The organism is Citrobacter sp. Cpo030 (genome assembly GCF_030333005.1).
Classification (GTDB): domain Bacteria; phylum Pseudomonadota; class Gammaproteobacteria; order Enterobacterales; family Enterobacteriaceae; genus Citrobacter; species Citrobacter portucalensis.
On sequence record NZ_JAOWGT010000048.1, the window covers coordinates 57,672 to 164,074 of the forward strand.

At 52.4% G+C, this 106,403-nt stretch carries 101 protein-coding genes, 1 tRNA gene, 1 pseudogene and 1 riboswitch (1 of these 104 only partly in view); of the genes and pseudogenes, 59 read left to right on the forward strand and 44 right to left on the reverse strand.

Annotation, left to right across the window (positions count from 1 at the left end; genetic code table 11):
- Window positions 1-1,411 carry the 3' portion of a dihydroxyacetone kinase operon transcriptional regulator DhaR gene (gene dhaR, locus OGY37_RS06310; protein ID WP_286620364.1) on the forward strand. The gene continues 515 nt to the left of window position 1, outside the view, so 1,411 of the gene's 1,926 nt are visible here — the last part of the coding sequence; its start codon lies off the left edge, out of view; the stop codon is at window positions 1,409-1,411.
- On the opposite strand, the gene OGY37_RS06315 is transcribed toward dhaR, so the two are convergent.
- The 4 genes from OGY37_RS06315 to OGY37_RS06330 are packed head-to-tail and all read right to left on the reverse strand — an operon-like array spanning window position 1,389 to window position 3,904.
- Window positions 1,389-1,919 (reverse strand): cob(I)yrinic acid a,c-diamide adenosyltransferase, encoded by a 531-nt coding sequence (locus OGY37_RS06315; protein WP_191236000.1) that lies wholly within the window; start codon window positions 1,917-1,919, stop codon window positions 1,389-1,391. The two genes, dhaR and OGY37_RS06315, sit on opposite strands and share 23 nt — an antisense overlap.
- Complete coding sequence (locus OGY37_RS06320) at window positions 1,920-2,273, reverse strand: glycerol dehydratase reactivase beta/small subunit family protein (RefSeq protein WP_003828507.1); 354 nt, start codon at window positions 2,271-2,273, stop codon at window positions 1,920-1,922. It abuts the gene before it with no gap.
- A gap of 16 nt (window positions 2,274-2,289) precedes the next feature.
- On the reverse strand, window positions 2,290-3,453 hold the full coding sequence (gene dhaT / locus OGY37_RS06325; protein ID WP_003024734.1) for a 1,3-propanediol dehydrogenase: 1,164 nt from the start codon (window positions 3,451-3,453) through the stop codon (window positions 2,290-2,292).
- Between the two features lie 22 nt (window positions 3,454-3,475).
- Window positions 3,476-3,904: a GlcG/HbpS family heme-binding protein gene (locus OGY37_RS06330; protein WP_003828504.1), complete on the reverse strand. Its 429-nt coding sequence runs from the start codon at window positions 3,902-3,904 to the stop codon at window positions 3,476-3,478.
- A gap of 392 nt (window positions 3,905-4,296) precedes the next feature.
- Between OGY37_RS06330 and OGY37_RS06335 the strand changes: the two genes are divergently transcribed.
- The 5 genes from OGY37_RS06335 to OGY37_RS06355 all read left to right on the forward strand — a co-directional run bounded on the left by OGY37_RS06335 (window position 4,297) and on the right by OGY37_RS06355 (window position 9,249).
- Window positions 4,297-5,964 (forward strand): propanediol/glycerol family dehydratase large subunit, encoded by a 1,668-nt coding sequence (locus tag OGY37_RS06335; protein ID WP_003828502.1) that lies wholly within the window; start codon window positions 4,297-4,299, stop codon window positions 5,962-5,964.
- Between the two features lie 11 nt (window positions 5,965-5,975).
- Entirely contained in the window at window positions 5,976-6,560 is a 585-nt protein-coding gene (locus OGY37_RS06340) for a propanediol/glycerol family dehydratase medium subunit (protein ID WP_003828500.1), read from the forward strand.
- Window positions 6,561-6,562: 2 nt separating this feature from the next.
- Window positions 6,563-6,991, forward strand: coding sequence for a diol dehydratase small subunit (locus OGY37_RS06345; protein WP_003828498.1), 429 nt, complete (start codon window positions 6,563-6,565; stop codon window positions 6,989-6,991).
- Between the two features lie 10 nt (window positions 6,992-7,001).
- Window positions 7,002-8,816 (forward strand): diol dehydratase reactivase subunit alpha, encoded by a 1,815-nt coding sequence (locus OGY37_RS06350; RefSeq protein ID WP_286620367.1) that lies wholly within the window; start codon window positions 7,002-7,004, stop codon window positions 8,814-8,816.
- Between the two features lie 109 nt (window positions 8,817-8,925).
- Window positions 8,926-9,249 (forward strand): DUF1889 family protein, encoded by a 324-nt coding sequence (locus tag OGY37_RS06355; RefSeq protein WP_001573898.1) that lies wholly within the window; start codon window positions 8,926-8,928, stop codon window positions 9,247-9,249.
- Window positions 9,250-9,517: 268 nt separating this feature from the next.
- Here OGY37_RS06355 and OGY37_RS06360 read toward each other — a convergent pair.
- A tRNA-Ile gene (locus tag OGY37_RS06360) sits at window positions 9,518-9,593 on the reverse strand.
- Between the two features lie 125 nt (window positions 9,594-9,718).
- On the opposite strand from OGY37_RS06360, the gene mug reads away from it, so the two are divergent.
- On the forward strand, window positions 9,719-10,225 hold the full coding sequence (gene mug, locus OGY37_RS06365) for a G/U mismatch-specific DNA glycosylase (RefSeq protein WP_148361458.1): 507 nt from the start codon (window positions 9,719-9,721) through the stop codon (window positions 10,223-10,225).
- A 45-nt stretch (window positions 10,226-10,270) separates the two neighbouring features.
- Here the strand turns inward: mug and rpoD are convergent, their stop codons facing one another.
- The 3 genes from rpoD to rpsU form a co-directional block, all read right to left on the reverse strand.
- Complete coding sequence (rpoD, locus tag OGY37_RS06370) at window positions 10,271-12,118, reverse strand: RNA polymerase sigma factor RpoD (RefSeq protein WP_003024699.1); 1,848 nt, start codon at window positions 12,116-12,118, stop codon at window positions 10,271-10,273.
- Window positions 12,119-12,477: 359 nt separating this feature from the next.
- Window positions 12,478-14,223 carry a DNA primase gene (gene dnaG, locus OGY37_RS06375; RefSeq protein ID WP_003828467.1) on the reverse strand — a complete coding sequence of 582 codons (1,746 nt, stop codon included), beginning with the start codon at window positions 14,221-14,223 and terminating at the stop codon, window positions 12,478-12,480.
- 237 nt (window positions 14,224-14,460) lie between these two features.
- Window positions 14,461-14,676: a 30S ribosomal protein S21 gene (gene rpsU / locus OGY37_RS06380; protein WP_001144069.1), complete on the reverse strand. Its 216-nt coding sequence runs from the start codon at window positions 14,674-14,676 to the stop codon at window positions 14,461-14,463.
- 236 nt (window positions 14,677-14,912) lie between these two features.
- On the opposite strand from rpsU, the gene tsaD reads away from it, so the two are divergent.
- Window positions 14,913-15,926 (forward strand): tRNA (adenosine(37)-N6)-threonylcarbamoyltransferase complex transferase subunit TsaD, encoded by a 1,014-nt coding sequence (tsaD, locus tag OGY37_RS06385; RefSeq protein ID WP_003024694.1) that lies wholly within the window; start codon window positions 14,913-14,915, stop codon window positions 15,924-15,926.
- An 87-nt stretch (window positions 15,927-16,013) separates the two neighbouring features.
- On the opposite strand, the gene ureG is transcribed toward tsaD, so the two are convergent.
- The 10 genes from ureG to ttdA form a co-directional block, all read right to left on the reverse strand.
- Window positions 16,014-16,631: an urease accessory protein UreG gene (gene ureG / locus OGY37_RS06390; RefSeq protein ID WP_149281951.1), complete on the reverse strand. Its 618-nt coding sequence runs from the start codon at window positions 16,629-16,631 to the stop codon at window positions 16,014-16,016.
- 9 nt (window positions 16,632-16,640) lie between these two features.
- On the reverse strand, window positions 16,641-17,312 hold the full coding sequence (locus OGY37_RS06395) for an urease accessory protein UreF (RefSeq protein ID WP_286620370.1): 672 nt from the start codon (window positions 17,310-17,312) through the stop codon (window positions 16,641-16,643).
- The gene (ureE, locus tag OGY37_RS06400) at window positions 17,312-17,770 is read right to left on the reverse strand and encodes an urease accessory protein UreE (protein ID WP_020996339.1); all 459 of its coding nucleotides are present in this window, start codon (window positions 17,768-17,770) and stop codon (window positions 17,312-17,314) included. Before ureE ends, OGY37_RS06395 begins: the two co-directional genes overlap by 1 nt.
- 9 nt (window positions 17,771-17,779) lie before the next feature.
- Window positions 17,780-19,483, reverse strand: a complete 1,704-nt coding sequence (gene ureC / locus OGY37_RS06405; RefSeq protein WP_286620372.1) for an urease subunit alpha — start codon at window positions 19,481-19,483, stop codon at window positions 17,780-17,782.
- Window positions 19,476-19,796, reverse strand: coding sequence for an urease subunit beta (locus OGY37_RS06410; protein WP_286620374.1), 321 nt, complete (start codon window positions 19,794-19,796; stop codon window positions 19,476-19,478). The genes ureC and OGY37_RS06410 overlap by 8 nt, the downstream gene beginning before the upstream one ends.
- 9 nt (window positions 19,797-19,805) lie before the next feature.
- Window positions 19,806-20,108, reverse strand: a complete 303-nt coding sequence (locus OGY37_RS06415; protein ID WP_003024678.1) for an urease subunit gamma — start codon at window positions 20,106-20,108, stop codon at window positions 19,806-19,808.
- A gap of 10 nt (window positions 20,109-20,118) precedes the next feature.
- Window positions 20,119-20,943: an urease accessory protein UreD gene (locus tag OGY37_RS06420; protein ID WP_223116366.1), complete on the reverse strand. Its 825-nt coding sequence runs from the start codon at window positions 20,941-20,943 to the stop codon at window positions 20,119-20,121.
- Window positions 20,944-21,066: 123 nt separating this feature from the next.
- A complete protein-coding gene (locus OGY37_RS06425; RefSeq protein WP_286620376.1) occupies window positions 21,067-22,530 on the reverse strand; it encodes an anion permease in 1,464 nt (487 codons plus the stop codon).
- Window positions 22,531-22,578: 48 nt separating this feature from the next.
- Complete coding sequence (gene ttdB / locus OGY37_RS06430; protein WP_003828447.1) at window positions 22,579-23,184, reverse strand: L(+)-tartrate dehydratase subunit beta; 606 nt, start codon at window positions 23,182-23,184, stop codon at window positions 22,579-22,581.
- On the reverse strand, window positions 23,181-24,089 hold the full coding sequence (gene ttdA, locus OGY37_RS06435; RefSeq protein WP_003828445.1) for a L(+)-tartrate dehydratase subunit alpha: 909 nt from the start codon (window positions 24,087-24,089) through the stop codon (window positions 23,181-23,183). Before ttdA ends, ttdB begins: the two co-directional genes overlap by 4 nt.
- A gap of 213 nt (window positions 24,090-24,302) precedes the next feature.
- Here ttdA and ttdR point away from each other — a divergent pair, with 213 nt between their 5' ends.
- The gene (gene ttdR, locus OGY37_RS06440) at window positions 24,303-25,244 is read left to right on the forward strand and encodes an L-tartrate utilization transcriptional activator TtdR (protein WP_063941836.1); all 942 of its coding nucleotides are present in this window, start codon (window positions 24,303-24,305) and stop codon (window positions 25,242-25,244) included.
- A gap of 31 nt (window positions 25,245-25,275) precedes the next feature.
- Here the strand turns inward: ttdR and plsY are convergent, their stop codons facing one another.
- Complete coding sequence (plsY, locus tag OGY37_RS06445; RefSeq protein ID WP_003828443.1) at window positions 25,276-25,893, reverse strand: glycerol-3-phosphate 1-O-acyltransferase PlsY; 618 nt, start codon at window positions 25,891-25,893, stop codon at window positions 25,276-25,278.
- A 106-nt stretch (window positions 25,894-25,999) separates the two neighbouring features.
- Between plsY and folB the strand changes: the two genes are divergently transcribed.
- A complete protein-coding gene (gene folB, locus OGY37_RS06450; RefSeq protein WP_003828442.1) occupies window positions 26,000-26,368 on the forward strand; it encodes a bifunctional dihydroneopterin aldolase/7,8-dihydroneopterin epimerase in 369 nt (122 codons plus the stop codon).
- Window positions 26,369-26,454: 86 nt separating this feature from the next.
- On the forward strand, window positions 26,455-27,273 hold the full coding sequence (gene bacA / locus OGY37_RS06455; RefSeq protein ID WP_003828439.1) for an undecaprenyl-diphosphate phosphatase: 819 nt from the start codon (window positions 26,455-26,457) through the stop codon (window positions 27,271-27,273).
- A gap of 109 nt (window positions 27,274-27,382) precedes the next feature.
- Here bacA and OGY37_RS06460 read toward each other — a convergent pair whose 3' ends face one another.
- On the reverse strand, window positions 27,383-28,618 hold the full coding sequence (locus OGY37_RS06460) for a multifunctional CCA addition/repair protein (RefSeq protein ID WP_286620378.1): 1,236 nt from the start codon (window positions 28,616-28,618) through the stop codon (window positions 27,383-27,385).
- A 62-nt stretch (window positions 28,619-28,680) separates the two neighbouring features.
- Window positions 28,681-29,301, reverse strand: a complete 621-nt coding sequence (locus OGY37_RS06465; protein ID WP_003828434.1) for a TIGR04211 family SH3 domain-containing protein — start codon at window positions 29,299-29,301, stop codon at window positions 28,681-28,683.
- Window positions 29,302-29,542: 241 nt separating this feature from the next.
- Here OGY37_RS06465 and OGY37_RS06470 point away from each other — a divergent pair, with 241 nt between their 5' ends.
- From OGY37_RS06470 to glgS, 4 genes are all read left to right on the forward strand, one after another.
- Window positions 29,543-30,844 carry a CYTH domain-containing protein gene (locus tag OGY37_RS06470; RefSeq protein WP_048215523.1) on the forward strand — a complete coding sequence of 434 codons (1,302 nt, stop codon included), beginning with the start codon at window positions 29,543-29,545 and terminating at the stop codon, window positions 30,842-30,844.
- 125 nt (window positions 30,845-30,969) lie between these two features.
- Window positions 30,970-33,810, forward strand: a complete 2,841-nt coding sequence (gene glnE / locus OGY37_RS06475) for a bifunctional [glutamate--ammonia ligase]-adenylyl-L-tyrosine phosphorylase/[glutamate--ammonia-ligase] adenylyltransferase (RefSeq protein ID WP_284968981.1) — start codon at window positions 30,970-30,972, stop codon at window positions 33,808-33,810.
- A 59-nt stretch (window positions 33,811-33,869) separates the two neighbouring features.
- Window positions 33,870-35,303: a bifunctional D-glycero-beta-D-manno-heptose-7-phosphate kinase/D-glycero-beta-D-manno-heptose 1-phosphate adenylyltransferase HldE gene (hldE, locus tag OGY37_RS06480; protein WP_003828429.1), complete on the forward strand. Its 1,434-nt coding sequence runs from the start codon at window positions 33,870-33,872 to the stop codon at window positions 35,301-35,303.
- A 296-nt stretch (window positions 35,304-35,599) separates the two neighbouring features.
- The gene (gene glgS, locus OGY37_RS06485; protein ID WP_008785836.1) at window positions 35,600-35,806 is read left to right on the forward strand and encodes a cell surface composition regulator GlgS; all 207 of its coding nucleotides are present in this window, start codon (window positions 35,600-35,602) and stop codon (window positions 35,804-35,806) included.
- A 33-nt stretch (window positions 35,807-35,839) separates the two neighbouring features.
- Here glgS and ubiK read toward each other — a convergent pair whose 3' ends face one another.
- Window positions 35,840-36,136: a ubiquinone biosynthesis accessory factor UbiK gene (gene ubiK, locus OGY37_RS06490; protein WP_003828426.1), complete on the reverse strand. Its 297-nt coding sequence runs from the start codon at window positions 36,134-36,136 to the stop codon at window positions 35,840-35,842.
- Between the two features lie 132 nt (window positions 36,137-36,268).
- A riboswitch (FMN riboswitch) is annotated at window positions 36,269-36,418 on the forward strand.
- A 106-nt stretch (window positions 36,419-36,524) separates the two neighbouring features.
- Here ubiK and ribB point away from each other — a divergent pair.
- Window positions 36,525-37,178 carry a 3,4-dihydroxy-2-butanone-4-phosphate synthase gene (gene ribB, locus OGY37_RS06495; RefSeq protein ID WP_003828424.1) on the forward strand — a complete coding sequence of 218 codons (654 nt, stop codon included), beginning with the start codon at window positions 36,525-36,527 and terminating at the stop codon, window positions 37,176-37,178.
- A gap of 84 nt (window positions 37,179-37,262) precedes the next feature.
- On the opposite strand, the pseudogene dsbI reads toward ribB, so the two are convergent.
- The 3 genes and pseudogenes from dsbI to assT form a co-directional block, all read right to left on the reverse strand.
- Window positions 37,263-37,940 (reverse strand): annotated as a pseudogene (gene dsbI / locus OGY37_RS06500) (protein-disulfide oxidoreductase DsbI).
- Between the two features lie 13 nt (window positions 37,941-37,953).
- A complete protein-coding gene (locus OGY37_RS06505; protein WP_063941833.1) occupies window positions 37,954-38,622 on the reverse strand; it encodes a thiol:disulfide interchange protein DsbA/DsbL in 669 nt (222 codons plus the stop codon).
- 23 nt (window positions 38,623-38,645) lie between these two features.
- Window positions 38,646-40,442 (reverse strand): arylsulfate sulfotransferase AssT, encoded by a 1,797-nt coding sequence (gene assT, locus OGY37_RS06510; RefSeq protein ID WP_284968980.1) that lies wholly within the window; start codon window positions 40,440-40,442, stop codon window positions 38,646-38,648.
- A gap of 396 nt (window positions 40,443-40,838) precedes the next feature.
- On the opposite strand from assT, the gene OGY37_RS06515 reads away from it, so the two are divergent.
- Window positions 40,839-41,015: a hypothetical protein gene (locus OGY37_RS06515; RefSeq protein ID WP_003828416.1), complete on the forward strand. Its 177-nt coding sequence runs from the start codon at window positions 40,839-40,841 to the stop codon at window positions 41,013-41,015.
- A gap of 65 nt (window positions 41,016-41,080) precedes the next feature.
- On the opposite strand, the gene zupT is transcribed toward OGY37_RS06515, so the two are convergent.
- Window positions 41,081-41,854, reverse strand: a complete 774-nt coding sequence (gene zupT, locus OGY37_RS06520) for a zinc transporter ZupT (protein ID WP_071696294.1) — start codon at window positions 41,852-41,854, stop codon at window positions 41,081-41,083.
- A 147-nt stretch (window positions 41,855-42,001) separates the two neighbouring features.
- On the opposite strand from zupT, the gene ygiD reads away from it, so the two are divergent.
- Window positions 42,002-42,790 (forward strand): 4,5-DOPA-extradiol-dioxygenase, encoded by a 789-nt coding sequence (gene ygiD / locus OGY37_RS06525; protein ID WP_126317407.1) that lies wholly within the window; start codon window positions 42,002-42,004, stop codon window positions 42,788-42,790.
- Window positions 42,791-42,875: 85 nt separating this feature from the next.
- On the opposite strand, the gene OGY37_RS06530 is transcribed toward ygiD, so the two are convergent.
- The 3 genes from OGY37_RS06530 to tolC form a co-directional block, all read right to left on the reverse strand.
- A complete protein-coding gene (locus OGY37_RS06530) occupies window positions 42,876-44,036 on the reverse strand; it encodes a glutathionylspermidine synthase family protein (RefSeq protein WP_149384536.1) in 1,161 nt (386 codons plus the stop codon).
- Between the two features lie 5 nt (window positions 44,037-44,041).
- Window positions 44,042-44,719: a DUF1190 family protein gene (locus tag OGY37_RS06535; RefSeq protein ID WP_003024591.1), complete on the reverse strand. Its 678-nt coding sequence runs from the start codon at window positions 44,717-44,719 to the stop codon at window positions 44,042-44,044.
- Window positions 44,720-44,866: 147 nt separating this feature from the next.
- The gene (gene tolC, locus OGY37_RS06540) at window positions 44,867-46,351 is read right to left on the reverse strand and encodes an outer membrane channel protein TolC (protein WP_003828407.1); all 1,485 of its coding nucleotides are present in this window, start codon (window positions 46,349-46,351) and stop codon (window positions 44,867-44,869) included.
- Between the two features lie 205 nt (window positions 46,352-46,556).
- On the opposite strand from tolC, the gene nudF reads away from it, so the two are divergent.
- The 5 genes from nudF to parE are packed head-to-tail and all read left to right on the forward strand — an operon-like array spanning window position 46,557 to window position 50,962.
- On the forward strand, window positions 46,557-47,189 hold the full coding sequence (nudF, locus tag OGY37_RS06545; protein WP_048225550.1) for an ADP-ribose diphosphatase: 633 nt from the start codon (window positions 46,557-46,559) through the stop codon (window positions 47,187-47,189).
- Window positions 47,186-47,608, forward strand: coding sequence for a DUF1249 family protein (locus OGY37_RS06550; RefSeq protein ID WP_003024582.1), 423 nt, complete (start codon window positions 47,186-47,188; stop codon window positions 47,606-47,608). Before nudF ends, OGY37_RS06550 begins: the two co-directional genes overlap by 4 nt.
- Before the next feature lie 24 nt (window positions 47,609-47,632).
- The gene (cpdA, locus tag OGY37_RS06555) at window positions 47,633-48,460 is read left to right on the forward strand and encodes a 3',5'-cyclic-AMP phosphodiesterase (protein WP_008785825.1); all 828 of its coding nucleotides are present in this window, start codon (window positions 47,633-47,635) and stop codon (window positions 48,458-48,460) included.
- Window positions 48,460-49,041 (forward strand): esterase YqiA, encoded by a 582-nt coding sequence (gene yqiA, locus OGY37_RS06560; protein ID WP_003024575.1) that lies wholly within the window; start codon window positions 48,460-48,462, stop codon window positions 49,039-49,041. The genes cpdA and yqiA overlap by 1 nt, the downstream gene beginning before the upstream one ends.
- Before the next feature lie 28 nt (window positions 49,042-49,069).
- Window positions 49,070-50,962 carry a DNA topoisomerase IV subunit B gene (gene parE, locus OGY37_RS06565; protein ID WP_003024571.1) on the forward strand — a complete coding sequence of 631 codons (1,893 nt, stop codon included), beginning with the start codon at window positions 49,070-49,072 and terminating at the stop codon, window positions 50,960-50,962.
- A gap of 106 nt (window positions 50,963-51,068) precedes the next feature.
- Here the strand turns inward: parE and OGY37_RS06570 are convergent, their stop codons facing one another.
- The 4 genes from OGY37_RS06570 to qseB all read right to left on the reverse strand — a co-directional run bounded on the left by OGY37_RS06570 (window position 51,069) and on the right by qseB (window position 54,110).
- Window positions 51,069-51,383: a putative quinol monooxygenase gene (locus tag OGY37_RS06570; RefSeq protein WP_003024557.1), complete on the reverse strand. Its 315-nt coding sequence runs from the start codon at window positions 51,381-51,383 to the stop codon at window positions 51,069-51,071.
- Between the two features lie 30 nt (window positions 51,384-51,413).
- Entirely contained in the window at window positions 51,414-51,995 is a 582-nt protein-coding gene (locus tag OGY37_RS06575) for an NAD(P)H-dependent oxidoreductase (protein WP_003828397.1), read from the reverse strand.
- 109 nt (window positions 51,996-52,104) lie between these two features.
- Window positions 52,105-53,454 (reverse strand): quorum sensing histidine kinase QseC, encoded by a 1,350-nt coding sequence (gene qseC / locus OGY37_RS06580; RefSeq protein WP_148361471.1) that lies wholly within the window; start codon window positions 53,452-53,454, stop codon window positions 52,105-52,107.
- The gene (qseB, locus tag OGY37_RS06585; protein ID WP_003828394.1) at window positions 53,451-54,110 is read right to left on the reverse strand and encodes a quorum sensing response regulator transcription factor QseB; all 660 of its coding nucleotides are present in this window, start codon (window positions 54,108-54,110) and stop codon (window positions 53,451-53,453) included. The genes qseC and qseB overlap by 4 nt, the downstream gene beginning before the upstream one ends.
- Window positions 54,111-54,260: 150 nt before the next feature.
- Here qseB and OGY37_RS06590 point away from each other — a divergent pair, with 150 nt between their 5' ends.
- The 4 genes from OGY37_RS06590 to ftsP all read left to right on the forward strand — a co-directional run bounded on the left by OGY37_RS06590 (window position 54,261) and on the right by ftsP (window position 59,453).
- Window positions 54,261-54,659, forward strand: coding sequence for a YgiW/YdeI family stress tolerance OB fold protein (locus tag OGY37_RS06590; protein WP_003024544.1), 399 nt, complete (start codon window positions 54,261-54,263; stop codon window positions 54,657-54,659).
- Between the two features lie 118 nt (window positions 54,660-54,777).
- Complete coding sequence (gene parC / locus OGY37_RS06595) at window positions 54,778-57,036, forward strand: DNA topoisomerase IV subunit A (protein WP_003828391.1); 2,259 nt, start codon at window positions 54,778-54,780, stop codon at window positions 57,034-57,036.
- A 195-nt stretch (window positions 57,037-57,231) separates the two neighbouring features.
- A complete protein-coding gene (gene plsC, locus OGY37_RS06600) occupies window positions 57,232-57,969 on the forward strand; it encodes a 1-acylglycerol-3-phosphate O-acyltransferase (RefSeq protein ID WP_003024540.1) in 738 nt (245 codons plus the stop codon).
- Between the two features lie 71 nt (window positions 57,970-58,040).
- Complete coding sequence (ftsP, locus tag OGY37_RS06605; protein WP_008785819.1) at window positions 58,041-59,453, forward strand: cell division protein FtsP; 1,413 nt, start codon at window positions 58,041-58,043, stop codon at window positions 59,451-59,453.
- A 16-nt stretch (window positions 59,454-59,469) separates the two neighbouring features.
- Here ftsP and OGY37_RS06610 read toward each other — a convergent pair whose 3' ends face one another.
- Entirely contained in the window at window positions 59,470-60,945 is a 1,476-nt protein-coding gene (locus OGY37_RS06610) for a TrkH family potassium uptake protein (RefSeq protein ID WP_020996330.1), read from the reverse strand.
- A 199-nt stretch (window positions 60,946-61,144) separates the two neighbouring features.
- On the opposite strand from OGY37_RS06610, the gene OGY37_RS06615 reads away from it, so the two are divergent.
- A complete protein-coding gene (locus tag OGY37_RS06615; protein WP_003024532.1) occupies window positions 61,145-63,316 on the forward strand; it encodes a YgiQ family radical SAM protein in 2,172 nt (723 codons plus the stop codon).
- Window positions 63,317-63,418: 102 nt separating this feature from the next.
- Here OGY37_RS06615 and OGY37_RS06620 read toward each other — a convergent pair whose 3' ends face one another.
- From OGY37_RS06620 to yqhD, 4 genes are all read right to left on the reverse strand, one after another.
- A complete protein-coding gene (locus tag OGY37_RS06620; RefSeq protein WP_008785817.1) occupies window positions 63,419-63,874 on the reverse strand; it encodes an HIT family protein in 456 nt (151 codons plus the stop codon).
- A gap of 44 nt (window positions 63,875-63,918) precedes the next feature.
- Window positions 63,919-65,373 (reverse strand): DASS family sodium-coupled anion symporter, encoded by a 1,455-nt coding sequence (locus tag OGY37_RS06625; RefSeq protein WP_003828381.1) that lies wholly within the window; start codon window positions 65,371-65,373, stop codon window positions 63,919-63,921.
- A gap of 188 nt (window positions 65,374-65,561) precedes the next feature.
- Window positions 65,562-66,389: a 2,5-didehydrogluconate reductase DkgA gene (gene dkgA / locus OGY37_RS06630; RefSeq protein WP_286620381.1), complete on the reverse strand. Its 828-nt coding sequence runs from the start codon at window positions 66,387-66,389 to the stop codon at window positions 65,562-65,564.
- Window positions 66,390-66,493: 104 nt separating this feature from the next.
- Window positions 66,494-67,657, reverse strand: coding sequence for an alcohol dehydrogenase (yqhD, locus tag OGY37_RS06635; protein ID WP_126317410.1), 1,164 nt, complete (start codon window positions 67,655-67,657; stop codon window positions 66,494-66,496).
- A gap of 194 nt (window positions 67,658-67,851) precedes the next feature.
- Here yqhD and OGY37_RS06640 point away from each other — a divergent pair, with 194 nt between their 5' ends.
- On the forward strand, window positions 67,852-68,751 hold the full coding sequence (locus tag OGY37_RS06640; protein WP_286620405.1) for an AraC family transcriptional regulator: 900 nt from the start codon (window positions 67,852-67,854) through the stop codon (window positions 68,749-68,751).
- Between the two features lie 90 nt (window positions 68,752-68,841).
- Here OGY37_RS06640 and yghB read toward each other — a convergent pair whose 3' ends face one another.
- Window positions 68,842-69,501, reverse strand: coding sequence for a DedA family general envelope maintenance protein YghB (gene yghB / locus OGY37_RS06645; protein WP_003024510.1), 660 nt, complete (start codon window positions 69,499-69,501; stop codon window positions 68,842-68,844).
- Window positions 69,502-69,632: 131 nt separating this feature from the next.
- Entirely contained in the window at window positions 69,633-70,820 is a 1,188-nt protein-coding gene (gene metC / locus OGY37_RS06650) for a cystathionine beta-lyase (RefSeq protein ID WP_032945009.1), read from the reverse strand.
- A gap of 250 nt (window positions 70,821-71,070) precedes the next feature.
- Between metC and exbB the strand changes: the two genes are divergently transcribed.
- The gene (gene exbB, locus OGY37_RS06655) at window positions 71,071-71,805 is read left to right on the forward strand and encodes a tol-pal system-associated acyl-CoA thioesterase (RefSeq protein ID WP_003828371.1); all 735 of its coding nucleotides are present in this window, start codon (window positions 71,071-71,073) and stop codon (window positions 71,803-71,805) included.
- A gap of 6 nt (window positions 71,806-71,811) precedes the next feature.
- Window positions 71,812-72,237: a TonB system transport protein ExbD gene (exbD, locus tag OGY37_RS06660; protein ID WP_003828370.1), complete on the forward strand. Its 426-nt coding sequence runs from the start codon at window positions 71,812-71,814 to the stop codon at window positions 72,235-72,237.
- A gap of 77 nt (window positions 72,238-72,314) precedes the next feature.
- Here the strand turns inward: exbD and OGY37_RS06665 are convergent, their stop codons facing one another.
- Both OGY37_RS06665 and OGY37_RS06670 read right to left on the reverse strand, forming a co-directional pair.
- Entirely contained in the window at window positions 72,315-72,722 is a 408-nt protein-coding gene (locus OGY37_RS06665) for a cytoplasmic protein (RefSeq protein WP_286620383.1), read from the reverse strand.
- Window position 72,723: 1 nt separating this feature from the next.
- Window positions 72,724-73,128: a hypothetical protein gene (locus OGY37_RS06670; protein ID WP_003828367.1), complete on the reverse strand. Its 405-nt coding sequence runs from the start codon at window positions 73,126-73,128 to the stop codon at window positions 72,724-72,726.
- Between the two features lie 104 nt (window positions 73,129-73,232).
- Between OGY37_RS06670 and OGY37_RS06675 the strand changes: the two genes are divergently transcribed.
- The gene (locus tag OGY37_RS06675; protein WP_008785809.1) at window positions 73,233-73,736 is read left to right on the forward strand and encodes an ESA_00282 family adhesion-associated protein; all 504 of its coding nucleotides are present in this window, start codon (window positions 73,233-73,235) and stop codon (window positions 73,734-73,736) included.
- A gap of 68 nt (window positions 73,737-73,804) precedes the next feature.
- On the opposite strand, the gene OGY37_RS06680 is transcribed toward OGY37_RS06675, so the two are convergent.
- Entirely contained in the window at window positions 73,805-74,845 is a 1,041-nt protein-coding gene (locus OGY37_RS06680; protein WP_286620384.1) for an aldo/keto reductase, read from the reverse strand.
- 155 nt (window positions 74,846-75,000) lie between these two features.
- On the opposite strand from OGY37_RS06680, the gene yghX reads away from it, so the two are divergent.
- The 11 genes from yghX (at window position 75,001) to hybG (ending at window position 84,868) form a co-directional block, all read left to right on the forward strand.
- Complete coding sequence (yghX, locus tag OGY37_RS06685) at window positions 75,001-75,888, forward strand: YghX family hydrolase (protein WP_111464937.1); 888 nt, start codon at window positions 75,001-75,003, stop codon at window positions 75,886-75,888.
- 215 nt (window positions 75,889-76,103) lie between these two features.
- Window positions 76,104-77,744 carry a methyl-accepting chemotaxis protein gene (locus tag OGY37_RS06690; RefSeq protein WP_063941825.1) on the forward strand — a complete coding sequence of 547 codons (1,641 nt, stop codon included), beginning with the start codon at window positions 76,104-76,106 and terminating at the stop codon, window positions 77,742-77,744.
- A gap of 84 nt (window positions 77,745-77,828) precedes the next feature.
- On the forward strand, window positions 77,829-78,116 hold the full coding sequence (locus tag OGY37_RS06695) for a DUF2623 family protein (RefSeq protein WP_003024490.1): 288 nt from the start codon (window positions 77,829-77,831) through the stop codon (window positions 78,114-78,116).
- A gap of 188 nt (window positions 78,117-78,304) precedes the next feature.
- Window positions 78,305-79,423 (forward strand): hydrogenase 2 small subunit, encoded by a 1,119-nt coding sequence (hybO, locus tag OGY37_RS06700; RefSeq protein ID WP_003024486.1) that lies wholly within the window; start codon window positions 78,305-78,307, stop codon window positions 79,421-79,423.
- Window positions 79,424-79,425: 2 nt separating this feature from the next.
- A complete protein-coding gene (gene hybA, locus OGY37_RS06705; RefSeq protein WP_003828357.1) occupies window positions 79,426-80,412 on the forward strand; it encodes a hydrogenase 2 operon protein HybA in 987 nt (328 codons plus the stop codon).
- Window positions 80,402-81,580 carry a Ni/Fe-hydrogenase cytochrome b subunit gene (gene hybB / locus OGY37_RS06710; RefSeq protein ID WP_003828354.1) on the forward strand — a complete coding sequence of 393 codons (1,179 nt, stop codon included), beginning with the start codon at window positions 80,402-80,404 and terminating at the stop codon, window positions 81,578-81,580. The genes hybA and hybB overlap by 11 nt, the downstream gene beginning before the upstream one ends.
- Entirely contained in the window at window positions 81,577-83,280 is a 1,704-nt protein-coding gene (gene hybC / locus OGY37_RS06715; RefSeq protein WP_003828353.1) for a hydrogenase 2 large subunit, read from the forward strand. Before hybB ends, hybC begins: the two co-directional genes overlap by 4 nt.
- Window positions 83,280-83,774: a HyaD/HybD family hydrogenase maturation endopeptidase gene (locus tag OGY37_RS06720; RefSeq protein ID WP_003828351.1), complete on the forward strand. Its 495-nt coding sequence runs from the start codon at window positions 83,280-83,282 to the stop codon at window positions 83,772-83,774. The genes hybC and OGY37_RS06720 overlap by 1 nt, the downstream gene beginning before the upstream one ends.
- Window positions 83,767-84,255, forward strand: a complete 489-nt coding sequence (gene hybE / locus OGY37_RS06725) for a hydrogenase-2 assembly chaperone (protein WP_286620386.1) — start codon at window positions 83,767-83,769, stop codon at window positions 84,253-84,255. The genes OGY37_RS06720 and hybE overlap by 8 nt, the downstream gene beginning before the upstream one ends.
- The gene (gene hypA / locus OGY37_RS06730) at window positions 84,248-84,589 is read left to right on the forward strand and encodes a hydrogenase maturation nickel metallochaperone HypA (RefSeq protein ID WP_003828349.1); all 342 of its coding nucleotides are present in this window, start codon (window positions 84,248-84,250) and stop codon (window positions 84,587-84,589) included. Before hybE ends, hypA begins: the two co-directional genes overlap by 8 nt.
- 30 nt (window positions 84,590-84,619) lie before the next feature.
- The gene (gene hybG, locus OGY37_RS06735; protein ID WP_003024459.1) at window positions 84,620-84,868 is read left to right on the forward strand and encodes a hydrogenase maturation factor HybG; all 249 of its coding nucleotides are present in this window, start codon (window positions 84,620-84,622) and stop codon (window positions 84,866-84,868) included.
- 95 nt (window positions 84,869-84,963) lie between these two features.
- Here hybG and yghU read toward each other — a convergent pair whose 3' ends face one another.
- Window positions 84,964-85,830, reverse strand: coding sequence for a glutathione-dependent disulfide-bond oxidoreductase (gene yghU / locus OGY37_RS06740; protein WP_048225529.1), 867 nt, complete (start codon window positions 85,828-85,830; stop codon window positions 84,964-84,966).
- Between the two features lie 218 nt (window positions 85,831-86,048).
- Here yghU and OGY37_RS06745 point away from each other — a divergent pair, with 218 nt between their 5' ends.
- From OGY37_RS06745 to OGY37_RS06820, 16 genes are all read left to right on the forward strand, one after another.
- Window positions 86,049-88,337 carry an FdhF/YdeP family oxidoreductase gene (locus tag OGY37_RS06745; RefSeq protein ID WP_286620388.1) on the forward strand — a complete coding sequence of 763 codons (2,289 nt, stop codon included), beginning with the start codon at window positions 86,049-86,051 and terminating at the stop codon, window positions 88,335-88,337.
- A 153-nt stretch (window positions 88,338-88,490) separates the two neighbouring features.
- Complete coding sequence (gss, locus tag OGY37_RS06750; RefSeq protein WP_003828343.1) at window positions 88,491-90,353, forward strand: bifunctional glutathionylspermidine amidase/synthase; 1,863 nt, start codon at window positions 88,491-88,493, stop codon at window positions 90,351-90,353.
- A gap of 468 nt (window positions 90,354-90,821) precedes the next feature.
- Window positions 90,822-91,319 carry a type VI secretion system contractile sheath small subunit gene (tssB, locus tag OGY37_RS06755; RefSeq protein WP_048225523.1) on the forward strand — a complete coding sequence of 166 codons (498 nt, stop codon included), beginning with the start codon at window positions 90,822-90,824 and terminating at the stop codon, window positions 91,317-91,319.
- 65 nt (window positions 91,320-91,384) lie between these two features.
- Window positions 91,385-92,914, forward strand: coding sequence for a type VI secretion system contractile sheath large subunit (gene tssC / locus OGY37_RS06760; protein WP_048225521.1), 1,530 nt, complete (start codon window positions 91,385-91,387; stop codon window positions 92,912-92,914).
- 23 nt (window positions 92,915-92,937) lie between these two features.
- Entirely contained in the window at window positions 92,938-94,275 is a 1,338-nt protein-coding gene (gene tssK / locus OGY37_RS06765; RefSeq protein WP_149335707.1) for a type VI secretion system baseplate subunit TssK, read from the forward strand.
- Between the two features lie 5 nt (window positions 94,276-94,280).
- A complete protein-coding gene (tssL, locus tag OGY37_RS06770) occupies window positions 94,281-94,922 on the forward strand; it encodes a type VI secretion system protein TssL, short form (protein ID WP_191219682.1) in 642 nt (213 codons plus the stop codon).
- A 3-nt stretch (window positions 94,923-94,925) separates the two neighbouring features.
- Window positions 94,926-96,590, forward strand: a complete 1,665-nt coding sequence (locus tag OGY37_RS06775) for an OmpA family protein (RefSeq protein WP_286620390.1) — start codon at window positions 94,926-94,928, stop codon at window positions 96,588-96,590.
- A gap of 16 nt (window positions 96,591-96,606) precedes the next feature.
- Window positions 96,607-97,098: a type VI secretion system tube protein TssD gene (tssD, locus tag OGY37_RS06780; RefSeq protein ID WP_003024437.1), complete on the forward strand. Its 492-nt coding sequence runs from the start codon at window positions 96,607-96,609 to the stop codon at window positions 97,096-97,098.
- A gap of 161 nt (window positions 97,099-97,259) precedes the next feature.
- Window positions 97,260-99,884, forward strand: coding sequence for a type VI secretion system ATPase TssH (tssH, locus tag OGY37_RS06785; protein ID WP_286620393.1), 2,625 nt, complete (start codon window positions 97,260-97,262; stop codon window positions 99,882-99,884).
- 76 nt (window positions 99,885-99,960) lie between these two features.
- Window positions 99,961-100,608 (forward strand): Ssp6 family T6SS pore-forming effector, encoded by a 648-nt coding sequence (locus OGY37_RS06790; protein ID WP_286548030.1) that lies wholly within the window; start codon window positions 99,961-99,963, stop codon window positions 100,606-100,608.
- A 297-nt stretch (window positions 100,609-100,905) separates the two neighbouring features.
- Window positions 100,906-101,073, forward strand: coding sequence for a hypothetical protein (locus OGY37_RS06795; RefSeq protein ID WP_267445192.1), 168 nt, complete (start codon window positions 100,906-100,908; stop codon window positions 101,071-101,073).
- Window positions 101,074-101,099: 26 nt separating this feature from the next.
- Window positions 101,100-101,792: a hypothetical protein gene (locus OGY37_RS06800; protein ID WP_286620395.1), complete on the forward strand. Its 693-nt coding sequence runs from the start codon at window positions 101,100-101,102 to the stop codon at window positions 101,790-101,792.
- A 6-nt stretch (window positions 101,793-101,798) separates the two neighbouring features.
- Entirely contained in the window at window positions 101,799-102,200 is a 402-nt protein-coding gene (locus OGY37_RS06805; protein WP_200921178.1) for a hypothetical protein, read from the forward strand.
- Window positions 102,201-102,254: 54 nt separating this feature from the next.
- Entirely contained in the window at window positions 102,255-104,765 is a 2,511-nt protein-coding gene (locus OGY37_RS06810) for a type VI secretion system Vgr family protein (protein WP_286620397.1), read from the forward strand.
- A gap of 23 nt (window positions 104,766-104,788) precedes the next feature.
- On the forward strand, window positions 104,789-106,150 hold the full coding sequence (locus tag OGY37_RS06815; protein WP_286615290.1) for an S-type pyocin domain-containing protein: 1,362 nt from the start codon (window positions 104,789-104,791) through the stop codon (window positions 106,148-106,150).
- The coding region (locus OGY37_RS06820; protein WP_286620399.1) for a DUF6392 family protein at window positions 106,151-106,403 on the forward strand (253 nt) is incomplete at its 3' end.

Genomic DNA, 106,403 nt, shown 5'->3' on the forward strand with positions numbered 1-106,403 from the left:
TTCTGATTTATCCCTGACGCTGGCGATTGCCAGAGAAGTCGGCAACTCTTTGCTGACCGACAGCCTGCTGGCTGAATCCAACCGCCATCTGAACCAGATGTACGGGCTGCTGGAGAGTATGGATGATGGTGTGATGGCCTGGAACGAACAGGGCGTATTGCAGTTCCTCAATGCGCGTGCGGCGCTGCTTTTGCATCTCGACGCGCAGGCCAGTCAGGGGAAAAACATTCACGACTTGCTCAATCTCCCCATGCTGCTGCGCCGGGCGATCAAACATGCCCGCGGCCTGAATCACGTCGAAGTTACTTTTGAAAGCCAGCATCAGTTTGTTGATGCCGTCATCACGCTGAAACCGATTGTTGAGGAGCAGGGCAACAGCTTTATCCTGCTGCTGCATCCGGTGGAGCAAATGCGTCAGCTGATGACCAGTCAGCTCGGCAAGGTGAGCCACACCTTTGAGCAGATGTCGACTGACGATCCGGAAACCCGCCGCTTGATCCATTTTGGACGCCAGGCGGCGAGGGGGAGTTTCCCGATCCTGCTGTGCGGGGAAGAGGGGGTTGGTAAGGAACTGCTGAGTCAGGCCATTCACAATGAAAGTGAGCGCGCCAGCGGGCCGTATATCGCCGTGAACTGTCAGCTGTATGCCAACAGCGTGCTGGGGCAGGATTTTATGGGCAGTGCGCCCACCGACGATGAAAATGGTCGGCTGAGCCGTCTTGAACTGGCGAACGGCGGCACGCTGTTTCTGGAAAAAATTGAATATCTGGCGCCGGAGCTGCAATCCGCGCTGTTACAGGTGATCAAGCAGGGGGTACTCACCCGCCTGGATGCCCGTCGGTTGATTCCGGTGGATGTCAAAGTGATCGCCACCACCACGGTTGATCTCGCCAATCTGGTGGAGCAAAACCGCTTTAGCCGTCAGCTGTATTATGCGCTGCACTCTTTTGAGATAGTGATCCCCCCGCTGCGGGCGCGGCGTAACAGTATTCCCTCGCTGATTTATACGCGGCTGAATAGCCTGAAAAAACGCTTTTCATCCAGTCTGAAGATCGACGACGATGCGCTGGCACAACTGGTGGCCTATTCGTGGCCGGGCAATGACTTTGAGCTGAACAGCATTATCGAAAACATCGCCATCAGCAGTGATAACGGCCATATTCGGCTGAGCAATCTACCGGATTATCTGTTTGCCGAACGTCCGGGTCTGGAGACGGCGTCTTCACTGCTGCCAGCCAGCCTGACCTTTACCGCTATCGAAAAAGAGGCGATTATCCATGCTGCCCGCGTCACCAGCGGGCGCGTGCAGGAGATGTCGCAACTGCTGAATATTGGTCGCACCACCCTGTGGCGCAAGATGAAGCAGTACGACATTGATGCCAGCCAGTTTAAGCGCAAGCATCTGGACTAGTTTCTTCAATTCTCGCCATCGAGAACAGCGCGTCTGACAGTCGGTTGATATAGCGTCTGGGTTCATCGCGTAACGTCAGCGTTCTGCTCATCGCGATAAGGACCCGCTCCAGTCGGCGCGCCAGGGTTCGCGCGACGTGTAGCTGTGCCGATGGCAGATTTTTCCCCGGAATAACAAACTCTTTGAGCGGGCCGCTTTGCGCCATATTGCGGTCAATAAGCTGCTCCAGCGCCTGAATATCCTCATCGCCAATAAGCTGTTGTAAGCGAGCGAGTCCTTTCTCATCGCTGGCGAGTTCCGCACCCAGTACAAACAGCATCTTTTGCATGTCGTGCAGATCCTGGCGTAGTTCAGCCTGGTGCGTGCTGGCATAGCAGACGCCAAGCTGGGAAATCAGTTCATCCACCGTGCCATAGGCCTCAACGCGGATGTCGTCTTTGTCGATACGGCTGCCGCCAAACAGCGCGGTCGTGCCTTTATCGCCGGTTCGGGTATAGATGCGGTACATTTAATTTATCTCGCTGAAGGGAAGTACTTTAACCAGTTGACCGGCATTAGCACCGAGGACGCGGAGCTGGGCTGCTCCGGCGCGGATATGCCCACGGATCAGCGCCCGATCTTCGGGCAACTGGGCGTGGGTTAACGCAATATCACCCGTGGCGTTAAGACCCAGACCGACACGTAGCGTTGAGCTTTTGGCCGCAAGTTTGCTCAATGCCAGCGCGCAGTCATGCTCGTCGCAACAGATTGCCCGGCAAGGGACGCCTTGCTCTTCCAGTCCCCAGCACAGCTCATCAAGCACGCGAGTATCCTGCCAGCGTGAGTGATAAAACAGATGTACGCCCGGTGATGAAAGTGACATTGCGCCCCCTGCGTTATCAGAATGCCTGACGGAAGATCTCGGCAATTTCTTTCTCGTTCCCTTTGCGCGGGTTAGAGAAGGCGTTGCCGTCCTTCAGCGCCATTTCCGCCATGTACGGGAAATCGGCTTCTTTGACGCCCAGATCGCGCAAATGCTGCGGAATGCCGATGTCAGCGGAGAGACGGGCAATGGCGTGAATGGCCAGTTCGGCGGCATCCATGGTGGAAAGTCCGTCAGTGTTTTCGCCCATAAATTCTGCGATATCGGCAAATTTCTCCGGGTTAGCGATCAGGTTATAGCGCGCCACGTGCGGGAGCAGTACGGCATTCGCCACGCCGTGTGGCATGTCGTACAGACCGCCAAGCTGATGCGCCATTGCGTGAACGTAGCCGAGGTTGGCGTTGTTGAAAGCCATACCCGCCAGCAGAGAAGCGTAGGCCATGTTCTCGCGAGCTTTCAGGTTGCTGCCCAGCGCTACGGCCTGACGCAAGTTGCGTGCGATCAGGCGAATAGCCTGAATAGCGGCGGCGTCAGTGACCGGGTTAGCATCTTTGGAAATATAGGCTTCTACGGCGTGGGTCAGGGCGTCCATCCCGGTCGCGGCGGTCAGCGGGGCGGGTTTGCCGAGCATCAGCAGCGGATCGTTAATGGAGACCGACGGCAGGTTGCGCCAGCTGACAATCACAAACTTCACTTTGGTTTTGGTATTGGTCAGCACGCAGTGGCGGGTGACTTCGCTGGCGGTACCGGCAGTGGTATTCACCGCAACGATAGGCGGCAGCGGGTTGGTCAGGGTTTCAATCCCGGCATAGCTGTAGAGATCACCTTCGTGAGTCGCCGCGATACCGATGCCTTTACCGCAGTCATGCGGGCTACCGCCGCCAACGGTAACGATGATATCGCAATGCTCTTTGCGAAAAACTTCCAGGCCGTCACGCACGTTGGTGTCTTTTGGGTTGGGTTCAACGCCGTCAAAAACCACCACGTCAATGCCCGCTTCACGTAGATGGGCGAGGGTTTTATCCACCGCACCGTCTTTAATAGCCCGCAGACCTTTATCAGTAACCAGCAGCGCTTTTTTACCGCCTAACAGTTTGCAGCGTTCGCCGACAACGGAAATAGCATTGGGGCCAAAGAAGTTCACATTTGGCACCAGGTAATCAAACATACGATAGCTCATAATATACCTTCTTAGATTTAAATTATAATTCAGAGAAACAATTCAGTGCGGTTTCTGCTAATAATCTGTCTTGTTCGACGGTGCCGCCGCTAACGCCAACGGCACCAATTAATTTACCGTTTAATATGACAGGTAAGCCGCCGCCGAAAATAACAATGCGCTGTTGGTTGGTAAGCTGCAAACCATATAGCGAAGCACCCGGTTGTACCGCGTCGGTAATTTCATGGGTGCCCTGGCGCAGGCAGCAGGCGGTATACGCTTTATTAAGAGAGATATCACAGCTGGTGACAAACGCATCGTCCATGCGTTGCATTAGCAGCGTATTCCCGCCGTGATCCACCACGGAAAAGACCACCGGAACGTTGATCTCAAGCGCTTTAGCCTCAACGGCCTGCGCCATTTTTTTTGCAGCCGCCAGCGTAATGGTGGCAATTTGTTGGCTCTTATTCACAATCTCTCCTGAAAATGTTGTAGGGCTGAGGTCACGAAACATATCGCGCAACAGCTATTTTTATCATTGGCTTTACCTTATTTTCTCGCCGTACGTTATTAAGTCAATAGGACGGAAATTTCAGGAATATCAAATTTATCTTCCCGGTTTTGCGTTTATTGATAATGATCATTTAACCTCGTCACAATTAACGATGGATATTCCTGAATTGCGTTTCAATATGGAACGATGTGTTTTTATTAGGTGCCAAATTGGAACGAAATTAATTTTATTTTTTTATTGCTTGGCTCATTTAGAGTTCGGCCATTGCTGATGAAAGGCGAATGTCGGGTGTTGTGTCCCCGGCAATATGGCCCGGCGTCCCTATTTTTTACCTTTTGAGTCAATAAATCATGAGAAGATCAAAACGATTCGAAGTGCTTGCGAAGCGGCCTGTAAATCAGGATGGGCTGATTGGCGAATGGCCTGAAGAGGGGCTGATTGCCATGGAAAGCCCCTACGATCCGGCGTCGTCGGTGAAGGTGGAAAATGGTCGTATTATTGAGCTGGACGGTAAGAGCCGCGCCGAGTTCGACATGATCGACCGTTTCATTGCCGACTATGCGATTAACGTGGCCGAGGCGGAGCGCGCCATGCAGCTCGATGCGCTGGAGATCGCCAGAATGCTGGTGGATATCCACGTCAGTCGGGAAGAGATTATTGCCATTACCACCGCCATTACCCCGGCGAAAGCGGTGGAAGTGATGGCGCAAATGAACGTGGTGGAGATGATGATGGCGCTGCAAAAAATGCGCGCCAGACGCACGCCTTCCAACCAGTGCCACGTAACTAACCTGAAAGATAACCCGGTACAGATTGCCGCCGATGCTGCTGAAGCGGGGATCCGCGGCTTTTCCGAGCAGGAAACGACGGTCGGGATCGCCCGCTACGCGCCGTTTAACGCCCTGGCGCTGCTGGTGGGTTCCCAGTGCGGTCGTCCCGGTGTGCTGACGCAATGTTCCGTTGAAGAGGCCACCGAGCTGGAGCTGGGCATGCGTGGGCTTACCAGCTACGCCGAAACGGTGTCGGTATATGGCACAGAATCGGTGTTTACCGACGGTGATGACACGCCGTGGTCCAAAGCATTTCTCGCCTCGGCTTATGCGTCGCGTGGCCTGAAGATGCGCTACACCTCCGGCACCGGCTCGGAGGCGCTGATGGGCTATTCCGAAAGTAAATCGATGCTTTATCTGGAGTCGCGCTGCATTTTTATCACTAAAGGTGCGGGCGTACAGGGGCTGCAAAACGGTGCGGTCAGCTGTATCGGCATGACCGGCGCTGTGCCGTCAGGGATCCGCGCGGTGCTGGCGGAAAACCTGATTGCCTCAATGCTCGACCTTGAAGTGGCCTCCGCCAATGACCAAACCTTTTCCCACTCCGATATTCGCCGTACTGCCCGTACCCTGATGCAGATGCTGCCGGGTACCGACTTTATTTTCTCCGGTTACAGCGCGGTACCCAACTACGACAACATGTTTGCCGGATCGAACTTCGACGCTGAAGATTTCGATGATTACAACATTCTGCAACGCGATCTGATGGTTGACGGCGGTCTGCGGCCGGTCACGGAAGAGGAAACCATCGCCATTCGCAATAAGGCCGCACGCGCCATTCAGGCGGTGTTCCGCGAACTGGGCCTGCCGCTGATTAGCGATGAAGAAGTCGAAGCCGCTACTTATGCTCACGGCAGCAAAGATATGCCTGCGCGTAATGTGGTTGAGGATTTGGCTGCCGTGGAAGAGATGATGAAGCGCAATATCACCGGGCTGGATATCGTCGGCGCGTTGAGTTGCAGCGGCTTCGAAGACATCGCCAGCAATATCCTCAACATGCTGAGACAGCGTGTTACCGGTGATTACCTGCAAACGTCGGCCATTCTGGATCGCCAGTTCGACGTCGTCAGCGCCGTCAACGACATCAATGATTATCAGGGACCAGGTACCGGCTATCGCATCAGTGCCGAACGCTGGGCGGAAATTAAAAATATTGCGGGCGTGGTTCAGCCCGGCTCGATCGAATAAGGCGGTACACAGTGGAATGCACAACTGAACGTAAGCCGGTTTTCACCTTACAGGTGAGCGAAGGCGAGGCGGCTAACGCGGATGAACGCGTGGATGAGGTGGTGATTGGCGTCGGCCCGGCCTTTGCTAAGTATCAGCATAAAACCTTGATTGATATGCCGCACAACGCGATTTTGAAAGAGCTGGTTGCAGGCATTGAAGAAGAGGGGTTACATGCGCGGGTAGTGAGGATCCTGCGCACCTCGGATGTTTCTTTTATGGCATGGGATGCGGCAAATCTCAGCGGCTCAGGCATTGGGATTGGTATCCAGTCGAAAGGAACCACGGTGATTCATCAGCGCGATCTGCTGCCGCTAAGTAACCTGGAACTGTTTTCTCAGGCTCCGCTGCTGACGCTGGAAACCTATCGTCAGATTGGTAAAAACGCCGCGCGCTATGCACGTAAAGAGTCGCCTTCGCCGGTGCCAGTGGTCAATGACCAGATGGTGCGCCCTAAATTTATGGCCAAGGCCGCGCTGTTTCATATCAAAGAAACCAAACACGTGGTGCAGGATGCTGCGCCTGTCACGTTGCATATTGCACTGGTAAGGGAATGACCATGAACGACAACATCATGACCGCGCAGGATTATCCATTAGCCACCCGCTGCCCGGAGAAAATCCAGACGCCTACCGGTAAGCCGCTAACCGACATTACCCTTGAGAATGTGCTGGCGGGCCGCGTAGGACCACAGGATGTGCGTATTTCTCAGCAAACGCTGGAGTACCAGGCGCAGATTGCCGAGCAGATGCAGCGTCATGCCGTGGCGCGCAATTTTCGTCGTGCGGCAGAACTGATTGCGATCCCGGATGCCCGCATTCTGGAGATCTACAACGCGCTACGGCCGTTTCGTTCTTCGTTTGCCGAGTTGCAGGCCATTGCCGATGAACTGGAACACACTTGGCACGCCAGGGTGAACGCCGGGTTTGTCCGCGAATCGGCAGAGGTATACCAGCAGAGAAATAAGCTGCGTAAAGGCAGTCAGTGACGGAGGCAGCATGCCGTTAATTGCAGGGATCGATATCGGCAACGCCACTACCGAAGTGGCGTTGGCGCAGGATGGCCGGTTTATCGGCAGCGGGATTGTCGCCACGACCGGGATGAAAGGCACGCGGGAGAATATCGCCGGGGTAGTCGCGTCCCTGCAGCAGGCGCTGGATAAAACGCCGTGGTCGCTGCAGGACGTGGCAAAAATCTGCATCAACGAGGCCGCACCGGTTATTGGCGATGTGGCGATGGAAACCATCACTGAAACCATCATTACCGAATCAACGATGATTGGCCATAACCCGCAAACGCCCGGCGGCGCTGGCGTGGGCATGGGAACCACCATCGCTGTGGAGAAGTTGGCAGCGTTGAGCGAGGATCGATTTGCCCAGGGCTGGATACCGTTGGTGGGTGAGGCGATGGATTTCCTTGAGGCGGTTTGGTTTATCAATGAAGCGCTGGATCGCGGCGTCAACGTGGTGGCGGCCATCCTGAAAAAAGATGATGGCGTGCTGGTGAATAATCGCCTGCGTCGGCCAATGCCGGTGGTTGATGAAGTCACTCTGCTGGAGAAGGTACCGGAAGGCGTGCTGGCGGCGGTGGAAGTGGCGGCCCCGGGACAGGTGGTGCGGGTACTGTCGAATCCTTACGGTATCGCGACCTTCTTTGCCCTGACCCCTGAGGAAACGCAAACTATCGTCCCCATCGCCAGAGCGCTGATTGGCAACCGTTCCGCCGTGGTGCTGAAAACCCCGCAGGGCGATGTGCGATCAAGAGTGATCCCGGCGGGTAAGATCTTTATCCGTGGTGAAAAGCGTGGCGGTGAAGCCGACGTAGCGCAAGGCGCGCAGGCTATTATGCAGGCGATGAACGCCTGCGCGCCCGTGTGTGATATTCGTGGTGAAGCAGGCACGCATGCAGGCGGCATGCTGGAGCGGGTGCGTAAGGTGATGGCCTCGCTGACCGGTCATGACATGAACACGGTGCATATTCAGGATCTGTTGGCGGTCGATACATTTATTCCACGCAAGGTGCAGGGCGGCATCGCCGGAGAATGTTCAATGGAGAACGCCGTGGGCATTGCGGCGATGGTGAAAGCCGATCGTTTACAGATGCAGGCCATCGCCAGTGAGCTGAGCGTCCGGTTAAACACTCTGGTTGAGGTTGGCGGCGTGGAGGCCAACATGGCTGTAGCGGGGGCGTTAACAACACCCGGATGCGCCGCACCGCTGGCGATCCTCGACTTAGGCGCAGGATCTACCGATGCCGCCGTCATCAATAGCGACGGTGTAGTGAAAGCGGTACATCTGGCCGGCGCGGGGAATATGGTCAGCCTGTTGATTCAAACTGAGCTGGGCTTAAGCGATGCCTTTCTGGCGGAGGAAATTAAAAAATACCCGCTGGCAAAAGTGGAGAGCCTGTTTAGCATTCGCCATGAGAATGGCGCGGTAGAGTTTTTCCGCGAACCGCTCAGTCCGTCAGTATTCGCCAAAGTGGTGTATTTGAAAGACGGTGAGCTGATCCCGGTAGATAACCAGACTTCGCTGGAAAAAATCCGTCTGGTGCGCCGACAGGCTAAAGAGAAGGTTTTTGTGACCAACTGCCTGCGCGCGTTACGCCAGGTGTCACCCGGAGGCTCTATTCGCGATATGACGTTCGTGGTGCTGGTAGGCGGTTCTTCGCTGGATTTCGAAATCCCGCAGATGATCACCGATGCGCTGGCGCATTACGGCGTTGTCGCCGGGCAGGGCAATATTCGAGGTACCGAAGGGCCGCGTAATGCGGTGGCAACAGGACTGGTTTTAGCCGGAGAAGCAAAAAAATAGCGCAGAAAACAGCCGCGCAAGCGTTTAGCTGCGGGGTAAGTCAAATAAAGGCGATGTTCTCTTTGATATCCCGGCGGAGTTGGGTACATAGTATAAATGTGTCTCTCACGTGGTTAATTTTAAGGATAAGAGCATGCCAACAGCAATTGAGAAAGCATTGGATTTTATTGGTGGTATGAACACTTCGGCGTCAGTACCCCATTCAATGGATGAAAGTACCGCTAAGGGAATCTTAAAGTATTTGCATGACTTAGGTGTGCCAGCGAGTCCGGAAGTTGTGATGGCACGGGGTGAGCAAGAGGGATGGAATCCCGAGTTCACGAAAAAAGTGGCCGGATGGGCAGAGAAAGTCGCCTCCGGTAACCGCATCCTTATCAAGAACCCAGAGTATTTTTCAACCTATATGCAGGAGCAGCTCAAAGAGCTAGTGTGAGCTGACTATCGAATTAAACTCTAACGGACGTTTCCATCCCAGGATGGCGGCGTCCAGATGGGGTTGCCAGTGACATGCTGTTTTCTGAACAGGTGTATCGCGTAAATAGCTTTAGTCCCCGCCAGCCATTTTCTTCCGTGTACTCATTCAACATATTGATGCAAGAAAGTATTGATTTTTCTAGGACAAACTCTTTTTTGCTACATACCAATTTCTACGGAATACCCATAAAAAAAGGACCTGCGATTTCTCGCAAGTCCTTGAAATTTGGTGGCCCCTGCTGGACTTGAACCAGCGACCAAGCGATTATGAGTCGCCTGCTCTAACCACTGAGCTAAGGGGCCGTGGCGGTGGATTATAAAGTAACTCCGCGTTGCAATCCAGACATAAGCGTACGGATGCTGTTTTTATAAACAATGTATTTTCAGTCCGTTATACTTGTTCCCTTGATGTATTGTTCGGAGTAATTATGGTTAAGGACATACTGGCACCGGGGCTGCGGGTGGTATTTTGCGGCATCAATCCGGGGCTATCTTCCGCAGGTACAGGATTCCCCTTTGCACATCCCGCCAATCGCTTCTGGAAGGTCATCCATCAGGCGGGATTCACCGAGCGCCAGCTTAAACCTGAAGAGGCACAGCACCTACTGGACTTCCGCTGCGGCGTGACTAAGTTTGTCGACAGACCAACGGTACAAGCCAATGAAGTGAAGCTACAAGAGATGCGTAGCGGCGGTCGTCTGCTTATTGAAAAAATAGAAGAGTATCAGCCAGCCGCGCTCGCTATCCTTGGGAAACAGGCATTTGAGCAGGGGCTTAGCCAGCGTGGGGCGCAGTGGGGAAAACAGACGCTGACCATTGGCGCGACGCAAATATGGGTATTGCCGAATCCCAGCGGATTAAGCCGGATCACGCTGGATAAATTGGTGGAGGCGTATCGGGAAGTGAATGATGCCTTGCTCAGGCGGGGACTATAAAGAAAAACGCCACCTTGCGGTGGCGTTTATGCTTATGCGGCGAGATTAATCGTCGAGGAAGCTACGCAGTACTTCAGAGCGGCTCGGGTGGCGCAGTTTACGCAGCGCCTTCGCTTCGATCTGACGGATACGTTCGCGGGTAACGTCGAACTGTTTACCCACTTCTTCCAGCGTGTGGTCGGTGTTCATATCGATACCGAAACGCATACGCAGAACTTTCGCTTCACGGGCGGTCAGGCCAGCCAGAACGTCGTGCGTTGCGGCACGCAGGCTCTCGGTGGTCGCAGAGTCCAGCGGCAGCTCGAGGGTGGTATCCTCGATGAAATCACCCAGATGCGAATCTTCATCGTCGCCGATCGGCGTTTCCATGGAGATAGGTTCTTTAGCGATTTTCAGCACTTTACGGATCTTGTCTTCCGGCATCAGCATGCGCTCAGCCAGTTCTTCTGGCGTCGGCTCGCGGCCCATCTCTTGCAGCATCTGACGGGAGATACGGTTGAGCTTGTTGATAGTCTCAATCATATGTACCGGGATACGGATGGTACGCGCCTGATCCGCGATCGAACGGGTGATCGCCTGACGGATCCACCAGGTTGCATAGGTGGAGAACTTGTAACCACGACGGTATTCAAACTTATCAACCGCTTTCATCAGACCGATGTTACCTTCCTGAATCAGATCCAGGAACTGCAAGCCACGGTTGGTGTATTTTTTAGCGATAGAGATAACCAGACGTAAGTTCGCTTCAACCATCTCTTTTTTCGCACGGCGGGCTTTCGCTTCACCGATGGACATGCGACGGTTGATATCTTTAACCTGCTCGATGGTCAGGCCGGTTTCTTCTTCAATCTGCTGCAGTTTCTGCAGGCCGCGGTGAACGTCATCTGCAACGTCGTGCAGTTTTTCAGACCACGGTTTGTTCATCGCGATTGCCGCGTTGAACCAGGTTTCGCTGGTTTCGTTGCCAGTGAACAGGGTGATGAAGTTTTTCTTCGGCATTTTGCACTGCTCAACGCAGAGCTTCATGATCAGACGTTCCTGAGTACGCACGCGGTCCATCATGACGCGCATGCTGTTTACCAGGTAGTCGAACTGCTTCGGCACCAGGCGGAACTGTTTGAACACTTCGGACAGCTTCTGAATTTCTTCCTGCGCGGCAGCATGGCTGCGGCCTTTCGCTTTGATGGTGTCGCGAGTGATTTCGTACTGAGTACGCAGTTCACCGAATTTTTCACGCGCTAACTCAGGGTCGATGCTGTTGTCATCATCGCTGCTGTCGTCGTCGCCATCTTCTTCATCTTCGTCTTCATCGTCATCCATCTCTTCCTGAGAGAGTTCAGAACCGACGTGGGTCGCCGTTGGCGCCATGTCTTCTTCCGCGTTTGGATCGACAAAGCCAGTGATCAGATCGGAAAGACGTGCTTCTTCAGCTTCTACGCGATCGTACTGCTCAAGCAGGTAGGTGATAGCTTCCGGGTATTCGGCAACGGAGCATTGAACCTGGTTAATCCCGTCTTCGATGCGTTTAGCGATGTCGATTTCGCCTTCGCGGGTTAACAGTTCAACGGTACCCATTTCACGCATGTACATGCGGACCGGGTCAGTCGTACGACCGATTTCGGACTCAACGCTGGACAGAACCTGGGCAGCCGCTTCTTCCGCGTCTTCATCGGTGCTGTTGGAGGTTTCAGCAAGCAGCAGATCATCGGCATCAGGTGCTTCTTCCATCACCTGAATACCCATGTCATTGATCATTTGGATGATGTCTTCGATTTGATCTGAATCGACGATATCTTCCGGCAGATGGTCATTGACCTCGGCATAGGTCAGATAGCCTTGCTCCTTACCACGTTGGACAAGAAGCTTCAGCTGTGACTGCGGGTTTTGCTCCATAAGACGGTATCCACACTTAATTCGTTTGATTGGTGTTGGGCGGTAAAACCGCCAACGGCAAAACGAGGGCATACTTATATTTTGCCGCTGCCTCTCCGTGCGGCTGTCGGGGGCTTCCCGATCGATATTCGGCAGTTAAGCCGTTAAATACTTCATCTTTCACGTTGTCTCTGCGTTAGCTGCGTTCGTTACTCGGCTCATCCTGAGCCTCGCCCCTTACGGGACCGCCGCAAGCAGCGTTCAAATCCGCTCCCGGCGGATTTGTCATCCTGGTCATGTACTTATGTACACTCCCAGGCGTTCGTTCACTTGCTGCCTTGATACAACGCGAATGATTTTGTCTTTGTTTTGTCTTTCTCTTATTTCTTGGCCAGTTCCTGGTTCAGTGTCCAGAGTTCCCGGCGTTCTTCGCTGCTTAAACCGTGTGTGCGCTCACGAGCTATCAACTCTTCCTGGCGCAGTTCAAGCATCGAATCAAACATATGGTTGAGTGAGTCGGTGAAGGTTTTTTCCGCGATATCTTTATCTGCTATATCGTCCCACATCGACAGTTTTTCAAGGGTCGCAGCATCATTTGTGCCACGGTAGTGTTCTAAAAGTTGCCCGGTGGTCAGACCTGGCTGAGCCAGACAAGTGTTGACCAGTTCTCTGAATAAGCCAAGTCCAGGCAGCTTATTACTATCCAGTGCGCCTAACGGTGGAACCAGCGGGGCGAGGCCCGGGTTCTGTACCAGCAACCCTATAAGTATACGCATGGTCGTACGTTTTAGCTGTGGAACAGGGCGGGAAGCCCCATTTTCTGCCAGTTTAGGCATTAAACGTTCAAGCTGGCTGTCATCCAGAATGCCGAGCTTGTTCCCCAACTCCTGTCGCAGGTAAATGCGCAACGTTTCGCCTGGTACCTGAGTAATCAACGGTAATGCCAGCGTACTGAGCTGTGCGCGTCCGTCCGGGGTACTCAAATCAACCTGCGGCAGCAGGCTGTTAAATAAAAACGCGGAGAGCGGCAGCGCCTGCTCCATCCGGGCTTCAAAGGCCTCTTTCCCTTCTTTACGCACCAGCGTATCGGGGTCTTCGCCGTCAGGTAAAAACATAAAGCGTAGCTGGCGTCCGTCTGTCATATAGGGCAGTGCGGTTTCCAGCGCGCGCCATGCTGCGTCACGTCCGGCACGGTCGCCGTCGTAACAGCAAATTACGTTGTTCGTCGCGCGGAACAACAGTTGGATGTGATCGGCGGTAGTTGACGTCCCAAGGGATGCCACGGCGTAGTTAATGCCGTATTGCGCCAGCGCCACCACATCCATATAGCCTTCTACCACTAACAGGCGCTGTGGATCGGCGTTATCCTGCTGGGCTTCATAAAGGCCATACAGCTGGCGACCTTTATGGAAAATATCGGTTTCCGGGGAGTTCAGATATTTCGGCAGGGCATCGCCCAGCACGCGTCCACCAAAACCAATGACCCGACCACGTTTGTCGCGGATGGGGAACATCACCCGTTCGCGGAAGCGATCGTAACTGCGTCCCTGATCGTTGGTGACCAACATCCCCGCATCGACCAGCGATTTGCGATTCTCAGCATTGCCGCCAAACCGTTTCAGGACGTTGTCCCAGCCGGGGGGCGCAAAACCAATAGCAAAACGGGTGATAACGTCGCTACTTAATCCTCGCTTTTCCAGGTACTGGCGCGCAGGGGTAGCGGCGGGCTGCATCAAAGACTGTTGATAAAAAGTGTTCAGGCCGTCCATCAATTGATAAAGGCTTTGCCGTTGATGGCGCTCTATCTGACTGGGGCCACTGCCTGCTTCATAGGGCACTTCAAGGTTATGCATTGCGGCCAGTTCTTCGACGGTTTCCACAAACTCGAGCTTGTCGTAGTTCATCAGAAAGTCGACGGCGTTGCCATGCGCGCCACACCCAAAGCAGTGATAAAACTGTTTTTCACCGTTTACGGTGAAAGAGGGGGTTTTTTCGTTATGGAACGGACAGCACGCGTGATAATTTTTGCCCTGCTTTTTCAGCTTTACCCGCGCGTCGATGAGATCGACGATGTCGGTTCTTGCCAGCAGGTCATTGATAAAAACGCGAGGAATTCGTCCAGCCATAAGCCCCTGTTTTTTGATGACTCATATACACAAAATCATTCAGGATGCATCAAGGCGGCAAGGAAGCGAATCCTCAGGAGCGTACAGCAGTACGTGACTGGGGTGAGCGACTGCAGCCAACACTGAGGCAGCTTGAATGATGACGTGTATAAACGAAAATAAGCCGCGCATTCCTTCCGGAAGCACGGCCTTACAACTACAACTCAGTCTGAATTGAGAGCTTTGGCTCTCAATGGATTAGTACAGACGAGTACGGCGTGCGTTTTCGCGAGCCAGTTTCTTCGCGTGACGTTTCACAGCAGAAGCTTTAGCGCGCTTACGTTCGGTAGTCGGTTTTTCATAGAACTCACGACGACGAACTTCCGCCAGAACACCTGCTTTTTCGCATGAACGCTTGAAGCGACGCAGTGCTACGTCGAACGGCTCGTTTTCACGTACTTTAATTACCGGCATGTAACTCTCACCTTTAATAAATTCGGTTTGCCGCTGGCATCAACGCCAGCTTATTTCAAAATGGTGCGGAATTTTACTGCAATTGCTGCTGCTTTGTAAAGCACCGACGCGATTTTGAAAGGGACTTTTATAAGGACAAGGAGTATACACGAGCGAAACTCCTGGGGCGAACAAAGTTTTACATCAACCCGCATTGGTCCTACACTGCGCGGTAATAAAGCGAGGTAAAACAAGTCATGCGTGTACTGGGTATTGAAACATCCTGCGATGAAACCGGCATCGCCATTTACGACGATGAAAAAGGTCTTTTAGCCAACCAATTGTATAGTCAGGTGAAATTACATGCTGACTACGGCGGCGTAGTGCCAGAACTGGCCTCGCGCGATCACGTACGTAAAACCGTACCGTTGATCCAGGCCGCGCTGAAAGAAGCGGGACTGACGGCAAAAGAGATCGATGCGGTGGCGTATACCGCAGGTCCTGGTCTGGTTGGTGCGCTGCTGGTTGGCGCTACCGTAGGACGTTCGCTGGCGTTCGCCTGGGGCGTACCGGCAATTCCTGTGCACCACATGGAAGGGCATCTGCTGGCGCCAATGCTGGAAGATAATCCCCCTGCGTTCCCGTTCGTCGCGCTGCTGGTTTCCGGCGGTCACACTCAGTTGATCAGCGTCACCGGTATCGGTCAGTATGAATTGCTGGGCGAATCGATTGATGATGCTGCCGGTGAAGCGTTTGACAAAACCGCCAAGCTGCTGGGGCTGGATTATCCTGGCGGCCCAATGTTGTCAAAGCTGGCATCACAAGGTGTTGAAAAACGCTTTGTCTTCCCGCGTCCGATGACTGACCGTCCGGGGCTGGACTTCAGCTTCTCCGGCCTGAAAACCTTTGCCGCGAATACCATTCGCAATAACGAAAATGACGACCAGACCCGCGCTGATATCGCCCGTGCGTTTGAAGATGCGGTGGTCGATACGTTGATGATCAAGTGCAAACGCGCACTGGATCAAACCGGTTTTAAACGTCTGGTGATGGCGGGGGGCGTGAGCGCGAACCGTACGCTGCGCGCAAAACTGGCTGAGATGATGCAAAAACGTCGTGGCGAAGTGTTTTACGCGCGTCCGGAATTTTGTACCGATAACGGGGCGATGATCGCCTACGCGGGCATGGTGCGCTTTAAAGCGGGTGCAACGGCGGATCTTGGCGTGACCGTGCGTCCACGCTGGCCGCTGGCGGAATTACCGGCAGCATAAGTTTTTTTGCCCGGTGGCGCTGCGTTTACCGGGCTTACAAAACCGTAGGCCGGGTCAGGCGAATCCGCCGCCCGGCGATAGCTCTCACTACATCCGCAACATTCCTTTCTCTTCCAGAAACGCGATAATTTTTTCCAGGCCTTCTCCTGATTTTAAATTACTAAACGTCCATGGACGCTCGCCGCGCATGCGCAAGGTATCGCGCTCCATCACCTCCAGCGATGCGCCGACGTAAGGGGCCAGATCGGTTTTATTGATCACCAGAAAATCGGATTTGGTGATCCCCGGACCACCTTTACGCGGGATCTTCTCGCCTTCAGCAACATCGATCACATAGATCGTCAGATCCGCGAGTTCCGGGCTGAAGGTGGCGCTCAGGTTATCGCCGCCGCTTTCCACAAAAATCAGATCCAGATTACCGAATTTCTCGCTCAGCGCTTCTACGGCGGCCAGATTCATCGACGCATCTTCGCGGATGGCGGTATGCGGGCAGCCACCGGTTTCCACGCCGACGATCCTCTCTGGCTCCAGCGCGCCCGCCTCGGTGAGAATGCGCTGATCTTCTTTGGTGTAGATATCGTTGGTCACCACCGCCAATTGATAGCTGCTGCGCATGGCTTTGCATAGCGCTTCCAGCAGCGCCGTTTTGCCCGAGCCAACCGGGCCGCCAACGCCCACGCGCAGGGGAAGCTTGTAGTTACTCATTTTTTCTCCTCAGGAGCGGAATAATCGGGAATATTGGGTTTCATGCCGGGCAGACGCGATAGCGGCCAACGGCGTTGCGGAGCCGAGGCTGGTGTCAGGACACGTCAGCGCCTGTGCCAAACCCTGCGCATAGCGATCGCAGAGCGCAATAATCAAACGCTGGGCCGCCTGTTGTCCAAAAGGAACCAGCTTGACGCCAGCCATGACAGCGCTCTCAATCCAGCTGTAGCCGAGGCTTAACGCCAGCTCCGTCAGCGGAATTTTCCAGCGTACGCCCAGCCAGGCCATGCCGCAGAGTTGGCTGTCGACAAAGAGGGTGCGCCATTCTCGCGAGCAATCCGACTCCCAGTCGGTGACCAGCCGCGTAAACGCTGCACCCCGACTGCGTTCTTCATCCCGCAGTTCGCGGGTTTCGCGACAGGCCAGCAGGTAAGCGCTCCAGCGGCGTGCTGCGTCGAGATCGTCCAGCTCGCAGGCGCGATACAGTCTCGCCAGCAGCGGTAGGTCAACGGTAAAAAAGTTTTGCTCCATCTGCTGGATTTGCCAGGCAGAGAAGTCATCGACGCTTTTCACCCAGCCGATTTGCACCGCCCACTCCAGACCCTGGGACCAGGTAAACGACCCCACCGGGAGCGCGCTGCTGGCGAGCTGCATCAGACGTAGCTGTTGGCTGTTATGCATCAGTGCGCATGGCCGTGGTGATGCCCGTGTGATTCACTGGCATAAGCGCCTGCTTCAGGTTCAAACGGCAACTGGGCGAAGGTCACCTCAAGGTTGAACTGGCGCAGCATGTCGTCCAGCACATGATCGTGGTGGTAACGCAGTTCGTCCGGCAGGATTTGCAGCGGAACGTGGCGATTGCCGAGGTGATAACAGGCTTTGGCGAGCAGGAAAGGATCGGCGCAGCGCACCACGGAAACCGACTCCGGTGCGGCGATCACTTCGATCACTTCGCTGCCATCTTCGGTACTTAGCAGATCGCCACCGCGCAGCAGCAAACCACGCGGTAGCATTAGCCCGGCTTCGCGACCGTCGTTCAGTGCTACCCTGGCGCGACTTTTTACCCGGACATCAATGGGCAGCGTGACGCTTGCAGTAACGCGGTGAGCGTGGTCAAGGCGTTGTGTCAGATAGATCATCGTCACTCCTCAAAACAGGAAATAGCGTTGCGCCATCGGCAAAACATCTGCCGGTTCGCTGGTGATAAGTTCGCCATCAATACGCACCTCGTAAGTCTGAGCATCGACGGTGATATTGGGTTGCAGGCCGTTGTGGATCATGTCGACCTTTTTCACCGTTCGACAGCCTTTGACGACGGCGATAGCGCTTTGCAGATTGAGCTGCTGCGGGATGTTTTGCGCGTCAGCGGCCTGCGAAATAAAGGTCAGCCGGGTGTGGTGCCGTGCCGCGCCAAGCGCGCCGAACATCATGCGATAATGCACCGGCTGCGGGGTGGGGATCGAGGCGTTGATATCGCCCATTGGCGCGCAGGCAATCATCCCGCCCTTGACGATCGTCGCCGGTTTTACGCCAAAAAAGGCGGGCGACCACAGCACCAGATCGGCCAGTTTGCCAGGCTCAACGGAGCCGACTTCATGGGCGATACCGTGGGTTAATGCCGGGTTGATGGTGTATTTGGCGACGTAGCGTTTAACGCGCAGGTTGTCGTTGTCACCGGTTTCTTCTGCCAACGGGCCACGCTGAACCCTCATGCGGTGCGCCACCTGCCAGGTACGCAGGATCACTTCGCCCACTCGCCCCATCGCCTGTGAATCGGACGAGGTCAGGGAAAACGCGCCAATGTCATGCAGCACATCTTCGGCAGCGATTGTTTCCCGGCGAATGCGGGATTCGGCAAAGGCCACGTCTTCGGCGATATCCGGATCGAGGTGGTGGCAAACCATCAGCATGTCGAGATGCTCGTCGATAGTGTTGACGGTATAGGGCAGCGTCGGATTCGTGGAGGAGGGCAGAATATTCGGATGCGCGCAGGCGGTGATGATATCCGGCGCATGGCCGCCGCCCGCGCCTTCGGTGTGAAAGGTATGAATGGTGCGATCGCCAATTGCCGCCAGCGTATCTTCAACGAAACCGGACTCATTGAGCGTATCGCTGTGCAACGCGACCTGGATGTCCATCTCGTCGGCCACGGTCAGCGCGCAGTCGATAGCGGCAGGCGTGGCGCCCCAGTCTTCATGGATTTTCAGGCCAATTGCGCCCGCGCTGATTTGCTCGCGCAGGGCGTCTGGATTTGAGCCATTGCCTTTACCCAGCAAACCAATGTTAACCGGCAACGTGTCTGCTGCCTGCAGCATACGCGCGATGTACCACGGACCCGGCGTACAGGTGGTGGCGTGAGTGCCTGCCGCCGGACCGGTACCGCCGCCGATCATCGTCGTCACGCCAGAAACCAGCGCCTCCTGCGCCTGCTGTGGGCAGATCCAGTGAATATGCGTATCCACGCCGCCCGCGGTGACGATCTTGCCTTCCCCGGCAATGACTTCAGTTCCTACGCCTATCGGGATCGTCACGTTGGGTTGAATATCGGGATTACCTGCTTTGCCGATGGCGAAGATCCTGCCGTTTTTGATGCCGATATCCGCTTTCACGATCCCCCAGTGATCGACGATCAGCGCGTTGGTGATCACCAGATCCACGCATGCATCGGTGCGCATTTGTCCCTGGCCCATGCCGTCGCGGATCACTTTTCCGCCGCCGAATTTGACCTCTTCCCCGTAGGTGGTGAAGTCTTGTTCCACCTCGATCCACAGGTCGGTATCCGCCAGGCGCACTTTATCGCCGGTGGTTGGGCCAAACATGTCAGCGTACGCCTGCCGGGAAATTTCACTCATTATCCGCCTCCAGCCCGCCAATCACTTCGCTGCGAAAACCCACGATCCTTTGTGCACCAGCAACGCGCACCAGTTCGACTTCGCGTTTTTGTCCCGGCTCAAAACGCACCGCTGTGCCCGCGGCAATGTTCAGACGAAAGCCGCGTGCGGCCAGCCTGTCAAAGCGCAGCGCCGGGTTCACTTCGTAAAAGTGATAGTGCGATCCCACCTGGATGGGTCTGTCGCCATGATTTTCCACCACGATCGTGCAGATCTCCCGCCCTTGATTAAGCGCAATATTGCCTTTTGCGATCTGATATTCACCTGGGATCATTGCTGCTCCTTAGACGATCGGGTTGTGGACAGTGACCAGCTTCGATCCGTCCGGAAATGTGGCTTCAACCTGAATATCCGGGATCATCTCCGGTACGCCTTCCATCACCTGATCGCGGCGCAGGACGTGACGCCCGTCTTCCATCAGCGCGGCCACGGTTTGCCCGTCCCGTGCCCCTTCCATGATGAAAGCGCTAATCAGCGCCACCGATTCCGGGTAGTTCAGCTTCAGCCCGCGGGCCAGGCGACGTTCCGCCACCAGAGCGGCGGTAAACAGCAACAGCTTGTCTTTTTCTCTGGGAGTCAGTTCCATTAGGGTTCTCTTAGGTTTGCCAGATTCGCGGGAGTACGGGCGCTTTGTGTGTCAGCAGCGGGCGCAGAAATTGCCAGATGTCGCGCATAACGCGCTGGACAACCAGGTTGTCGTTAGCAAGAAAACGGATTGTCAGCAGCGAATCGTTAAGCGTTGCCCCGGCGTAATCGCCAAGCGCCGTAAGCCGCTCCCGCGTGCCCTCGAGCATGTGCTCGCTGGCCGGATAACACAGCAACGTACCGACCCAGGGATGATGCGCGACGCCGCTCAGATTCCCCTCCTGCAACTGCAAGCGTTCTATCAGCAGTGGCTGCCCATCTCGCCACACTTCCAGGCGGTTTTGCAGCGTGCCGTAACTGAAAGTCTCTTGCATAACCGGTCGGCCAAGACACAGCAGATCCCAGGCCAGCAGGCGGCTTGCGGATGTCAGATGAAAGACGGTCTGAATAGCGGCGTTGGCGCCGGGAAAGAGGATCGTATCCTGCGGCAGCCACTCCAGCGTCGAGTGGGGGGCGAGGGTAAAATGCTGGCGCAGCAATGCCTGCGGTCCGCGGCTGCGGTAAAACTTTCCCGCACCAGGCTGGGTGATTAACGCGTGGCTGTTTTCGTCGAGCGTTACGGCGATATGGAGCTCATCTCCGCCGACGATCCCCGCCGGTGGATGAAGCAGATAAAGATGGCAGACGTTTTCTTCGGGGTAAAATGGGCGCTGAACCGTCAGTGGACCATGATGACGCGCCGAGGCGAGCACCGTTTTATGCCCGGTGCAGGTAAAATGCAGATCCAGTTCGGCCTGCCAGCCCCGTGTGAGTGTCTCGTGCGCAACCGTGTCCAGAGCGTTTCCCTTATCAGCATGAGGGTGTTTGCATACAAAAAAGTATGCCTCAGCGCATCGGGAAATCGATCATATGAGAAGCTTATGGATAAAGGGGCGACAATACGTCGCCCCACCAGGGTTTTACAGTAAAACGAGGGGCATCCAGACCAGACCGGTAATCACCAGCAGCACGAGGAAAATCAGGCCAAAAATAGCACCAAGTCGCCAGTAATCCACCGTTGGCAAATAGCCGCTGCCGTAGTAGATAGGGCTAGGACCGGTGGCATATGGGGTCAGTATGCTGCCCAGACCAATGGCGGCACCGACCATCAGGCAGAAGACCGGTAGCGGGATTTCCGGCATCGCCAGCGCGGCGGCAATCATCATCGGCGCGAGGGCAGAGGTATAGGCCGTGGCGCTGGCAAAGAAGTAACGCAGCAGATAGAACACCACGATCAGCGCTACCATCACCATCATCGGCGAATAGCCACTCAGCCCGTTTGCCAGCAGCTTGCCGAACCAGGTAATAAAACCGGTGTTATTGAGCCCGGTAGCCAGCGTGATCAGCGAGGCCAGCCAGAAAAAGACGTTCCACGCGGCTTTGTTGCTGACGATGTCATCCCAGCTAATGATGCGCAGTACCAGCATCAACGCCACCACGCTGTAACCGACCATCGCGGCGTCAATATAATCGCCGCCGAAGATCCACAGCACCAGTGCGCCGACCATCAGCACCAGCATCTTTTTCTCGCGAGCGCAGAGCGGTCCCATCGCTTTTAGCTCCGCATCCGCCCAGAGTGGAACCTGATCGCCGGATTTCAGCACCGGTGGATATAACACGTACGCCAGCCACGGCACAATCAGCACCAGCAAAATGCTCAGTGGCAACATGCCTAAGAACCAGTCGCCCCAGCTCAGCGCGGTGTGGGATGCGCCTTTCATCAGGCCGATCAACAGCAGGTTCGGTGCCATTGCCGTTAAGAAAATGGCGCTGGTAACGCAGTCAGCGACAATCCCCATCCACATGATGTACGAGCCAATAGAGCGTGAACTGGCGCTATTGGGCTGTGAGTTATACAGCGGCGGCAGGTTGCGGATAATCGGGTAGATTATTCCGGCCCCACGGGCGGAGTTGGAAGGCGTGACGGGAGCGAGGATAAGTTCGGAGAACATCACCGCATAGCCGAGAAACAGCGTCCGGTGCCCCATCTTTTTCACCAGCATCAGCGCGATACGCCGACCGAGTCCGGTTTTCTCATAGCCAGTACCAAACATAAAGGCCGCGAAGATCAGCCAGATGACCGAGTTTGAAAAGCCAGATACCGCCCACGACAGTGATTTGGCGGTAAATTTAAAACCGTCCTGCGCGAGTTGCTCTGGGCTGAACAGCAGCCACGGTGAAAGGACGGCGATGATCGAAATACCAATCATCGCCACCACCGCGCCAGGTACAGGTTCCAGAATAAGTCCGACAATCACACCGGTAAAGACGGCAAAATAGAGCCAGGTGTGGCTCTCAAGACCGGTGGGAACGGGCAGAACAGCAATAATGGCGATGACCACCAGCGGAGCCAGGTATCGCCACCAACCAGCTAAAGGTGCCATTGTTGTATCCCTGCGAAAGGGGAGAGGCGTAGCGCCTCTCCGGGAGGGTTATTTGATGTAATGCACGTGCTCGCAGATTTCATCGACGATAGGGTCGCGACGTTCAGCGAACAGCTTTTTGTTTTCAGCGATCAGGTTATTGCCGTGGGTATCGATGGAAACGATCAGCGGGCCGAACTCTTTTACCCGACACACCCACAGGGACTCCGGCATGCCGAGTTCCGTCCAGTGCACCTCTTCGATCTCCTCAACCTGGGTTGCCGCCACGACTGCGCAGCCTGCCGGGAAGATGACGTGCAGCGCTTTAAACTGCTTGCAGCCTTCTTCCGTCAGCGGTCCCATGCCGCCCTTGCCGACCACCAGTTTGACGCCAGTCTGTTCGATAAAGTCTTTCTCAAACGCTTCCATACGCATGCTGGTGGTTGGGCCGACGGAAACCATTTCCCATTTTTCACCGTTCTTACGTACGATCGGGCCCGCGTGGAAAATGGCTTTGCCGTTCAGGTCATAAGGAATCGGGCGCTTCAGTTCGATCAGGCGGCGGTGGCAAACGTCACGGCAGGTCACCAGCGTACCGGTCAGGTAAATGACATCGCCAACGCGAATGTCTGCCAGATCTTCGGCTTTGATCGGGGTTGTGAGGATCTTTTTCATAACGCGCTCCGGGTGTGAGATAGGTTTTCGAAGGAGAGGTCAGCATGAACCAACAGCGTGCCGCGACGGTGGGCCCAGCAGCCGGTAGAGACGGCAACGCCGATAGTCGACGGGTGGCGCGCGGCGGATTCGATATGCACGCCCATCACCGAGCTATTACCGGTCAATCCTTGCGGACCAATGCCCAGACGGTTAAGTCCTTCTTCCAGACGCAGTTCCAGTTCGGCCGCTTTCGGATTCGGATGACGTGAGCCGATAGGGCGCAGCACCGCTTTACGAGAAAGAACGGCGGCGGTTTCTACGGAGGTGGCAATACCGACGCCCACCAGCACCGGCGGACAAGCGTTTACTGCCAGCGTAGAGATATTTTCGAAGACAAATTTCACCACGCCTTCGTAACCTTCAGAAGGCATTAACACTTTCGAGCGTCCCGGCAGCGTACAGCCGCCGCCTGCCATGTAGACTTCGATTTCCGCGTCATCATTATCAGGAATGATGTCCCAGGTGACCCACGGCACACCGGTACCGGTATTTTTGCCGGTATTCACTTCATCAAAAATCTCGACAGCGTTATGGCGCAACGGCGCTTTTACCGTGGCGTCTTCAACGGCCTGCTTCAGGATGCTTTGCAGTTCGCCGAGGAGTGGAAAACGGGAACCGACCTTCACGAAGAACATAATCTCCCCGGTGTCCTGACAGGCTGGGCGGTTCAGGTCGATAGCTTTCTGCATGTTGTCAAACATGGTGTGGTAGATGATTTTACCCATCGGCGAGGTTTCGCCTTCACGCAGCTGTTTTAATTTATCCACGACGTCATCGGGCATGCGGGTAGAAATCATGGCGGTAAAATCAGCGACAATGTTCGTCAGCGTATTTATCGCATTTTGGTTATTTTGATTGCTCATCTTGTTAACTCCAGTTCTTTTATTTATCTGGAAATAAATTCTCCGCCACAAACTACCACTAAAAATGTGGATTAATATTATTTGCCACTGTGAATATCCAATTAACAGTTCGTGAATGATGTCCGGATAAGGCAATAAAAATTGCGCAAAGGCAGGGTTTAAGACGCATGAGAGAATTACACTGCGGTGAACAACATTACGGATAGACCGATCATGCTGAACACGTATCCCCTGGCGAAAGACCTGCAGGTGTTGGTTGAAATTGTGCATAGCGGCAGCTTCAGCGCCGCAGCCGCGACGCTGGGACAAACGCCGGCGTTTGTGACAAAACGCATTCAGATCCTAGAGTCCACGCTGGGGACGACGCTGCTAAGCCGCTCAGCGCGTGGCGTAGCGCTCACGGAGAGTGGTCAACGTTGCTATGAACATGCGCAGGCGATCCTCGCGAGTTATCAGCATCTGGTCGATGACGTCACGCAACTCAAAACGCGCCCGGCAGGGATGATTCGTATTGGCTGTAGTTTTGGCTTTGGGCGCAGTTATATTGCACCGGCAATTACCGAATTGATGCATAGCTACCCTGAATTACAGGTGCATTTTGAGCTTTACGATCGGCAAATTGATTTGGCACAGGATAATATAGATTTGGATATTCGTATTAATGATGAGATTCCGGATTATTATATTGCGCATTTGTTAACGAAAAACAAAAGAATATTGTGTGCGGCCCCACCGTATTTACAAAAATACGGTGAGCCGACGACGTTACAGGAATTAAGTCGTCATGATTGTCTGGTCACTAAAGAACGCGATATGACTCACGGGGTGTGGGAACTGGACAATGGTCAGGAGAAAAAGTCGGTCAAGGTGGCGGGACATCTTTCCTCTAACAGCGGTGAGATTGTGTTGCAGTGGGCGCTACAGGGAAAAGGGATTATGTTGCGTTCCGAATGGGATGTGCAGCCTTTTCTGGCCAGCGGTGAACTGGTGCGTGTGCTGCCGGACTATGCGCAGAGCGCTAATATCTGGGCGGTTTATCAGGAGCCTCTGTATCGCAGCGTGAAGCTGCGCGTGTGCGTGGAATTTCTGGCGATGTGGTGTCAGAACCGATTAGGCAAGCCAGTGGAGGGGTATCACATCCCCCACGCCGGATAAGACGCCGTTGCGTCGCTATCCGACAATAAAATCACTCGGGGTCTCGTTCGCGTTTTTTCTTCAGCTTGGTCCAGATCTTCGGCTCCTGACGACGCCACAGACGCTGAATGTTGTCATGGTGACGAAGCAGAATTAAGCACGACAGCATGGACACCGGAAAAGTGAACTGGGGATTGAACCACCAGACGTAAAAAGGGGCGATCAGCGCGCTGACGATAGCGCCTAACGACGAGTAGCCGCTTAATAAGACGGTCAGCAGCCAGGTCCCGGCCATCACGCCGGTTAAGTCCCAACCAATCGGCGCAATCGCGCCAAAAGCGGTGGCAACGCCTTTCCCACCTTTAAAGCCGAAGAATACCGGCCAAATGTGGCCCAGACAGGCGGCGATTGCGATCAATCCCAGCCAGAAGGGGCTGACGCCTAGCGCATAGGCCCCCCAGACGGGTAACATACCTTTCAGGACGTCGAAAATCAGCACCGCGACGGCGGCTCCCTTGCCACCGATGCGCAGCACGTTTGTCGCGCCCGGATTCCCAGAGCCGCTGTCGCGCGGGTCCGGCAATCCAGCAAGGCGGCATACCAGAATAGCACTGGAAATTGAGCCACAGAGGTACGCGAAGATAATCATTCCAGGCGCGATTGCACTCATAAGCTGTTCCGTTTTGAAAATGTCGTGTAAAACGCTACTTCTGTGGATAATACGCATATTTCGCCGGAAGTGGTATCCGGGTTAGCCAAAAAGCAGGCAGGTCGTGATGGATATTGTATTTATAGAGCAACTTTCTGTAATCACCACTATTGGTGTTTACGACTGGGAACAAACGATCGAACAACAGTTGGTGTTCGATATCGAAATGGCATGGGATAACCGCAAATCGGCTAAAAGCGATGATGTGGCTGATTGCCTGAGCTATGCTGATATTGCTCAAACGGTTGTTAATCATGTGGAAGGTGGGCGCTTTGCGCTGGTAGAACGGGTTGCTGAAGAGGTGGCAGATCTCCTGCTTAGCCGCTTTAATTCTCCCTGGGTGCGGATCAAACTCAGTAAACCTGGCGCGGTAGCCCGTGCGGCGAACGTCGGGGTTATCATTGAGCGTGGCAATAATCTGAAAGAAAATAATTAATTTAATAATTTCTAAAACAAACGGGTATAAAAGGGTCCTTTCGTCGGCTCTTTTTTGCCGTGGTTTCTCTATCTAGGGGTTTATTAATGAGTGATATGCACTCGCTGCTGGTAGCGGCAATTTTGGGTGTGGTCGAAGGATTGACGGAATTTTTACCCGTTTCCAGTACCGGCCATATGATTATTGTTGGCCACCTGTTGGGTTTTGAGGGTGACACTGCAAAAACATTCGAAGTGGTTATCCAGTTAGGTTCTATCCTGGCCGTAGTGGTCATGTTCTGGCGACGTCTGTTTGGCCTGATCGGTATTCACTTCGGCAAGGCTCCGCATGAAGGCACTGGCAAAGGTCGACTGACGCTGGGACATATCCTGTTGGGGATGATTCCAGCCGTGGTACTGGGGCTAATCTTCCACGACACTATCAAATCGCTGTTTAACCCGATCAACGTGATGTATGCGCTGGTGGTGGGTGGTGTACTGCTGATTGCCGCAGAATGCCTGAAGCCGAAGGAGCCGCGTGCGCCGGGGCTGGATGATATGACCTATCGCCAGGCGTTTATGATTGGCTGTTTCCAGTGTCTGGCGCTGTGGCCGGGTTTTTCTCGCTCCGGGGCGACGATTTCTGGCGGCATGCTGATGGGTGTGAGTCGTTACGCGGCCTCGGAATTCTCCTTCCTACTGGCTGTGCCGATGATGATGGGCGCGACGGCGCTGGATCTCTACAAGAGCTGGTCTTTCCTCAGCGCATCAGATATCCCGATGTTTGCAGTCGGATTTGTTACGGCGTTTATCGTGGCGCTGGTGGCGATCAAAACCTTCCTGCAACTGATTAAACGCATCTCGTTCATTCCGTTTGCGATTTACCGCTTTATTGTGGCGGCTGCCGTTTACGTCGTGTTCTTCTGAGGACTTACCGTGGTGCCGGATGGCGGCGTTCCGCCTTATCCGGCCTACGGGTTATATCCGTGTCGAACCTGTAGGCCGGATAAGCACAGCGCATTCGGCAACGCAGTGTCTACGCTTTCGGGCAACGCTGCTCCTTCCAACTGGCTACCGCCGCGATGCGACGCCGGGTCAGTTCTTCACGAATTGCCTGACCTTTGAATCCAGCTTCAACCACGTCTTTCGTTGGCACCGCCTGCGCAACCTGCCAGGCTTCGCGCAACAGCCTGCCTTGCGGATAATCTGCCGCTTCAAAACCGGTTCGCCCACGCACATCAGCCTCGCTGGTGAGGGCGATTTGCTCCACGCGCTGCGGTTTGCGCCAGGCATCTATGGAATCAAACAGCTTAACGATGGTTTTTGGCTGCAGGATCGGGAAGGTATGAATGAGGTCGTGGAACTCGGAAACCAGTTTGGCTAAATCACGGATGTCATTCGGTACGCGCAGGCGCTGGCACAGTTGTTCGACAAGCTTAACACCCGCCGGACCGTGGCCGTGATGGCGCGGCCACAGCGCTTTAGGCGTCAATGCTTTGCCAAGATCGTGGCACAGCGTAGCAAAACGCACGTCGACTTCCGGACTTAACATGGCTGCCATCGACAGCGTCATCAGCGTATGAATACCGGTGTCGATTTCCGGATGCCACTGCGCGGGGGCAGGAACGCCAAACAAAGCATCTACTTCCGGAAACAGGATGCGCAGTGCGTCGCAGTCGCGCAGGACCTGAAAAAATATCTGTGGGTTACGGGTGGTTAATGCGCCTTCGGTTTCTTTCCACACTCGCTCTGGTGTCAAATGCTCCAGTTCACCAGCGGCGGTCATGTCACGCATCAGTGTCATAGTTTCTTCAGCGATACGAAAACCGAGGTGCGCGTAGCGGGCAGCAAAACGCGCCACGCGCAGCACGCGCAGCGGATCTTCACTAAAGGCAGATGAAACATGGCGCAGCAGACGGTTTTCCAGATCGTCACGTCCATTATACGGATCGATAATCTCTCCGTCGTCATCGCGGGCCATTGCGTTGATGGTCAGGTCACGGCGCTGAAGATCGGCCTCCAGCGTCACATCTGCGGCGGCATAGCAGGTGAACCCGGTATACCCCGAGCCTGACTTACGTTCGGTACGCGCCAGCGCATACTCTTCGCGGGTTTGCGGATGCAGAAACACGGGAAAATCGCGGCCTACCTGCTGGTAGCCCGCGTCGAGCATTTCTTGCGGCGTGGCGCCAACAACAACCCAATCTTTATCTTTAATCGGTAGCCCTAATAACGCATCCCGAACAGCACCACCGACCAGATAAATCTTCACGCCACTTTCCTTTTGAAAACTATGATCCCTTAATCATATGTCAGTGTGGCGGAGAAGGCGATTCAGTTCATCCAGCGATCTTTGCGTTTACGGCTTGGGATCATGTGTGGCAGAACCAGGCCGAGCAGCAGACCAAGACCCAACACGCCGCCACCGTACATAAACCACTGCATGATGATGGTGCGCTGTTTGTCATCAAGCTGAAGGTTGGCTGCGCTGACCTTCTTTTGCGCCACGATAAGCTCGTTTTTCAGCTTCTGGTTTTCTTGTTTCAGCCCGTCGATCACGCTGTCGCTTTGCGCTACCTTTTGCTGCATATCGGCGGTGCGCTGGTTCCACGTGGTATCGATATTATTGAGCTTATCGGTCAAGGTCTTAACCTGGTTTTCCAGGTCGGGAACGCGGGTACGCAGGCTCGGCGTACTGTTCAGCTCTTTCAGCGGGATCCAGGCGGTACGTCCGGTGCTGTCTTTCACCTGGCCGTAGTTAGTGTTGGCATCAGTCTGTAATAGCGTGACTTCCTCGCCGGCGTTAACCGTACCCACGAGGCGATAATTATCTCCCGGACCGCTGCGGACCCAGGTGTTCAGTTCGTCAGAGACATAGCGCTTTTCTTCGGCATGAGAGACTGCAGTGGCGCTAAGTGCGAGTAAAGTTAATCCAATCAGGCGTAATTTTGGCATCAGGCTGTCGTTATTGTCATAGAAAGTGGAACGATAGTAGTGGCATCAGTGTCTCTACGCAAAGCATTCGACATCAATCGGAATCATCTGTGTCCTTTTTGCCACTACTCGAAACTTTTACGCCCGTCAAATTGCTCGTTGCATGGCAATTTGGCGCAAAATACTATCTACTGACCATAAAGAACAAACTTAGTTCGCAGTCAGTTTTCTCAACTGTGACATAACCCATAAGTACAAGACCATGGCCCAGGAAATCGAATTAAAATTTATCGTTAATAGTGATGCTGTAGATGCGCTACGTGAACGTCTGAATACGCTGGGGGGAGAGCATCATGCGCCCAGCCAGTTGCTGAATATCTACTACGAAACGCCGGATGCGTGGTTGCGTGGTCACGATATGGGGCTGCGTATTCGCGGTGAAAATGGTCATTACGAAATGACCATGAAAATTGCCGGACGCGTGACGGGCGGACTGCACCAGCGGCCGGAATATAACGTTGCGCTAAACGCGCCTGAACTGGATCTCACCTTGTTCCCAACGGAAGTCTGGCCTGATGGCGAGCTGCCCGCTGAACTTGCTTCTCAAGTGCAGCCGTTGTTCAGCACCGATTTTTACCGTGAGAAATGGTTGGTTGATGTTGATGGCAGCCGGATTGAAATGGCTCTCGATCTGGGGGAAGTGAAAGCGGGCGAGTTTGCAGAACCTATCTGTGAGCTTGAACTTGAACTGTTAAGCGGCGATACCCGTGCCGTACTGAAGCTGGCAAACCAGCTGGTTTCGCAAACCGGTTTACGCCAGGGTAGCTTGAGCAAAGCAGCGCGCGGTTATCACCTGGCTCAGGGGAATGCGCCGCGCGAACTCAAACCGACACGCATTTTGAAAGTTCCGGCGAAAGCGAGTATTGAGCAGGGGCTGGAAGCGGCGCTGGAGCTGGCATTATCACAGTGGCAGTACCATGAAGAGCTGTGGGTGCGCGGCGTTAAAGGGGCGAAAGCCGAGGTGCTGGCGGCTATGGGCCTGGTGCGTCACATTCTGATGCTTTTTGGCGGTAATGTGCCGCGAAAAGCGAGCGCTCACTTACGTGATTTGTTGACCCAGTCGGAAGCGATCATTTCGTCGGACGTTTCTGCTGTTTCGGCGGTTTACAGCACGCAAACGGCAATGGCCAAGCTGGCGCTGACCGAATGGCTGGTGACCAAAGGATGGCAGCCGTTCCTTGATGCGAAGGCGCAGGGAAAAATTGCCGACTCCTTTAAGCGTTTCTCGGATACCCATCTTTCACGCCATGCCGCTGAGCTGAAGACCGCTTTTGCGCAGCCGCTGGGCGATCAGTACGCCGATCAGCTTCCTCGTTTGACGCGCAACATTGATAGCATGCTGATGCTGGCGGGATACTACGATGAAAATGTCGCATCAGAATGGATCGCCAACTGGCAGGGTTTGCGCCACGCCATTGCGGCCAACCAATATATTGAAATTGAACACTTCCGTAACGAGGCAATTGCACTGGAACCGTTCTGGCTGCACAGCGGAAAACGATAATCAGGGCCGAGGCCGGGATGCCTGATGGCGCTGCGCTTATCAGGCCTACGCGATGTGTGTAACTGTCATGTAGGCCGGATAAGGCGAAAAGACGCATCCGGCACCATTCAAAGGATAACCCGTAAATGAAGCAGCTCTCTTCACCGTTACAGCAGTACTGGCCGACCGTTGTTGAGCGGCTGCCAGCAGCAATATCTGAGTCCTCGCTTAGCGTTCAGGCGAAGTCAGTACTTACATTCAGTGATTTTGTCCGTGACAGCATTATTGCCCATCCCGAATGGCTGGCTGAGCTGGAAAGCACCCCACCCCTGGCAGATGAATGGCAACACTATGCCGACTGGTTACAGCAAGCATTGGCTGACGTTAGTGACGAAAACACGCTGATGCGTGAGTTACGCCTGTTTCGCCGTCGCATTATGGTGCGTATCGCCTGGGCACAGACGCTGTCGCTGGTGACCGAAGAGAGTATTTTGCAGCAGCTAAGCCATCTGGCTGAAACGTTGATCGTCGCCGCGCGTGACTGGTTATACGCCGCCTGCTGTCGCGAATGGGGTACGCCCTGTAATCCTGAAGGTGTGGCGCAGCCGCTGCTGATTTTAGGCATGGGGAAACTGGGTGGCGGCGAGCTGAATTTTTCCTCCGATATCGATCTGATTTTTGCCTGGCCAGAACATGGCAGCACACAGGGCGGGCGCCGCGAGCTGGATAACGCCCAGTTCTTTACCCGTATGGGCCAGCGGCTCATCAAGGTATTAGATCAGCCCACAATGGATGGGTTTGTCTATCGGGTGGATATGCGTTTACGCCCGTTTGGCGACAGCGGTCCGTTGGTACTGAGCTTCTCTGCGCTGGAGGATTATTACCAGGAGCAAGGGCGCGACTGGGAACGCTATGCGATGGTCAAAGCCCGCATTATGGGCGATGCCGACGGCACTTACGTCAGCGAGCTTCGTGCCATGCTGCGGCCTTTTGTTTTCCGTCGCTATATTGATTTCAGCGTGATCCAGTCGTTGCGTAACATGAAAGGGATGATTGCGCGTGAAGTGCGCCGCCGTGGTCTGAAAGATAACATCAAGCTGGGGGCGGGCGGTATTCGCGAAATTGAATTTATCGTGCAGGTATTCCAGCTTATTCGCGGTGGGCGCGAGCCGTCGCTGCAATCCCGCTCGCTGTTACCGACGCTTAGCGCCATCAATGCGCTGCACCTGCTGTCTGATACCGATACGGAACAACTGCGAGCAGCCTATCTCTATTTACGCCGCCTGGAAAACCTGCTGCAAAGCATCAATGATGAACAGACCCAGACGCTGCCAGGCGATGAACTGAATCGCGCGCGGCTGGCGTGGGGGATGAACGTTGATGACTGGCAGCAATTAACTGATGTGCTGGCCAATCATATGGACAACGTACGCCGGGTATTTAACGAGCTGATTGGCGATGACGAGGCCGAAAGTCAGGAAGAGTCGCTCTCAGAACAGTGGCGCGAACTGTGGCAGGATGCATTACAGGAAGATGACACCACGCCGGTGCTGACGCATCTGGCGGATGACGATCGTCGGCGCGTGCTGTCTCTGATTGCTGATTTCCGTAAAGAGCTGGATAAACGCACCATTGGCCCACGCGGACGACAGGTGCTGGATCATTTAATGCCGCATCTGCTGAGCGATGTCTGTACGCGTGACGACGCCTCAGTCCCGCTATCACGCATTACACCTCTGCTGGTGGGTATTGTGACTCGCACGACCTATCTGGAGTTGTTGAGCGAATTCCCCGGGGCGCTGAAGCATCTGATTTCGCTCTGTGCGGCCTCGCCGATGGTCGCCAGCCAGCTGGCGCGGTATCCGCTGTTGCTTGATGAACTGCTGGATCCGAACACCCTGTATCAACCCACCGCGACGGACGCCTACCGTGATGAGCTGCGCCAGTATTTGCTGCGCGTGCCTGAAGATGATGAAGAGCAGCAACTGGAGGCTCTGCGCCAGTTTAAGCAAACGCAGCTACTGCGTATTGCCGCGGCTGATATCGCCGGTACACTGCCGGTGATGAAGGTGAGCGACCATTTAACCTGGCTGGCGGAAGCTATTATTGATGCGGTAGTCCAGCAGGCGTGGACGCAGATGGTCGCGCGCTACGGTCAACCCACTCATCTTAGCGAACGCGAGGGGCGTGGTTTTGCCGTCGTCGGTTATGGCAAGCTGGGCGGCTGGGAACTGGGGTACAGCTCGGATCTCGATTTGATCTTCCTGCATGACTGTCCGATGGACGTGATGACGGACGGTGAGCGTGAGATTGACGGGCGACAGTTCTATCTGCGCCTGGCGCAGCGCATTATGCACCTCTTTAGTACCCGTACTTCGTCCGGTATTTTATACGAAGTGGATGCGCGTTTGCGTCCGTCAGGGGCGGCGGGGATGCTGGTGACATCAGCTGACGCTTTCGCCGATTATCAGCGTAACGAAGCCTGGACATGGGAGCATCAGGCGCTGGTGCGTGCTCGCGTAGTGTACGGCGACCCGCAGTTGACCTCTCAGTTTGATGCGATTCGTCGCGATATCATGACCCTCGTCCGTGATGGGAAAACCTTGCAGACCGAGGTGCGCGAAATGCGTGAGAAAATGCGTGCCCATTTGGGTAATAAGCATCGCGATCGTTTTGATATCAAAGCGGATGAAGGCGGCATCACAGATATTGAGTTTATTACGCAGTATCTGGTGCTGCGCTATGCGCATGAAAAACCGAAGCTGACGCGCTGGTCGGATAACGTGCGCATTCTGGAATTACTGGCGCAAAACGACATTATGGACGAGCAGGAAGCGCTGGCGCTTACCCGTGCTTATACGACGTTGCGTGATGAACTTCACCATCTTGCATTGCAGGAACTTCCGGGCCATGTGGCGCCGGAGCACTTCGACGCTGAACGTACACTGGTGCGTGACAGCTGGCAGAAGTGGCTGGGTGCCGAGTGAAGTGTGCTATTATCGCGCGCAAATTTTAAGACACTCAGAGAATCTCTCAGGAGACAGGAATGAAAGTAACTCTGCCAGAGTTTGAACGTGCAGGAGTCATGGTTGTCGGTGATGTGATGCTGGATCGCTACTGGTACGGTCCTACCAGCCGTATTTCACCTGAAGCGCCTGTTCCGGTGGTAAAAGTGGATACCATCGAAGAACGTCCCGGTGGCGCAGCAAACGTGGCGATGAACATTGCCTCTCTGGGAGCGAATTCGCGCCTGGTGGGCCTGACCGGTATTGACGACGCGGCGCGTGCGCTGAGCAAAACGCTGACGGATGTAAACGTAAAATGCGATTTCGTATCCGTGCCGACCCATCCGACGATCACCAAACTGCGCGTGCTTTCCCGTAATCAGCAGCTGATTCGCCTGGATTTCGAAGAAGGTTTTGAAGGTGTGGATCCGCAGCCGCTGCACGAGCGTATTAACCAGGCGCTGGGTTCTATCGGTGCTCTGGTGCTCTCCGACTACGCCAAAGGCGCGTTGGCAAGCGTGCAGCAGATGATTGCTCTGGCGCGTAAGGCTGGGGTGCCGGTGCTTATCGATCCGAAAGGAACCGATTTTGAACGCTACCGTGGCGCAACGCTGCTGACGCCGAACCTGTCTGAGTTTGAAGCGGTGGCGGGCAAGTGCAAAAGCGAAGATGAACTGGTTGAACGCGGCATGAAAGTGATTGCTGATTTCGACCTTTCCGCACTGCTGATCACGCGATCCGAGCAGGGGATGACGTTACTGCAACCGGGCAAATCGCCGCTGCATATGCCGACGCAGGCGCAGGAAGTGTATGACGTGACCGGTGCAGGCGATACGGTTATTGGCGTGCTGGCGGCGACGCTGGCGGCGGGTAACTCACTGGAAGAGGCGTGCTATTTTGCTAACGCCGCAGCCGGTGTTGTCGTTGGTAAGCTGGGGACCTCTACCGTTTCACCGATCGAGCTGGAAAACGCCGTGCGCGGTCGGGCTGATACTGGCTTTGGCGTGATGAGCGAATCTGAGCTGAAACAGGCCGTTGCCAGCGCCCGCAAGCGCGGCGAGAAAGTGGTAATGACCAACGGTGTGTTCGACATCCTGCATGCGGGCCATGTTTCCTATCTGGCGAATGCGCGCAAGCTGGGCGATCGCCTGATCGTGGCGGTCAACAGCGATGCTTCGACCAAACGTCTGAAAGGTGAAACGCGTCCGGTCAACCCGCTGGAACAGCGTATGATCGTACTGGGCGCGCTGGAATCTGTCGACTGGGTGGTCTCTTTTGAAGAAGATACGCCGCAGCGTCTGATTGCTGGCATTCTGCCGGATCTGCTGGTCAAAGGCGGCGACTATAAGCCGGAGCAGATTGCGGGCAGTGAAGAGGTGTGGGCGAACGGCGGTGAAGTGCTGGTGCTGAACTTCGAAGATGGCTGCTCCACGACTAATATTATCAAGAAGATCCAGAAAGACAGCGATAAGTGAACCCTGACCTGATAGCCGGATAAGCGAAGTTCCTTCAGGCTTACAGGATGTACCGATTACAGGCCGGATAAGACGTTTGCGCGTCACAATCCGGCTTTTTTTCGCTTTATTCTTCAGCCGCTGCGCCTCTTTCCCTGATATACCCGCCATACTTCAAGCCTTCTTAGATTTCATAGGAAACTGTGAACCCGCGCAGTAGTTTTGCGCACAATATGTACAGAATAACTTCGTATCCAGGGAAATACTGAAATTAGAAAAAGCATATGGCCTTAGCAGATATTCAATAACTGGAGGGTATGCTCATGAACAGCAATATGTATTCACTAAACAATTTCGATTTCCTGGCCCGTAGTTTTGCCAGGATGCAGGCTGAGGGCCATCCCATTGATATCCAGGCAATAACCGGGAACATGGATGAAGAACATCGTAGCTGGTTTTGCAAACGCTATGCGCTGTACTGCCAGCAGGCGACGGAAGCCAGGAAGCTAGAACTGGAACACTAACAGAAAAACGGGCCTTGCGGCCCGTTGTCGTTTTTACTCTTGCGGATCGACTGACGGGATCGCGGGGGCAGGTTTAATTTCTGCCGTTTTATCACGTGATTCAAGCTCAGTCAGACGTTGCTCAAGCATCGCCAGCTTTTCGCGCGTGCGCAATAAAACCTGAGTCTGTACATCGAATTCTTCGCGGCTTACCAGATCCAGACGGGTCAGCTGTGACTGCAGCGTTTGACGAATTTTCTTCTCGACGTCTTCGCCAAACTCGCGGATCCCTTTCGGCATCGACTCGTGAACCTGACGAGCAATCTGCTCAATTTTTTTCGGGTCAATCATTGTGGTTTCCCTGAACTGGTACGTGTTGCTGCCTATTGTAGTGCGAACTGGCACAGGCATAAACCAGAATTGTGTGAAGCTAAGACGAGTAAAGGCGTTGATGAAGGTAATCAATAGCGTTATAGTTAACCCGCTTATTCTCAGGGCGGGGCGAAATTCCCCACCGGCGGTAAATCAACTGATGTTGAAAGCCCGCGAGCGCTTTTTGTTACGGCAAAAAGGTCAGCAGATCCGGTGTAATTCCGGGGCCGACGGTTAGAGTCCGGATGGGAGAGAGTAACGATCCAGTCGGGCATGGACCCGCTCACGTTATTTTTTTGCCGCTTAGACGGTACTCCTAAGACTGCCCTGATTCTGGTAACCATAATTTTAGTGAGGTTTTTTTACCATGAATCAGACGCTACTTTCCTCTTTTGGTACGCCTTTCGAACGTGTTGAACATGCGCTGTCTGCGCTGCGTGAAGGACGCGGTGTAATGGTGCTTGACGACGAAGACCGTGAAAACGAAGGCGATATGATTTTCCCGGCAGAAACCATGACTGTTGAACAGATGGCGCTGACCATCCGTCACGGTAGCGGTATTGTATGCCTGTGCATCACTGAAGACCGACGCAAACAGCTCGATCTGCCAATGATGGTGGAAAACAACACCAGCGCTTACGGTACCGGTTTTACCGTGACCATTGAAGCCGCAGAAGGCGTGACCACCGGCGTTTCCGCTGCAGACCGTGTTACTACGGTACGTGCGGCAATTAAGGATGGCGCTAAACCTTCCGATCTTAACCGTCCGGGGCACGTTTTCCCGCTGCGTGCTCAGGCAGGTGGCGTGTTGACCCGCGGTGGTCATACTGAAGCAACCATCGACCTGATGACGCTGGCAGGATTTAAACCGGCGGGTGTGCTGTGCGAACTGACCAATGACGATGGCACCATGGCGCGTGCGCCAGAATGCATCGAATTTGCCGGTAAGCATAATATGGCTGTGGTTACTATCGAAGACCTGGTGGCTTACCGTCAGGCGCATGAGCGCAAAGCCAGCTAATTGCTGACTACCGCGACAACCGTGGTAGGGATAAAAAAACCGAAGTCAGTTTTCTGGCTTCGGTTTTTTGTTATTGCGGCCTGGCTATTTTTTTCTGGCCAGTTTAAGTGCCCAGGCTCCGCTCATTACCAGCAACAGCACTAAACACAAACCAAAGGCGAGCAGGCAGGCCTGCGCCATATTCATAAAATGCCATGGCGGGAGCAGATACCAGCCTTCGGACTGCTGGTACAGATCGACAAACCACTTTTGCGTACTGCTGAGCGCTACGCCATCGGGAACGACAGGTGCGTCATAGCCGCAATCTCCAGTGGGCTTAAACCATTCTGGAGCCCAGTTTGCCAGCGGCAAATTGAAAGGGAATGTCGGATCGGTGGAACATCCCTGTACACCAAAGAGTGAATCCGGGTCCGGGTTATGTACTGCATAATGGATGCCATTAAGTTTGATTGAAAACTTAATGCCCATAATGCTGCCATAAAATGCCGCAATGCAGCCGACCAGTTTTAGGATGAGGTTTTTAGGGTTTATTGCCGCGATCAGCCCACCGAAAACCATCACAAACATGGCAAAGCGGATGTATACACATTGCTCGCAAGGGGCCATGTAGAGATAGATTTGGAAGAACGAGTGCGCCAGAATAATTAACCCACCCATGGCACAAGCCATTAGCAACCACAAAAAGCGACGCTCCTACCATCTCACCAGGGTATCAACCGGTGCGGTACATAAGTCTCGCCACAATCCTTTGATAAAATCCATAGCGGTTCCCTGTTTATTTTGTCGCCAGCTCTCTGACAAGCTCAGCCATGGAATCAATCGATTTGATGCTTTTGGTGTAGATCAGGTACTTACCATTGACGACGTAAGCCGGAACCCCCTGGATTTTGGCAACATCATAGGCCGCTTTCCATTTTTCCAAGGTCTCCTGAACTACGGGTTCTTTTAAGGCGTTCTCGAAGTCTGCTTGACTCATACCCGCAGCATCCAGCCCTGTTTTGATGAATGAAGCGGGATCTTTACCGTCAGACCAGCGTTCCTTCTTGTCGTGGTAGGCAGTGTAGTAAGCAAACTTGGCTTTTTTGAACTGTGATTTGGCGTCAAACAATGAGACCCCTGCGGCCTGATCCTTCGCAATCATTACTGCAAATACTTCACTGGCCTGTTTACCGTATTCTCCTTTGGTCTCGAGATGAAAAGGTGTGAAGGCGACGAGATCGGCAACTTTTTCTGACACCGGGCCGGTCACGGCTTTATCATATTTGTAGCAGAATGGGCAGGCATAGCTGAATACTTTGATCAACGTTTTATCAGCATTGGGAATCGGTTTCTCCAGCACCATATAGTCAGTACCTTCAGTAAAAGCCGATGCTGCAAATGGTGTTACCAGCGCCGCCGTTAATACCACGCTTTTAAATAATGAAGTAATCCATTTAGATGACATAATTAATCCTTAATCTAACGATACTATTTAAACATTTGTTGTGGGCGAACCAGTAATGCGCGGTAGTGCGTTTGGTTTGGTTTATCGGAAAGGACATCAATTTCGACTTTGACTTCTTTTGTTTTGTAGTCAATTTCGTTGATTTTGCCGGTGGTTGGCTGTCCAACGTCAAATAAATTAATAGAACCACCAAATCCAAACATGGTGTCGCGGTCTTTTTGATATTCAATTACCGACGTGATAGGACTGTAGAAATCATAACCGCGCTCTTTCCCGTACTCCCAAATTTGCTGAACGGTTCCTTTTTTCTCGTCAATTTTATATTCGACGAACCGGGAATATTTCATTGTTGGTAGCGCCGGTTGTTCGAGTCCACGCCCATCGCCATTGTCAAAGATGGTTAGCGTTCCTTTGCTGGAGAGCCAGGCGGTGTGTTGGGTGTAGGTAAAATCGAAATCAGTATTCTCGCACTTACCGTTTTCATCACACTTCAGCGCATTGCCCTTATCATCAACCGGTTTTAACAATTTGCTTGCCAGCGACTTATTCCAGCCTTTAGACGGTGCCAGAATCCATTTCACCTGTTTATCGCGACCGATTTTGACGACACCCTGATGGCGGGAAGAAAGAATGATGGAGTCATCTTTAGCGTCATAGGCAATGGAGTTGACGTGAGCCCAGTTACGGCCCGCACCAACGCCGAGGGCGTCACCATAGGGGGTATCTGGCTCCAGTTTCGCCTGTTGGCCTGCGTGAGCGAGATCCACGTTGACGCATACCGCGCCTGCGTCCAGCGCACCCAGTAGCGCGTCACGCATCGGGTCGAGAATTTGTGTCAGATCCCATACGTCAACAACACGTCCAGATTTATCGACTTCAATAATCTGGTCGCGGATGGTATGCACGTGAAGACCATCCTCTTTGCGATAATCGCGTTTACCCACGCGAAGCAGTACGGTGCCGTTCACTGTTTCGACCGACTCATGCGACGCGTCGAGGAATCCGCGAGGCAGCTTATGGTCGGCCAGAATCTGGCCCAGCATATCGAATTCATACCAGTGCTGGCCTTGTACGGCGGTGAAGGTGCCTCGCGGTGTTTCACGAATACCCATCAGGTAGCCGCGCTTGTTGATATCCATGTCATGGCCGTCATAGAAGGTGTCCTGATCCAGCCACCACCGATATTCACCTTCCGTATCGACGACAAAGGTAAAGGGTGCGATATCAAAGGGGAGTGCGCCGCCAGCTGGACCCGCATCCAGGATGCCGGCATTTTTATCTTTTTCGCCATGCCAGTGGAATTCTGCACCCTGCGGGGTAAAGGTGTGGGTATTCACCAGATAAAGACGATCTTCAAAACCCGGTGCTACTTTAATCACTTTTGTTTGCTGCAAATCAGATATTGAGCGGTTATCCATGTAGTGATTTACGATGGCGGAAGTTTGCACCACATAATCATCTTTCATGGCCTTACCGTTTTCTTTATATTCAACGGTTACCTTATTTGCGAACTTTTGATAAAGGCCAAAAATAGGAATGCCATCGTACGTGGCGAGTGACTCTTTGCCGACGGTATAAGTCACCGGAACGCCTTTTTCACCTTTACCATGGACGGTAACTTTAACATCTGAAATAACGTGGCTATCTAATTCAACCAGCGCAGTAAGCGGGGCATTTCCATAAGGGTCAACTACTATTGCGCCCAATTTTCCTGCAGGTTGGGCCGGTTGAAAACCAGCGGCAAGAGAGTTTCCTGCTGCTAATCCAAATGTCAGTGCCAGAGTCCCTGCCAGAAGTGTTTTTCGGTATTGTGTAAACATGGATATATCTCCTTATATTACCTATAAATATAATCTTGCTGAATATATTATGTTTTTACGGTTTTGATAAAATAAAATGGTATTGCTAATACTACTTTTGTAATGCATTAATTAATATTGATGAAATGTATTATTCTTCAGGAGCTAATTTTTATTATTTTTTTGATAGTATGAGTGAGATATTTTAAGAACAATATTTATTATTGCGTAGTGTGATCTTGTCGACATTGTTTTAATTGTTTATAACGAGTTTGGCTAATAGCTTAGCCGCTGATTTATATGATCGAAATCATATATTTGTTTCTGAAATATGCCACTATATGAGTATGTCAGAATAAGGTTGTGTAAAATTTTAACGTTAAATGTTTAATGATGTTAAATTTTAAGGGTAGAAGAATGTTTATTGCCTGGTATTGGATTGTATTAATTGCACTCGTTGCGGTGGGTTATTATTGCCATATGAAACGTTATTGTCGGGCATTCCGCCAGGACAGAGATGCCTTACTTGAAGCGCGAAACAAACTCTTTCGCCGTTCTGGTGAAGATAACAGCGCGATTAAGGAACAGGATTAGTCCTTCATATTCTGCTATGGATGAGCGGATGCTGTAAATTTGCAGAGTGGCATCCGCCCTCTGGATTATCCGATTCCCATCGACTGGAGGATGACGAGGCTTAACCCCATCACCGACATTCCACATAACACCCCATAGCTGGGATTATTATTGGGATCGATCTCTTTTGCCAACGGCATCAATTCATCGACGGACAGCGCCACCATAATACCTGCGACAGCCGCCATTATTGCCGCCATCACCACCGGTGATATAAGGCTACCGAGAATTAACCACGCCAGTACGCCGCCCAGTATTTCTGCCATACCTGAAATCCCTGCCCAGAATATCGCCGTACGTTTGGAGCCTGTGGCGGCATAGACGGGACCCGCCACCGCTAATCCTTCAGGAATATTGTGCAATGCAACGGCGAGGGCAATACCAAAGCCCAGCTCAAGGTTGCTACTGGCGGTAACAAACGTCGCAATCCCTTCAGGAAAGTTGTGCAGGCTGATGCCGAGCGTTAATAAAATCGCGGTGCGTTTAATAGAGCCGGGTAGAGGCTGCGTTGTTTTTTGTACCAGATCCTGAGGGTGCGCGTGCGGCAATAGACGGTCCAGACCAAAGTAGCCCAGTAAGCCGGCGATAAACATTCCGTAGCCCAGCACTGGCGACATACCTTCAGCGGCCAGCGCAGCAGGTAGCATCTCCATAAGGGAGATCAGTAGCATAATCCCGGCGGCGAAGCCTAAAGAAAAGGCGAGAACGCGGTTAGACGGTTTTTGCCCTAACACGCCGAGAAATGCGCCGATAAACGTGGCGGCACCTGCCAGTAAAGTCAGAAGTAAAGGTACTGACATCGACAAATAAAACTCCTTATCAATCTGCTGTCCGGGTTGGATCGTCAAAATAACTGATGATCTTCATCATGGTTATCTGAGTTCTTCATCAACCGAATAAGCGTATTGTGGTGGTATCAAAATGACTCCCTCAGTAAGGATATCATCATGTCTTCAACTCGTATGCCAGCATTGTTTTTGGGCCACGGTAGCCCGATGAATGTTCTGGAAGATAACGTTTATACCCGTGCCTGGCAGCAACTGGGGGAAACGTTGCCGCGTCCGAAAGCCATTGTGGTGGTCTCGGCGCACTGGTTCACCCGTGGAACGGGTGTGACTGCGATGGAAGCCCCCAAAACGATCCACGATTTTGGCGGTTTTCCGCAAGCATTATATGACACCCATTACCCGGCTCCTGGTTCGCCTGAACTGGCACAGCATCTGGTTAACTTGCTTGCTCCAGTGCCTGTTACCCTGGACAAAGAAGCGTGGGGTTTTGACCACGGTTCTTGGGGCGTGCTGATCAAGATGTACCCGAATGCGGATATTCCGATGGTGCAACTGAGCATTGATAGCACCAAACCCGCGGCATGGCATTTTGAGATGGGCCGTAAGCTGGCGGCGCTGCGTGATGAGGGCATTATGCTGGTGGCCAGTGGTAACGTGGTGCATAACCTGCGCACTGCGCGCTGGCACGGTGAGAACACGCCTTATCCGTGGGCGACTTCATTCAATGATTATGTTAAGGCAAACCTGACATGGCAGGGACCGGTTGAGCAGCACCCATTGGTGAACTATCTCGATCATGAAGGTGGATCGTTATCAAACCCGACGCCGGATCACTATCTGCCGCTGCTGTATGTACTCGGGGCATGGGACGGTAAAGAGTCTGTCACGATCCCGGTAGATGGTATTGAGATGGGAAGTTTAAGTATGTTGTCGGTGCAGGTTGGATGATGAATGCCCGATGGCACTGCGCTTATCGGGCAATAAGTTCATGCTGAAGGCCGGGTAAGGCGGAGCCGCCACCCGGCACTCTCAATTATTCGACAAAAATATGCGGATAGAAACGTGACAGATCCTGTGTGATCAACGCGCGGTCTTCACGAATGCCGATCCCGGCTGGTTGATCGTTGATCAGCCAGCTGCCAATCAGCATATAGCTGTCGCCAAACTTCGGTAGCTGATGGAACTCCTGCACGATCATACCTTCTTCACCGTACGGTCCTTCCACTGCTTCGATCGTTTTACCGTTCTCAACAATGGAGACGTTAGCCCCCTCGCGTGAGAAGATCGGTTTGACGACGAATTTATCCATATGCGGATGATCGTCTTCGGCGAAGTACGCTGGCAGCAGGTTCGGATGGTCCGGGAACATTTCCCATAACAGCGGCAACAGTGCTTTATTGGAGATAATGCTCTTCCAGGCCGGTTCCAGCCAGCGAACGCCAGCATCTTCCAGCTTGGTGGAGAACATTTCACGCAGCATGAATTCCCATGGATAGAGCTTGAACAGGTTAGCGATTACCTGATCCTGCATGTCGGTGAACTGACCTTTTTCACCAAGACCAATATCTTCTACATAGAGGAATTCTGTAGCGATCTCAGCTTCGGCCGCGCAATCCTGTAGATACTGGATCGTACCGCGATCTTCCACCGTATCACGACAGCAGGTCAGATGAAGCAGTTGAAAACCATACTGCTCACGCAGCTCGGTGAAACGCTCGATCAGTTTTTCCTGCAGACTGTTGAACTGATCGCTGCCTTCCGGCAGGTTGCCCGCATTGAGCTGATCTTCCAGCCAGATCCACTGGAAAAACGCGGCTTCGTACAGCGAGGTTGGCGTATCGGCGTTGTTTTCTAAAAGCTTGGGTTCACCCGTGCCGTCCCATGCCAGATCGAGACGTGAATAGAGCGACGGTTGCTGCGTCTGCCAGGACTGGCGGACAAAGCCCCAGGTATGCTTCGGAATGCGAAACTTGGTCATCAACTCATCGCTGGCGATGACCTTTTCCACCACCTTGAGGCACATTTGATGCAGCTCTGCGGTGACCTCTTCCAGCTTTTCGACCTGAGCAAGGGTGAGCTTATAGTACGCGTCTTCACACCAGTACGGCTCGCCGTACATCGTGTGAAAATTGAAACCGTATTCGGTGGCTTTGTCGCGCCAGTCCGGGCGCTCAACAATACTGACTCTTTCCATGACGATCAGCCACCCATTGAACGTGTGGTGGTGCCGCTTGCGCTACGCTGCATGGTGCTCTGTTTGGCCACAGACTCACCAAATCCGCCGCGGGTTACGGTAGAGGTGGTGGCAGGTTTCGGTGCCATAGCGGTTTTCGGTACGGTCATGGTGCGACCCGGCGTTGCTGCACCGTAGTTTTTACCGCTGGCATCCGTGTATTTGCCGTAAGCCGGGCTGGCTGGGTTTTTCGAGCTGAACAGCGGTTGCTGAGCGCCCATTCCGCCGCCCATCAGTCGGCCCATCATGTAGCCCGCCATCAGCGGCATCCAGAAGCTGCCGCTGCTTTGATTCTGCGCCTGAGCCTGGCCTTCACCGGTCGGCGCCATACCTGCTTGCGCAGGAGCCTGCTGGCACTGGCCTTCGCCGAATTCAGCGATACAGTCTTCACGAGTGGCGTATTTTGGCGCGGTACGTTCAGCTTCTTTCAGCGCATTGTTAAACGCAGTAGTACATTCGGCGCTTTTACCCGGGTTAGCTGCAGAGCAGTCGTCAGCGTTCTGATAAAGCGAAACCGTTTCGTCGCTCTTTTCACAGCCCGCGAGCATAAACACAGCGGTAACTGCCAGGGCGACAGGAGTCAGATGGCGCGCGCTCCAGCTTTTGCGGAACGAGGCGTGATGTATAGATTTTGTCCGTTTCATTTATGTCTTCCAGTACCCAGTGGTAACTCTGCTCAGAATAGAGGATGACTGGTCGAAATTGAAGCGGGAAGAGGCGAGAATGCGGAAGAAGAGGCGGATCTTTACGTTGTCTTACGTTCAGACGGGGCCGAAGCCCCGTCATCAGCATCAGTTACGGAACGGGTTGTTGCCGTTGCTGCTGGTTGAACGCGCGGCCGTTGGCTGAGCCGCAGGCGTCGCGCTGTTGGACGTATAACCGTCCGCCGCGGCATCTTGCTGCGCGTTTTCCGGCGCGATCGTATCCGGAGTCGTGGATACGGGTTTACCCAGCGTATTGTTCAGTGCTACCAGATCCTGCTCGTTCAGCGTACCGAGCGCAGATTTGACGTTTAACTGGTTAATAAGATAGGTATAACGCGCATTCGCCAGTTGCTGCTTGGCGTTGTACAGCGTGGTGGTGGCATCCAACACATCCACGATGGTACGTGTACCTACGGAATAGCCGGCTTCCATCGCATCCAAAGAGCTTTGGGCCGAGACAACCGCTTGTTTGTACGCGTTAATGCTACTGATAGACGCATTAATGTTGTTGAACGAAGAACGCACGGTCTGCACCACGCTGCGGTGCGCGCTTTCCAGCTGTTCGCTCGCGCCAACAAAGTTGTACTGCGCTTGTTTCACCTGCGAGTTAACCATTCCACCCTGATACAGCGGCAGCGAGAAGCTCAGACCAATTTTGTTCTGGCCCATATTGCTGTCGTCGTACTGATTACCCGTCGCGCCACCGTGGGTTTTTGACCCGCTGTAGGAGGTGTCAGATACCCCGGTAGAGGCGGTCAGGTCCAGAGTCGGTAAATGACCATCCTGCGCCAGACGAATCTGCTCACGCGCCAGATCCTGGCTCAAACGGGCCTGCAATAATGACAGGTTGCGGTTTTCTGCTTCTTTCAGCAGCGCGTTCACCGCCTGCGGTTTGTTGGTTTTAAAACCATCAACGTTCAGTGAAGCCAGTTCCGGGTAGTAGTTACCGGTTACCTGGCGCAGCTGTTCTACCGCGTTATCCAGATTGTTACGCGCGGTAACTTCGTTCGCCAGTACAGTATCGTATTGTGAACGGGCGTTCTGTACGTCAGTGATGGCAACCAGGCCAACGTTAAAACGCTGAGTGGTCTGATCTAACTGACGATAGACCGCATCTTTCTGTGCCTGGGTATAAGAAAGCACGTCAATTGCGTTCAATACGTTAAAATAGGCTGTGGCGGTATTCAGGATCAGCGTTTGCTGATCGGTCTGATAGGTCACGTCCTGGATGCCCGCTGATTTTTCTTGCAGCGTCAGGGCACGCCATTTAGACATGTCAAAAATAGACTGAGTTAACTGCAAAGATGCGCTGGTTGCATTGGAGTTGACGCCATTTGCATCACGGTAGCCATTGCTGTAGGTGTAATCGGCACCTAAACCCAGTTGCGGCAGCAATGGACTACGCGCTTCGTTAATTTTTTCGAATGCAGCATCGCGATCGGCGGCGGATTTACGCAATTCCGGGTTGCTCAGGCGTGCTTGCTGATAAACCTGCATCAGGTTTTCTGCCTGGCTCAAAGTACTGAACCCCGACAGGCTCAGGCCGATAAGGATGGGGAGCAATTTCTTCATTTGCATTCCTTGTTGTGAAGCAGTATTTAGCGCTGATCAAATTGTAAAAATATTTGCTGATTCTAGCAGAATCCGCCACTTCAAAAAGTTGGCGTTACGTGCCATACGGCGTTAATTTGCATCAATTTAACACAAGGACGTTCAAACATCAGTCAAACGACCTTGAAATTCACATTTTAATCACTATTGGTTTCAGGACAGCACAATGCGTAAACCAGACAACTTGCCAATGACTTTCACTAAAAATGATGTAGAAATTATTGCACGAGAAACGCTATACCGCGGTTTTTTTTCACTGGATCTTTATCGGTTTCGCCACCGCCTGTTTAACGGGGGGATGAGCGGTGAGGTAACGCGCGAAATTTTTGAGCGCGGACACGCGGCTGTCTTGCTACCCTTTGACCCTGAGCGGGATGAAGTTGTGCTGGTCGAGCAGATTCGTATTGCGGCATTTGATACCAGCGAAAGCCCGTGGCTACTGGAAATGGTAGCCGGAATGATCGAAGAGGGCGAAACCGTTGAAGATGTAGCCCGTCGTGAAGCAATGGAAGAGGCCGGGCTGGAAGTTAAAAGGACGAAACCCGTTCTGAGCTATCTGGCAAGCCCGGGTGGCACCAGTGAGCGTCTGTCTATTTTAGTCGGCGAAGTGGACGCCACGACCGCGAGCGGAATACACGGTCTGGCTGATGAAAACGAAGATATTCGTGTTCATGTGGTAAGCCGGGAACAGGCTTACCAATGGGTAGAAGAGGGGAAAATCGACAACGCAGCGTCTGTCATCGCCTTGCAATGGTTACAGCTGCACTATCAAGAGTTAAAAACTGAGTGGAAAAAATGAAGCGTTACACACCTGACTTCCCTGAAATGATGCGTCTGTGCGAAACCAACTATTCGCAATTGCGCCGCCTGCTGCCACGTAATGATGCAGCCGGTGAAACAGTGAGCTATCAGGTAGCAAACGCACAATATCGGTTAACGATCGTTGAATCGACCCGATACACTACGCTTGTCGCGATCGAACAAACGGCACCGGCCGTCACTTACTGGAGCCTGCCGTCATTGACTGTGCGCCTGTATCATGACGCAAGGGTGGCTGAAGTGTGTTCAAGTCAGCAGATCTTTCGCTTCAAAGCGCGGTATGATTATCCAAATAAAAAGTTGCATCAACGCGACGAAAAGCATCAAATTAATCAGTTTCTGGCCGACTGGTTACGGTACTGTTTAGCACATGGAGCGATGGCGATTCCGGTTTATTAGCGTCGTGAAACCTAAGGACACCATTTGGAAAGCCTGTTAACCCTTCCTTTGGCTGGTGAGGCCAGAGTCAGGATCTTACAAATTACAGACACTCACCTGTTTGCCGAAAAGCATGAAACGCTGCTGGGTGTGAACACCTGGGACAGCTATCAATCCGTACTGGATGCAATACATGCAGAGTCGCCTGAGTACGATCTGATCGTTGCGACGGGTGATTTGGCGCAGGATCAATCCGCTGCGGCTTATCAGCATTTTGCTGAGGGCATCGCAAGTTTTCGTGCGCCTTGCGTTTGGCTACCGGGCAATCACGATTTTCAGCCGGCAATGTACAGCGCGCTGCAGGATGCGGGCATTTCCCCGGCCAAACGCGTTTTCATTGGCGAACAGTGGCAAATATTGTTGCTGGACAGCCAGGTGTTCGGCGTTCCCCACGGTGAGTTAAGTGAATTCCAGCTCGAATGGCTGGAGCGTAAACTTGCTGATGCGCCAGAGCGTAATACCTTGTTGCTTCTGCATCATCATCCTCTGCCTGCAGGCTGCAGCTGGCTCGATCAGCACAGTCTGCGTAATGCCGCTGAGCTGGATAACGTGCTGGTGAATTATCCTCGCGCCAGGTATCTATTGTGCGGGCATATTCATCAGGAACTGGATCTGGACTGGAACGGTCGCCGTCTGCTGGCGACGCCGTCGACCTGCGTGCAGTTTAAACCGCACTGTTCCAACTTCACATTGGATACCATCAGCCCAGGCTGGCGGACGCTGGAGCTTTTTGCCGACGGAACATTGCAGACTCAGGTACGTCGTCTGCAGGGTAATCGGTTCCACCCTGATACCGCTTCAGAAGGCTACTGATGTCTACGCTTCTCTATCTTCACGGATTTAATAGCTCTCCTCGTTCGGCGAAGGCGTGTTTACTGAAAAACTGGCTGGCGGAGCACCATCCGCACGTTGAGATGATCGTACCGCAGTTGCCGCCGTATCCAGCGCAGGCCGCAGAGATGCTGGAATCGATCATTCTTGAACATGGCGGAGAGTCGCTGGGGATTGTCGGTTCCTCTTTAGGCGGTTATTACGCCACCTGGCTGTCGCAATGTTTTATGCTGCCGGCAGTGGTGGTGAACCCTGCCGTACGGCCTTATGAACTGCTGGTCGACTATCTCGGTCAAAACGAGAACCCCTACACGGGGCAGCAATATGTGCTAGAGTCACGCCATATTTACGATCTTAAAGTCATGCAGATTGACCCGCTGGAAGCGCCGGATTTGATCTGGCTGCTCCAACAAACGGGCGATGAAGTGTTGGACTACCGCCAGGCGGTGGCGTATTACGCCTCCTGCCGTCAGACAGTTATTGAGGGCGGAAACCACGCATTCACGGGCTTCGAAGATTATTTCAACCCGATTGTCGATTTCCTTGGACTGCACAGTTTCTGACGATCAATTCGAATTGCTTATTTAAACCATGACGCAAACTTATAACGCTGATGCCATTGAGGTACTCACTGGGCTTGAGCCGGTACGCCGTCGCCCAGGGATGTACACCGATACGACCCGTCCGAACCATCTTGGACAGGAAGTGATTGATAACAGTGTGGATGAAGCACTGGCGGGTCACGCAAAACGCGTGGACGTGATCTTACATGCCGACCAGTCACTGGAAGTCATTGATGACGGACGCGGCATGCCGGTAGATATTCACCCTGAAGAAGGCGTTCCGGCGGTTGAGCTGATCCTCTGTCGTCTGCACGCGGGCGGCAAGTTCTCTAACAAGAACTACCAGTTCTCCGGCGGTCTGCACGGTGTGGGTATCTCCGTCGTCAACGCCCTGTCCAAACGTGTGGAAGTGAACGTGCGCCGCGACGGGCAGGTATACAACATCGCGTTTGAGAATGGCGATAAAGTGCAGGATTTACAGGTTGTCGGTACCTGCGGCAAACGCAATACCGGGACCAGCGTGCACTTCTGGCCGGATGAAAGCTTCTTTGACAGCCCGCGTTTTTCTGTTTCGCGCTTAACGCACGTACTGAAAGCAAAAGCGGTACTGTGCCCAGGCGTTGAGATCACTTTTAAGGATGAGGTCAACAACAGCGAGCAGCGCTGGTGCTACCAGGATGGTTTAAATGACTATCTGAGCGAAGCGGTGAATGGCCTACCGACGCTGCCGGAAAAACCGTTTATCGGTAATTTCAGCGGTGAGACGGAGACGGTGGACTGGGCGCTGCTCTGGCTGCCGGAAGGCGGCGAGCTGCTGACCGAAAGCTATGTGAACCTGATCCCAACCATGCAGGGCGGTACGCACGTTAACGGTCTGCGTCAGGGACTGCTGGATGCGATGCGCGAGTTCTGTGAATACCGTAACATCCTGCCGCGTGGCGTGAAGCTGTCGGCGGAAGATATCTGGGATCGCTGTGCTTATGTGTTGTCGGTAAAAATGCAGGATCCGCAGTTTGCCGGACAAACCAAAGAGCGCCTCTCTTCGCGTCAGTGTGCGGCATTCGTCTCTGGTGTGGTGAAAGATGCATTCAGTTTGTGGCTGAACCAGAATGTGCAGTCAGCCGAACTGCTGGCTGAGATGGCGATTTCCAGCGCGCAGCGTCGTCTGCGTGCGGCGAAAAAAGTAGTGCGTAAAAAGCTGACCAGCGGTCCGGCGCTGCCGGGTAAACTGGCGGATTGTACCGCACAGGATCTTAATCGCACCGAACTGTTCCTTGTCGAAGGTGACTCGGCGGGCGGATCGGCCAAGCAGGCGCGCGATCGTGAATATCAGGCGATCATGCCGTTGAAAGGTAAGATCCTCAATACCTGGGAAGTCTCTTCCGATGAAGTGCTGGCTTCACAGGAAGTTCACGATATTTCCGTGGCGATCGGTATCGATCCGGACAGCGACGATCTGAGCCAATTGCGCTACGGCAAGATCTGTATCCTGGCGGATGCGGACTCCGATGGCCTGCACATCGCCACGCTGCTGTGCGCGCTGTTTGTGAAACACTTCCGCACGCTGGTGAAACACGGTCACGTCTACGTGGCGCTGCCGCCGTTATACCGTATCGACCTTGGTAAAGAGGTGTATTACGCGCTGACGGAAGAAGAGAAAGCGGGCGTACTGGAGCAGTTAAAGCGCAAGAAAGGCAAGCCGAACGTGCAGCGCTTTAAAGGTCTGGGTGAAATGAACCCGATGCAGCTTCGTGAAACTACGCTGGATCCGAACACCCGTCGCCTGGTGCAGCTCATTATCGATGATGAAGACGATCAGCGTACCAACGCAATGATGGATATGCTGCTGGCCAAAAAGCGTTCTGAAGATCGTCGAAACTGGTTGCAAGAGAAAGGCGATCTGGCGGATCTCGAAGGGTAATTGCATGTAGAAAAGCCGGAGACGGGCGTAAAATGCCTTATCCGGCTCTCATCTGACGAAGCGATTTATGCCGGATAGCTAAGCGTCACCCGGCAAATCGACAATCTTAAATGCCCGACTCCAGAATACGAATATTCATGTCCAGCACGTCACCTTTCACGGCTTCGCTGTAGGCTTTCATATGCGGGGTCTGCAAATGCGCTTCAAGATGCGCGATGCTTTCCCACTGCTCAACCATCACGATTGAATCTGGCGCTGTGGTCTGAAAACTCACACCTGCGGCATGATCCACCATCGGCGCATAGCCGTGGCAGCCTTCTTCTTTCAGTACGGTCGGAACGATTTTGGCAAACTGATCCAGTACCGCCTGGCGGTGATGTTGACCTGGACGTGTACGGATTTCTGCAATAACGGTAAGCATGGTTAACTCCTTCTAATTCCAGGTTACCAGTTAACCAAAAATTTCGGTCAGATGCTTGCGATATTCTGCGATATAACGCGGGACGTCCGGCATTTTAATCACGTCATTGGTGATAAAGGTCGGCAGCGCTTCCATTCCCAGGAACTGGTTTGCTTTATGGAACGGGAGATAGACGCCATCAACGCCAACGCCATGGAAAAACTGGTCTTTTTCAGTGAAGGCTTCCATCGGTGCGTTCCAGGTCAGGGACAGCATGTATTTTTTGCCCTGAATCAGCCCGCCGGAGCCGTATTTTTTAGAGGCATCTGAACGTGTGCGGCCGTCGCTGGCGTACAGCGTACCGTGACCTTCGGTAAACACGTCATCGATGTATTTTTTCACGGTCCACGGTGCGCCCATCCACCAGCCAGGCATCTGCCAGATAACCGCATCGGCCCAGACGAAATTCTGCACTTCTGCTTTTACGTCATAATCGCTGTCTGCGCGTACGACTTTAACATCATGCCCGAGGTCGCGCAGGATACCGTCCGCGACCTCGGTCAGGGTGTCATTCAGTTGACCATTAGAATGGCCGAATTTTTTCGCCCCGTTGATAATTAGAATGTTGCTCATTTTGTGTCCTCAAGGAAATACGTTTGAGGACGATTTTACTCCCACCAGCGGTGCGGTGAAATTAGCAAAATGTGCAAAGTCTTTTGCTATGTGAGCAACAATAACGCAATTACCAACTGACTTTTGCTTCAAAGCCACCTTCCGGGGCATTGCCAAACGAGGCTGACATTCCATGCAGTGTTGCGATACGGCGGACAATCGACAGACCGAGACCGCTGCCAGTCACGCTTTGTCCCGGCGGACGATAAAAGCGTTCACCGATGTGTGTAAGTACCTCCGGCGCAACGCCAGGACCATTATCTTTGACGCTGAAGTTACGGGCGTTGAGCGTCACTTCCACAATGCTCCCCTGCGGACTGTAGCGAATGGCATTATCCAGCAGATTTCGTACCATCAGGCTCAGCAACAGCGGCTGTCCTGTGCGCGTTATATTGTGTGCGTTAATCTGCAAACGTACGTCAATATGCGCCTGCTGGGCCGGGTGGTAGATATCCATCACCGCGGATTGCAGTAGCTCCTCCAGCGAGATTTCTGCCACATCCTGAAGATTATCGAGGGAGTCGAGGCGCGAAAGCGTCAGGAGCTGATCGACCAGTCGGGTGGCGCGTTCAATTCCCGCATGCAGCTGCACCAGCGCTTTTTCCCGCGTTTGCGGGTCGTCGTCTGACAGTTGCACCACTTCGGTTTGCACCTTCAGCGCGGTCAACGGACTGCGCAGCTCGTGAGCAGCGTCAGAGGTAAAGCGTCGTTCGCGGACCATCATAGAGTGGATACGGGTAAACAGCTGATTAAGCGATTCAACCAGCGGGCGCACTTCGCTTGGCACACCTTTCGGGTCGAGCGGTTCTTCTGACTCCGGGGCGCGCCAGCGCAGAGCTTGCGCCAGTTTTTTTAGCGGCCTGAGTTCGCGACTCAGCATGACCACCAGGATCAGCAACATCAGCGGCAGCGCAACCAGCCACGGGGTTAACTGTGCGGTAAGGATCGACAGCGCCATATCCTCCCGGTATTCCCACTCCTGGCCCACCACAATGCGATATTTTCCATCAGCGGAATTCAGCCACAGGAAGCGCCAGGAATCGTTGTCGCCCCTGAGTTGGCCGTCGCTAAACCCCTCCCGGCTGTAGCTGTAGGGAATATCCTGGCCATTGTCGCCATCGTGTAGCACCATTTTGCCGTCGGTGGAGTAGATGGCAAACGCCAGTGCGTCGTCATCAATATGGCCATGTTTCAGTTTTTTTGGCGTGCGGGCCATCGTGCTTGAGGTGGTGACATCGCTGATATCCAGCGTGCTAAGCCGCTTGGCGAACAGCATCAGCTGCGTATCAAACAGCTCATCGACATTATCGGTAGTCTGCCTCCAGGCCACAAAACTGGATACGGCCCAGGTTGCTGATGCCAGAATCAGAAAAATAAGCGTTAGCCTGACTCGCAGGCTGAGGCGTTGTGTGAGTTTCATGCGTCACCCAGGGTATAGCCAATGCCATGCACGGTACGGATAAAGTCGCTGCCGAGCTTACGGCGTAAGTGATGGACGTGGACCTCAACCGCATTGCTGGAGACATTTTCGTCCCAGGTATACAGTTTTTCTTCAATCAGTTTGCGGGGCAGGACGCGACCCTTGTTGCGCATCAGCAGTTCCAGCAGCGCGAACTCTTTAGGTTTGAGTGACAAAGGTTCACCCGCCGCCGTGGCGACCAGCGCGCCGGGATCGAGCGTTACCTGGCCATGGCACAATGTGTTGCTGGCCTGGCCGCTGGCACGACGTACCAGTGCCTCCAGTCTGGCGGCAACTTCGATCAGCGCAAAGGGTTTGCACAGATAGTCATCTGCGCCCAGGCGCAGGCCTTCAACGCGTTCTGCCAGCGCGTCGCGAGCGGTCAGAATCAGCACAGGCTCCTGCTTTCCGTTGGCTCGCCATTCGCGCAAAATGTCCCGTCCGTCTATGCCCGGCAGCGTCAGGTCGAGGATTACCGCATCATAAGGTGCGCTGTAGAGTGCTTCTTTCCCTTGGCGACCTTCGGTAAACCAGTCGATGCTGAAACCCATTTTACTCAGACCTGTTTTCAGGCCATCGCCAATCAACGTGTCATCTTCGATCAGTAAAATACGCATATGTTCATCCCTGCGATAACTCATTTGCAGTCAGTAAACCTGTGGCTACAGTCTCTGTACAGCAAAAAAAGTATCTTTTTTTGCCTTAAGAACTTGTTAAGGATTAACTTATTTAATAGTCGTAAACCAACATGAAAGGGAGACATGACGATGAAAAAATTAGCTGCAATGGTTGCCGTAATGGCATTGTGTTCCGCACCTGTTCTGGCAGCTCAGCAGGGCGGCTTCTCTGGGCCAACGACAACTACCACGCAGAGCCAAAACGGCGGATTTGTCGGCCCGAACGGTAGCAGCACGACGGTAGAAAGCGCCAAATCGCTGCGTGATGACACCTGGGTTACCCTGCGCGGGAACATCGTTGAGCGTATTTCCGACGACCTGTATGTGTTTAAAGATGCGACCGGCACGGTGAATGTGGATATCGACCACAAGCGCTGGAACGGCGTAACCGTCACACCGCAGGATGTGGTTGAAATCCAGGGTGAAGTGGATAAAGACTGGAACTCCGTTGAAATCGACGTGAAACAGATTACCAAAGTTGCTAAGTAATCCCCATCAGGGCCGCATTCGCGGCCCTTTTCTTTGTGACTCAACACGCCAGATAGGGTAGTATCTGCGGCAATATTGCCCTTCAATAGAGGGGTACAAAGTTGAGGAACCACGATTAATGAGCGATATGGCAGAGCGCCTGGCGCTGCATGAATTCACGGAAAACGCCTATCTGAACTATTCCATGTACGTCATCATGGACAGGGCGTTGCCGTTTATTGGCGATGGTTTGAAACCCGTTCAGCGTCGCATCGTGTACGCGATGTCCGAACTGGGGCTGAATGCCAGCGCCAAATTTAAAAAATCCGCCCGTACCGTCGGTGACGTGCTGGGTAAATACCATCCGCACGGCGACAGCGCCTGCTATGAAGCGATGGTGCTGATGGCGCAGCCGTTCTCTTACCGTTACCCGCTGGTTGACGGGCAGGGGAACTGGGGGGCACCGGACGATCCGAAATCCTTCGCGGCGATGCGTTATACCGAATCACGCCTGTCTAAATATGCGGAAGTCTTGCTGGGCGAACTCGGTCAGGGAACGTCGGACTGGGTGCCAAACTTCGACGGCACCATGCAGGAGCCGAAGATGCTGCCTGCGCGTCTGCCAAATATTCTGCTGAACGGCACGACCGGTATTGCCGTTGGTATGGCAACGGACATTCCGCCGCATAACCTGCGTGAAGTGGCAAAAGCAGCGATTACCCTGATTGAGCAGCCGAAAACGACGTTGGATCAGTTGCTGGATATCGTGCAAGGGCCGGATTACCCGACCGAAGCGGAGATCATTACTTCGCGCGCGGAAATTCGTAAGATTTACGAGAACGGACGCGGCTCCGTACGTATGCGTGCGGTATGGACGAAAGAAGACGGCGCGGTGGTGATTTCCGCGCTGCCGCATCAGGTTTCCGGGGCAAAAGTGCTGGAGCAGATCGCTGCTCAAATGCGCAATAAAAAGCTGCCGATGGTAGACGACCTGCGCGACGAATCGGATCACGAAAACCCGACCCGTCTGGTGATTGTCCCGCGCTCTAATCGTGTGGATATGGAGCAGGTGATGAACCACCTGTTTGCCACTACCGATCTGGAAAAGAGCTACCGTATCAACCTGAACATGATCGGTCTTGATGGTCGTCCGGCGGTGAAAAACCTGCTGGAGATCCTCACCGAATGGCTGGCGTTCCGCCGCGATACCGTGCGTCGCCGCCTGAATTATCGTCTGGAAAAAGTGCTCAAGCGCCTGCACATCCTTGAAGGTTTGCTGGTGGCGTTCCTCAACATTGACGAAGTCATCGAAATTATTCGTCATGAAGATGAACCTAAGCCTGAGCTGATGTCGCGGTTTGGCATTTCTGAAACCCAGGCTGAAGCCATCCTTGAGCTGAAATTGCGCCACCTTGCCAAACTCGAAGAGATGAAAATCCGTGGTGAGCAGGATGAGCTGGCGAAAGAGCGCGATCAGTTGCAGGCCATTCTGGCTTCCGAACGTAAAATGAGTAACCTGCTGAAGAAAGAGCTGCAGGCCGATGCAGACGCCTATGGCGACGATCGCCGCTCTCCGTTGCAGGAACGTGAAGAAGCGAAGGCGATGAGCGAGCACGACATGCTGCCGTCAGAGCCGGTGACCATTGTGTTGTCCCAGAGTGGCTGGGTGCGTAGCGCCAAAGGCCACGACATCGATGCACCGGGATTAAGCTATAAAGCGGGCGACAGCTTTAAGTCGGCAGTGAAGGGTAAGAGCAACCAGCCGGTGGTGTTCGTGGACTCGACCGGACGCAGCTATGCCATCGACCCGATTACGCTGCCGTCGGCGCGTGGTCAGGGTGAACCGCTGACCGGGAAGCTCACGCTGCCGCCAGGCGCGACGGTTGAGCACATGCTGATGGAAGGCGACGATCAGAAACTGCTGATGGCCTCCGATGCGGGCTACGGTTTTGTCTGCACCTTCAATGACCTGGTCGCACGTAACCGTGCTGGTAAGGCGTTGATTACGCTGCCAGAAAATGCGCGCGTGATGCAGCCGGTGGTGATTGAAGATGAAACCGACATGCTACTGGCTATTACCCAGGCCGGTCGCATGTTGATGTTCCCGGTGAGCGATTTACCGCAGTTGTCGAAAGGCAAAGGGAACAAGATCATTAATATCCCTTCAGCGGAAGCGGCGAAAGGCGAGGATGGTCTGGCGCAACTTTACGTGCTGCCGCCACAGAGCACGCTGACCATCCACGTCGGTAAGCGCAAAATCAAACTGCGTCCTGAAGAGTTGCAGAAAGTGACCGGTGAGCGCGGTCGTCGCGGCACGCTAATGCGTGGTCTGCAGCGTATCGACAGCATTGAGATTGACTCGCCTCGACGCGCCAGTCACGGCGACAGCGAAGAATAACGCTACCGTCCGGCTCTCCCTGTTAAAGCCCAGGGAGAGCCAACGTTAAAAATTCCCGTGAAACCGTTGTTTATTCGTGCGTTGCGATTAACAATACGCTTTTCCAGAGAGCCGCCCTTAACAAAGCCCTAACCTGATACCGCATGATGAATCAGGTGACGTAAAATGCCAGGCTCTTAGGCCTTAGAGGTTGTTATGCTATATATTTTTCGTTTAATTATTACTGTTATTTACTGCGTTCTGGTCTGTATTTTCGGTTGCATATACTGTCTGTTCAGCCCACGAAATCCAAAACACGTCGCAACGTTCGGTCATATGTTTGGCCGCCTGGCTCCCCTTTATGGCCTGAAGGTCGAGTGCCGCATGCCGGCAGACGCGCAGAACTATGGTAATGCTATCTATATTTGTAACCATCAGAACAACTATGACATGGTTACCGCTGCGAATATCGTTCAGCCGCCGACGGTGACAGTAGGTAAAAAAAGCCTGCTGTGGATCCCTTTCTTCGGGCAGCTGTACTGGTTAACCGGTAACCTGTTGATTGACAGAAACAACCGCGCTAAAGCGCACAGCACCATTGCTGCCGTGGTGAATCATTTCAAAAAACGCCGCATTTCTATCTGGATGTTCCCGGAAGGAACGCGTAGCCGCGGTCGCGGTCTGCTGCCGTTTAAAACCGGTGCGTTCCATGCAGCGATTGCTGCAGGTGTCCCGGTCATTCCGGTGTGCGTTTCCACAACCTCGAACAAGATAAAACTCAATCGACTTAATAATGGTCTGGCGATTGTCGAGATGTTGCCGCCGGTGGATATTAGCCACTTTGGGAAAGATCAGGTTCGTGAACTGGCAGCGCATTGCCGCACGCTGATGGAACAAAAAATCGCAGAACTCGATAAAGAAGTTGCTGAGCGGGAAGCCGCCGGTAAGGTTTAATCCGCGCAATTCGGGTTTTTTACAGGAAATGACTTCCTGCGTGTTAATAGCCAGTTTTTTATGGAGTTTATATGTCATTCAGTCGGCGTCAGTTCATTCAGGCATCGGGGATCGCACTGTGTGCAGGTGCTGTTCCGCTGAAGGCTAATGCTGCCGGTCAGCAACAACCGTTACCCGTGCCTCCGCTGCTGGAATCCCGCCGGGGGCAGCCGCTATTTATGACGCTGCAACGTGCGCACTGGTCCTTTACGCAAGGCACGCGCGCACCTGTCTGGGGAATTAACGGCCGCTATCTGGGACCGACAATCCGCGTCTGGAAAGGGGATGACGTCAAGCTTATCTACAGCAACCGTCTGACTGAAAATGTCTCGATGACCGTCGCCGGGTTACAGGTACCTGGCCCGCTGATGGGCGGCCCGGCGCGCATGATGTCCCCGAATGCTGACTGGGCGCCGGTGCTACCGATTCGCCAGAATGCCGCCACGTTGTGGTATCACGCTAATACGCCAAATCGTACTGCTCAGCAGGTCTATAACGGTCTTGCCGGGATGTGGCTGGTTGAAGATGAAGTGAGTAAATCACTATCTATTCCCAACCACTATGGCGTGGATGATTTTCCGGTCATTATCCAGGACAAGCGGCTGGACAACTTTGGCACGCCGGAATACAGCGAGCCCGGCAGCGGTGGCTTTGTCGGTGATACGCTGCTGGTCAATGGGGCGCAAAGCCCGTATGTCGAAGTCTCCCGCGGCTGGGTGCGCTTGCGTTTGCTGAACGCTTCAAACTCGCGTCGTTACCAGCTGCAAATGAGCGATGGCCGTGCGCTGCATGTGATTTCCGGCGATCAGGGTTTTTTACCTGCGCCTGTTTCGGTGAAGCAGCTCTCGCTGGCTCCGGGCGAGCGTCGCGAGATCCTGGTGGATATGACGAACGGTAATGAGGTCTCTATCACCTGTGGTGAGGCGGCCAGTATTGTCGACAGGATCCGCGGGTTCTTTGAGCCTTCCAGTATTCTCATCTCCACGCTGGTATTGACGTTGCGCCCGACAGGTCTTCTGCCGCTGGTGACTGACAGCCTGCCAATGCGCCTGCTGCCAACGGAAATCCTCAGCGGTTCGCCGATTCGCAGCCGTGATATCAGCCTGGACGACGATCCTGGCATCAACGGTCAGCTGTGGGACGTCAATCGTATGGATATTACTGCCCAGCAGGGCTCCTGGGAGCGCTGGACGGTGCGGGCGGATATGCCCCAGTCCTTCCATATTGAAGGCGTCTCGTTCCTGATCCGTAATGTGAATGGCGCGATGCCGTTCCCGGAAGACAGAGGCTGGAAAGATACTGTCTGGGTTGATGGCCAGGTTGAATTACTGGTTTATTACGGACAGCCTTCCTGGGCCCATTTCCCGTTCTACTTTAATAGCCAGACGCTGGAAATGGCGGATCGTGGCTCAATCGGACAGATGTTGGTGAACCCGGCGCCGTAATGCGCCGGGGTATTCGTTACGCCCGCCAGAACATGCGCGAGAACAGGATCAGAATGGGGTAAATCTCCAGACGCCCCATGATCATGGCCGCGCACATCAGTAGCTTTGCTTCCTCGTTTAAGGTGCCAAATGTCGTGGCGGTGACGCCAAATCCTAGCCCCATATTGTTGATGCAGGCGGCGACGGTGGCGAAAGAGGAGAATAGATCGTAGCCCATCAGATTGAGCGCCCAGATAAAAAAGCTGGTGAACAAAACGTAGAGAAAGAAAAAGCTCCATACCGAACGCACCACCCGGTCGCTTACCACGCTATTGCCCACTTTGATATTCAGCAGGGCACGGGGATGCGCGAGCTGGTGTAACTCCTGACGGCACTGCTTGAACATAATCAAAAAGCGCAGCACCTTAATCCCCCCGCAGGTCGATCCCACACAACCGCCGAAGAAACTGGCGCTGAGCAGCATGAAGATCGTGTGCGAAGGCCACTGCGCGTAATCCGCCGTCGACAGGCCATTATCTGTCAGCATCGAACTGGCCAGAAAAAAAGCATGCACCAGGCTGTCCGTTAATCCGTACATGCCTGCCCGCCAAACTTGCCAGGTGGCGATCAGAGTGACCACCAACGCAATAAGCAAAAAGAAACGCAATTCGGCATTACGACGAAAGGGTTTGAAGGTACGTTTCACGATAGCAACGTACCAGAGGGTGAAGTTAAATGCAGACAGCAGTGAAAATATCCCGGCGACAAGCTCAATGGCATGGCTGTTATAAAAGCCGATGCTCTCGCTGCGAGTGGAAAATCCGCCGAGAGAGACCGTCGAAAGCCCGTGGCATAAGGCGTCGAAAAACGACATCCCGGCAGCCCAGTAGGCCAGAGTACAGATCAGACCCAGAATGACATAGGTCATCCACAGCGTACGTGCAGTATCAGCAAGTCTTGGCGTGAGGCGTTCTTCTTTAAAAGGGCCTGGCATTTCAGACTGATACAGCTTCATGCCACCAATACCCAGCAGCGGCAATACCGCTACGGCGAGGACAATAACACCCAGACCGCCAATAAAATTGAGCTGAGCCCGATAGTACAGATACGACTTCGGCAAGGCGCTGACGTCATCAATCACCGTTGCGCCTGTAGTGGTAATTCCAGAAACTCCTTCAAACAGGGCATCCGCAAAAGAGAGGTTTAAGCCATCGTCCATCCACATCGGCATCGCGCTGATAAATGAAAACAACAGCCAGAACAGGACGATAATGACGAAACCATCCCGGGTGCGCAGTTGAATACCCGCATGTTTGGTTGCCAACCACGCCCCGCCGCCGAGGGTGAAGAAAGTCATAAATGTGCTGAAAAAAGCGAACAAGCTCCGCTCTTTATTTAACAAAGCGATGAGCATCGGTGGCAGCATAGAAAAGCTGTAGAGAAGAACCAGAAATCCGCACAGGTGAACAACAACCCGTAACTGGGAAATATGCAGTGAATCGTTGAGTCGCAATGAAAAATCCCCCGCCGAAAAAGAGTTATCTCAGCTGGCTGGCATGGTGTTAATTATGATTGATAAAAATGATCGTCGTAAAATTTAACAATTTATATAACTTTCTACTGGTCTGGTTCAGACTCCACTTCATTTCTTGCCGATATACAGCGTATAATCCTCGGCCTTTGATTATTTTTTTACCATTTTTGGAAGCATTATGAGCGCAATATCCCTGATCCAGCCGGACAGAGACCTTTTCTCCTGGCCGCAGTACTGGGCTGCCTGTTTTGGCCCGGCACCGTTTTTGCCGATGTCACGCGACGAAATGGACCAACTTGGCTGGGATAGCTGCGACATCATTCTGGTTACCGGCGATGCATACGTCGATCATCCCAGCTTTGGCATGGCAATTTGCGGACGTATGCTGGAAGCACAAGGCTTTCGCGTAGGGATTATCGCCCAGCCGGAGTGGAACAACAAAGACGATTTTATGCGTTTGGGTAAACCGAACCTGTTCTTTGGTGTGACCGCAGGCAACATGGACTCGATGATCAACCGCTACACCGCAGATCGCCGACTGCGCCATGACGATGCCTACACACCGGACAACGTTGCGGGCAAACGTCCGGACCGCGCCACGCTGGTCTATACCCAGCGCTGTAAAGAAGCATGGAAAGATGTGCCGGTTATTCTCGGCGGTATTGAGGCCAGCCTGCGCCGTACCGCGCACTATGACTATTGGTCTGATACCGTTCGCCGCTCTGTTCTGGTGGATTCCAAAGCCGACATGCTGATGTTCGGCAACGGCGAACGTCCGCTGGTGGAAGTGGCGCATCGTCTGGCGATGGGCGAAACCATCGATCAGATCCGCGACGTGCGTAACACTGCGATTATGGTTAAAGAAGCGCTGCCGGGCTGGAGTGGGGTGGATTCCACGCGCCTCGACACGCCGGGCAAGATTGACCCGATCCCGCATCCGTATGGTGAAGATCTGCCGTGTGCTGACAACAAACCGGTCGCACCGAAAAAGCAGGAAGCGAAAGCGGTAACCGTACAGCCGCCGCGCCCGAAACCGTGGGAAAAAACCTACGTGCTGCTGCCGTCCTTCGAAAAAGTGAAGGGCGATAAAGTGCTGTATGCGCATGCGTCGCGTATCCTGCACCACGAAACCAACCCAGGCTGTGCGCGTGCGCTGATGCAGAAGCACGGCGATCGCTACATCTGGATCAACCCGCCAGCCATTCCGCTCTCTACCGAAGAGATGGATAGCGTCTTTGCGCTGCCGTACAAGCGCGTGCCGCATCCGGCGTATGGCGACAGCCGCATTCCGGCCTATGAGATGATCCGTTTCTCGATCAACATTATGCGTGGCTGCTTTGGCGGCTGTTCGTTCTGTTCGATCACCGAGCACGAAGGTCGTATCATCCAGAGCCGCTCTGAAGACTCGATCATCAATGAAATCGAAGCCATTCGCGACACCGTTCCGGGCTTTACCGGCGTGATTTCCGACCTCGGCGGCCCAACGGCAAACATGTATATGCTGCGCTGTAAGTCACCGCGCGCGGAACAGACCTGCCGTCGTCTGTCATGCGTCTACCCGGATATCTGTCCGCATATGGACACCAACCACGAACCGACGATTAATCTTTATCGTCGAGCGCGTGATTTGAAAGGCATTAAAAAGATCCTCATCGCTTCGGGCGTGCGCTATGACATCGCGGTTGAAGACCCACGCTATATCAAAGAGCTGGCGACCCACCACGTTGGCGGTTATCTCAAGATTGCGCCAGAGCATACCGAAGAAGGCCCGCTGTCGAAGATGATGAAGCCGGGGATGGGCAGCTACGATCGCTTTAAGGAATTGTTCGATACCTACTCTAAACAGGCGGGTAAAGAGCAGTATCTGATCCCGTACTTTATTTCCGCGCACCCAGGTACGCGTGACGAAGATATGGTGAATCTGGCGTTGTGGCTGAAGCAACGTCGTTTCCGTCTGGATCAGGTGCAGAACTTCTATCCATCGCCGTTGGCGAACTCCACAACCATGTATTACACCGGGAAAAACCCGCTGGGTAAAATTGGTTATAAGAGTGAAGATGTGGTGGTGCCGAAAGGTGATAAGCAGCGTCGTTTGCATAAAGCCCTGCTGCGTTACCACGATCCAGCTAACTGGCCGTTAATCCGCCAGGCGCTGGAAGATATGGGTAAAAAGCATCTGATCGGCGGTCGTCGCGAATGTCTGGTCCCGGCACCTACGCTGGAAGAGATGCGCGAAGCGCGTCGCCAGAACCGTCATACCCGTCCGGCGTTGACCAAGCACACACCGGTGGCGCATCAGCGCCAGACGCCTGCTGCAAACAAAAAACGCGGGAAAGTGGCAGGGCGCTAATCTGTCTTGCCCGATGGTGAAAGCTAATCCGGCCTACGTACAGCACAGTTTTGTAGGCCGGATAAGTTCCTTGTACCGCCATCCGGTAGAAAGACGCAGTATTTATGCTTCACGAATTCTGGCCGCTAATGCGGCCAGTTTTGCATCATCCGCTCGTTCGTGGTCATGTGACGACAGATATCCTTCATATTGCTCGAAAAATTTATTCTGCCGCGCTTCAATCGGTTTCCAGTGGGTTAGATCGCCAGTGCCATGCATGGGGCTTAATTTGCTGTGTACATGGTCTACGCCGAAACCTTCGAAGAACATCCCTGTACGACTGACATCCGGGAAAGCCTTATCCAGTTTCTTAGCCACTTTTTGGGTTGCCAGCATCAGATCAGCCAGCGCCTGCGGCGGCATATCGAAGGCATAGCTGGGGTAATGCTTTTTCGGGATCACCACGGTAAAACCGTCGGTGTTCGGGAAAATCGACAGAAAAGCCAGATGGTGCTCGTCTTCCCAGACCTTATGGCAGGGTGCTTTACCTTCAACAATTTGACAGAAAATACAGGTCATTCCTTTTCTCCGCAGGTAAGGTGATTCGTCAGGACACAGTCAGTTTAGTACAGACCCAACACCTTCCACCACATCAGACCCACGGTGATAAACACCGCCTGGTTAAACAAGCTGATGATAAATCCTGTGCGCCACCAGACGCCCGTTGGAACGTACCCGGCACCAAACAGGATTGGACCGCGAGCGTGGGTGTACTGGGTGAGCGAGCAGTACAAACTGCTGGTGAAGGCCAGCATTAATGCCGTGGGGGCTGCGGGAATATTCAGATGCAGACCGACGCCGAGGAAAACGGCGTACAGCGCGGCAATCTGTGCATTACCGCTGGCAAAAAAGTAGTGGGTATAGAAGTAGGCGGCGTTCAGCAGCAGCAGGACGATCACCCAACTGGTACCGTGCATAGTACTGCTCAGGCTATCGCCGATCAGATTGCCAAACCAGGTGGTGAAGCCCAGTTTTTTCAGCTGGTTCGCCATCATCAACAGCGCGGCAAACCAAATCAGTGTGTCCCATGCACCTTTCTCGCTCTTCACATCTTCCCAGCTCAGAACACCGCTTAGCAATAAAATGGACAGCCCCACGAACGAGGCAGTGGTGGCGTCGACGCCTAACGTATCGCCAAAAATCCATAGCACCAGCAGTACGCCGACGGTAGCCAGCATCAGCCATTCGCCGCGAGACATACTGCCCATTTCCGCCAGCTCTTTGCGCGCCAGATTCGGGGCATCCGGCGTGTGCTTAATTTCCGGGCGCACGATCCAGTAGACCAGCAGTGGAACCAGCAGTAAGGACACCAGGCATGGCAGCAGCGCCGCCATAAACCAGCCGCCCCAGGTCAGCGTGACGCCTGCATTGGCCGCCAGTTTCACCGCCAACAGGTTGCCGGTATAGCCGGTCATAAAGAGCGCGGCGGTGACGTCGTTGACGTTGCCAATACAGGTGATAAGAAAGGTACCGATTTTACTGCGGGACTCATCTTCCGGGTTCGAATGGAAACTGCGTGCCAGAGAGTCAGCAATCGGATAGATGACGCCGCCGCAGCGTGCTGTATTACTCGGCATTGCCGGGGAGAGGATCAGATCGGCAAAAGCCAGACCATAGGCGAGTCCCAGCGTGCGCTTGCCGAGCAGACGGATCATCTGCAGCGCAATGCGTCGTCCGAGGCCAGTTTTGATAAATCCGCGGGCAATCATAAAAGCCACGACGATAAGCCAGATAAGTGAACTGTTCAGCTCACTCAGTGCCGTGGTGATAGCGCCGCTGGCGGTTTTATCCCCGGCAGCATAGGCGAGTGCAAAAACCGTAATCCCAATAATGCCGACCGCGCCGATGGGTAAAACTTTTGCCACGATAGAGGCAATCGTCGCGACGAAGATAATTGCCGAATGCCAGGCTGGCGCACTTAACCCCGAGGGAGGGGTAAGTTGCCACAGTCCGGCAGAAATGAATATTATAAGAATTAATGGGAGCCATTTGACTCCGCTACTTTTTTTCTCAGTCACGCTTACGCACCTATGGATATGGTGAATATATTCATTAAATAAATATATTTATTTAATAATTAACAGGTTATGTTGCGTAATGCTGCTCCAGCGACTGCAAGAAATACATCAATATATGTGCGTGAATTGTTTCCTGATATTTCAAATCAGTAAAGGCCCGACGAGAGTGTCGGGCTGGAGGGAAGGGGTTAACCGCCGAACTGATCCGGGTCTGGCCCCAGACGTTTGCCCTGATCGAGTTTCGCGATTTCGCCTAATTCGTCTTTATCCAGGCGGAAGTCCCAGACGTTAAAGTTTTCTGCGATACGCGCCGGGGTGACTGATTTCGGAATCACCACCAGCCCGCTATCCAGGTGCCAGCGGATGACAATCTGCGCCGGTGATTTGCCATATTTCTCGGCGAGGTCACGGATGATCTTTTGATCAAAGACGTCTTTGCCGCCCTGCGCCAGCGGGCTCCAGGATTCGGTCTGGATTTTATGCGTTGCGTTCCAGGCGTGCAGTTGGCGCTGTTGCATAAGCGGATGAAGTTCGATCTGGTTAATCACTGGAGGTACGCCGGTTTCATCCATCAACCGCTGGAGATGATTGATCTGAAAGTTGCACACGCCGATGCTCTTAATCAGACCTTCTTTTTGCAGGTCGATCATGTTTTCCCACGCTTCAACGTAGTGGTCGATCGCCGGAACCGGCCAGTGCATCAGGTATAGATCGAGGTAATCAAGCTGGAGTTTTTCCATGCTTTCGAGCAAGGCTTCCCGGGGGCGTTTTTGGTCATCATTCCACAGCTTGGTGGTGATGAAAAACTCGTCCCGTGGTACGCCAGCATCGCGTATTGCTTTGCCGACACCTTCTTCGTTTTTGTACGCAGCAGCGGTATCAATTGAGCGATACCCCACTTCCAGCGCTTTATGAATGGCGGTGATGACTTCTTCGTTACTTGCCTTCCAGACCCCCAGGCCCAGTTGCGGCATGACGTTACCATCCTGTAGTTTGATAATGGTTGGACCGGTCATAATTCCCCCCCTGGATTACAGTCACCGGGGCAGCCCCCGGTGAGTTAGGTGTGACTTAAGCCTGGTATAAATACCCAAAAACGAAAGGCGGAGGTTAAAAAACCTTAGCGGGCAGCTTCGTAAATCCGACGGCTGACTTCAAGCGTAATGTCCTGATGTTCGCCCAGTTGCGTACCACCGTGTGCTTCCAGTTTTTCCAACAATGCCGGGATAGAGCTACCGTCCAGGCCGTAGTCAGACAGGCGAGTGGGTACGCCCATTTGTTCGAAGAAAGTGCGGGTAGCGGCAATGGCGGCGTCGATGCGCTGGTCGTCGGAACCTTCGGTGATATTCCAGATACGCTCTGCGTATTGCAGCAGTTTGGCACGCTTGGTATCACGTTTTTCATTCCACAGCGCTGGCAGAACGATGGCCAGCGTTTGAGCATGATCCAGACCATGCATTGCGGTCAGTTCATGGCCCAACATATGCGTTGCCCAGTCCTGCGGTACGCCTGCGCCAATCAGGCCGTTCAGCGCCTGGGTTGCCGCCCACATGACGTTCGCACGCACGTTGTAGTTTTCCGGCTCCTGCAAGGCTTTCGGACCTTCTTCTACCAGCGTGAGCAGAATGCCTTCGGCAAAGCGATCCTGAATTTTCCCGTCTACCGGATAAGTCACATACTGTTCCACGGTATGAACAAAAGCATCCACAACGCCGTTTGCAACCTGACGCGGCGGCAGGGTGTAGGTGTAAACCGGATCCAGTACGGCAAATACTGGCTGCACAAACGGGGTCATAAAGGCCAGTTTATCGCCGGTGGTTTTACGCGAAATTACCGCGCCGGAGTTAGATTCAGAGCCGGTTGCAGGCAGGGTTAATACGGAGCCCATCGGGATGGCGCTTGTTACGTCGCTGCCGTGGGTTTCCAGAATGCGCCATGGATCGATGCTGTCAGCGTACTGTGCCGCTGCCGCGATGAATTTGGTGCCGTCCAGCACTGAACCGCCACCTACTGCCAGCAGAAACGTCACTTTCTCATCACGCACGATTTTTACTGCGTTCATCAGCGTTTCGTAAGACGGGTTTGGCTCGATACCGCCAAACTCCAGCACATCCAGGCCTTTTAGCGCGTCCTGAACCTGTGCCAGGACGCCGGTTTTTTTCACGCTGCCGCCGCCGTAGGTAACCAGTACGCGAGCGTCCTGAGGAATTTGATCGCGCAGTTCAGCAATTGCGCCTTTACCAAACAAAATACGTGTTGGGGTATGGAGATTAAAGTTGTTCATTGCTCGTTCCCTTTGGTGGGTAATAAAAGAGGGCAGGAGAGTGTCTGCCGGATGATGAACATTGTGGTCGCCCGCCGCGCTGCTCTCAATGCTCATTTCTGCCGATGTCTTGCCCATTTCTACAGACTGCTGGAGAAAACGGATAAATCTGCGCATTATGTCAGGGTCGAAAACCGATGATGAAATGGTGCTCCATGAACCGTGATGAGATCTGCCTTCTGCTGACAGATAAAATTAAGCAGCTGAAAAGCAATGAAAATAGACTTAACGAACTGCTGCCAGATGTCCGCCTGCTATACGGTACGGAGCCGGCGGCACGTACACCGGTCATGTATCAGCCAGGAATCATATTTCTCTTTTCGGGACATAAAATTGGTTACATCAATGAGCGCATATTTCGCTATGACGCCAACGAATACCTGCTGCTAACCGTACCTTTACCCTTTGAATGTGAAACCTATGCGATGCCGGAGGTTCCTCTGGCCGGTATTTACCTGAATGTCGATATTCTGCAATTGCAGGAGCTGCTGATGGACATTGGGGAAGACGAACTGTTCCAGCCCGCCATGGCTGCCAGTGGGATTAACTCTGCGACACTCTCTGACGAAATTCTCTGTGCCGCAGAGCGCCTGCTGGATGTAATGGAGCGGCCGCTGGATGCGCGTATTCTGGGGAAACAGATTATTCGCGAGATCCTCTACCATGTGTTGACCGGGCCGCGTGGCGGTGCCTTGCTTGCGCTGGTCAGTCGCCAGACGCATTTCAGTTTGATAAGCCGGGTACTGAAGCGGATTGAAACCAAATACACCGAAAACCTCAATGTAGAACAGCTGGCGGCAGAGGCGAACATGAGCGTGTCGGCGTTTCATCATAATTTTAAAGCGGTTACCAGCACGTCGCCGCTGCAATATCTTAAGAGTTATCGCCTGCATAAAGCGCGGATGATGATGATTCACGATGGAATGAAGGCCAGTGCGGCTGCCATGCGCGTCGGTTATGAGAGCGCATCGCAATTCAGTCGGGAGTTCAAACGTTTCTTTGGCGTAACGCCGGGGGAAGATGCGGCAAGAATTCGTATGATGCAGGGGAGTTGATTGCTTGTAGGCCTGACAGGTACACCGTAGGCTATAAAGCTGCGCGCCATCAGGCAAAATGCCGGGGATTACCCCGGCTACGGATAATACTCAGGCGCTACAGTATTTTTTTTTAATCACCACGAACAATGTTCCCAACAGACCTGCGGTTAACAGGGCAATCGGCAGGATCATTAAAAAGGTCATCACCTGATCTTCATGGCGTTTAACGAACGGGATCATGCTCAGCGCATAGCCGAAACTGGTGACGACGGTGACCCACAGCAGGCCACTCAGCCAGTTAAAAAACTGGAACCGACGGTTAGGAAGCCCTGAAATGCCCGCCATCGTTGGCAGCAAGGTGCGAACAAACGCCAGAAAACGCCCTGCCAGCAGCGCCATCAGACCGTGTTGGTCAAACATGCAGGTTGCGCGCTGATGGTATTTTTCCGGTAATTGCGCCAGCCAGCCTTTCACCGTGCGCGTGTTGCCTAGCCAGCGTCCCTGAATATAACTCAGCCAGCAGCCCAGACTGGCTGCGGCCGTCAGAATAGCTATGGTAGGTAAAAAACTCATCACGTCCTGAGCGATCAGCGCTCCTGCCAGTAATAACAGGCTGTCTCCGGGTAAAAAGGAGGCGGGCAGCAGGCCATTTTCTAAAAACAGCGTGGCGAACATGACGAAGTACACCACGCTCACCACGTGCGGATCCGCCAGTGCGGCAAAATCGTGTTGCCAGAGCGCGGAGACAATATCTTGAATGACTACCATGGACTTTCCTGTGGAACAGCGTTTATGTGTGGATTGTACTCCTGAATTGCCCGGGATGCCTTGATCCCGGACGCAACAATTGCAGACTTTTCCACCAGAAGTGTCTGCATATATGTCCATCTGTGGCAATTTTACTCGATTCGGGCAAATCCTGCGGCCAAATCGGCAATCAGATCGTCAACATTCTCTAAACCGATATGTAAACGGATGAGCGTTCCGCTGAAGTCCACCTCGCCTTGCGGACGGATTGCCGCAATGTGTTCCGGCTGATTGGCGAGAATCAGCGACTCAAAACCGCCCCAGGAGTAAGCCATGCTGAACAGGCTGAAGTGATCCAGATACGCGGCAAGCTCCTCATTATTGAGTTTCTTATTCAATACAAAGGAGAACAGGCCGCTGCTGCCGGTGAAATCACGCTTCCAGAATTCATGCCCTTTACTGCCGGGCAGTGCCGGGTGATTCACGCGGGCGACCTGCGGATGGCTGGCCAGCCACTCGGCGACCTTTAAGCTGCTTTCATGGTGCTGACGCAGGCGAACGCTCAGCGTACGCAGTCCACGGCTGGTCATATAGGCGGTATCGGCGTCCAGCATTTGCCCCATCAGATAGGCATTTTCGCGCAGTTGATCCCAGCAGCGGGCATTAGATACCGCCGTGCCGACCATGCCGTCAGAATGACCAATCAGATATTTGGTGCCTGCCTGAATAGAGATATCGATGCCAAAATCCAACGCTTTGAACAGCACCCCGGCAGCCCAGGTGTTATCAATCATGATGATTGCATCCGGCGCGACGCTTCTGACGGCGGCAACAATAGCGGGAACATCATGCACTTCCATAGTGACAGAGCCGGGAGATTCCAGAAATACGACTTTCGTGTTCGGCTGTATGTGCTTAACGATATCGGCGCCAACCAGCGGATCGAACCAGCCGGTGGACACGCCGAGCTTGCCGAGAATTTTGGTACAGAAATCCTGACTGGGTTCATAGGCGGTATTGGTCATCAGCACATGATCCCCTTGCTCCACAAAGGCAAGGATGGTGTTGGCAACGGCCGCCGCACCGCAGGGGAACAGTGCGCAACCCGCGCCACCTTCCAGTTCGCACATCGCTTCCTGAAGAGAGAAATGCGTCAGGGTTCCGCGACGTCCATAGAACAGTGCGCCGTTCGCCCGGTTGTGCGTGGCCTGTTTTTTGGCCTCTACGGTGTCAAAAACCAGCGAAGAAGCGCGCTGGATAACGCTATTTACCGAGCCCAGCGTGTACTTTTTACTGCGTCCTGCGTGAACGAGTTTGGTTTCAAGTTGCTTATCTGCCATGTTGTCTTACCTATTTTTATACGTCTGGATGTCTAAACTACCATGAATCAAAGATGACGCATCCTGCAGAACGGCCATACAGTAGAAAATAATCTCAAAATGCTTCTGGTGACTTTTTTACTGCGTGAGCGCAAGGAAAAGAAACCAAAGGTGCGGCAATATGTAAATAGTAATGAGAACGACTATCAATTCGACGTCGTTTTGATATGATTACGCTCAGATTTTGTGATTTGCGTCCTGGAGATACAGAGTGGGTAATAATTTGATGCAGACGGATCTTTCCGTCTGGGGTATGTATCAGCACGCCGATATCGTGGTTAAGTGCGTGATGATTGGGCTGATTTTGGCGTCAGTGGTCACCTGGGCTATCTTCTTTAGTAAGAGCCTTGAGTTCTTTACTCAGAAACGCCGCCTTAAGCGTGAACAGCAACTGCTGGCGGAAGCCCGCTCTTTAGATCAGGCAAGTGAGATTGCCGCAGGATTCGATGGCAAAAGCCTGGGCGCACAGTTGATTAACGAAGCGCAGAACGAGCTGGAACTGTCAGAAGGTAGCGAAGATAACGAAGGCATTAAAGAGCGTACCGGCTTCCGTCTGGAGCGTCGTGTGGCTGCGGTAGGTCGCCATATGGGCCGCGGTAACGGATACCTGGCCACCATCGGGGCTATCTCTCCTTTCGTCGGTCTGTTCGGTACCGTATGGGGCATCATGAATAGCTTCATCGGGATTGCACAAACCCAAACGACCAACCTGGCCGTTGTTGCGCCGGGTATCGCAGAAGCGCTGTTAGCGACCGCAATCGGTCTGGTCGCAGCAATTCCAGCGGTTGTTATCTACAATATTTTCGCACGTCAGATTGGCAGCTATAAAGCGATGCTGGGCGACGTCGCGGCACAGGTGCTGTTGTTGCAAAGCCGCGATCTGGACCTGAACGCGAGCGCATCCGCGCATCCGGTACGTGCAGCGCAGAAATTACGTGTAGGATAATGTTCCATGGCAATGAGCTTTAATGAAAACCTGGACGATAACGGTGAAATGCATGAAATCAACGTGACGCCGTTTATCGACGTTATGTTGGTTTTATTGATCATCTTTATGGTTGCCGCGCCGTTGGCAACCGTAGATGTGAAGGTGAATCTCCCTGCCTCCACCAGCACGCCGCAGCCGCGTCCGGAAAAACCGGTTTACCTGTCAGTTAAAGCCGATAAGAGTATGTTTATTGGCAACAATCAGGTGACGGATGAAACCATGATTAACGAGCTAAATGCGCTAACTGAAGGGAAGAAAGACACCACGATTTTCTTCCGGGCAGATAAAACCGTTGATTATGAAACCATGATGAAGGTGATGGATACGCTGCATCAGGCGGGCTTCCTGAAGATTGGTCTGGTTGGCGAAGAGACTGTGAAAGCGAAGTAATCCTCATCATTGCCGGGTAATGGTTGCCGCCTTACCCGGCGTGCCTCTCCTGATTCAACTCCCTCGCACACTTGTTCTTATCTGTTCTCATCTAACGCGACCGTGGTTATTCTGGTGGGTTCGTAGTTCCCTTCAGACAGCTTTCGCGTCAGGCGTAAGGTGGCCGTTTCCCGCGCGAGTATATGCTGGTAGGTGCTTTCCAGTCGGGCCATGATTTTGTCCCGCAGTTCTGGTTGCTGCTCCATAATGGCTTCGATCGCGGCACCGTAGATCTCTTCTTTAGCCTGTAGCGAGTAAATTTCACGGCGATTTTGCCATTTCATCCGCACCAGTGCAGCGGGAATAGAGACTATCTCCTGAGCAACGCTTTCCAGTGTCGTGTTTTTATTGGCAATCAACACGGCTAAATTTTGCTTTAAGACAAACTCATCGCTTTTATGGTTATCTAAAGCCAAATAAATATTATTATCCTCAACATCTTTCATTTTATTTCTCTTCCAGAGAATAAAAAATAGGATCGCTGGTTTCACGGGTAATTAAATTAAGCCAAATTTTGTTGCCCTGTTCATTTATGATGGCTGTTTTTTGAGTCAAAATTTTACTTAATTCTTGTGCATTAATGTCGCCTTCTGCCTGTAGTGAATTGAGCAGGCGAGAGAATGACTCAATTTTTGCTGCACGAAATAGACGCTCTTTTAAATGGCGGTCGCACTCTTCAAATAGCATATTCCGTGACTGACCGGTAGCGGTTGAGCTAATCAAAATATCGGATTCGTAATCGCTTAATGTTATCTTCCCCTGAGTCAAATTTTCACTATTATCTGTAGAGGTGGTATTGTCAGGTGAGCTGGATAAGTGAAAACGCGAGGGAACAAGATGCTCGGGAAGCATGTTGAAATATCCTTTGATGCCAATGATATGTTGTTTTAAATAAACCATGCCGCGTTGACAATAGCATGGCGTAATTTTAAAATCAAAAAAAATGGAGCCAGTATATGAACAGTATATTTTATTCTGTTATTACCCTGCTATTGCTGACTTGCGGGGTACTTTTGTTGATGCGCAGCGCAAATAAAAACCGCAATGCAGAAAATGGATACGCTGAAAACCAACCGGAAATACTGAGTAAAGAAGAGGGTGAAGATCATTTCTCGGTACTGATGAATTCGATTACTCCGGTTTGGTATTGGCGCGTCAATCACGAATATATCGATTTTATCCACTCGACGATCAAACGGATGACAATGGTGGAGCTGAATGAGACGCCAGGGCTATTTGATGCACAGCGGCGTTGTAGCGATCTCAACTCTGCGGTGTATAAGTATTACGACAATATTAAAAAACGCTGCCTGAGTGGCGAGAAAGTCCCGCATGCCGATCTGGACGTGCTTAACCTACGTCAGTGCTTCAGGGAGTTCAGCCTTGAGGCTTATCCTGCGCTTGTCGCGCTGGTGTGGCCGGAATATCAACGTCCAGAGATTAAAGCGGAAGAGGTGTGAGGGACTAACTGGCCCGTATTACGTGCCGGGGAGGCTAATGCCGCCACCCGGCACGGTGTTACCTACGGTTATTTGTCAGATGAGGCCTGCCACAGGTTCAGCTTACCGTCCGCGACGTGCTTATCGATCTGCGCCAGTTCTTCGGCGCTGAACGTCAGATTCGCCAGCGCCTGAACGTTCTCTTCCAGTTGCTCCGGTCGACTGGTGCCAATCAATACCGACGTTACCCGGTTGTCTTTCAGCAGCCAGCTTAAGGCCATTTGCGCCATCGACTGTCCGCGCTGTTGCGCCATCTCATTAAGCAAACGCAGGCTGGTAAGGTTTTCTTCCGTCAGCATGTTTTCCGTTAACCCACGAACTTTTTTCCCTTCACGCTGCATGCGTGAACCTTCCGGAATACCGTTAAGGTATTTCCCCGTCAGCAGTCCCTGAGCCAGCGGCGTAAATGCGATGCAGCCCATACCGTTGGATTCCAGCGTATCCAGCAGGCCGCTGCTGTCTACCCAGCGGTTAAGCAGGTTGTAAGACGGCTGATGGATCAGCAATGGAATTTTCCATTCCCGCATCAACTCGGCCATTTTCTGCGTACGTTCCGGGGAATAGGATGAGATGCCGACATACAGCGCTTTACCGCTTTGCACGGCGTGGGCCAGCGCCGAGGCGGTCTCTTCCATTGGCGTATTTTCGTCAACGCGGTGAGAGTAGAAGATATCGACATAGTCGAGACCCATGCGTTTCAGACTCTGGTCGAGGCTGGCGAGCAGGTATTTGCGCGAACCGCCAGAACCATATGGCCCAGGCCACATGTCATAGCCTGCCTTGGTGGAGATAATCAGTTCATCGCGATAGTGGGCAAAATCCTCGCGCAGCAATCGGCCAAAATTCTCTTCTGCGCTGCCTGGTGGCGGCCCATAGTTATTGGCTAAATCAAAATGCGTGATGCCTAAATCAAATGCTTTACGCAACAGGGCGCGCTGTGAATCCAGCGCCTGAACGTGCCCAAAACTGTGCCATAAACCCAGCGATAGCGCGGGTAAACGCAAACCGCTGCGCCCACAGTAGCGATAGAGCATCTGCTCGTAACGTTCAGGATTGGCAAACCAGGCCATGAGATCTCCTTAGTGCAGGTGAATTTCGAAACAACGTTTCTATTCTAGCGGGTTCACGGTGAATATCCCGTTCACCAGGTCACACTGAGATGAAAAACTGGGCAAAAACAGGTCACTGTGCTTTGCTTAAAAAAACATCAATCAGGAGTGCGACGATGCCGCGTTTGACTGCCAAAGATTTTCCGCAAGAACTGCTCGACTACTATGACTATTACGCGCATGGCAAAATAACGAAACGCGAGTTTCTCAATCTGGCAGCGAAATATGCAGTGGGTGGCATGACGGCGTTGGCCTTATTCAATTTATTGAAACCCAACTATGCCCTCGCAACGCAGGTAGAATTTACCGATCCCGATATTCTGGCGGAATATATTACCTATCCTTCGCCTGAAGGGCATGGTGATGTGCGGGGGTATTTAGTTAAACCTGCGAAGGTGACGGGGAATGTTCCGGCGGTGGTGGTAGTACATGAAAATCGTGGGCTGAATCCGTATATTGAAGATGTGGCGCGACGGGTGGCGAAGGCGGGCTTTATGGCACTTGCGCCGGATGGATTAAGTTCGGTAGGGGGATATCCAGGCAATGATGATAAAGGTCGGGAATTGCAGCAGCAGGTTGACCCCGTAAAGTTAATGAACGACTTTTTTGCCGCCATTGAATTTATGCAACATTATTCGGGGACCACGGGAAAGGTAGGTATCACCGGATTTTGCTACGGTGGTGGCGTATCGAATGCCGCCGCAGTGGCATTCCCGGAACTGGCCTGCGCGGTGCCTTTTTATGGGCGTCAGGTTCCTGCGTCAGATGTCCCTAAAATAAACGCGCCTTTATTACTGCACTATGCGCAATTAGACACACGTATTAATGAGGGATGGCCTGCCTATGAAGCGGCGCTTAAGGCCAATAAGAAAGTCTATGAAGCCTATATCTATCCCGGCGTTAATCATGGCTTTCACAACGATTCGACCCCCCGTTATGATAAAGCTGCAGCTGATTTGGCCTGGGAACGTACTCTTGCGTGGTTTAACAAATATTTGCGATAGAAAACAATAGATTATTTAATGCTTATAACTAATTACCTGAATAATAATGCTACCGAATTTCATTAGCATTCATATTGATATAGTGTGGAGAGATAGTGGATGTACTTAAGAAAGTAAAAAAATAAAGAACGCATTATATCTTCTCTGTTGCCTGCCGATAACAAGGATAAGTATCGCCTGATGGCGAATTCCTCATCAACGGCAAGGAAATTATTATGCGTTTGCTGAAAAACTTCACTATTCGTATTGTCATGTTGGCAATACTGGGACTTTTTTGCCTGCTCTGGTCAGGCGTGGGTTTATTCAGTCTTCATTCGTTATCAAAAATATCTGAAGGCAATGATATTGACCGTCATCTTGTCCATCAGATGACGGTTCTCAGTCAGGGCAACGATCAGTACTTTCGCTTCGTAACGCGCTTAAGTCGCGCCATGGATGTCAAAATGAGCGGCGGAACGCCTGATTTTGCGCCGGCGCAACAGTCCCTTGAGAATATGAGCAAAAAACTCCAGGAGATGAAAACGTTGTCTCCGGGCCCTATGGACCCTGACGTCGCTAACGCAGTACTGACGAAGTGGCAGGCGCTGCTGGACAACGGCGTGATCCCGCAAATGCAGCTGGCGCAGCAGGGTACGCTTACGGCCTTTGCGGAGCATGCCAGCACTATTACACCCGCGTTGAGCCGTGAATTTGGCGCCAGTGCCGAGCGTTTTAACGCCACGGCAGGCGAGCGACTCGATACCACCCGCGTGATGGTCGATGGCAAAACCTCTATCATCCGGACGCTAATTATCACCGCCGTTATCCTTGGGATTGCCCTCCTTTTCTTTACCGACCGCTACCTTGTTTCCATGATGGTGAAACCGCTGGGACGTATTCGCCAACAGTTCCAGCAGATTGCGCAGGGCGATCTCAGCCATCCCATCGAAGATTTTGGTCGTAACTGTGTGGGTCAACTGGTGCCGTTATTGTGCGCGATGCAGGATAGCCTGCGTGAAGCCGTCAGTACCATCCGTTCAGGTAGTGACAATATCTGGCGAGGGGCGACGGAAATTTCGACCGGGAATAACGATCTCTCCTCACGTACTGAAGAACAGGCTGCGGCACTGGAAGAGACCGCTGCCAGCATGGAGCAGCTGACCGCAACGGTAAAACTGAACGCAGAAAATGCGCGTGAAGCCAGCCAGCTTGCCGATACGGCCACAGAAACGGCAGGCAAAGGGAGCACGCTGGTTTCGGAAGTGGTTGAGACGATGGACGGCATTGCTGCCAGTTCTAAACAGATCGCGGAAATCACGTCAGTTATTAATAGTATTGCTTTCCAGACCAATATTCTGGCGCTGAACGCGGCGGTTGAAGCTGCCAGGGCAGGCGAGCAGGGGCGCGGTTTTGCCGTCGTTGCCGGTGAAGTACGTAACCTTGCCAGTCGCAGCGCCGGGGCGGCGAAAGAGATTGAGACGCTGATTGGCGAGTCATCGCGTCGTGTCGATCAGGGTGCTCGTTTGGTTAAAGAAACGGGATTAACCATGGAGGCGATTCTGCGCGGTGCCACCGAAGTGACCGTCATCATGAAACAAATCGCCTCTGCTTCAGAAGAACAGAATAAGGGCATCTCGCAGGTGAGCGTGGCGATCACGCAGATGGACAGCGTAACGCAACAGAACGCCGCATTGGTAGAGCAAGTCTCCGCCGCGGCCGTGGCGCTGGAACGACAAACGGAAGAGCTGCAACGCTCGGTGCAACAGTTCCGCCTTTCCGCTAATGATGTGCAATACACAGCCAGCCAAACCGCTTCCTCTTCAGCAGACAGCAAAACGTCTGCGGCCGCTAAAACGGATGAGTGGGTGTCCTTTTAAGCCGTTATAAAAAGTTCGTGATACCTCTGGTCTTTGCTTAAAAAATCGCTATATAATTTATTATATAGCGATTGGAGGTTATGCATGGACAACCATTTTGGTAAAGGCCTGATGGCCGGATTAAACGCCTCAAGTGCGGACAGTGCACGCTCAGTGGCGAATTTTTGTGCGGATTATAAGCGTGGTTTTGTGCTGGGATTTTCGCATCGAATGTTTGAAAAAACGGGCGATCGACAACTCAGCGCGTGGGAAGCGGGGATCCTGACGCGCCGCTATGGGCTGGATAAAGAGATGGTGATGGATTTCTTTAAAGAGAACCAGTCCAGTACAACAATTCGCTTTTTCATGGCCGGCTATCGACTCGAAGCTTGATCCGAAAGGGGTATTATCTTGCTTTAATTAATTACACTATTGACCTACACCTTCGTTTTGTTGCTCCGCCGAAGTATTATAATGCACATAACCATATAAAAAGTGTGGTAATGGCGCGCCGATCGCAATATGCAACATGCGAATGGTGCAAAATAAAAGCCAGGTCTTCGCAACGGAATAACTATAAAATGACTGGAGATAACTCTCTCATCAATTCGAGCGGCATTAATCGCCGTGATTTCATGAAGCTTTGTGCAGCACTGGCCGCTACCATGGGGCTCAGTAGCAAAGCCGCCGCAGAAATGGCCGAATCAGTTTCTCGTCCTCAGCGCCCACCGGTTATCTGGATTGGTGCTCAGGAGTGTACGGGTTGTACTGAATCGCTGCTTCGCGCGACACACCCTACAGTGGAAAACCTCGTTCTGGAGACAATCTCTCTGGAATACCATGAGGTGCTCTCTGCCGCCTTCGGCCATCAGGTCGAAGAGAACAAACATAACGCTCTGGAGAAGTACAAAGGGCAATATGTTCTGGTAGTAGATGGTTCTATCCCACTGAAAGATAATGGTATTTACTGTATGGTTGCCGGTGAGCCGATCGTGGATCACATCCGCCGGGCCGCAGAAGGCGCAGCCGCTATCATTGCCATCGGCTCTTGCGCCGCGTGGGGTGGTGTTGCTGCCGCTGGCGTTAACCCAACGGGTGCCGTCGGCCTGCAAGAAGTTCTGCCAGGCAAAACCATCATCAACATCCCCGGCTGTCCGCCGAACCCGCATAACTTCCTCGCAACGGTCGCGCATATCATCACTTATGGTAAGCCGCCGAAGCTGGATACCAAAAACCGTCCGACATTCGCCTATGGCCGTTTGATTCACGAACACTGCGAACGTCGCCCGCACTTCGATGCTGGTCGTTTTGCTAAAGAGTTTGGTGATGAAGGCCACCGTGAAGGTTGGTGCCTCTACCATCTGGGCTGTAAAGGGCCAGAAACCTACGGCAACTGCTCAACGCTGCAATTCTGCGATGTGGGTGGCGTGTGGCCGGTGGCTATCGGTCACCCTTGCTACGGCTGTAACGAAGAAGGCGTCGGCTTCCATAAAGGTATTCACCAGCTTGCTCATGTGGAAAACCAAACGCCGCGTTCCGAGAAACCTGACGTCAACATGAAAGAAGGCGGCAATGTTTCTGCCGGAGCGATTGGACTGCTGGGTGGCGTAGTAGGACTGGTTGCCGGTGTCAGCGTGATGGCGGTTCGTGAACTGGGGCGTCAGCAGAAGAAAGATAACGCTGACTCACGGGGAGAATAACCGTGAACAGACGTAACTTTATAAAAGCAGCCTCCAGCGGGGCATTGTTGTTGGGCGCAGCGCCGTCCATCAGCCATGCGGCTGCAGAAAACCGTCCGCCGATCCCAGGTTCTCTTGGGATGCTCTATGACTCGACGCTGTGCGTAGGCTGCCAGGCCTGTGTCACTAAGTGTCAGGATATCAACTTCCCGGCGCGTAACCCGGAAGGCGAGCAAACCTGGTCGAACAACGACAAACTGTCGCCGTATACCAACAACATCATTCAGGTGTGGCGTAGCGGAACAGGCGTTAACAAAGACCAGGAAGAAAATGGCTACGCATACATCAAGAAACAGTGCATGCACTGTGTTGATCCGAACTGCGTTTCCGTTTGCCCGGTCTCCGCGCTGAAGAAAGATCCGAAAACCGGCATCGTCCATTATGACAAAGATGTCTGCACGGGCTGTCGTTATTGCATGGTCGCCTGCCCGTACAACGTGCCTAAGTACGACTACAACAACCCGTTTGGTGCGCTTCACAAATGTGAACTGTGTAACCAGAAAGGCGTTGAGCGTCTGGACAAAGGTGGTTTACCGGGTTGTGTTGAAGTGTGCCCTGCCGGTGCGGTGATTTTTGGTACGCGTGAAGAGCTGATGGCTGAGGCGAAAAAACGTCTCGCGCTGAAGCCTGGTAGCGAATACCACTATCCGCGTCAGACGGTGAAAGCAGGCGATACCTATCTGCATACGGTACCGAAGTACTACCCGCACCTGTACGGTGAGAAAGAAGGCGGTGGTACGCAGGTTATGGTACTGACGGGTGTTCCTTACGAGGATTTGGATCTGCCGAAGCTGGATGATCTTTCAACTGGTGCGCGTTCCGAACATGTTCAACATTCCCTGTACAAGGGCATGATATTACCCCTGGCTGCGCTGGCGGGCTTAACCGTGCTGGTTCGTCGTAACACGAAAAACGACCATCACGATGGAGGAGACGATCATGAGTCATGATCCTAAACCGCTGGGCGGAAAAATAATCAGCAAACCGGTCATTATTTTTGGGCCGCTTATCGTCCTGTGTATGCTCCTGATCGTGAAACGTCTGGTCTTCGGACTGGGCTCAGTCTCCGATCTGAACGGCGGTTTCCCATGGGGTGTATGGATCGCGTTTGACCTGTTGATTGGTACTGGCTTCGCGTGCGGCGGTTGGGCGCTGGCATGGGCGGTGTACGTTTTCAACAGAGGACAATACCATCCATTGGTTCGTCCGGCGCTGCTGGCGAGCCTGTTTGGCTACTCGCTGGGTGGTCTGTCGATCACCATTGACGTCGGTCGTTACTGGAACCTGCCGTATTTCTACATTCCGGGCCACTTCAACGTGAACTCGGTACTGTTCGAAACGGCGGTCTGTATGACCATCTATATCGGCATCATGGCGCTGGAATTTGCTCCGGCTCTGTTTGAACGTCTGGGGTGGAAAGTTTCCCTCAAACGTTTGAATAAAGTGATGTTCTTTATTATTGCCCTCGGCGCGCTGCTGCCAACCATGCACCAGTCTTCAATGGGTTCATTGATGATTTCTGCGGGTTATAAGGTGCATCCGCTATGGCAAGCTTATGAAATGCTGCCGCTTTTCTCGGTATTAACCGCCTTTATTATGGGCTTCTCGATCGTCATCTTTGAAGGCTCGTTGGTACAAGCCGGTCTGAAAGGTAACGGTCCGGACGAGAAAAGTTTGTTCATCAAGCTGACGAATACCATCAGCGTGCTGCTGGCGATTTTCGTCGTCCTGCGCTTTGGCGAACTGATCTATCGCGACAAGCTGTCCTATGCGTTCTCAGGCGATCTGTACTCCCTGATGTTCTGGCTTGAAGTCGTGCTGATGGTCTTCCCGCTGGTGGTGCTGCGCGTCACTAAGCTGCGTAATGACTCGCGCATGCTGTATCTGTCTGCGCTGAGCGCGTTGCTGGGTTGTGCAACATGGCGTCTGTCCTATTCGCTGGTGGCGTTCAATCCTGGTGGTGGCTACCACTACTTCCCGACCTGGGAAGAGCTGTTGATTTCTATTGGTTTTGTGGCTATTGAGATTTGTGCATACATCGTACTCATTCGTCTACTGCCGATACTTCCTCCTTTAAAACAAAACGATCAAAATCGTCATGAGGCGAGCAAAGCATGAGCCAGAGAATTACTATTGATCCGGTAACCCGTATTGAGGGTCATTTACGCATCGACTGCGAAATCGAAAATGGCGTGGTATCTAAAGCATGGGCTTCCGGTACCATGTGGCGTGGCATGGAAGAGATCGTGAAAAACCGCGATCCGCGCGATGCCTGGATGATTGTGCAGCGTATCTGTGGCGTTTGTACGACCACTCACGCTATCTCTTCCGTTCGTGCAGCAGAAAGTGCGCTGAATATTGATGTTCCGGTGAACGCACAGTATATCCGTAACATCATTCTGGCCGCGCACACCACGCATGACCACATTGTTCACTTCTATCAGTTGTCTGCGCTGGACTGGGTGGATATCACTTCTGCACTGAAAGCCGACCCAGCGAAAGCGTCTGCCATGCTGAACGGCGTGTCCTCCTGGCACCTGAACAGCGCAGAAGAGTTCACCAAGGTTCAGAACAAGATCAAAGATCTTGTTGCCAGCGGTCAGTTAGGCATTTTTGCTAACGGTTGCTGGGGTCACCCGGCAATGCAGCTGCCGCCGGAAGTGAACCTGATTGCGGTCGCACACTACCTGCAAGCGCTGGAATGCCAGCGTGATGCCAACCGCGTTGTGGCACTGTTAGGCGGTAAAACGCCGCACATCCAGAACCTGGCGGTAGGTGGGGTTGCTAACCCAATTAACCTTGACGGCCTCGGTGTGCTGAACCTTGAACGCCTGATGTACATCAAGTCCTTCATCGATAAGCTGAGCGACTTCGTTGAGCAGGTGTACAAGGTTGATACCGCGGTTATTGCTGCGTTCTATCCTGAGTGGCTGGAACGTGGTCAGGGTGCGGTTAACTACCTGAGTGCGCCGGAATTCCCGACAGACGGTAAAAACGGCAGCTTCCTGTTCCCGGGCGGTTATATCACCGATGCCGATCTTTCGACCTATCGTCCGATCACCTCTCACTCAGATGAGTACCTGATCAAAGGGATTCAGGAGAGTGCGAAACACGCGTGGTACAAAGACGAAGCGCCGCAGGCTCCGTGGGAAGGCACAACGGTTCCTGATTACACCGGTTGGTCAGACGACGGCAAATACTCCTGGGTTAAAGCGCCGACTTTCTACGGTAAAACGGTTGAAGTGGGTCCGCTGGCCAACATGCTGTGTAAACTGGCGGCCAAACGCGAGTCTACTCATGCCAAGCTGAATGAAATCATCGCGATTTACACCAAGCTGACCGGTAAAACTATCGAAGTGTCGCAGTTGCACTCTACGCTGGGCCGAATTATTGGCCGTACCGTTCACTGTTGTGAACTGCAGAACGTTCTGCAGGATCAGTACAACGCGCTGATTGTGAACATCGGTAAGGGCGACCACACCACCTTCGTGAAACCGGATATTCCGGCAACGGGCGAATTCAAAGGTGTTGGTTTCCTCGAAGCGCCACGCGGTATGCTGTCTCACTGGATGGTGATTAAAGACGGCATTATCAGCAACTACCAGGCGGTTGTACCGTCAACCTGGAACTCTGGCCCACGTAACTTTAATGATGAAGTGGGACCATATGAGCGCTCGCTGGTAGGTACGCCGATTGCCGATCCAAACAAACCGCTGGAAGTGGTTCGTACCATTCACTCCTTCGACCCTTGTATGTCATGTGCGGTGCATGTGGTGGACGTTGACGGGAACGAAGTGGTCTCAGTTAAGGTTCTGTAATGCGGATATTAGTCTTAGGGGTCGGCAATATTTTGCTGACCGACGAAGCCATCGGGGTACGTATCGTTGAGGCATTAGAGCAACGGTACATCCTGCCAGACTTTGTTGATGTTCTGGACGGTGGTACGGCTGGGATGGAGCTTCTCGGCGATATGGCGAACAGAGATCATCTGATCATTGCTGACGCCATTGTGTCGAAGAAAAACACGCCAGGAACGATGATGATCCTGCGGGATGAAGAGATCCCGGCGCTGTTTACCAACAAAATCTCACCGCACCAGCTTGGCCTGGCCGACGTATTGTCGGCCCTGCGTTTTACCGGCGAGTTTCCGAAAAAGCTGACCTTAGTCGGCGTTATTCCGGAATCGCTGGAACCGCATATCGGGCTAACGCCAACGGTTGAAGCGATGATTGAACCGGCGCTGGAGCAGGTTCTTGCCGCGCTTCGCGAATCAGGCGTTGAAGCGATCCCTCGGGAGGCGGCTCATGTCTGAGGAGTTTGTCGGTTTTCAGACGGCCCCGAAGACGCAGATTCAGGCAGCGTTTGAAGAGGTTGCCCGGTGTTCGATGCACGATCTCTCTTTCTTGCATCCGAATATGCCGGTATATGTCTCTGATTTTACGTTGTTTGAAGGACAGTGGACGGGGTGTGTTATCACACCCTGGATGCTCAGCACACTGATTTTCCCCGGACCGGACCAGATCTGGCCGGTGCGTAAAGTCAGCGAAAAAATCGGGCTGCGTCTGCCGTATGGCGAGATGACCTTTACCGTTGGTGAACTGGATGGCGTATCGCAATACCTTTCTTGCTCACTGATGTCGCCGCTTTCGCACAGCATGTCGGCGCAAGAAGGTGTGCGTCTGACTGACGATTGCGCGCGCATGCTGTTATCGCTGCCGGTGAGCGATCCGAATGCGCCGCAGCTAAATCGTCGCGCGCTACTGCTGGGTCGTCGGAACTGCGAAAATGCATGAGCTGTCCCTTTGTCAGAGCGCGGTTGAGATTGTTCAACAGCAGGCAGAGCAGCACGGTGTCAAACGTGTAACCGGCGTTTGGCTGGAAATCGGAGCGCTCTCGTGCGTTGAAGAGAGCGCCGTCCGTTTCAGTTTCGACATCGTCTGTCAGGGCACGCTGGCGCAAGGGTGTGAGCTGCATATTGATTACAAACCAGCCCAGGCATGGTGCTGGGATTGCAGTCAGGTTGTGGAAATCACCCAGCATGATGCGCAGTGTCCACTATGTCAGGGCGATCGTCTGCGGGTTGATGCAGGCGATTCACTGAAAGTGAAAAGTATTGAAGTCGAATAACCCATAGGTTGCTATGGGGCGGAGTCAGATATGTGTATTGGAGTCCCTGGTCAGGTTCTGGCCGTTGGTGAAGATATTCACCAGCTTGCGCAGGTTGAAGTGTGCGGCATCAAACGTGATGTCAATATTGCCCTGATTTGTGAAGGTGATACCGCTGAGCTGGTCGGGCAATGGGTGCTGGTGCACGTAGGGTTCGCCATGAGCATCATTGATGAAGATGAAGCTAAAGCCACGTTAGACGCACTTCGCCGCATGGAGTACGACGTCACCAGCGCGTGATTTTATGCCGGATGGCGGCGCAAACGCCTTATCCGGCCTACGGCATGGCATCTTTGTAGGCCTGATAAGACGCCCCGGCGTCGCCATCAGGCATTTTAACCCTGGCGCTTATCTTCGGTATTGGTGTCGAAGTCGCTGGCGTCATGACGTTCATGAAGCTGCTCGTTCAGCGGCCCATTAGTGCGGTTTACAATACGACCTCGCTTAACTGCCGGACGCGCGGCAACCTCTTTTGCCCAGCGCTGCACGTGCTTGTAACTTCCTGCATCGAGGAACTCTGCCGCGTCGTACACGTTACCCAGCACCACATTGCCAAACCATGGCCAGACCGCCATATCGGCAATGGTGTATTCATCTCCTGCCACAAACTGATGCTGTGCTAACTGCTTATCCAGTACGTCGAGTAAGCGTTTGGCTTCCATGGTGAAGCGGTTGATCGCGTACTCAATTTTTACCGGCGCATAGTTATAGAAGTGACCAAAACCACCGCCGAGGAACGGCGCCGCACCCTGTAACCAGAACAACCAGTTCAGCGTTTCAGTACGTTTTGCCAAATCCTGCGGCAGGAAATAACCGTATTTTTCTGCCAGATAGAGCAGAATTGCGCCAGATTCGAATACGCGAACCGGTGGGTTTTGCGAATGGTCACGCAGCGCCGGGATCTTCGAGTTCGGATTCACCTCAACAAAGCCGCTGGAAAACTGATCGCCATCGCCGATGCGGATAATCCAGGCATCGTATTCCGCACCCTTCACGCCCTGTGCCAGTAACTCCTCCAGCATAATCGTCACTTTCTGCCCATTTGGCGTACCCAGCGAATAGAGCTGTAGCGGATGCTTGCCAACCGGCAGCGTCTTCTCGTGGGTGGCGCCGGAAATCGGGCGGTTGATATTGGCGAATGCGCCGCCGTTCGACTTTTCCCACGTCCAGACTTTCGCGGGCTGATAGGTATTGTCTGACATATTGACCTGCCTTCTGAGTGGTTGTGTTGATGCAGTGTAGCAGTTAGGTAGAACTCAATTTAACAGATTGGGACTTTATGTCGCTTTGTGCTGAAAGGGGAAGATAAATCTAACCCGTTCATTGTACCTGGCCCGTACTCCATGAAGAGGAAATCAATGTTGGACGGAAATTGCTACCGTATTCACCATCAAAAATTGGCGGTGAATAAGCAGTAATAATGAAAAATGGTGTTCCAGGAGTAAGCGGTTATCAGGGCCCTGCGGGTGGGTGGGGTGCGGTAAAAGCCGTCACTGCTTCGGTGTTTTCGCAAAAGGCTGTCGCGCGCGACATTATCGCGATGTTCAAAATGAACCAGGTGAAAGGGTTCGATTGTCCGGGGTGTGCGTGGCCGGACCCCGGGCATCGTGCGCCAATGGAGCTGTGCGAAAATGGCGTTAAGGCGGTTTCCTGGGAGACAACCAGTAAGAAAGCGTCACCGGAATTTTTCAGCCGTCACCCGGTTTCCACACTCTGGCACTACAGCGATTATGAACTGGAAAACATTGGTCGTTTGACGCATCCAATGAAATACGATGCAGTGTCAGACACCTGGCAGGCGGTAGATTGGGATTTCGCCTTTCGGGAGATCGGCGAGCGTCTGCGCAGCTATGACTCAGCACAACAGGTTGAATTTTACACCTCCGGCAGAACGTCAAATGAGGCGGCGTTCCTGTATCAGCTGTTTGCCCGCGAATATGGTAGTAGCAACTTTCCTGATTGCTCAAACATGTGCCACGGACCGACCAGCGCAGGGCTAACGCCGGCCATTGGTCTTGGGAAAGGGACCGTTGAACTTGATGATTTCGACCACTGCGATCTGGTAATTTGTATCGGGCATAACCCTGGTACTAACCATCCACGCATGCTGACCACCTTGCGCGACGTTGCCAAACGAGGAGCCAAAATTATCTCCATCAACCCGCTGAACGAAAGGGGGCTTGAGCGCTTTAGCTTCCCGCAAAGCGCGAAAGAGATGTTCACCGGTCAGGCGACGGAGCTGAGCAACGACTACTACCAGGTAAAAATGGGCGGAGACGCCTCGTTGCTCAAAGGCATAATGAAGGCGCTAATCGAAATGGACGAAGCGCGGATCCTACTGGATCAGCAGCCGACGCTCGATCATGCGTTTATCGACCAACATACCGCGGGATATGCAGCGCTGTATGACGACTTACGTCAGCATAACTGGGCTGAGCTGGAACAGGACTCGGGCCTGACGCGCAGTCAGATGGAAGATCTGGCGCACAGCTACAGTAAATCCAGCGCCACGATTGTTTGTTATGGTCTGGGCATCACTCAGCATAAAAACGGCACCGAGAACGTCCAGCAGCTGGTAAATCTGTTGCTGCTGAAAGGCAATATGGGTAAGCCGGGGGCGGGGATCTGCCCGTTACGCGGTCATTCTAACGTGCAGGGCGATCGTTCTGTAGGGATCAACGAAGCGGCGTCCGAAGACTTCCTGCAACGCCTTGAGAAGCATTTTTCTATCCGTGTTCCGCGCAAACATGGCCGCTCCAGCGTGGAGAGTATTCGGGCCATCGAGCGGGGAGATGCAAAAGCGCTCATCTGCATGGGCGGCAATCTGGCGGTAGCGATGCCCCAGCCGCAGCGTACCTTTGCGGCGATGAAAAATCTGGATCTGCAGGTCCATGTGGCGACCAAACTGAACAGATCTCATCTGCTGCTGGCAAAGCATAACTACCTGCTACCTGCATTAGGCCGAACGGAGCGCGACATGCAGGCGACGGGGATCCAGTCGGTGACCGTCGAAGATTCTATGTCGATGGTTCACGCTTCCTGCGGCGCGCTGAAGCCGGCTTCCCGCTGGCTAAAATCGGAGCCCGCGATTGTGGCGGGCATGGCGCGTGCCACGCTACCGCGTTCACCGATCAACTGGGAAGCATTTACCGGGGACTACGCGTTGATCCGTGACGCCATTGAAGCCGTGATCCCGGCGTTCCACGATTACAACGCACGTATTGCCGAGCCGGGCGGATTTCGTATGGATACGCCTGCTTCGCGCCGTGAATGGCAAACGGCGAATGGCAAAGCCAACTTTATCGTCAGTAATCAGCGGGCGGTGGAGTGGGAACATCAGCCTGCCGATGCGCTGGTGCTGGCGACGTTGCGTAGCCACGATCAGTACAACACCACGATTTATGGTATGAACGATCGCTATCGTGGCATTACCGGTCGTCGGGATGTGGTGTTTTTAAGCGCCGAAGAAGCAACGAGCCGCGGTCTGAGCCAGGGTGATGTGGTCAACGTTCAGGCGCTGGACGACAACGGTCAGCCCTGCGCGGATCGCATCATGTACGGCTTAACGGTGGTGATTTACAACATGGCGGCTGGCTCAATTGGCGCTTATCTGCCAGAAGCGAATGTCCTGCTTTCGCTGGATGCAGTAGATACACAAAGTTTGACTCCGGCGTATAAAAGCGTACCGGTCACCCTGACCAAAGCGTAGTTCCTGCTGTGAATTTTTCGCCTCTGAGCGCCAGCCGCTGCGTTGAGGTGTATGATGATGTCGACCTCTGTCCGGTTAGTGTCGCAGAGCAGGCAACCAGAGCGAAAAATTCACGCCAACCTGCTCAGGCTGTATTGTTTTGAGGTAAGGTGCATGAGCAAAGGAACGACCAGTCAGGATGCCCCATTCGGGACATTATTGGGCTACGCCCCAGGTGGCGTAGCAATCTACTCTTCAGATTACAGCTCCCTCGACCCACGGGACTACGACGATGATGCGGCATTTCGCAGCTATATCGACGATGAATACATGGGCCACAAATGGCAGTGCGTAGAGTTCGCACGCCGCTTTCTCTTCCTAAACTATGGCATGGTCTTCACCGATGTGGGTATGGCCTGGGAGATCTTCTCCTTACGCTTCCTGCGCGAAGTAGTGAATGACAACATCCTACCGTTACAGGCATTTCCGAATGGTTCGCCCCGCGCGCCGGTAGCAGGCGCTCTGCTTATCTGGCAAAAAGGCGGCGAATTTAAAGATACCGGGCATGTGGCGGTCGTCACCCAGTTGCTGGAAAACAAAATCCGTATTGCCGAGCAGAACGTGCTCCATACGCCGTTGCCTCCCGGACAGCAGTGGACCCGCGAACTGGAGATGGTGGTTGAGAACGGTTGTTATACCCTGTGTGATACCTTTGACGACACCACTATCCTTGGTTGGATGATTCAGACCGATGATACCCGTTACAGCCTGCCGCAGCCGGAGATCGCCAATGACTCGCTGAAAATCAGCGGTGCGCGACTGGAAGATAATGGGCAGTTTGACGGCAAATGGCTGGATGAACAGGATCCGCTGCAAAAAGCCTACGTGCTGGCGAATGGGCATGTGATTAATCAGGACCCTCATCAGTACTTCACCATTACCGAGAGCGCCGAGCAGGAGCTGATTAAAGCCACCAACGAGCTGCACCTGATGTATCTGCACGCGACTGACAAGGTGCTGAAAGACGACAACCTGCTAGCGCTGTTTGATATTCCGAAAATCCTCTGGCCGCGCCTGCGCCTTTCCTGGCAGCGTCGTCGGCATCATATGATTACGGGGCGTATGGATTTCTGTATGGATGAACGCGGACTGAAGGTGTATGAGTACAACGCTGATTCCGCATCGTGCCATACCGAAGCCGGTTTGATCCTCGAAAGATGGGCCGAACGGGGCTACACAGGGCAGGGACACAACCCGGCTGAAGGGTTGATCAACGAACTGGCGGGGGCCTGGAAGCACAGCCGCGCACGTCCGTTTGTCCACATCATGCAGGATAAGGATATCGAAGAAAACTATCACGCGCAGTTTATGCAGCAGGCGCTGCGTCAGGCCGGGTTTGACAGCAAAATTCTGCGGGGTCTGGATGAACTGCGCTGGGATGACGCCGGTCAATTGATTGACGGGGACGGCCGTCTGGTGAACTGCGTCTGGAAGACCTGGGCGTGGGAAACCGCGATTGAGCAGGTGCGTGAGGTTAGCGAAACGGAGTACGCCGCGGTGCCAATTCGTACCGGGCATACGAATCAGGAAGTACGTTTAATCGACGTGCTGCTGCGCCCGGAAGTGTTGGTCTTCGAACCTCTGTGGACGGTAATCCCTGGCAACAAAGCGATTCTGCCGATCCTCTGGCAACTGTTCCCGCACCACCGTTATCTGCTTGATACGGATTTCACTGTTAATGAAGAGCTGGCGCAAACCGGTTATGCGGTGAAACCTATTGCAGGACGTTGTGGCAGCAACATCGATCTGGTGAGTCATCAGGAAGAGCTACTGGATAAAACCAGCGGTAAGTTTGCCGAGCAGAAGAACATTTATCAGCAGCTTTGGTGTCTGCCAAAAGTTGCCGGTAAATATATCCAGGTTTGTACCTTTACCGTAGGTGGTAACTACGGCGGTACCTGCCTGCGTGGTGACGAGTCGCTGGTGATTAAAAAAGAGAGCGATATTGAACCACTGATTGTGGTGAAGGAAGACTAATCTTTCTGCTTGCTCACGAGTGAGATATGAAAAACCGGAGTATCTCTCCGGTTTTTTTATTTATGATTAGATTGATAGTACTTATATTTAAATGAGTGTCTATATTTATATAAACGACAGAAAATATTCTCATGGTAAATGATTATTTAATGATTGATGCATTCGTTAAATGAATGCATCAATCATTAAATAAATATTTTTGTTTGTATTAGATAAATATCTTCTTGATTGTTATTTTAAATATAAAAACATAATGTGTTATTCGATTAATTAATGACATTGATCATGTTTTTACCTATGGAATATATCGGATTGCATTAGCGTGATAATTATAATAGTTAATTGTCATCAACAGCCATTGTTAACTGCCTGCAGAAATGACGTTGTAAGAAACATGTTGAGCGATTGGAACGTGCTCCATTAGGAAACGCAAAATACCGGCAGGAGTCGCCGGTCTGAGAGGGACGTATGGGTGACAGTTTTCAGAATGAAGTGCCGACGGCACGCGTTAATATTAAGTTAGATTTACACACTGGAGGCGTTCAAAAGAAAGTTGAATTGCCTTTAAAACTACTGACTGTCGGTGATTTCAGTAATGGCAGAGAGCAGCGACCATTATCTGAGCGTGAAAAGATAGATATTAATAAAAATAATTTTAACGATGTGTTGGCCAAGTTTTCACCAGTGGTTAATTTAAGTGTTAAAAATACGTTAGCTGATGATGACAGAAAGGACGATATTAACCTTACCTTTAAGAATATCCGCGATTTTGAACCTGAGCAGGTCGCACGAAATATCCCACAATTACGTGTTCTGTTGGCTATGCGTAACTTACTACGTGACCTGAAATCTAACTTACTCGATAACGCTGCTTTTCGTCGCGAGCTGGAAACAATCCTTAAGGATCCAGCCCTGAGTCAGGAATTGCGTAATGAGCTGGCAACTATGATGCCAGAAGAGATTTAACGCTCTACAGGGTTTCCTCCGCTAAATCGGCAGGAATAGTAAAGGAACATAAAAGGAATATGTTGATGTCTGTTCAGGAACATACCTCTTCAGCCGCGACCACCACGACCAGTGAACGCAGTGTTTATCAGTCCCTCTTTGACAAAATTAATCTTTCTCCCGTCGCGTCATTAAAAAATGTAGATGCGTGGCAGAGTGATGAAGCGCTTTCTGATGCCGCTCCGGCGGAGCGTGTGACCGCTGCTATTCAGGTTCTGGTCTCATGTCTGGCTGATGCCGCACAACCCTTAGAACGCCTGGATAAAACGCTACTCGATGAGCAGATTGCTCGTCTGGATAAGCAGATTAGCGATCAGGTTAATGAAGTTATGCATCATGCTGAATTTCAAAAACAAGAATCGCTCTGGCGTGGTTTGCATTCAATGATCTCTGGCATTGATTTTCGCCGAAATGTCCGTGTCGAAATGATGGATGTCAGTAAGGATGCGCTGCGTGATGATTTTGATGACGCGCCGGAACTTATCCAGAGCGGATTATATCGTCATGTTTATATTGAAGAATATGACCAGCCAGGTGGCGAACCTATTGCGGCAATGATTTCAGCGTACGAATTTGATAACAGCCCGCAGGATATTGCGCTACTGCGCAATATTTCTGGAGTATCGGCAGCCTGCCATATGCCATTTATTGGTTCAGTTGGGCCGAAATTCTTCCTGAAAGAAAATATGGAAGAGGTCGCAGCCATAAAAGATATCAATGATTATTTCGAACGTGCTGAATACATCAAATGGAAAGCATTTCGTGATAGTGATGATTCACGCTATATCGGATTAACCATGCCGCGTGTACTCGGGCGTTTGCCCTACGGCCCTGATACCATTCCTGTGCGCAGCTTTAACTATGTCGAGGAAGTTAAGGGCCCGGATCACGAAAAATATCTGTGGACCAGCGCATCTTTCTCTTTCGCTGTGAATATGGTGAAAAGTTTTATCAAGAATGGTTGGTGCGTCCAGATCCGTGGACCACAGGCGGGTGGCGCGGTTAAAGATTTACCTATCCATTTGTACGATCTGGGGACGGGTAATCAGGTGAAAATCCCGTCTGAAGTGATGATCCCGGAAACTCGTGAATTTGAATTCGCCAACCTTGGTTTTATTCCGCTTTCTTATTATAAGAATCGTGATTACGCCTGCTTCTTCTCTGCTAACTCGGCTCAAAAACCTGCGCAGTTTGATACCCCGGAAGCAACAGCTAATAGTCGAATTAACTCACGTTTGCCGTATATCTTCCTGCTTTCTCGTATTGCTCATTACCTGAAAATCTTGCAGCGAGAAAACATAGGTACGACCAAAGATCGCCGCCTGCTTGAGCTTGAACTAAACAACTGGTTACGCAGTCTGGTTACCGAAATGACCGATCCTGGCGATGATTTGCAGGCTTCACATCCGCTTCGTGATGGGCGTGTCGTGGTGGAGGACATTGAGGATAACCCGGGTTTCTTCCGCGTGCGCCTGTACGCCATCCCGCATTTCCAGGTTGAAGGTATGGATGTCAGCTTGTCGTTAGTTTCACAGATGCCTAAGTCGAAATCTTAACGGCGTAATGCACAGGAGGTGCGATGAAGATCTATCGTCCGTTATGGAGCGAGGGGGCTTTTCTGGCTCCCCAACAGTTTCAGCAACAGACACGCTGGGATGCTTACGTTGCTGACGTTGTTGCTCACATGTCTCTTTCATCACCGTGGGGCGTCATCAGCGCGGAGTTTGATGAAAGTGCGTTAACGGTTTCCCGTTTGAATCCCGTTAATCTGGTTGTGCGCTTTCCTGACGGTACTTTAGTGGATACAGGTATTTCAGATAACCTGCCTCCAGCGTGTGATTTATCGCATCTTACTGGCTACAGCAGCGTTGATATCGTGCTGGCATTGCCGTTGCTTTCAGCTAATGGCGGCAATCTTTCATCAGGCAACGGTGTCAGCCGTCCGTGTCGCTGGCAGCAGGAATGGCTGCCAGTTCAGGATCTCTCCGGTCAGGAACGGACTGATATGGCAGTGCTGCGGCATGCTATCACCCTCCGGTATGCCCATGATGATAACAGCGCTTACCTGACTTGTCCGGTAGCTTGCCTTATTCGTAATGCTCAGGGGCAATGGGAGCTGGGACGTGATTTTTTACCCCCATCGCTTTCACTCTCAGCCAGCCCCTTATTAATCAATTCGCTCAGTGATTTGGTGCATCGTATCCAGGCTCGTTGTCGCCGCCTGATGGCCTTGCGCCGAGAAAGTAACGAACGAATGGCGGATTTTGCAGTAGCAGATGTTTCGTTGTTTTGGCTGCTGAATGCGCTTAATAGTTCGGAACCTGTTCTGAAAGAAATGCTGCAAAACCCAGGCCGTCATCCCGAACTTTTGTGGCGTGAGCTGGCGCGGTTAGCGGGCAGCCTGCTGACCTTCTCGTTAGAAAATGATGTCAGTGTTGTACCTCCATATCAGCATGCAAATCCGCAGCAGGTATTCCCGCCGCTGTTTGCTCTGCTGGTGGAACTGCTGGAAGCCAGTCTGCCGTCTCGTGTTGTCGCTATTGAACTGACGCAGGAGCGACAGTTCTGGTATGGGGCTCTGTCGGATGCCCGACTGCGTGAAGGTGCTGATTTTTACCTGTCCGTTCGCTCGGGTCTCCCCGCACATGTCCTCCTGGCGCAATTTCCACAGCTCTGTAAAGCAGGGAGCCGGGCAGATGTGTCAGATGTCGTCAATGTGGCACTCAGCGGTATTCCATTAAAACCGCTGACACATGTACCCGCAGCCATCCCGTTACGACTGGAAAATCAATACTTTGCTCTTGAGATTAATCATCCAGCAGCCCAGGCCATGTTGGACGCTGGTAATTGTGCTTTCTATGTGCCGGGAACGCTGGGAGAGATTCAACTTGAGCTGTTTGCAGTATTAAGGGATTGAAATAAATGAATAAGGAAATTGATCAGGTTTTCTGGCCAACATGGCTTGCTGTAAGCCAGCTACGTGACGGGGCAGAAGTCGACGACGGAGCTGTTCTTTATCGTCGGGCCAGCCAATGGGTTGAATCTGCACGTGAGGCATTGCGTGATATGGGGTACAGCGAACACAGCGTTGAACATATGCTCTACACGCAATGTGCGTTACTGGATGAAAGCGTGTTGAACCGCAACCGGCAGGATAGCGGTTATATCACCTGGCTTGCGACGCCCTTACAGGCCCGTTATTTCAATACCACCAACGCAGGGGAAGAGCTTTGGGAACGCATCCGGTCTGTACTGCGTGAGCCCGTTCCTGATACCGCCGTAATAACCTGCTTTTATCGCGCAATCACGCTCGGTTTTGTGGGGCGCTATCGTGAGCAAGGTGACGAACGTCGTGAAGATGTTCTTGAGGCGCTAGCGGCTCAGGCGAGGCCTTTTAAGTTAAAGCACGATGCGCCTGTAATCATGCAGGCGTCCGGTTTCTCTGGCAGTAAGCGCCGCTGGTGGCAGGCATGGATTGTCGGCGCGGTGGCGTTGGGGGTTTTATGGTTAACATTTTCTCATGTCTTACAAGGGCTGGTTGCTCAGCTTATTGGGCAGGGCTAAAACATGGCTCAGTTGCGAGGGATCGTTAACTATGTGCTGACAGCTGTGCTGGCTTTGTTGCTGGTTTGGGGATTCAGTCCGTTAAGTGCGGGTGTTCGGGGCGGCCTGACCGTCTTTATTTTACTGTTTTCCATTCCAGGGATCGTTTATGGCTGGCGCCAATATGGCCAGTTGAGATCAGCGCATTCCGAGCATGAAGTTCAGCTCCCTCCGGAGAATTTCAGTGGGCCAGTTGTGCTGGTGTGTGGCGATAATGCCCCCTTGTTTGCCGGACGCAGCGGTTCTTGCGAGAGCTCGCAGGGCTGGTATTTATCTGTCCAGTCCCCGGAGCATTACATTGCTCTGGTTCGTCAGATAGCTGCTCAGCGTCCAGGGCTTCTTATGCGCGTCTCCGTAATGCTGGCATTAACTCCGGAACGGCATACTGATGAGGATGCGCTTAAGCACATACTGCTCAGTTGGCGGCGAGTGGTGACCCAGAGTCGGCGTTGGTTATCAGGTGTACCGCCGTTTTGGTTGTGCTGTTGGCTGAATTCTCCTCAATGCAATGAGGCTGTACGCTGGTTTATTCGAACCCCTCAGGATGCAGAAGTGCAGTCGGCTACGGGATTAGACGACTTTGCTCCTTTCTCTTCGCAAGAGAGCCCAGCCCGCCATTTTCATCTTACACATGCAGTGTGGTTAGATAATTTACTGGGCTGGCTGAAGAAGGTACAAGGCGATACTGAACACCATGCTCTTCCTGTTTTCTTTGCATTACGGGTTGTGTGTTTCACATCATCAGCGGTCTGCGAAAATAACCTCTGGCAACGGCATATCATTGCTCAAACAACGCTTTCCCCTGCGGCGTCAGTAGCGCCCGCACTGCTGCCTTTTCCAGATTTAGCATTGCCATTCTTATCCCGCCGTCGTGTGTTGACAGCATTTCAACGGACGGTGGGCGTAAGTGGTCTGCTATGCGGCATTTTCATCGGAATGGCGATGGCAAGCAGCTTTATCAATAACCAACATCTCATCAGGATCACAAACGATCACCTGATGCTATACCGCCAACTTAGCGGTAATCCCGCCGAGCCAAAGATCCTGGCCCAGGATCAACTTCGTCGTGATGCGCAACTCCTTGATCGCTGGTATCAGCGTGGCGAACCACTTTCTCTTTCAATGGGATTGTATCAAGGGATGAGATTGATCCCCCCTTTACAGGTTGCCATAAGTGACTGGGGGTCACCCGAAAAACCGAAAGTGACTGCCCTGCAAACTGTACGTCTCGACAGTATGTCGCTGTTTGATACGGGTAAGTGGGCGCTAAAAGCGGGTTCAACAAAAGTACTCATTGGGGCTTTGGTCAATATCAAAGCCAAACCCGGGTGGCTGATAGTCATCGCCGGACATACCGATGATGTGGGTGACGATAAATCTAATCAGCTGCTCTCTCTCAAACGCGCGGAATCTGTTCGTGACTGGATGCGAGATACCGGTGATGTCGCGGAGAGCTGTTTTGCCGTTCAGGGCTACGGCGAATTACGCCCCTACAAAAACAACGATACGCCGGAGGGGCGGGCAGCCAACCGCCGTGTAGAGATCAGTCTGGTACCGCAGGCTGATGCCTGTCGGCTGCCGGGCATGAAGGAACCGTCACCACAAGGTGGTGACGCATTAGCGAAGTAAAAATGGAGAAAGAGTTATGGCAATTCCAGTCTACCTTTGGCTGAAAGATGATGGCGGCGCGGATATTAAAGGTTCTGTTGACGTAAAAGACCGTGTAGGCAGTATCGAAGTGGTGGCTCAGGAACATAACCTGTACATCCCTACAGATAACAATACCGGTAAGTTGACCGGTACGCGCATCCATACCCCGTTCCTTTTCACTAAGGAAATCGATGCCTCCAGTCCATATCTGTACAAGGCTGTAACCACCGGTCAGACCCTGCGCCAGGCAGAGTTCAAATGGTATCGCATCAATGACGCGGGTCAGGAAGTGGAATACTTCAACACCACGTTACACAACGTGAAAGTGGTGAAAGTAAACCCTGTGATGTACGACATCAAAGATCCCGCAAAAGAGAAGCATAACCACCTGGAACAAATTGAACTGCGCTACGAGAAGATCGTCTGGACGTATAAGGATGGCAACATTATCCATTCTGACGCCTGGAATGAGCGTACCACCGCGTAATGCGCTAACGGATGAGGATTTCCTCATCCGTTTTTTTATGCCCTCTGCTGAGCTTCCGGGGCGGGGGTTAAGCAGAGAGTATCAACATCACTATTACCTTATGGGCATTGGATTACGGCTACGGGCGGTAGCGTGCCTGAATACAGGGAGTCAGGAAGCAAATGGAACACCATTCAGCAGTGCTATTACGACGTCTCAACCCCTATTGTGCTCAGGCGCTTGAAGCAGCGGCATCGTTATGTCAGACGCGCGCGCATGCAGAAATCACTCCAGAACACTGGTTACTGAAGCTGTTGGAGCAAGGGGAGGGCGATATTACTGTCATTGCTCGTCGTTATGAATGGGATATCGATAATCTCTGGCAGTCACTGCTGGCGCATATGGATGTTCAGCCGCGTTCCGTGAAAAGCCGCCCCCAGTTGTCTGATGCGCTCCTTTCTTTAATGCAACAAGCGTGGTTGTGTGCCGCAACGGATGAAAATTCGCAGATACGTGGTGTGCATCTACTGATGGCGCTGGTGGGAAAGCCTTCGCTACTGAAGTGTGATGGCCTGTGGCCGCTTCTGAGTACCGGACATACTCAACTGGAAAGACTCCTGCCGCTATTAAATTCCCAGTCGGATGAACGTCCGGAAAGGCAGCAGGAAGCTTCTCTGGTGCAGGTTTCCCCTGATGATGAACCGCGTCCGGGTCAGGTTGAGTCGACGTTGTCGCCAGCATTACAAGGCGTGCTCGATAAATTTACGCTGGATGTAACCGCGAAAGCGCGTGTCGGCGATATCGACCCGGTATTTGGTCGCGATAATGAAATCCGGCAAATGGCGGATGTGTTGTCCCGTCGGCGAAAAAATAATCCCATTCTGGTCGGGGAACCCGGTGTCGGCAAAACCGCTCTGGTGGAAGGTCTGGCGCTGCGTATTGCTGAAGGTAATGTGCCGGATAGCCTGAAATCAGTAACATTACGCACGCTGGATCTTGGGCTGTTACAAGCAGGTGCCGGGGTGAAAGGTGAGTTTGAGCAGCGGTTAAAAAATATCATTGATGCCGTTCAACAATCGCCAACGCCTGTTCTGCTCTTTATCGATGAAGCACACACCATCATTGGGGCCGGTAATCAGGCGGGAGGCGCTGATGCAGCCAATCTGCTAAAACCCGCTCTGGCCAGAGGTGAATTACGAACTATCGCGGCGACCACATGGAGTGAATATAAACAGTATTTTGAGCGTGATGCTGCGCTGGAGCGGCGTTTTCAGATGGTTAAAGTGGATGAGCCGGATGATGACACTGCCTGCTTAATGCTGCGTGGTCTGAAATCACGCTATGCAGAACACCATGGCGTTCACATCACCGACGAAGCGGTTAAAACTGCTGTTACGCTCTCTCGCCGCTATCTTACCGGGCGACAATTACCCGACAAAGCCGTCGATCTGCTGGACACCGCAGGTGCAAGAGTGCGGATGAGCCTTGATACCGTTCCGGAACCACTGACGCGTTTGAAGTCGGAGATCACCGCGCTTGAAATGGAAAAGCAGGCACTACTTGAAGATATCTCCGTAGGAAATGGTCAGCATGGTGAAAGGCTGTCCAGCATTGAACAGCGTGAAAATCTTCTGCTTGTCGAGCTGGATGAACGAGAAACTCAGTATGGTCAGGAATTAGCGCTCACAGAGCAACTGCTTGCCAGCCGCCGTGATATTTCTCGTCAGGCGGAAACGGTTGAATTGCAGCAGCAGCTTAGTGTGCTTCAGCAGGACCATCCGTTACTGTTTCCGGATGTAGACGCGCGCACCGTGGCTACGGTGATCGCCGACTGGACCGGTATACCATTGTCTTCATTAATGAAGGACTCCCAGGCAGACTTACTGACGCTTGAAACCCAGATGGGAAACCGGGTTGTCGGCCAGGATTACGCGCTGAATGCGATCGCACAGCGGTTGCGGGCATCAAAAACAGGACTGACGCCGGAAAACGGCCCACAGGGTGTGTTCCTGCTTACCGGGCCGAGTGGAACCGGTAAAACGGAGACGGCGCTGGCCCTGGCTGACATTCTGTTTGGCGGTGAAAAATCGCTGATCACAATTAATTTGTCTGAATATCAGGAGCCGCACACCGTGAGCCAGTTAAAGGGCTCACCTCCGGGATACGTTGGTTATGGTCAGGGAGGGATCCTGACCGAAGCGGTGCGAAAACGCCCCTATAGCGTGGTACTGTTGGATGAAGTAGAAAAAGCGCATCGCGACGTCATGAACCTGTTTTACCAGGTATTTGACCGTGGTTTCATGCGTGACGGTGAAGGTCGTGAAATTGATTTTCGCAACACTGTTATTTTGATGACCTCCAATCTTGGCGGCGACGCAGTGATGCAACTGCTGGAAGAACAGCCGGAAGCCACCGAGTCTGAGCTGCACGAACTGCTGCGCCCACTTTTGCGCGACCATTTTCAGCCGGCGCTACTGGCCCGCTTCCAGACGATTATCTACCATCCGCTCAGTGAACCGGCGTTACGTACGATTGTACAAATGAAACTGGATCAGGTTAGCCAGCGATTACTGCGTCATTACGGCATCACCACAACGATATCCGAGAACCTTTTTGATGCCCTGACCGCCGCTTGCCTGCTACCGGATACGGGGGCAAGGAATATTGATAGTCTACTCAACCAACAAATTTTACCTGTGCTTAGCCAGCAGTTGTTAACGTATCTTTCCCAGCAGCAAAAACCTCAGCAACTCACTTTAAGTTGGAATGATGAAGAGGGAATTGAACTGATAATTGATAGCGAGTGAAAAATAAAACCCAGTGATAATACTAGCGCTGGGTTTTACTTTGTATCGGGATATGCTTTGCGCTAAAGGACTAAATATGGATGGTGCTAAAGATCTTGCAAAAGATATGCTCGAAGCTATTAACGTTGATGATTCTGGGTTTATAGCTGCTTTGGCTAAAGGGCTTATATCATTTCCTGTGAGTATGGGATATCTGGCCTACGATTTTATGGATACAGAACATCGCAGAACGAATGAAGATGATAAATACAGGTTTGCCAGACTTCTTAATAAAGCAAAGCTAAATAAGGAGTTGATAGGTCAGGTTATTGATATCTTTATTAGTGATTTTTCTTCGCGACTGGACGTTGCTTTAATGACGGAGAAAATTGTTGGGAGTAGTGCTGGAAGGATAATTTTCTCAGAACTAACTGGCGTTAAAATTGGAGCTGTTATTTCTAATCGGTTAGCCACAGCATTCTTTTCAGGTGTTCTTATAGGCTCGCTTCTTACGTTGGGAGCGGAAGTATCCAGAGCAATCTATACATCTCGCTATCTGGCTGCAAGGAGTCCGGGTAATTATCAGAAATTGAAAGATATGGGGGATCTGGATTTGCTTTATTTTCTGATAGAAGATCTTGTTTCACCTTTTGAAAAAGCAATTGAACTTCACAATGCAAATGAAGTGTTTTTTAATGAGGTTTGCCAATGTTTTCTGGACGGTTTGGGAAGTTTAGAGAAGTAGCTATATATTTAATGTATTATTTTTCATATCTGCTAGGTAATATCTTATGCATGTTTGGTATTGCCTTTTCTATTTGGTTTTTCTTCATTTCTGACGATGGGTTTAGATATTTATGGGGCATGGGGAATTTTTTATTGATCGTTTTAGGGTATTTTGTGATGAAATTTGGCTGGCCTCATGTGCGTAGTAATTGGGATGATTATCTGTAATTTTTTATTTAATGGAAAACTATGCCGATCAGTTTTTATTATTATTTCATAAGCGTGTAAATATAGTTTATTAAATGGAGTTAACTCTATGAATATGGAACTAACAACATCAGGGCCTACGCTTAACCGCTACAGCTTAACGATCCCTTCATGCCCGCATAAACTGGATGTGGAGCGTTTTGAGGGACTGGAGCAGTTAAGCGTACGTTACCATTATTCAGTACGTTTCATCAGTAGTATTGAGTTTGAGTTATGAAGAACGAATGACTCTGGAGTTTAATGATGAGTAAACGTAACGATATTATTGAACCTTCCGAGTGGACATCGGATCGTAAAACAGGGCTTGTTTACAGCGAAATATTGGGATGGATAGATATAGGCCATGCACAGGGAAGTGATATTAAAAACCTACTGTCAGATATAAAACGAGGTGAATCAAGTCGTGATGGTTATTATGACGTCACCTATAGCCAAAAGATGTTTGTATATCATCGCCAGTTTGGTACAGGAAAGTTTGTTAAGTGGCGTATCAAACAAGGTTTATCTGCATGTGAGAAAAATAGCGTTGCGTTAGCCATGATGATGACGACGGCACGCTTGTTTGAAAGTTTGCAATCTAATTGGTGTTTTAGTTGGTATACCGACAGTGGGTTTAGCGGTGAGGATCTTACCTCCGATCTTTTAGGCTTCTACCGGGCAATCCTTCCTTCAGACTACCAGTCAAGACTGAGACTTGTCAGTAAAGAGCAGGCCCTGAGTAGATGGGATTTTTATGGGCCGATAGGCAATTATAAGAATAAAGGATTTTTACCATTACTGTTTCCAGATCCCCTGGATAACTGTGCTGTGCATCAACCCTATAAGGGGGGCTTACCTTCGTTTATGACATGGGTGCAACCGTGGAGTGATTTCACTTCTGGTCGGGTAGAAATTATCACCGGGGATGGCGGTTATTATTCATTTTTGTCGAGGTGAATGGTAATGAGTTACTATAAAATAATACTGGTGATGATTATTTTGATTTTCTTGTCACCGCTGTTAATACCCTGGCCAGATAAATTAGAATATCGGGAAAGCGATCTTTTTGACTACTATTTCTATACTGATGTTGATATCAAACAGACTCCAAGGATATCAAATAATTATCGCTTTGAATATATTTCTCCTGATGGAAGTACACGGGAAACAAGCCTTGTTGTTTTTTACGGTGGTGATGTGGGAATTATTCGTGATTATCTAACAGGTCTTGGTTTTCATCTTTATGATTATAGTGATAATGGAAGAGAAGAACTTTGGATATCAAATGATAATCGTCGATTTACTTTTTCTATTGTCACTAACAAGAAAAAAGATTTGGTCAGTTTAATAAAAACAATGCGTTGAGGGTAAGTTTTTGCTCTGGAAATAGCTATTTATAAAATTACAGGGGTTGAATATATGGGGATGGGTGAATCACTTGGCGGCGGGATATCATTTATATCTGAAAATACGCTGAATCGTTATCAATTGTATATCCCTTCATGCAAGTCTGTACTGGATGTTATTAGCTTTAATGGTACAGAGGAAATGAGTTCGCTGTATCGATACGTAGTACACTTTTCCAGCCAGGATAAAGATATTGCGGCCGAATCGATACTTAGAAAATCAACGACATTGACTATGGGAATGGGGAAGTTAAGTGAGTTAACTGCCCGTAAAATGGTACATGGTATTGTGACATCTTTCCATCGTATCAGTGGTTCAAAAGACCAGACAATTTATCAGATAATCATTGAACCCTTTGTCGCGTTGCTGAAAAACCAATTTCGTACACACCGTTTCTTTATTAATATGTCAGTTCCGGAAGTTGTTACTAAAATTTTACAGGAGCATGGTTTAAAATACTGGGAATATAATTTTGATTTAGTAATGGAATATCCCAAAAGAGAGCAAATTAATCAGTATCAGGAGAGTGATCTGGTTTTTATTGAACGCCTGCTCTCTGAAGTTGGGATTTTCTTCTTCTTTAGGCTTCAGCCTGATGCTGGCACTGAGGTGATCTATTTTGCTGACAAACAAAGCGCATGGGAGTTTGGCAAAACATTACCGCTGAATAGTCCCTCCGGAATGAATGACAATGGCATCGACTCAGTCTGGGATATTCAGTTCCAACAGTCTGCGGTGCAGGCATCGGTTACTGCCGGGGATTATAACCATCGCCAGGCTCAGAAAATATTATTTTCTGCACAAGCCGATATGACTTACGGTGAAGGTGACGAGGTGACTTACGGGGATGTTTACCACTATCGCCCACGCCATCTTGAAACGGGTGATAAGGTTTCGCCGGCGCCTGAGACAGGGAATTTTTGGGCGCGTCTGGAACATGAGCGTTATCTCTCCTCACAAGCGACAATCTCTGGATTATCAACCGATGTAAGCCTCAGCCCGGCTCAGGTCCTGAATATTACGGAATCCACACCTGTCCCAACGCTTCCTGTCAGTGTGCGTAACAGCTTGCTGGTTACGGCGGTTTCATTCAGCGCAAGCCGCAAGGAAGCGCTACAAGTGGTGTTGATGGCGACCATTTACAGTGAAACGCGCTGTTGGAGACCTCCACTCAAACCGCGACCAGTAATTAGCGGTACGCTAATGGCACGTGTTTCAAGCCCGAAAAAGAATGATGAATATGCTCATTTAAATCAGAGCGGGCTTTATTGGGTTAAGTTTGATGCGGACCGCGATGCTAAACAACAGGGCTACGAAAGTATGCCAGTACGCCTTGCCAAACCCTACGGCGGCGACACTTACGGTATTCACTTCCCGCTGATACAGGGCACAGAAGTGGCGGTGGCGTTCCATGAAGGTGACCCGGACCGACCCTATATCGCGCATGCGCTGCATGACTCCCGGCATCCTGACCACGTGACACAGGCAAACCATACCCGTAACGTCATCCGCACGCCCGCGAACAACAAGCTGCGCATGGAAGACAAACGGGGTGAGGAACACGTCAAGCTCAGTACCGAGTATGGCGGGAAGACGCAGCTTAATCTGGGGCATAACGTGGATGCGGGGCGTGCGCTGCGGGGAGAGGGGGCCGAGCTGCGCACAGACGACTGGGTGGCGGTACGCGGCGGTAAAGGGGTTTTTATCACTTCGGACAGGCAGAGTGAAGCTTCGGACAGGATGCTGGAGATGAAAAATGCTGCCGCGCAAATGGTTCAGGCGCTGTCTGTGAGTGATGCCCTGGCGAATGCTGCCGATATCGCACAGGCGTGGCCGGCAGACTCAGATACAGCAAAGGCACTGAATACAGCGTTAAACAATCTTACTCAGCCAGGGATTGTGCTCAATGCACCGGAGCACATTAGCATCAGTAGTCCGAAGTCGGTGCGTCTGTCCTCAGGCAGTGAAAGCGTGGGGCTGGTCGCGGGTGGTAATACAGATATCAGCGTGATGAAGAAATTTACTGCCGTGGCCGGGGAAGCCATCAGTCTGCTGGCCCTGAAGCTGGGTATACGTTTATTTGCTGCAAAGGGGAAGGTTGAAATCCAGGCCCAGGATGACGGGATAGATACCGTGGCGAAAAAGGACATTACCATCACAAGCGTGGAGGGCAAAGTGTTAGTGACGGCAGCCGACGAGCTGGTGCTGAACTGTGGCGGAGCCTATATCAAACTCAGCGGCGGAAATGTGGAGATAGGCTGTCCGAAAAATATTCTGCTCAAATCTATCAGCGTGCAGAAAATGAGTATGACGGATTTTCGTATACCACCGATCGAGTTGCCTAAAGGGTTCGAAGAGCGTTTTACGGTGAGAGATAAAAAGAGTGGCGAGATTGTTCCGTTTGCCCGTTACCGGATAACCACTGAAAAAGGTCAGATATTTGAAGGGCGAACGGATACAGAAGGGAAAACGGCCAGTGTTTATACCGCATTGCCTGAATCACTGAAAGTAGAACTACTGTAAACCATGGAAGGGAGAAAGCCGTGATGGCACAGATACTGGGGACCGGAGAAGGGAAAACATCATCAGCGGCAAAAGAGCCGGTTGTTGAGCGCATGCCCGCACAGGTGTTTTTTGAATCAATGGCGTTAGCTAACTCTGCGGCTGGCACATACATTGAGCTTTCGCAAGCAGCACCAGCAACAGGAACAATGGGGGAAGTCTCAGGCACTCTGGGCAGGGCTGTTGGTCAAGCAGTCACCAGAGTTGGTGTAGAAACAGTTGCTACGGTTGGTCGGCGTTTTGCGCTGGGGGCGCTCTTCTATTCGAAAGGGTTAAATGCAGGTGAGACGGAAATGCTACAGAGCATACGTGGCGACCAGCTCTACCATAACCTGATCCATGGACAAATACTGATTGGCGCATACACCCGTGAGAACTTAACCGTCACTCGGGAAGAGTATCTTTCTGAATATACTCTGAGGAGTATTGCTGAACAAAACGGGAAAGCCCGTACACGTGTACGTTTTCGTATTGAAGAAGACCCCGCGACAGGGAAAATGATTTCCCGCAGTTACGAGGTGGGGGAAAAAAGCGGGCTGGATCGGGTTCGGGTCCGGTTTGCAGAACAAATCAATGACGATTTGTGGCAATTTGAAGATGCCTTATCTGGTGTGACGCTGCTCTGGTCGAGGTCTGCCGGACAGGGGCGATTTGAGTGGGGAGCCAGCCCGACCACTGTCCATGATGGTAAAACAGGCGGTTATTCCACGCCACCTACACCAGTTCCGGACTCTCGGGGTATTTGGGGATTGCCTAACCCGGCCCCTGAACCGTTACCCCCCGTACCGGGCACGCCGATCCCGGAGGAGCAGAAGCCAAATATTGAAACATTTCCTATCGAAGACCGGGATTTCAATGACTTTATCATTGTTGACCCGAAGGGGGTTGTCCCTGCAATCTATGTCTATTTTCAGAAAGCTTCAGTTGGAGATTTAGAGGTTGACTATTACGGAAATTTTGAAGGCCGTTCAAGGCAGGGTTTAGAAGTAGATCATATTCCTTCAAAGGAAGCAGTTAGGATATATTTGAAAGGAAGATATCCGCACTTGGATAATGATACTATAGAGCAAATGACTGACAGGGTGGCTGCTGTCGCTATTCCGGCGGAAGTACACCGGCAATGTAGTGAAACCTATGGTGGAAGAAACAATAGTAAATTTAAAACAGAAGACGGGGAATTGATTCCTCAAAAGGTTCTGGATGCTAGTAATCTGAGAGCCGCAGTTGATTTTAACTGGGATGTTAATGCTGAGTGTCTTAAAGATTATTATAATGTTAGCAATGAAAAACTTGAGCAAATTAGAGCCAGGCTACATGAATTAAATCAGGACGCGGGGTTATATTAAATGAGCTTGAATGTTGAAAAATTGATAGAAAATATTGGGGAATCATATCAGGATATTTATGATCAAGGTTTAATTCCCTACAAAACAAAACCAACGGGTACTGTTAGTGATGATATTGCCAGGTTGAATATGAGGCGAGAAGGAATATTTTTATCTTTTATCAATAACCAGGAAAAAAATCTTGAAGAAGTGACTTTGCGGTTAGAAGATGAAAATAAAACGGATTGGTTATTTCCTAATCCGCTGCCATTTG

Coding starts and splice junctions, on each gene's coding strand:
- ubiK (WP_003828426.1), bottom strand. CDS start 36,136: ATGATTGACCCGAAAAAAATTGAGCAGATTGCTCGTCAGGTTCACGAG.
- bacA (WP_003828439.1), top strand. CDS start 26,455: ATGAGTGATATGCACTCGCTGCTGGTAGCGGCAATTTTGGGTGTGGTC.
- glnE (WP_284968981.1), top strand. CDS start 30,970: ATGAAGCAGCTCTCTTCACCGTTACAGCAGTACTGGCCGACCGTTGTT.
- OGY37_RS06695 (WP_003024490.1), top strand. CDS start 77,829: ATGGACAACCATTTTGGTAAAGGCCTGATGGCCGGATTAAACGCCTCA.
- assT (WP_284968980.1), bottom strand. CDS start 40,442: ATGTTTACACAATACCGAAAAACACTTCTGGCAGGGACTCTGGCACTG.
- OGY37_RS06800 (WP_286620395.1), top strand. CDS start 101,100: ATGAGTAAACGTAACGATATTATTGAACCTTCCGAGTGGACATCGGAT.
- OGY37_RS06515 (WP_003828416.1), top strand. CDS start 40,839: ATGTTTATTGCCTGGTATTGGATTGTATTAATTGCACTCGTTGCGGTG.
- rpoD (WP_003024699.1), bottom strand. CDS start 12,118: ATGGAGCAAAACCCGCAGTCACAGCTGAAGCTTCTTGTCCAACGTGGT.
- parC (WP_003828391.1), top strand. CDS start 54,778: ATGAGCGATATGGCAGAGCGCCTGGCGCTGCATGAATTCACGGAAAAC.
- OGY37_RS06530 (WP_149384536.1), bottom strand. CDS start 44,036: ATGGAAAGAGTCAGTATTGTTGAGCGCCCGGACTGGCGCGACAAAGCC.
- OGY37_RS06315 (WP_191236000.1), bottom strand. CDS start 1,919: ATGTACCGCATCTATACCCGAACCGGCGATAAAGGCACGACCGCGCTG.
- ureC (WP_286620372.1), bottom strand. CDS start 19,483: ATGAGTGAAATTTCCCGGCAGGCGTACGCTGACATGTTTGGCCCAACC.
- OGY37_RS06395 (WP_286620370.1), bottom strand. CDS start 17,312: ATGCATAACAGCCAACAGCTACGTCTGATGCAGCTCGCCAGCAGCGCG.
- tssD (WP_003024437.1), top strand. CDS start 96,607: ATGGCAATTCCAGTCTACCTTTGGCTGAAAGATGATGGCGGCGCGGAT.
- mug (WP_148361458.1), top strand. CDS start 9,719: ATGGTTAAGGACATACTGGCACCGGGGCTGCGGGTGGTATTTTGCGGC.
- hybC (WP_003828353.1), top strand. CDS start 81,577: ATGAGCCAGAGAATTACTATTGATCCGGTAACCCGTATTGAGGGTCAT.
- ureG (WP_149281951.1), bottom strand. CDS start 16,631: ATGAGTAACTACAAGCTTCCCCTGCGCGTGGGCGTTGGCGGCCCGGTT.
- ribB (WP_003828424.1), top strand. CDS start 36,525: ATGAATCAGACGCTACTTTCCTCTTTTGGTACGCCTTTCGAACGTGTT.
- ttdA (WP_003828445.1), bottom strand. CDS start 24,089: ATGAGCAATCAAAATAACCAAAATGCGATAAATACGCTGACGAACATT.
- OGY37_RS06790 (WP_286548030.1), top strand. CDS start 99,961: ATGGATGGTGCTAAAGATCTTGCAAAAGATATGCTCGAAGCTATTAAC.
- OGY37_RS06690 (WP_063941825.1), top strand. CDS start 76,104: ATGCGTTTGCTGAAAAACTTCACTATTCGTATTGTCATGTTGGCAATA.
- OGY37_RS06550 (WP_003024582.1), top strand. CDS start 47,186: ATGAAGCGTTACACACCTGACTTCCCTGAAATGATGCGTCTGTGCGAA.
- OGY37_RS06590 (WP_003024544.1), top strand. CDS start 54,261: ATGAAAAAATTAGCTGCAATGGTTGCCGTAATGGCATTGTGTTCCGCA.
- OGY37_RS06640 (WP_286620405.1), top strand. CDS start 67,852: ATGAACCGTGATGAGATCTGCCTTCTGCTGACAGATAAAATTAAGCAG.
- plsY (WP_003828443.1), bottom strand. CDS start 25,893: ATGAGTGCAATCGCGCCTGGAATGATTATCTTCGCGTACCTCTGTGGC.
- OGY37_RS06665 (WP_286620383.1), bottom strand. CDS start 72,722: ATGAAAGATGTTGAGGATAATAATATTTATTTGGCTTTAGATAACCAT.
- tolC (WP_003828407.1), bottom strand. CDS start 46,351: ATGAAGAAATTGCTCCCCATCCTTATCGGCCTGAGCCTGTCGGGGTTC.
- OGY37_RS06680 (WP_286620384.1), bottom strand. CDS start 74,845: ATGGCCTGGTTTGCCAATCCTGAACGTTACGAGCAGATGCTCTATCGC.
- OGY37_RS06465 (WP_003828434.1), bottom strand. CDS start 29,301: ATGCCAAAATTACGCCTGATTGGATTAACTTTACTCGCACTTAGCGCC.
- exbD (WP_003828370.1), top strand. CDS start 71,812: ATGGCAATGAGCTTTAATGAAAACCTGGACGATAACGGTGAAATGCAT.
- nudF (WP_048225550.1), top strand. CDS start 46,557: ATGCGTAAACCAGACAACTTGCCAATGACTTTCACTAAAAATGATGTA.
- metC (WP_032945009.1), bottom strand. CDS start 70,820: ATGGCAGATAAGCAACTTGAAACCAAACTCGTTCACGCAGGACGCAGT.
- OGY37_RS06505 (WP_063941833.1), bottom strand. CDS start 38,622: ATGTCATCTAAATGGATTACTTCATTATTTAAAAGCGTGGTATTAACG.
- zupT (WP_071696294.1), bottom strand. CDS start 41,854: ATGTCAGTACCTTTACTTCTGACTTTACTGGCAGGTGCCGCCACGTTT.
- dkgA (WP_286620381.1), bottom strand. CDS start 66,389: ATGACCGGTCCAACCATTATCAAACTACAGGATGGTAACGTCATGCCG.
- ttdB (WP_003828447.1), bottom strand. CDS start 23,184: ATGAAAAAGATCCTCACAACCCCGATCAAAGCCGAAGATCTGGCAGAC.
- tssH (WP_286620393.1), top strand. CDS start 97,260: ATGGAACACCATTCAGCAGTGCTATTACGACGTCTCAACCCCTATTGT.
- yghU (WP_048225529.1), bottom strand. CDS start 85,830: ATGTCAGACAATACCTATCAGCCCGCGAAAGTCTGGACGTGGGAAAAG.
- hybG (WP_003024459.1), top strand. CDS start 84,620: ATGTGTATTGGAGTCCCTGGTCAGGTTCTGGCCGTTGGTGAAGATATT.
- OGY37_RS06775 (WP_286620390.1), top strand. CDS start 94,926: ATGGCTCAGTTGCGAGGGATCGTTAACTATGTGCTGACAGCTGTGCTG.
- ureE (WP_020996339.1), bottom strand. CDS start 17,770: ATGATCTATCTGACACAACGCCTTGACCACGCTCACCGCGTTACTGCA.
- yqiA (WP_003024575.1), top strand. CDS start 48,460: ATGTCTACGCTTCTCTATCTTCACGGATTTAATAGCTCTCCTCGTTCG.
- OGY37_RS06615 (WP_003024532.1), top strand. CDS start 61,145: ATGAGCGCAATATCCCTGATCCAGCCGGACAGAGACCTTTTCTCCTGG.
- OGY37_RS06720 (WP_003828351.1), top strand. CDS start 83,280: ATGCGGATATTAGTCTTAGGGGTCGGCAATATTTTGCTGACCGACGAA.
- hldE (WP_003828429.1), top strand. CDS start 33,870: ATGAAAGTAACTCTGCCAGAGTTTGAACGTGCAGGAGTCATGGTTGTC.
- hybO (WP_003024486.1), top strand. CDS start 78,305: ATGACTGGAGATAACTCTCTCATCAATTCGAGCGGCATTAATCGCCGT.
- OGY37_RS06675 (WP_008785809.1), top strand. CDS start 73,233: ATGAACAGTATATTTTATTCTGTTATTACCCTGCTATTGCTGACTTGC.
- hybB (WP_003828354.1), top strand. CDS start 80,402: ATGAGTCATGATCCTAAACCGCTGGGCGGAAAAATAATCAGCAAACCG.
- OGY37_RS06670 (WP_003828367.1), bottom strand. CDS start 73,128: ATGCTTCCCGAGCATCTTGTTCCCTCGCGTTTTCACTTATCCAGCTCA.
- parE (WP_003024571.1), top strand. CDS start 49,070: ATGACGCAAACTTATAACGCTGATGCCATTGAGGTACTCACTGGGCTT.
- tsaD (WP_003024694.1), top strand. CDS start 14,913: ATGCGTGTACTGGGTATTGAAACATCCTGCGATGAAACCGGCATCGCC.
- ttdR (WP_063941836.1), top strand. CDS start 24,303: ATGCTGAACACGTATCCCCTGGCGAAAGACCTGCAGGTGTTGGTTGAA.
- hybE (WP_286620386.1), top strand. CDS start 83,767: ATGTCTGAGGAGTTTGTCGGTTTTCAGACGGCCCCGAAGACGCAGATT.
- ftsP (WP_008785819.1), top strand. CDS start 58,041: ATGTCATTCAGTCGGCGTCAGTTCATTCAGGCATCGGGGATCGCACTG.
- OGY37_RS06335 (WP_003828502.1), top strand. CDS start 4,297: ATGAGAAGATCAAAACGATTCGAAGTGCTTGCGAAGCGGCCTGTAAAT.
- OGY37_RS06805 (WP_200921178.1), top strand. CDS start 101,799: ATGAGTTACTATAAAATAATACTGGTGATGATTATTTTGATTTTCTTG.
- OGY37_RS06745 (WP_286620388.1), top strand. CDS start 86,049: ATGAAAAATGGTGTTCCAGGAGTAAGCGGTTATCAGGGCCCTGCGGGT.
- OGY37_RS06320 (WP_003828507.1), bottom strand. CDS start 2,273: ATGTCACTTTCATCACCGGGCGTACATCTGTTTTATCACTCACGCTGG.
- OGY37_RS06410 (WP_286620374.1), bottom strand. CDS start 19,796: ATGATCCCAGGTGAATATCAGATCGCAAAAGGCAATATTGCGCTTAAT.
- tssK (WP_149335707.1), top strand. CDS start 92,938: ATGAAGATCTATCGTCCGTTATGGAGCGAGGGGGCTTTTCTGGCTCCC.
- OGY37_RS06795 (WP_267445192.1), top strand. CDS start 100,906: ATGAATATGGAACTAACAACATCAGGGCCTACGCTTAACCGCTACAGC.
- OGY37_RS06425 (WP_286620376.1), bottom strand. CDS start 22,530: ATGGCACCTTTAGCTGGTTGGTGGCGATACCTGGCTCCGCTGGTGGTC.
- tssC (WP_048225521.1), top strand. CDS start 91,385: ATGTCTGTTCAGGAACATACCTCTTCAGCCGCGACCACCACGACCAGT.
- folB (WP_003828442.1), top strand. CDS start 26,000: ATGGATATTGTATTTATAGAGCAACTTTCTGTAATCACCACTATTGGT.
- dhaT (WP_003024734.1), bottom strand. CDS start 3,453: ATGAGCTATCGTATGTTTGATTACCTGGTGCCAAATGTGAACTTCTTT.
- dnaG (WP_003828467.1), bottom strand. CDS start 14,223: ATGGCTGGACGAATTCCTCGCGTTTTTATCAATGACCTGCTGGCAAGA.
- yqhD (WP_126317410.1), bottom strand. CDS start 67,657: ATGAACAACTTTAATCTCCATACCCCAACACGTATTTTGTTTGGTAAA.
- plsC (WP_003024540.1), top strand. CDS start 57,232: ATGCTATATATTTTTCGTTTAATTATTACTGTTATTTACTGCGTTCTG.
- tssL (WP_191219682.1), top strand. CDS start 94,281: ATGAATAAGGAAATTGATCAGGTTTTCTGGCCAACATGGCTTGCTGTA.
- OGY37_RS06470 (WP_048215523.1), top strand. CDS start 29,543: ATGGCCCAGGAAATCGAATTAAAATTTATCGTTAATAGTGATGCTGTA.
- OGY37_RS06620 (WP_008785817.1), bottom strand. CDS start 63,874: ATGACCTGTATTTTCTGTCAAATTGTTGAAGGTAAAGCACCCTGCCAT.
- glgS (WP_008785836.1), top strand. CDS start 35,600: ATGCTCATGAACAGCAATATGTATTCACTAAACAATTTCGATTTCCTG.
- OGY37_RS06575 (WP_003828397.1), bottom strand. CDS start 51,995: ATGAGCAACATTCTAATTATCAACGGGGCGAAAAAATTCGGCCATTCT.
- OGY37_RS06535 (WP_003024591.1), bottom strand. CDS start 44,719: ATGAAACGGACAAAATCTATACATCACGCCTCGTTCCGCAAAAGCTGG.
- qseC (WP_148361471.1), bottom strand. CDS start 53,454: ATGAAACTCACACAACGCCTCAGCCTGCGAGTCAGGCTAACGCTTATT.
- OGY37_RS06815 (WP_286615290.1), top strand. CDS start 104,789: ATGGCACAGATACTGGGGACCGGAGAAGGGAAAACATCATCAGCGGCA.
- tssB (WP_048225523.1), top strand. CDS start 90,822: ATGGGTGACAGTTTTCAGAATGAAGTGCCGACGGCACGCGTTAATATT.
- OGY37_RS06810 (WP_286620397.1), top strand. CDS start 102,255: ATGGGGATGGGTGAATCACTTGGCGGCGGGATATCATTTATATCTGAA.
- ygiD (WP_126317407.1), top strand. CDS start 42,002: ATGTCTTCAACTCGTATGCCAGCATTGTTTTTGGGCCACGGTAGCCCG.
- qseB (WP_003828394.1), bottom strand. CDS start 54,110: ATGCGTATTTTACTGATCGAAGATGACACGTTGATTGGCGATGGCCTG.
- yghX (WP_111464937.1), top strand. CDS start 75,001: ATGCCGCGTTTGACTGCCAAAGATTTTCCGCAAGAACTGCTCGACTAC.
- OGY37_RS06570 (WP_003024557.1), bottom strand. CDS start 51,383: ATGCTTACCGTTATTGCAGAAATCCGTACACGTCCAGGTCAACATCAC.
- rpsU (WP_001144069.1), bottom strand. CDS start 14,676: ATGCCGGTAATTAAAGTACGTGAAAACGAGCCGTTCGACGTAGCACTG.
- OGY37_RS06345 (WP_003828498.1), top strand. CDS start 6,563: ATGAACGACAACATCATGACCGCGCAGGATTATCCATTAGCCACCCGC.
- hypA (WP_003828349.1), top strand. CDS start 84,248: ATGCATGAGCTGTCCCTTTGTCAGAGCGCGGTTGAGATTGTTCAACAG.
- OGY37_RS06415 (WP_003024678.1), bottom strand. CDS start 20,108: ATGGAACTGACTCCCAGAGAAAAAGACAAGCTGTTGCTGTTTACCGCC.
- gss (WP_003828343.1), top strand. CDS start 88,491: ATGAGCAAAGGAACGACCAGTCAGGATGCCCCATTCGGGACATTATTG.
- yghB (WP_003024510.1), bottom strand. CDS start 69,501: ATGGTAGTCATTCAAGATATTGTCTCCGCGCTCTGGCAACACGATTTT.
- OGY37_RS06350 (WP_286620367.1), top strand. CDS start 7,002: ATGCCGTTAATTGCAGGGATCGATATCGGCAACGCCACTACCGAAGTG.